This is a genomic window from Streptomyces coacervatus, from assembly GCF_029223485.1.
Lineage (GTDB): Bacteria > Actinomycetota > Actinomycetes > Streptomycetales > Streptomycetaceae > Streptomyces > Streptomyces coacervatus.
The window spans coordinates 1-110,595 of record NZ_JARHTP010000018.1; the positions used below are offsets into that span (position 1 = coordinate 1).

Annotated in this window: 111 protein-coding genes, 1 tRNA gene and 5 pseudogenes (1 of these 117 only partly in view); 42 read left to right on the top strand and 75 right to left on the bottom strand. The window is 69.3% G+C overall.

The features are described from left to right. Positions 1–204: 204 nt before the first annotated feature. Together eutC and P2Q00_RS35940 are read right to left on the bottom strand one after the other, a co-directional pair. A complete protein-coding gene (gene eutC / locus P2Q00_RS35935; RefSeq protein WP_275778149.1) occupies positions 205–960 on the bottom strand; it encodes an ethanolamine ammonia-lyase subunit EutC in 756 nt (251 codons plus the stop codon). Next, a complete protein-coding gene (locus P2Q00_RS35940; protein WP_275778150.1) occupies positions 957–2,351 on the bottom strand; it encodes an ethanolamine ammonia-lyase subunit EutB in 1,395 nt (464 codons plus the stop codon). The genes eutC and P2Q00_RS35940 overlap by 4 nt, the downstream gene beginning before the upstream one ends. 181 nt (positions 2,352–2,532) lie before the next feature. On the opposite strand from P2Q00_RS35940, the gene P2Q00_RS35945 reads away from it, so the two are divergent. The 3 genes from P2Q00_RS35945 (at position 2,533) to P2Q00_RS35955 (ending at position 7,394) form a co-directional block, all read left to right on the top strand. After that, on the top strand, positions 2,533–4,044 hold the full coding sequence (locus P2Q00_RS35945) for an APC family permease (protein WP_275778152.1): 1,512 nt from the start codon (positions 2,533–2,535) through the stop codon (positions 4,042–4,044). Between the two features lie 181 nt (positions 4,045–4,225). Beyond that, a complete protein-coding gene (locus tag P2Q00_RS35950) occupies positions 4,226–5,035 on the top strand; it encodes a DUF6801 domain-containing protein (protein WP_338059376.1) in 810 nt (269 codons plus the stop codon). 1 nt (position 5,036) lies between these two features. Then, on the top strand, positions 5,037–7,394 hold the full coding sequence (locus P2Q00_RS35955) for an NACHT domain-containing protein (protein WP_275778155.1): 2,358 nt from the start codon (positions 5,037–5,039) through the stop codon (positions 7,392–7,394). Here the strand turns inward: P2Q00_RS35955 and P2Q00_RS35960 are convergent. Continuing rightward, positions 7,321–7,812, bottom strand: coding sequence for a GbsR/MarR family transcriptional regulator (locus P2Q00_RS35960; RefSeq protein ID WP_275778157.1), 492 nt, complete (start codon positions 7,810–7,812; stop codon positions 7,321–7,323). The two genes, P2Q00_RS35955 and P2Q00_RS35960, sit on opposite strands and share 74 nt — an antisense overlap. Positions 7,813–7,886: 74 nt before the next feature. Between P2Q00_RS35960 and P2Q00_RS35965 the strand changes: the two genes are divergently transcribed. Continuing rightward, a complete protein-coding gene (locus tag P2Q00_RS35965; RefSeq protein ID WP_275778159.1) occupies positions 7,887–8,792 on the top strand; it encodes an ABC transporter ATP-binding protein in 906 nt (301 codons plus the stop codon). After that, positions 8,789–10,390 carry an ABC transporter permease gene (locus tag P2Q00_RS35970; protein WP_275778161.1) on the top strand — a complete coding sequence of 534 codons (1,602 nt, stop codon included), beginning with the start codon at positions 8,789–8,791 and terminating at the stop codon, positions 10,388–10,390. The genes P2Q00_RS35965 and P2Q00_RS35970 overlap by 4 nt, the downstream gene beginning before the upstream one ends. A gap of 10 nt (positions 10,391–10,400) precedes the next feature. On the opposite strand, the gene P2Q00_RS35975 is transcribed toward P2Q00_RS35970, so the two are convergent. Further along, on the bottom strand, positions 10,401–10,997 hold the full coding sequence (locus tag P2Q00_RS35975; RefSeq protein ID WP_275778163.1) for a Uma2 family endonuclease: 597 nt from the start codon (positions 10,995–10,997) through the stop codon (positions 10,401–10,403). An 87-nt stretch (positions 10,998–11,084) separates the two neighbouring features. Beyond that, entirely contained in the window at positions 11,085–12,290 is a 1,206-nt protein-coding gene (locus tag P2Q00_RS35980; protein WP_275778165.1) for a cytochrome P450, read from the bottom strand. 129 nt (positions 12,291–12,419) lie between these two features. On the opposite strand from P2Q00_RS35980, the gene P2Q00_RS35985 reads away from it, so the two are divergent. Continuing rightward, a complete protein-coding gene (locus P2Q00_RS35985; RefSeq protein WP_275778166.1) occupies positions 12,420–13,163 on the top strand; it encodes a GntR family transcriptional regulator in 744 nt (247 codons plus the stop codon). Then, positions 13,164–14,429, top strand: coding sequence for an MFS transporter (locus P2Q00_RS35990; RefSeq protein ID WP_275778168.1), 1,266 nt, complete (start codon positions 13,164–13,166; stop codon positions 14,427–14,429). It begins immediately after the preceding gene. 92 nt (positions 14,430–14,521) lie between these two features. Here the strand turns inward: P2Q00_RS35990 and P2Q00_RS35995 are convergent, their stop codons facing one another. The 8 genes from P2Q00_RS35995 to P2Q00_RS36035 form a co-directional block, all read right to left on the bottom strand. Continuing rightward, complete coding sequence (locus P2Q00_RS35995; RefSeq protein ID WP_275778170.1) at positions 14,522–14,989, bottom strand: hypothetical protein; 468 nt, start codon at positions 14,987–14,989, stop codon at positions 14,522–14,524. 94 nt (positions 14,990–15,083) lie between these two features. Continuing rightward, positions 15,084–15,308 carry a DUF397 domain-containing protein gene (locus P2Q00_RS36000; protein WP_275778171.1) on the bottom strand — a complete coding sequence of 75 codons (225 nt, stop codon included), beginning with the start codon at positions 15,306–15,308 and terminating at the stop codon, positions 15,084–15,086. Positions 15,309–15,794: 486 nt separating this feature from the next. Continuing rightward, positions 15,795–16,652 carry a helix-turn-helix domain-containing protein gene (locus P2Q00_RS36005; protein ID WP_275778172.1) on the bottom strand — a complete coding sequence of 286 codons (858 nt, stop codon included), beginning with the start codon at positions 16,650–16,652 and terminating at the stop codon, positions 15,795–15,797. Then, positions 16,636–17,172, bottom strand: a complete 537-nt coding sequence (locus tag P2Q00_RS36010) for a DUF6879 family protein (protein ID WP_275778174.1) — start codon at positions 17,170–17,172, stop codon at positions 16,636–16,638. Before P2Q00_RS36010 ends, P2Q00_RS36005 begins: the two co-directional genes overlap by 17 nt. Before the next feature lie 45 nt (positions 17,173–17,217). Further along, a protein-coding gene (locus P2Q00_RS51185) for an IS630 family transposase (protein ID WP_425579556.1) occupies positions 17,218–18,290 on the bottom strand; the annotation gives its coding sequence in 2 pieces (ribosomal slippage) (positions 17,218–17,844 and positions 17,847–18,290; 1,071 coding nt in all). A gap of 32 nt (positions 18,291–18,322) precedes the next feature. Beyond that, positions 18,323–18,553, bottom strand: coding sequence for a hypothetical protein (locus P2Q00_RS36025; RefSeq protein ID WP_275778180.1), 231 nt, complete (start codon positions 18,551–18,553; stop codon positions 18,323–18,325). Between the two features lie 197 nt (positions 18,554–18,750). Continuing rightward, positions 18,751–18,936, bottom strand: coding sequence for a DUF397 domain-containing protein (locus P2Q00_RS36030; protein ID WP_275778181.1), 186 nt, complete (start codon positions 18,934–18,936; stop codon positions 18,751–18,753). Next, positions 18,936–19,787 (bottom strand): helix-turn-helix domain-containing protein, encoded by an 852-nt coding sequence (locus tag P2Q00_RS36035; RefSeq protein ID WP_275778183.1) that lies wholly within the window; start codon positions 19,785–19,787, stop codon positions 18,936–18,938. The genes P2Q00_RS36030 and P2Q00_RS36035 overlap by 1 nt, the downstream gene beginning before the upstream one ends. Positions 19,788–20,004: 217 nt before the next feature. Between P2Q00_RS36035 and P2Q00_RS36040 the strand changes: the two genes are divergently transcribed. From P2Q00_RS36040 to P2Q00_RS36050, 3 genes are read left to right on the top strand one after another with little or no spacing between them, the layout of a single operon-like run. Further along, positions 20,005–20,418, top strand: a complete 414-nt coding sequence (locus P2Q00_RS36040; RefSeq protein WP_275778184.1) for an ATP-binding protein — start codon at positions 20,005–20,007, stop codon at positions 20,416–20,418. A gap of 53 nt (positions 20,419–20,471) precedes the next feature. Beyond that, a complete protein-coding gene (locus tag P2Q00_RS36045) occupies positions 20,472–20,975 on the top strand; it encodes a hypothetical protein (protein WP_275778186.1) in 504 nt (167 codons plus the stop codon). A 53-nt stretch (positions 20,976–21,028) separates the two neighbouring features. Then, a complete protein-coding gene (locus P2Q00_RS36050; RefSeq protein ID WP_275778187.1) occupies positions 21,029–21,724 on the top strand; it encodes a class I SAM-dependent methyltransferase in 696 nt (231 codons plus the stop codon). Between the two features lie 8 nt (positions 21,725–21,732). On the opposite strand, the gene P2Q00_RS36055 is transcribed toward P2Q00_RS36050, so the two are convergent. The 4 genes and pseudogenes from P2Q00_RS36055 to P2Q00_RS36065 form a co-directional block, all read right to left on the bottom strand. Then, positions 21,733–21,912 (bottom strand): hypothetical protein, encoded by a 180-nt coding sequence (locus P2Q00_RS36055; RefSeq protein WP_275778189.1) that lies wholly within the window; start codon positions 21,910–21,912, stop codon positions 21,733–21,735. Between the two features lie 68 nt (positions 21,913–21,980). Beyond that, positions 21,981–22,073 (bottom strand): annotated as a pseudogene (locus P2Q00_RS50855) (IS5/IS1182 family transposase); the annotation flags it as partial. A gap of 80 nt (positions 22,074–22,153) precedes the next feature. Then, positions 22,154–23,578 carry a cytochrome P450 gene (locus tag P2Q00_RS36060; RefSeq protein WP_275778191.1) on the bottom strand — a complete coding sequence of 475 codons (1,425 nt, stop codon included), beginning with the start codon at positions 23,576–23,578 and terminating at the stop codon, positions 22,154–22,156. Beyond that, complete coding sequence (locus tag P2Q00_RS36065) at positions 23,578–24,570, bottom strand: terpene synthase family protein (protein WP_275778193.1); 993 nt, start codon at positions 24,568–24,570, stop codon at positions 23,578–23,580. Before P2Q00_RS36065 ends, P2Q00_RS36060 begins: the two co-directional genes overlap by 1 nt. 246 nt (positions 24,571–24,816) lie before the next feature. Between P2Q00_RS36065 and P2Q00_RS36070 the strand changes: the two are divergent. Continuing rightward, positions 24,817–25,026, top strand: a pseudogene (locus P2Q00_RS36070) (hypothetical protein); the annotation flags it as partial. 28 nt (positions 25,027–25,054) lie between these two features. On the opposite strand, the gene P2Q00_RS36075 reads toward P2Q00_RS36070, so the two are convergent. The 22 genes from P2Q00_RS36075 to P2Q00_RS36180 all read right to left on the bottom strand — a co-directional run bounded on the left by P2Q00_RS36075 (position 25,055) and on the right by P2Q00_RS36180 (position 46,903). Then, complete coding sequence (locus P2Q00_RS36075; RefSeq protein WP_275778194.1) at positions 25,055–25,279, bottom strand: helix-turn-helix domain-containing protein; 225 nt, start codon at positions 25,277–25,279, stop codon at positions 25,055–25,057. After that, positions 25,279–25,740: a DUF2975 domain-containing protein gene (locus P2Q00_RS36080; protein WP_275778195.1), complete on the bottom strand. Its 462-nt coding sequence runs from the start codon at positions 25,738–25,740 to the stop codon at positions 25,279–25,281. The genes P2Q00_RS36075 and P2Q00_RS36080 overlap by 1 nt, the downstream gene beginning before the upstream one ends. A gap of 289 nt (positions 25,741–26,029) precedes the next feature. After that, entirely contained in the window at positions 26,030–26,695 is a 666-nt protein-coding gene (locus tag P2Q00_RS36085) for a response regulator (protein WP_275778197.1), read from the bottom strand. Then, on the bottom strand, positions 26,692–28,071 hold the full coding sequence (locus P2Q00_RS36090; RefSeq protein ID WP_425579566.1) for a sensor histidine kinase: 1,380 nt from the start codon (positions 28,069–28,071) through the stop codon (positions 26,692–26,694). Before P2Q00_RS36090 ends, P2Q00_RS36085 begins: the two co-directional genes overlap by 4 nt. A 137-nt stretch (positions 28,072–28,208) precedes the next feature. After that, positions 28,209–28,895 carry a response regulator gene (locus P2Q00_RS36095; protein WP_275778198.1) on the bottom strand — a complete coding sequence of 229 codons (687 nt, stop codon included), beginning with the start codon at positions 28,893–28,895 and terminating at the stop codon, positions 28,209–28,211. Next, positions 28,892–30,274, bottom strand: coding sequence for a sensor histidine kinase (locus P2Q00_RS36100; protein WP_275778200.1), 1,383 nt, complete (start codon positions 30,272–30,274; stop codon positions 28,892–28,894). Before P2Q00_RS36100 ends, P2Q00_RS36095 begins: the two co-directional genes overlap by 4 nt. Then, positions 30,267–31,505, bottom strand: a complete 1,239-nt coding sequence (locus P2Q00_RS36105; RefSeq protein WP_425579565.1) for an acyltransferase family protein — start codon at positions 31,503–31,505, stop codon at positions 30,267–30,269. The genes P2Q00_RS36100 and P2Q00_RS36105 overlap by 8 nt, the downstream gene beginning before the upstream one ends. A gap of 40 nt (positions 31,506–31,545) precedes the next feature. Further along, complete coding sequence (locus tag P2Q00_RS36110) at positions 31,546–32,697, bottom strand: alpha/beta hydrolase (protein WP_425579564.1); 1,152 nt, start codon at positions 32,695–32,697, stop codon at positions 31,546–31,548. Between the two features lie 166 nt (positions 32,698–32,863). After that, positions 32,864–33,754, bottom strand: coding sequence for an alpha/beta hydrolase (locus P2Q00_RS36115; RefSeq protein ID WP_275778202.1), 891 nt, complete (start codon positions 33,752–33,754; stop codon positions 32,864–32,866). Positions 33,755–33,974: 220 nt separating this feature from the next. Continuing rightward, positions 33,975–35,219 (bottom strand): kynureninase, encoded by a 1,245-nt coding sequence (kynU, locus tag P2Q00_RS36120; protein WP_275778203.1) that lies wholly within the window; start codon positions 35,217–35,219, stop codon positions 33,975–33,977. Continuing rightward, complete coding sequence (locus P2Q00_RS36125; RefSeq protein ID WP_275778205.1) at positions 35,212–36,057, bottom strand: tryptophan 2,3-dioxygenase family protein; 846 nt, start codon at positions 36,055–36,057, stop codon at positions 35,212–35,214. The genes kynU and P2Q00_RS36125 overlap by 8 nt, the downstream gene beginning before the upstream one ends. Before the next feature lie 155 nt (positions 36,058–36,212). Then, positions 36,213–36,626, bottom strand: coding sequence for a DUF3151 domain-containing protein (locus P2Q00_RS36130; protein ID WP_275778207.1), 414 nt, complete (start codon positions 36,624–36,626; stop codon positions 36,213–36,215). Positions 36,627–36,754: 128 nt separating this feature from the next. Then, positions 36,755–38,221 (bottom strand): MFS transporter, encoded by a 1,467-nt coding sequence (locus tag P2Q00_RS36135; protein ID WP_275778209.1) that lies wholly within the window; start codon positions 38,219–38,221, stop codon positions 36,755–36,757. 57 nt (positions 38,222–38,278) lie between these two features. After that, positions 38,279–39,301, bottom strand: a complete 1,023-nt coding sequence (fbaA, locus tag P2Q00_RS36140) for a class II fructose-bisphosphate aldolase (RefSeq protein ID WP_275778211.1) — start codon at positions 39,299–39,301, stop codon at positions 38,279–38,281. A gap of 141 nt (positions 39,302–39,442) precedes the next feature. Continuing rightward, positions 39,443–39,997: an orotate phosphoribosyltransferase gene (pyrE, locus tag P2Q00_RS36145; protein WP_275778213.1), complete on the bottom strand. Its 555-nt coding sequence runs from the start codon at positions 39,995–39,997 to the stop codon at positions 39,443–39,445. 10 nt (positions 39,998–40,007) lie between these two features. Next, positions 40,008–40,796 (bottom strand): aldose epimerase family protein, encoded by a 789-nt coding sequence (locus tag P2Q00_RS36150; RefSeq protein ID WP_275778215.1) that lies wholly within the window; start codon positions 40,794–40,796, stop codon positions 40,008–40,010. 44 nt (positions 40,797–40,840) lie between these two features. Then, positions 40,841–41,746 carry an SRPBCC domain-containing protein gene (locus tag P2Q00_RS36155; protein ID WP_275778216.1) on the bottom strand — a complete coding sequence of 302 codons (906 nt, stop codon included), beginning with the start codon at positions 41,744–41,746 and terminating at the stop codon, positions 40,841–40,843. A 92-nt stretch (positions 41,747–41,838) separates the two neighbouring features. Next, positions 41,839–42,549, bottom strand: a complete 711-nt coding sequence (locus tag P2Q00_RS36160) for a response regulator transcription factor (RefSeq protein ID WP_275778217.1) — start codon at positions 42,547–42,549, stop codon at positions 41,839–41,841. After that, on the bottom strand, positions 42,533–43,699 hold the full coding sequence (locus P2Q00_RS36165) for a sensor histidine kinase (RefSeq protein ID WP_275778219.1): 1,167 nt from the start codon (positions 43,697–43,699) through the stop codon (positions 42,533–42,535). Before P2Q00_RS36165 ends, P2Q00_RS36160 begins: the two co-directional genes overlap by 17 nt. 226 nt (positions 43,700–43,925) lie before the next feature. After that, positions 43,926–45,563, bottom strand: coding sequence for a polyamine aminopropyltransferase (locus P2Q00_RS36170; RefSeq protein ID WP_275778220.1), 1,638 nt, complete (start codon positions 45,561–45,563; stop codon positions 43,926–43,928). A gap of 99 nt (positions 45,564–45,662) precedes the next feature. Then, on the bottom strand, positions 45,663–46,199 hold the full coding sequence (locus tag P2Q00_RS36175; RefSeq protein ID WP_275778222.1) for a DUF2617 family protein: 537 nt from the start codon (positions 46,197–46,199) through the stop codon (positions 45,663–45,665). A gap of 413 nt (positions 46,200–46,612) precedes the next feature. Beyond that, a complete protein-coding gene (locus P2Q00_RS36180) occupies positions 46,613–46,903 on the bottom strand; it encodes a hypothetical protein (RefSeq protein ID WP_275778223.1) in 291 nt (96 codons plus the stop codon). A 171-nt stretch (positions 46,904–47,074) separates the two neighbouring features. Between P2Q00_RS36180 and P2Q00_RS36185 the strand changes: the two genes are divergently transcribed. From P2Q00_RS36185 to P2Q00_RS36205, 5 genes are all read left to right on the top strand, one after another. After that, positions 47,075–48,268, top strand: coding sequence for a pyridoxal phosphate-dependent aminotransferase (locus P2Q00_RS36185; protein ID WP_275778224.1), 1,194 nt, complete (start codon positions 47,075–47,077; stop codon positions 48,266–48,268). 61 nt (positions 48,269–48,329) lie between these two features. After that, complete coding sequence (locus P2Q00_RS36190) at positions 48,330–51,746, top strand: serine protease (RefSeq protein ID WP_275778226.1); 3,417 nt, start codon at positions 48,330–48,332, stop codon at positions 51,744–51,746. Positions 51,747–51,804: 58 nt separating this feature from the next. Continuing rightward, entirely contained in the window at positions 51,805–52,140 is a 336-nt protein-coding gene (locus tag P2Q00_RS36195; RefSeq protein ID WP_275778227.1) for a trypco2 family protein, read from the top strand. 142 nt (positions 52,141–52,282) lie between these two features. After that, on the top strand, positions 52,283–53,203 hold the full coding sequence (locus tag P2Q00_RS36200; protein ID WP_275778228.1) for a polysaccharide deacetylase family protein: 921 nt from the start codon (positions 52,283–52,285) through the stop codon (positions 53,201–53,203). A 138-nt stretch (positions 53,204–53,341) separates the two neighbouring features. Then, positions 53,342–54,541, top strand: a complete 1,200-nt coding sequence (locus P2Q00_RS36205; RefSeq protein WP_425579555.1) for a putative hexosyltransferase — start codon at positions 53,342–53,344, stop codon at positions 54,539–54,541. 30 nt (positions 54,542–54,571) lie between these two features. Here P2Q00_RS36205 and P2Q00_RS36210 read toward each other — a convergent pair whose 3' ends face one another. Both P2Q00_RS36210 and clpB read right to left on the bottom strand, forming a co-directional pair. After that, positions 54,572–55,105, bottom strand: coding sequence for a YbjN domain-containing protein (locus P2Q00_RS36210; RefSeq protein ID WP_275778229.1), 534 nt, complete (start codon positions 55,103–55,105; stop codon positions 54,572–54,574). Positions 55,106–55,180: 75 nt separating this feature from the next. Next, the gene (clpB, locus tag P2Q00_RS36215; protein WP_275778230.1) at positions 55,181–57,790 is read right to left on the bottom strand and encodes an ATP-dependent chaperone ClpB; all 2,610 of its coding nucleotides are present in this window, start codon (positions 57,788–57,790) and stop codon (positions 55,181–55,183) included. A gap of 130 nt (positions 57,791–57,920) precedes the next feature. Between clpB and P2Q00_RS36220 the strand changes: the two genes are divergently transcribed. Continuing rightward, positions 57,921–58,334 carry a pyridoxamine 5'-phosphate oxidase family protein gene (locus P2Q00_RS36220; RefSeq protein WP_275778232.1) on the top strand — a complete coding sequence of 138 codons (414 nt, stop codon included), beginning with the start codon at positions 57,921–57,923 and terminating at the stop codon, positions 58,332–58,334. A 151-nt stretch (positions 58,335–58,485) separates the two neighbouring features. On the opposite strand, the gene P2Q00_RS36225 is transcribed toward P2Q00_RS36220, so the two are convergent. Beyond that, positions 58,486–58,821 (bottom strand): Rieske (2Fe-2S) protein, encoded by a 336-nt coding sequence (locus P2Q00_RS36225; RefSeq protein WP_266957970.1) that lies wholly within the window; start codon positions 58,819–58,821, stop codon positions 58,486–58,488. Further along, positions 58,818–59,036, bottom strand: a complete 219-nt coding sequence (locus P2Q00_RS36230; RefSeq protein ID WP_275778235.1) for a hypothetical protein — start codon at positions 59,034–59,036, stop codon at positions 58,818–58,820. Before P2Q00_RS36230 ends, P2Q00_RS36225 begins: the two co-directional genes overlap by 4 nt. 154 nt (positions 59,037–59,190) lie before the next feature. Between P2Q00_RS36230 and P2Q00_RS36235 the strand changes: the two genes are divergently transcribed. Continuing rightward, complete coding sequence (locus P2Q00_RS36235; protein ID WP_275778237.1) at positions 59,191–60,171, top strand: helix-turn-helix transcriptional regulator; 981 nt, start codon at positions 59,191–59,193, stop codon at positions 60,169–60,171. A 130-nt stretch (positions 60,172–60,301) separates the two neighbouring features. Here P2Q00_RS36235 and P2Q00_RS36240 read toward each other — a convergent pair whose 3' ends face one another. Then, positions 60,302–61,348, bottom strand: a complete 1,047-nt coding sequence (locus tag P2Q00_RS36240; RefSeq protein ID WP_275778239.1) for a helix-turn-helix transcriptional regulator — start codon at positions 61,346–61,348, stop codon at positions 60,302–60,304. 336 nt (positions 61,349–61,684) lie between these two features. On the opposite strand from P2Q00_RS36240, the gene P2Q00_RS36245 reads away from it, so the two are divergent. Genes P2Q00_RS36245 through P2Q00_RS36255 form a run of 3 tightly spaced genes read left to right on the top strand, consistent with a single transcriptional unit; the run spans position 61,685 to position 65,002 of the window. Beyond that, positions 61,685–63,229 carry a circularly permuted type 2 ATP-grasp protein gene (locus P2Q00_RS36245; protein WP_275778241.1) on the top strand — a complete coding sequence of 515 codons (1,545 nt, stop codon included), beginning with the start codon at positions 61,685–61,687 and terminating at the stop codon, positions 63,227–63,229. Beyond that, positions 63,226–64,158 (top strand): alpha-E domain-containing protein, encoded by a 933-nt coding sequence (locus P2Q00_RS36250; protein ID WP_275778243.1) that lies wholly within the window; start codon positions 63,226–63,228, stop codon positions 64,156–64,158. Before P2Q00_RS36245 ends, P2Q00_RS36250 begins: the two co-directional genes overlap by 4 nt. A 1-nt stretch (position 64,159) precedes the next feature. Then, the gene (locus tag P2Q00_RS36255) at positions 64,160–65,002 is read left to right on the top strand and encodes a transglutaminase family protein (RefSeq protein WP_275778245.1); all 843 of its coding nucleotides are present in this window, start codon (positions 64,160–64,162) and stop codon (positions 65,000–65,002) included. 51 nt (positions 65,003–65,053) lie between these two features. On the opposite strand, the gene P2Q00_RS36260 is transcribed toward P2Q00_RS36255, so the two are convergent. From P2Q00_RS36260 to P2Q00_RS36285, 6 genes are all read right to left on the bottom strand, one after another. Beyond that, positions 65,054–66,169 (bottom strand): sugar ABC transporter substrate-binding protein, encoded by a 1,116-nt coding sequence (locus P2Q00_RS36260; protein WP_275778247.1) that lies wholly within the window; start codon positions 66,167–66,169, stop codon positions 65,054–65,056. Positions 66,170–66,565: 396 nt separating this feature from the next. Then, positions 66,566–67,021: a heat shock protein transcriptional repressor HspR gene (locus tag P2Q00_RS36265; RefSeq protein ID WP_275778248.1), complete on the bottom strand. Its 456-nt coding sequence runs from the start codon at positions 67,019–67,021 to the stop codon at positions 66,566–66,568. Between the two features lie 7 nt (positions 67,022–67,028). Continuing rightward, entirely contained in the window at positions 67,029–68,213 is a 1,185-nt protein-coding gene (gene dnaJ, locus P2Q00_RS36270; protein WP_275778251.1) for a molecular chaperone DnaJ, read from the bottom strand. 45 nt (positions 68,214–68,258) lie between these two features. After that, positions 68,259–68,915, bottom strand: coding sequence for a nucleotide exchange factor GrpE (gene grpE, locus P2Q00_RS36275; protein ID WP_275778253.1), 657 nt, complete (start codon positions 68,913–68,915; stop codon positions 68,259–68,261). Then, positions 68,912–70,753, bottom strand: a complete 1,842-nt coding sequence (gene dnaK, locus P2Q00_RS36280; RefSeq protein ID WP_275778255.1) for a molecular chaperone DnaK — start codon at positions 70,751–70,753, stop codon at positions 68,912–68,914. Before dnaK ends, grpE begins: the two co-directional genes overlap by 4 nt. 93 nt (positions 70,754–70,846) lie before the next feature. After that, complete coding sequence (locus P2Q00_RS36285; protein WP_275778257.1) at positions 70,847–71,881, bottom strand: MraY family glycosyltransferase; 1,035 nt, start codon at positions 71,879–71,881, stop codon at positions 70,847–70,849. A 205-nt stretch (positions 71,882–72,086) separates the two neighbouring features. Here P2Q00_RS36285 and P2Q00_RS36290 point away from each other — a divergent pair, with 205 nt between their 5' ends. Continuing rightward, positions 72,087–74,369 (top strand): (Fe-S)-binding protein, encoded by a 2,283-nt coding sequence (locus tag P2Q00_RS36290; protein ID WP_275778258.1) that lies wholly within the window; start codon positions 72,087–72,089, stop codon positions 74,367–74,369. Positions 74,370–74,535: 166 nt separating this feature from the next. Here P2Q00_RS36290 and P2Q00_RS36295 read toward each other — a convergent pair whose 3' ends face one another. Continuing rightward, the gene (locus tag P2Q00_RS36295) at positions 74,536–74,862 is read right to left on the bottom strand and encodes an antibiotic biosynthesis monooxygenase family protein (protein WP_275778259.1); all 327 of its coding nucleotides are present in this window, start codon (positions 74,860–74,862) and stop codon (positions 74,536–74,538) included. Between the two features lie 101 nt (positions 74,863–74,963). Between P2Q00_RS36295 and P2Q00_RS36300 the strand changes: the two genes are divergently transcribed. The 3 genes from P2Q00_RS36300 (at position 74,964) to P2Q00_RS36310 (ending at position 78,975) form a co-directional block, all read left to right on the top strand. Next, positions 74,964–76,250 (top strand): FG-GAP repeat domain-containing protein, encoded by a 1,287-nt coding sequence (locus tag P2Q00_RS36300; protein WP_275778260.1) that lies wholly within the window; start codon positions 74,964–74,966, stop codon positions 76,248–76,250. A gap of 180 nt (positions 76,251–76,430) precedes the next feature. Then, the gene (locus P2Q00_RS36305; RefSeq protein ID WP_275778262.1) at positions 76,431–77,906 is read left to right on the top strand and encodes a VCBS repeat-containing protein; all 1,476 of its coding nucleotides are present in this window, start codon (positions 76,431–76,433) and stop codon (positions 77,904–77,906) included. Between the two features lie 85 nt (positions 77,907–77,991). Further along, positions 77,992–78,975: a Yip1 family protein gene (locus P2Q00_RS36310; protein ID WP_275778263.1), complete on the top strand. Its 984-nt coding sequence runs from the start codon at positions 77,992–77,994 to the stop codon at positions 78,973–78,975. 66 nt (positions 78,976–79,041) lie between these two features. Here the strand turns inward: P2Q00_RS36310 and P2Q00_RS36315 are convergent, their stop codons facing one another. Together P2Q00_RS36315 and dcd are read right to left on the bottom strand one after the other, a co-directional pair. After that, complete coding sequence (locus tag P2Q00_RS36315; protein WP_275778264.1) at positions 79,042–79,548, bottom strand: phosphoribosyltransferase; 507 nt, start codon at positions 79,546–79,548, stop codon at positions 79,042–79,044. Further along, positions 79,545–80,120, bottom strand: a complete 576-nt coding sequence (gene dcd, locus P2Q00_RS36320) for a dCTP deaminase (RefSeq protein WP_275778265.1) — start codon at positions 80,118–80,120, stop codon at positions 79,545–79,547. Before dcd ends, P2Q00_RS36315 begins: the two co-directional genes overlap by 4 nt. Before the next feature lie 524 nt (positions 80,121–80,644). Between dcd and P2Q00_RS36325 the strand changes: the two genes are divergently transcribed. Together P2Q00_RS36325 and P2Q00_RS36330 are read left to right on the top strand one after the other, a co-directional pair. Then, positions 80,645–80,718 (top strand) — tRNA-Gly (locus P2Q00_RS36325). A gap of 82 nt (positions 80,719–80,800) precedes the next feature. Then, positions 80,801–80,947 carry a hypothetical protein gene (locus tag P2Q00_RS36330; protein WP_275778267.1) on the top strand — a complete coding sequence of 49 codons (147 nt, stop codon included), beginning with the start codon at positions 80,801–80,803 and terminating at the stop codon, positions 80,945–80,947. 536 nt (positions 80,948–81,483) lie between these two features. Here P2Q00_RS36330 and P2Q00_RS36335 read toward each other — a convergent pair. Continuing rightward, positions 81,484–82,311, bottom strand: a complete 828-nt coding sequence (locus tag P2Q00_RS36335; protein WP_275778269.1) for an oxidoreductase — start codon at positions 82,309–82,311, stop codon at positions 81,484–81,486. Positions 82,312–82,406: 95 nt separating this feature from the next. Here P2Q00_RS36335 and P2Q00_RS36340 point away from each other — a divergent pair, with 95 nt between their 5' ends. Continuing rightward, positions 82,407–82,859, top strand: a complete 453-nt coding sequence (locus tag P2Q00_RS36340; protein WP_275778270.1) for a MerR family transcriptional regulator — start codon at positions 82,407–82,409, stop codon at positions 82,857–82,859. Between the two features lie 185 nt (positions 82,860–83,044). Here P2Q00_RS36340 and P2Q00_RS36345 read toward each other — a convergent pair whose 3' ends face one another. Both P2Q00_RS36345 and P2Q00_RS36350 read right to left on the bottom strand, forming a co-directional pair. Continuing rightward, entirely contained in the window at positions 83,045–83,866 is an 822-nt protein-coding gene (locus P2Q00_RS36345) for a phosphotransferase (RefSeq protein ID WP_275778271.1), read from the bottom strand. 42 nt (positions 83,867–83,908) lie between these two features. Next, complete coding sequence (locus P2Q00_RS36350) at positions 83,909–84,502, bottom strand: TetR/AcrR family transcriptional regulator (protein ID WP_275778272.1); 594 nt, start codon at positions 84,500–84,502, stop codon at positions 83,909–83,911. A gap of 165 nt (positions 84,503–84,667) precedes the next feature. Between P2Q00_RS36350 and P2Q00_RS36355 the strand changes: the two genes are divergently transcribed. From P2Q00_RS36355 to P2Q00_RS36385, 7 genes and pseudogenes are all read left to right on the top strand, one after another. Next, complete coding sequence (locus tag P2Q00_RS36355; RefSeq protein WP_275778274.1) at positions 84,668–85,813, top strand: FAD-dependent oxidoreductase; 1,146 nt, start codon at positions 84,668–84,670, stop codon at positions 85,811–85,813. A gap of 33 nt (positions 85,814–85,846) precedes the next feature. After that, positions 85,847–86,227: a hypothetical protein gene (locus tag P2Q00_RS36360; protein ID WP_275778275.1), complete on the top strand. Its 381-nt coding sequence runs from the start codon at positions 85,847–85,849 to the stop codon at positions 86,225–86,227. A gap of 294 nt (positions 86,228–86,521) precedes the next feature. Further along, positions 86,522–87,445: a terpene synthase family protein gene (locus P2Q00_RS36365; RefSeq protein ID WP_275778276.1), complete on the top strand. Its 924-nt coding sequence runs from the start codon at positions 86,522–86,524 to the stop codon at positions 87,443–87,445. Between the two features lie 51 nt (positions 87,446–87,496). Continuing rightward, entirely contained in the window at positions 87,497–87,820 is a 324-nt protein-coding gene (locus tag P2Q00_RS36370; protein ID WP_275778543.1) for a winged helix-turn-helix transcriptional regulator, read from the top strand. Further along, entirely contained in the window at positions 87,805–88,110 is a 306-nt protein-coding gene (locus P2Q00_RS36375; RefSeq protein ID WP_275778277.1) for an SCP2 sterol-binding domain-containing protein, read from the top strand. The genes P2Q00_RS36370 and P2Q00_RS36375 overlap by 16 nt, the downstream gene beginning before the upstream one ends. A 24-nt stretch (positions 88,111–88,134) precedes the next feature. After that, positions 88,135–88,278, top strand: a pseudogene (locus P2Q00_RS36380) (IS5/IS1182 family transposase); the annotation flags it as partial. A 146-nt stretch (positions 88,279–88,424) separates the two neighbouring features. Continuing rightward, positions 88,425–89,108: a hypothetical protein gene (locus P2Q00_RS36385; protein WP_275778278.1), complete on the top strand. Its 684-nt coding sequence runs from the start codon at positions 88,425–88,427 to the stop codon at positions 89,106–89,108. A gap of 36 nt (positions 89,109–89,144) precedes the next feature. Here the strand turns inward: P2Q00_RS36385 and P2Q00_RS36390 are convergent, their stop codons facing one another. From P2Q00_RS36390 to P2Q00_RS36410, 5 genes are all read right to left on the bottom strand, one after another. Next, a complete protein-coding gene (locus P2Q00_RS36390) occupies positions 89,145–89,843 on the bottom strand; it encodes a DUF4232 domain-containing protein (protein WP_275778280.1) in 699 nt (232 codons plus the stop codon). Between the two features lie 215 nt (positions 89,844–90,058). After that, complete coding sequence (locus P2Q00_RS36395) at positions 90,059–90,205, bottom strand: DUF4333 domain-containing protein (protein WP_275778281.1); 147 nt, start codon at positions 90,203–90,205, stop codon at positions 90,059–90,061. A gap of 236 nt (positions 90,206–90,441) precedes the next feature. Continuing rightward, entirely contained in the window at positions 90,442–90,864 is a 423-nt protein-coding gene (locus tag P2Q00_RS36400) for an organic hydroperoxide resistance protein (protein WP_275778283.1), read from the bottom strand. Between the two features lie 118 nt (positions 90,865–90,982). After that, the gene (locus P2Q00_RS36405) at positions 90,983–92,041 is read right to left on the bottom strand and encodes a hypothetical protein (RefSeq protein ID WP_275778284.1); all 1,059 of its coding nucleotides are present in this window, start codon (positions 92,039–92,041) and stop codon (positions 90,983–90,985) included. A gap of 377 nt (positions 92,042–92,418) precedes the next feature. Next, a complete protein-coding gene (locus P2Q00_RS36410; RefSeq protein WP_275778285.1) occupies positions 92,419–92,859 on the bottom strand; it encodes a hypothetical protein in 441 nt (146 codons plus the stop codon). Between the two features lie 130 nt (positions 92,860–92,989). Here P2Q00_RS36410 and P2Q00_RS36415 point away from each other — a divergent pair, with 130 nt between their 5' ends. The 4 genes and pseudogenes from P2Q00_RS36415 to P2Q00_RS36430 all read left to right on the top strand — a co-directional run bounded on the left by P2Q00_RS36415 (position 92,990) and on the right by P2Q00_RS36430 (position 94,920). Continuing rightward, complete coding sequence (locus P2Q00_RS36415) at positions 92,990–93,910, top strand: helix-turn-helix domain-containing protein (RefSeq protein WP_275778286.1); 921 nt, start codon at positions 92,990–92,992, stop codon at positions 93,908–93,910. Then, positions 93,880–94,116, top strand: coding sequence for a hypothetical protein (locus P2Q00_RS36420; protein ID WP_275778288.1), 237 nt, complete (start codon positions 93,880–93,882; stop codon positions 94,114–94,116). The genes P2Q00_RS36415 and P2Q00_RS36420 overlap by 31 nt, the downstream gene beginning before the upstream one ends. Before the next feature lie 272 nt (positions 94,117–94,388). Then, a pseudogene (locus tag P2Q00_RS36425) lies at positions 94,389–94,673 on the top strand (alpha/beta hydrolase); the annotation flags it as partial. Positions 94,674–94,710: 37 nt separating this feature from the next. Further along, complete coding sequence (locus P2Q00_RS36430) at positions 94,711–94,920, top strand: hypothetical protein (protein WP_275778290.1); 210 nt, start codon at positions 94,711–94,713, stop codon at positions 94,918–94,920. A gap of 653 nt (positions 94,921–95,573) precedes the next feature. Here P2Q00_RS36430 and P2Q00_RS36435 read toward each other — a convergent pair. The 5 genes from P2Q00_RS36435 to P2Q00_RS36455 form a co-directional block, all read right to left on the bottom strand. Beyond that, a complete protein-coding gene (locus tag P2Q00_RS36435; RefSeq protein ID WP_275778292.1) occupies positions 95,574–96,017 on the bottom strand; it encodes a PIN domain-containing protein in 444 nt (147 codons plus the stop codon). Then, positions 96,014–96,280: a ribbon-helix-helix domain-containing protein gene (locus tag P2Q00_RS36440; protein WP_275778294.1), complete on the bottom strand. Its 267-nt coding sequence runs from the start codon at positions 96,278–96,280 to the stop codon at positions 96,014–96,016. Before P2Q00_RS36440 ends, P2Q00_RS36435 begins: the two co-directional genes overlap by 4 nt. 169 nt (positions 96,281–96,449) lie before the next feature. Further along, the gene (locus P2Q00_RS36445; RefSeq protein WP_275778296.1) at positions 96,450–96,773 is read right to left on the bottom strand and encodes a hypothetical protein; all 324 of its coding nucleotides are present in this window, start codon (positions 96,771–96,773) and stop codon (positions 96,450–96,452) included. Further along, entirely contained in the window at positions 96,770–97,990 is a 1,221-nt protein-coding gene (locus P2Q00_RS36450) for a Shedu anti-phage system protein SduA domain-containing protein (RefSeq protein ID WP_275778297.1), read from the bottom strand. The genes P2Q00_RS36445 and P2Q00_RS36450 overlap by 4 nt, the downstream gene beginning before the upstream one ends. A gap of 683 nt (positions 97,991–98,673) precedes the next feature. Then, positions 98,674–99,429 carry an SDR family NAD(P)-dependent oxidoreductase gene (locus P2Q00_RS36455; RefSeq protein ID WP_275778299.1) on the bottom strand — a complete coding sequence of 252 codons (756 nt, stop codon included), beginning with the start codon at positions 99,427–99,429 and terminating at the stop codon, positions 98,674–98,676. Between the two features lie 128 nt (positions 99,430–99,557). On the opposite strand from P2Q00_RS36455, the gene P2Q00_RS36460 reads away from it, so the two are divergent. Then, positions 99,558–99,992 (top strand): Rrf2 family transcriptional regulator, encoded by a 435-nt coding sequence (locus P2Q00_RS36460; RefSeq protein ID WP_275778300.1) that lies wholly within the window; start codon positions 99,558–99,560, stop codon positions 99,990–99,992. Positions 99,993–100,000: 8 nt separating this feature from the next. Here the strand turns inward: P2Q00_RS36460 and P2Q00_RS36465 are convergent, their stop codons facing one another. The 5 genes from P2Q00_RS36465 to P2Q00_RS36485 form a co-directional block, all read right to left on the bottom strand. Then, positions 100,001–100,378 carry a Tn3 family transposase gene (locus P2Q00_RS36465; protein ID WP_275778545.1) on the bottom strand — a complete coding sequence of 126 codons (378 nt, stop codon included), beginning with the start codon at positions 100,376–100,378 and terminating at the stop codon, positions 100,001–100,003. Between the two features lie 147 nt (positions 100,379–100,525). Further along, a complete protein-coding gene (locus P2Q00_RS36470; protein WP_275778302.1) occupies positions 100,526–100,885 on the bottom strand; it encodes a hypothetical protein in 360 nt (119 codons plus the stop codon). Between the two features lie 318 nt (positions 100,886–101,203). Further along, on the bottom strand, positions 101,204–101,575 hold the full coding sequence (locus P2Q00_RS36475; protein WP_275778304.1) for an STAS domain-containing protein: 372 nt from the start codon (positions 101,573–101,575) through the stop codon (positions 101,204–101,206). 404 nt (positions 101,576–101,979) lie between these two features. After that, positions 101,980–102,249 carry a hypothetical protein gene (locus tag P2Q00_RS36480; RefSeq protein ID WP_275778305.1) on the bottom strand — a complete coding sequence of 90 codons (270 nt, stop codon included), beginning with the start codon at positions 102,247–102,249 and terminating at the stop codon, positions 101,980–101,982. 5 nt (positions 102,250–102,254) lie between these two features. Further along, positions 102,255–102,851 (bottom strand): DUF5994 family protein, encoded by a 597-nt coding sequence (locus tag P2Q00_RS36485; RefSeq protein ID WP_275778307.1) that lies wholly within the window; start codon positions 102,849–102,851, stop codon positions 102,255–102,257. A gap of 292 nt (positions 102,852–103,143) precedes the next feature. Here P2Q00_RS36485 and P2Q00_RS36490 point away from each other — a divergent pair. Both P2Q00_RS36490 and P2Q00_RS36495 read left to right on the top strand, forming a co-directional pair. After that, positions 103,144–103,363: pseudogene (locus P2Q00_RS36490) on the top strand (PRC-barrel domain-containing protein); the annotation flags it as partial. A 209-nt stretch (positions 103,364–103,572) separates the two neighbouring features. Then, on the top strand, positions 103,573–105,318 hold the full coding sequence (locus tag P2Q00_RS36495) for a SpoIIE family protein phosphatase (RefSeq protein ID WP_275778308.1): 1,746 nt from the start codon (positions 103,573–103,575) through the stop codon (positions 105,316–105,318). Between the two features lie 484 nt (positions 105,319–105,802). Here P2Q00_RS36495 and P2Q00_RS36500 read toward each other — a convergent pair whose 3' ends face one another. The 4 genes in view from P2Q00_RS36500 to P2Q00_RS36515 are tightly spaced (at most 42 nt apart) and all read right to left on the bottom strand, a layout consistent with a single transcriptional unit that may run on beyond the window. Further along, a complete protein-coding gene (locus P2Q00_RS36500) occupies positions 105,803–107,461 on the bottom strand; it encodes a glycoside hydrolase family 13 protein (RefSeq protein ID WP_275778310.1) in 1,659 nt (552 codons plus the stop codon). Positions 107,462–107,503: 42 nt separating this feature from the next. Then, complete coding sequence (locus P2Q00_RS36505) at positions 107,504–108,331, bottom strand: carbohydrate ABC transporter permease (protein ID WP_275778311.1); 828 nt, start codon at positions 108,329–108,331, stop codon at positions 107,504–107,506. A gap of 2 nt (positions 108,332–108,333) precedes the next feature. Beyond that, entirely contained in the window at positions 108,334–109,254 is a 921-nt protein-coding gene (locus P2Q00_RS36510) for a carbohydrate ABC transporter permease (protein WP_275778312.1), read from the bottom strand. Positions 109,255–109,259: 5 nt separating this feature from the next. Further along, on the bottom strand, positions 109,260–110,595 hold the 3' portion of the coding sequence (locus P2Q00_RS36515) for an ABC transporter substrate-binding protein (RefSeq protein WP_275778313.1). The gene runs 53 nt beyond the window's last position; 1,336 of the gene's 1,389 nt are visible here — the last part of the coding sequence; its start codon lies beyond the right edge, outside the window; the stop codon is at positions 109,260–109,262.

Genomic DNA, 110,595 nt, shown 5'->3' on the forward strand with positions numbered 1-110,595 from the left:
ACGGGCCCAGGGCGCGAACGGGCCCAGGGCGCGAACGGGCCCAGGGCGCGAACGGGCCCAGGGCGCGAACGGGCCCAGGGCGCGAACGGGCCCAGGGCGCGAACGGGCCCAGGGCGCGAACGGGCCCGGGAAGCTGCACCGTGCCATGCCTCGCTCAGGCCAGGGTCCGGGAAACTGCACCGGGCCGTGCCTCGCTGAGGCCCGCTACCTCGGCAGCGCCTCCGACTCGTCCTTCAGCGCCACGCCCGTGACCCCCAACTCCCGCCCCCTCCCCATCAACCCCGCCAACTTCCCCGCCGCCCCCTCGTACGTCAGCCCCAGCGGCGGCCGGATGTTGCTCAGGCAGTTCCGGTCGGCGTCCGTCGTCACCCCCGGGGTCGGCCGGTACGTCAGGTACGCGCCCAGGGAGTCCGCCGCCGACATGCCGGGGCGTTCGCCGACCAGGACGACGACCATCGTCGCCCCCATCGCGTGGGCGATGTCGTCGCCGAGGGCCACTCGGGCCTGTTCGGCCAGGACGACCGGGGCGATCGACCAGGACGGCAGCCGGGCCGCCGTCTCCCGCACTACCGCCGCCGCATGCTCGTGCACCGCCCGGCTGGACAGCCCGTCGGCGACGACGAAGACGACGTCCCAGTCCCCGGCGGGGAGGTGTGCGCGGTCCGTGGGGTGCAGGCGGCGGCCCAGGTCGGGGCGCTGGAGGTAGGTGAGCCGGTCGCCGGCGGCGCTGCGGACCCGTACCGTGGGCATCCCCGCCAGCCCCGCCGCGACCGCGTCCGGCTCGAACGGCGAGTGCACCGCGTCCCGGGCGGCCGCGTGCGCGGTCTGGAGGTCGAGGCGGTGGCGGGTGGGGAGCCCGGAGCCGGCGCGGCCGAGGCCGATACGGGCCTGGGTGTGCCGGCGCATTGCGGCCCACAGCGCCAAGTCATCCGTGACTACTGCTACTTGACGATCAGTCATGCTGCCAGCTCCCTTCCGATCGCCGTCAGGGGATGGGCCCCCGACGCGCCCGATACGTCCTTGATCGACCCGCTCTCGTCCAGCAGCCCGATCGACCCCAGCCACGCCTCGAACTCCGGCGCCGGGCGCAGCCCCAGCACCTCGCGCAGGTACAACGCGTCGTGGTACGAGGCCGATTGGTAATTCAGCATGATGTCGTCGCCGCCCGGAGTGCAGATCACGAAGGACGCGCCCGCGACGCCGAGCATCGTCAGCATGGTCGCGACGTCGTCGTCATCGGCGTCCGCGTGGTTCGTGTAGCAGATGTCCAGGCCCATGGGGAGGCCGAGCAGCTTGCCGCAGAAGTGGTCCTCCAGGGCGGCGCGGAGGATCTGGCGGCCGTCGTAGAGGTACTCCGGGCCTATGAAGCCCACCACCGTGTTCACGAGCAGCGGGTCGTAGCGGCGGGCGACCGCGTATGCCCGTGCCTCCACCGTCTGCTGGTCCACGCCGTGGTGCGCGTCCGCGGAGAGGGCGCTGCCCTGGCCGGTCTCGAAGTACATGACGTTGCTGCCGACGGTGCCGCGGTCGAGCCCGCGTGCCGCCTCGTACGCCTCGTCCAGCAGGCCCAGCGTCACCCCGAAGGAGGCGTTCGCGGCCTGGGTGCCCGCGATGGACTGGAAGACCAGGTCCACCGGTGCGCCGCGCTCCATCAGGTCGACGCTCGTCGTGACATGGCACAGGACGCAGGACTGGGTGGGGATGGAGTAGCGGTCGATCACTCCGTCCAGCAGCTCCAGCAGATCCCGTACCGCCTTCGGGCTGTCCGTCGCCGGGTTGATGCCGATCACCGCGTCGCCGGAGCCGAGCAGCAGGCCGTCCAGGAGCGCGGCCGCGACTCCCGCCGGGTCGTCGGTGGGGTGGTTGGGCTGCAGGCGCGTGGCCAGCCGGCCCGGCAGGCCGATCGTCGAGCGGAAGGCGGTGACCACCTGCACCTTGCGGGCGACGGCCACCAGGTCCGCGTTCCCCATCAGCTTCGAGACCGCCGCGACCATCTCCGGCGTCAGCCCGGGCGCCACCGCCGCCAGGGCCGCCGTGTCCGCCGCCAGCAGCCACTCCCGGAGCTCCCCGACCGTCATCCCGGCGACCGGCGCGAAGGCGCCCGCGTCGTGGGTGTCGAGGATCAGCCGGGTCACGTCGTCGGTCTCGTACGGGATCAACGGCTCGGTCAGGAAGGTCGCGAGAGGCACCTCCGTCAGGGCCCAGCGCGCCGCGACCCGCTCCTGGGCGCTCGCGGCGGCCAGCCCCGCCAGCCGGTCGCCGGAGCGTTCCGGGCTCGCGGCGGCCAGCAGGCGCGCGAGGGAGTCGAAGCGGTACCGGTGGCCGCCGAGGGTGGAGGAGTACGAGCTCATGGCGGCGACCGTACGAGCCGCGTGTTGCCGACAGATTGCATCAGATTGCGTCGGAGTTCTAAAGGTCTGGTTGACAAACATTTAACGCGCCGACACCCTTGACCGACTCATTCGGGCTACAGAGTTCCGGTCCAGTGCACCAACTGCGCCACAGCGGATCACCAGGAGAGGGGCCACCCCGATGGCAGTGGATGAGGGCGTCGCCCCGGCGACGAAAACAGACGGCGAAGGCACGGTTCACCGGCTCAAGCCCAACGCGGTCGGCCTGCTCGGCGTGGTCTTCATGGCCGTCGCGACCGCCGCCCCGATCACCGCGATGACGGGCAACGTGCCCTTCATGGTGTCGTCCGGCAACGGCATCGGCGCCCCCGCGAGCTATCTCGTCGCAATGGTCGTCCTGGCAATCTTTTCCATCGGATTCACCTCGATGGCGAAGCACATCACGTCGACGGGCGCCTTCTACGGCTTCATCTCCTACGGCCTCGGACGCACAGCGGGGCTGGCGTCGGGACTGCTCGCCACCTTCGCGTACGCCGTGTTCGAGCCGGCGCTGATCGGCATCTTCTCGGTCTTCGCCACCGGAACCCTCAAGGACCAGACGGGACTTGACGTCCCGTGGTGGGCCTGCGCGCTGCTGATGCTCGCCGTCAACGCGACGGGCACCTGGTTCGGCATCTCGGTCGCCGAGAAGCTCCTCGTGGTCCTGCTCGGCACCGAGGTGACCGTCCTCGCGGCCATGGCGATCTCGGTCGCCCTGCACGGCGGCGGCCCGCACGGCTTCACCTTCGGCCCCGTCAACCCGATCAACGCCTTCAAGGGCACGTCCGCGGGCCTCGGTCTCTTCTTCGCCTTCTGGTCGTGGGTCGGCTTCGAGTCGACGGCGATGTACGGCGAGGAGTCCCGCGACCCGAAGAAGATCATCCCCAAGGCGACGATGATCTCGGTCCTCGGCGTCGGCGTCTTCTACGTCTTCGTCTCCTGGATGGCCATCATCGGCAACGGCGAGACCGAGGCCGTCAAGGTCGCCTCGTCGGCGAACCCGCTCGCCCTCTTCTTCAACCCCACCGAGCACTACGTCGGCCACTGGGCGGTCGACCTCATGCAGTGGCTGATGATCACCGGCTCGCTCGCCTGCGGCATGGCCTTCCACAACTGCGCCGCCCGCTACATGTACGCGCTGGGCCGCGAGGGAGTCCTCCCCTCCCTGAAGAACACCATCGGCCGCACCCACCCCCGGCACGGCTCCCCGCACATCGCGGGCCTGGTGCAGACGGTGGTGAGCGCCGTACTGATCGTCGCGTTCTGGGCCACCAGCAAGGACCCGGCCAACGCCCTCTACGTCCTGCTCGCCATCCTCGGCACGATGGCGATCCTGATCGTGCAGGCGGTGTGCTCGTTCGCGGTGCTGGTGTACTTCCGCAAGAACCACCCCGAGAGCCGGCACTGGTTCAGGACCTTCACCGCCCCGCTCGTCGGCGGCATCGCGATGCTTGCGGTGGTGGTGCTGCTGGTGTCCAACATGAACGTCGCGGCCGGCTCGGAGTCCGGGTCGCTGCTGCTGAAGGCTACGCCGTGGCTGGTGGGGTTGGTTGCCGCGCTGGGCGTCGGGTATGCGCAGTACCTCAAGCGGCGGTCGCCGGAGCGGTACGCGCTGCTCGGGCGCACAGTGTTGGAAGAGACCAAGGAGCGCTGAGCGCTCCACCAGGCAGTGATTGATCTGCGGGTCGGTGGGGGCTGGTCGCGCAGTTCCCCGCGCCCCTTCAGGGCGCTACCGAACCGGCGTTGGGAAAAGTGCCGTAGAAGATACGGGGGAGCCGTGTAGGGCTCCGGTGGTCCTCTGGTGTCGGCGGGGCAGGCTTCGTAACCTGCGAAGTATGGTCGCTGACTTAGCCTTCGCCTGCTTACGGCGGCGCATTGCCGGGTGTGTCACGGCAGTTGCTCTGTTCGGAAGTGCCGGGCTGTTCGGAGCCGGGGCCGCTGCGGCGGCTCCGGCTCCGGTGTCTCTGCGTTACACCTGCACTTTCCCGTTCATCCTCGGCCAGCCGATGACCGCGTCGGTGGTGTGGCCCGCCCCGGCCGCCATCGGGGTCGGACAGGTCTCCCCGCAGTTGAAGGTCGATGCCACGGCGACCGTCGGCCACAAGGTCACCGATTCGCTGAAGCTCATCCACGCGGAGACCGTCGAGGGCACGGCGGATGTGCACGCCGTCGTGGCGGCGCCGGGGGGCGACATCACGAAGACCGTGACGCTCACGGTGGCCAGGACGCGGGTCCCCGACTCCGGCCCGCTGACCGTCCACGCGGTCGGGGTCCTGCCGCCGCTCGTCTTCGGCGAGCCGGGAGCGGCAAGCATTGTGGTCGGCGGGATCGACATGCACTTCAGGAGCCCCACTGCCACGCCGATCAACAGCATGAACGGGCCCTGCGACCTGAACTCCGGGCAGGACGGTGTGCTGGCGAGGTTCACCGTCGTGTCCTCGACGACCGGCCCCCGGGCGGAGGGCGGACCCGCACAGGCTGCCCCCTCCCCCTCCGTGCCGGCTCCCCCCGCTGCCGCGAGCAGCGGCTGGGACTTCACCGTCCCGCTGTTCACGCTCACCGCGCTCCTGGCCGTGATCGCGGGCGTGGTCGGCCTGGTCTGGTGGGGCTGGACCCGGCGGCGCCCGCAGAACCGGGGTGGATGAGGTGGCCCCCGACGGCAGGGACGCCGAGCCGCCCGGACCCGGCGACGGCACTCCCGAGCCCGGGGTGCGCAGCGAGGTCAGCGGCGGGAACTTCTACGGACCCGTGTTCATGGGGGGAGAGTTCGAGGGGGTGAAGGTCGGCAGCCAGGCGGTGCAGCCGCCGGGGAGCGGACCCGCACCGCGGCACGACCAGGACGACCAGCACGACGAACTCACCGAGACCACCGAACTCACCGACGCCACCGAGAAGTTCGCCGATGCCGTAAGGAACCGCTGGAAGGTCGAGAAGAAGCGGCGCTGGGTGGAGCACCCGGATCCGGGCCTGCTGCCCGTCCGTTGGACCGTGGCGCACACGCTCATGGACCACTGGGCGAACGTCCACGGCACCCCGGACGACGACACGGCCGGGCCGGTGGACCTGGAGCAGCACCCGGGAGACATCGCCACGACCTACGGGAGGGTCCCCTCCGGCCGTCTGGTGGTGCTGGGCGAGGCGGGCTCGGGGAAGACCGTCCTTGGCCTGCGACTCGTGCTGGATCTGCTGCAGCTGCGTGCGCACGGCGACCCCGTTCCGGAGATCTTCAGCCTGGGGTCGTGGGACCCCCGGGCGGAGACACTGGCGGAGTGGCTGCGCGACCGTCTGAGCCGTGACACACCGGGCATGGACACCATGACCCGCGAGGGGACGACGGTCGCCGAAGCCCTGATCGAGAAGGGACTGGTACTGCCCGTCCTGGACGGATTCGACGAGATGGCCGACGGCCTGGAAGCCGACGCCCTCGACCAACTCTCCCGCTTCCCGGGGCACTTGGTCCTCACCAGCCGTACCGGACCGTATGCCGCCGCGATCGGCGACACCGGAGGCCCGACCAGAGGCCCCACCAGAGGCCTCAAACGCGCCGCCGCGATCGAACTGACCGCTCTCACCCCGGCCGACGCGAAGAAGTTCCTGACCCTCGGCAGCGCCCCGGCCGTCGAGCCCGAATGGGACCAGGTCCTGGCCAGGCTGCGCGACGCGCCCAGCACCCGGACCGGCAAGAGCCTGCGCGAGGCACTGACCACCCCGCTGATGATCTCCCTCGCCCGTGACGTCTACGGCGAGAGAGCGAGCACGGGGGACGAGAATCGGAACGGGAACGGGAACGGGGACGGGAGCGAGCACGGCGGCCCGCCGCGCAGCCCCAGGGATCTGCTCCGGTTCCGCTCCCGGAAAGCCGTCGAAGAACATCTGCTGAGCAGCTTCGTCCCGTCCGCCTACCGCCGGCGCGCCGGCGACCCGGACGCACCGCCCCGCGGCTGGACGTCGCAGCGGGCCCAGCGCTGGCTCGGGTATCTCGCCGCCCATCTGGACGGCAGGCGCGACCTGGCCTGGTGGGAGATCGGCACGTCGATCGGTCTTCCGGCGCGCACCGCCGTGATCTCGTTCCTGGCGGCGCTCTCCTTCGCGGTGACGACCGCGGTCGGCAACCTTCCCGTGGACCTGCTCGGCACATCACACGGACTCGGCTTCGCGATCCGGCGCGGCCTGGTCGTGGGGACGCTGCACGGCCTCGTGTTCGGGCTGGTGCTCGGTTACGTCTACCGCCGCGCCGACAGCAGCACGGGCGACCTGTTGAGGCCGCGTCCCGTGAGGGTCCACTTCTTCCGGCGGGACCGGGAGCCGGACAAGGCGTTCTCCCACAAGGTGGTGGGAGGGACCCTGCTCGGCTTCTTCATCGCCCTCGCCATCGTGCTCGTCGACAGGCTCCTGCTGCCGCCGCTCGCCCTGGACGACGGGCTGGGCGGCAACCTCGTGTCCGCGGCCGAGTTCCCGCTGACCGTCGGGCTCTCTGCGGGGGCGGCGATGGCGGTCATCGCCTGGCTGGAGACCCCCATCACCTGGCAGACCTCCGTCAGCTGCGCCGACCTGCTGCGGCAGAGCCGCGCGAACGTCGTCTCCCATCTCCTCGTCTGGGCACTCGTCGTCGGCCTGGTCGCGGGACTGGGTGCCACCTTCACCGAACCACCCCTGCGCAGCCTCCAGCTCGGGCTGGTCTTCGGCATCGAGGGCGCCTTCTGCGCCGGCCTCGCCTACGGTCTCTGCCTCACCGCCTGGGGCCAGTGGGTGGCCCTCGCCCGCATCTGGCTCCCGCTGACCGGCCGTCTGCCCTGGCGGCTGGTCGCGTTCCTGGAGGACGCGTGCGAGCGGGACGTACTGCGCCGGTCGGGGGCGGTGTACCAGTTCCGGCATGCCCGGCTCCAGGACCACCTGGCGGGCTACGGCCCAAGCGCGCCGGGAGCCGGCGTCAGCCCGCCCCGAAGGTCTTCTCCCGGTGCACGCGCCACCGCTCCATCATGGTCGCGACCTCGGCCTCGATGAACTCGAAGAAGGCGAGCGTCTCGGCCATGCGCCGCCCGGCGGGCGTATCGACGCCGAGACTGCTCACGCCTTCCCGCAGAGCCGCCTCCCACCGCTTGATGAGGGCCTCGCGGTTGGTCAGGGCCTCGTACCACTGATCGCCGTGCACCCGGTAGCGCTCCCGGCGCGAGCCGGGCTCCCGCTCGCGCGACACCATGTGCGTCATGGTCAGATAGCGCACCGCGCCGGAGACGGCCGCGGGACTGATCTGCAGCTGTTCGCCCAGCTCGGCGGAGGTCATCGAACCCTCGTCGGAGGAGAGCAGGGCGGCGAAGACCCGGGCGGGCATGCGCTGCATCCCGGCCTCGACCAGCTGCGCCGCGAAACTCTCCACGAACTTCGAGACCGCCTCCGGGTCACGCCCCACCGCATCCGTCATGGTCACCACCCTAGCCGGGCTTCACACGCTTCCTTAACTTCACAAATTTCTGAAAGAAGCGTACGTTCAGAAGCATGACGAAGGCAATCACGGTCGCCGGGCTCCACAAATCCTTCGGCCGCACCCACGCCCTGGACGGCCTCGACCTGGACGTCGAGACCGGCGAGGTCCACGGCTTCCTCGGCCCGAACGGCGCCGGCAAGTCCACCACCATCCGCGTCCTGCTCGGCCTGCTGCGCGCCGACTCAGGAGCCGCGCAGGTGCTGGGCCGCGACCCGTGGCAGGACGCGGTGGAGGTGCACCGCCGGATCGCGTACGTCCCCGGGGACGTGACGCTGTGGCGGAACCTGTCGGGCGGTGAGGTCATCGACCTCTACGGCCGTCTGCGCGGCGGCGGCCTGGACCCGGCCCGCCGGGCCGACCTGATCGAGCGCTTCGAACTGGACCCCACCAAGAAGGGCCGCACGTACTCGAAGGGCAACCGCCAGAAGGTCGCCCTGGTCGCCGCCTTCGCCTCGGACGTGGACCTGCTGATCCTGGACGAGCCGACGTCGGGCCTGGACCCGCTGATGGAGGAGGTCTTCCAGCGCTGCGTGGAGGAGGAGCGGGACAGGGGAAGGACGATCCTGCTCTCGTCCCACATCCTCAGCGAGGTCGAGGAACTCTGCGACCGCGTGAGCATCATCCGCAAGGGCCGCACGGTCGAGTCCGGCTCGCTCGCCGACCTGCGCCACCTGACGCGGACGAGCGTGACGGCCGAACTGGCGGGCACGCCCAACGGGTTGACGCACCTGCCCGGCGTCCACGACCTCGACGTACAGGGAAAGCGGGTCCGGCTCCAGGTCGACACGGACAAACTCGACGCCGTACTGCGGCAGTTGAGCGAGTCGGGCGTACGGTCGCTGACGTCGACGCCGCCGACGTTGGAGGAGCTGTTCCTCCGCCACTACCAGAACGACGAGGCGGCGACCCGACGATGACGACGACGCTCGCGCCACCGAGGCCAGCCAGCCGCCAACTGGCAGGCACGACAACCCTGTTGCGCTTCGCCCTGCGCCGCGACCGCGTGCTGATCCCGGTCTGGGTCGGTGTGAACGCGCTCATGGTCCTCTCCATGCCGAACACGCTGAAGAACCTCTACGGCACCCTGGCCGAGCGCACCGATCTGATCCACCAGGTGGCGACCAACGCCTCGTTCCGCGCGCTGATCGGCCCGGTCTTCGACACGTCGATCGGCGCACTGACGGCCTGGCGCGTCGGCGTGTACGCCGGTGGGCTCGCCGCGGCGATGAGCCTGATGACCGTCGTACGGCACACCCGGGACGAGGAGGAGAGCGGCCGCCAGGAGCTGGTGGCGTCCGGAATGGTGGGCCGCCGCGCCTCGCTGACGGCGGCCCTGCTGGCGGCGGGGGTCGCAAATGCCGTACTGGCGTTGCTGGTTGCGGCCGGGCTTGCGGGTCAGGGAGCCGTGGGCGCCCTGGCCTTCGGTCTCGGTCTTGCCGCCGTCGGCATGGTCTTCGCGACGATGGCGGCGATCGTCGCGCAGCTGACGGAGAGCGCGCGGCTGGCCCGTGGCCTGACGGCGGGCGTCCTGGGCGCAGCGTTCGTCCTGCGCGCGGCCGGCGACGCGTCGACCGCCAACGGCTCCTCGCTCCTGACCTGGCTCTCCCCCCTCGGCTGGCTGGAGAACCTGCGCCCGTACGCCGGCGAACGCTGGTGGGTGCTCCTGCTGTTCACGGCGGCGGTGGCCCTCCAGGCCGCGGTGGCCTACGCCCTCGCAGGCCGCCGGGACATGGGCATGAGCTTCCTGCCGACGCGCCCCGGCCCGGCGACCGGCCGCCTCCGCACGGCGGGCGCACTGGCCTGGCGGCTGCAACGGGGCGGCGTCCTGGGCTGGTCGCTCGGCTACTTCCTCGTCGGCGTCGTCTACGGCGGCCTGACGGACGGCGTGGCCGACCTGGTCGGCGACAACAAGAACGCCCGCCAGATCTTCGAACGGATGGGAGGCCACAGCGGTTTGACGGACTCCTTCCTGGCGTCGATGGTCGGCATGCTGGGCCTGATCGCGGCGCTGTATGTCGTGTCGTCCGTGCTCCGGCTGAACGGCGAGGAGACCTCGGGCCGGGCGGAGCCGCTGCTGGCCAACGCGGTGGGCCGCCTGCGCTGGGCCGCAGGCCACCTGACGATCGCCTTCGGCGGCTCGGTCCTCATCATGCTGCTGACCGGCCTCGGCTTCGCCGTCGGCTACGGCAAGGAGATCGGGCCGATCCTCGGGGCATGCCTGGTGCAGGTGGCCGGGGTGTGGGTGATCGGCGGGCTGGCGGTACTGCTGTACGGCGTGCTGCCGCGGGCGGCAATGGCGGCGTGGGGCGTCGCGGGCGCGGTCCTGCTGATCGGCTGGGTCGGACCGGCCCTGAACGCACCGCAGGCGGTACTGGACCTGTCCCCCTTCGGCCATCTGCCCAAGTTGCCGGGCGGAGAGATGAATTGGGGCCCGGTACTGGTCCTTCTCGGACTGGCGGCGACGCTGGTGGCAGTAGGCCTGGCGGGTCTGCGACGGCGGGACGTGACGGGCTGAGGGGGAGCGATCAGTCGACGTACTGCTTGAGATCCTCGGTGTCGAGTTCGATGCCGACGGGGTCGGGGAGGGTGACCTTTCCGCCGAGCCTGACGACATGGATGTCCCGGTAGCCGTCCTCCGGGTCCGGGTCGCTGTGCACGAGGATCGACAGGCTGTCTCGGTCGATCAGCAAATACACGGGGATGCCCGCTTCCGCGTACGCGCGGGGTTTCTCCACACGGTCACGGTTATGGGTGTCCGAGTCGTACGACGTGATCTCGACGGCCATCAGCACGCCATCGGGCTCGGCCCAGTCGCCCCGGCCATTGAAGTAGCCCACCGGTGCGAGCAGGGCGTCAGGCCGGGCACGCCCCTTGCGGTATGCCTCGACCTTCAGCCCTTGGTTCACCGTGTAGAGCGTGAGGTCCGGCCGCGCCGCCTTGCACTGGAAGACCAACCACATGGCGATCTCGCCGTGGCTGCCGTTCGTCGCCTTCTTGACCCCGATCCGTCCGCCGATGAACTCGAAGCTGACGGTCTCGTCCTCACGAGCGGCGAATTCGGCGATCCGCTCGAATGTGTCCACCGACAACTGAGACGACGCACGTTCTGCCATAACCGTCATGGTGCCTCCCTTCGCAGGCAGGCACCAGCGTGACGAGTCGCTCGCGTCCATCGCCCGCAATCGTCCAGTGATCATCCGAACGGGTGATCAGCCCACCTCCACGCTCAACCCGTCCAGCCCCCGGATCACAAAGTTCGGCTTCCGCTCCGGCTCCGTGGCCAGGCTCAGGGCCGGGGCCTTCTCCAGTAGCGCCGCCATGGACGCGGCCAGCTCGATACGGGCCAGCGGTGCGCCGATGCAGTAATGGATTCCGGCGGAGAAGGAGATGTGCGGGTTCTCCCTGCGGGTGAGGTCGAGGCGCTCGGGGTCGCGGAACACCTCGGGATCGTGGTTGGCGGACCCGAAGAGCAAGGCGACCTCCGCGCCCCGTGGAATCGTCGTACCGTCGATCTCAATCTCGTCCAGCACCCACCGCTCGAAGAGCTGGAGCGGAGTGTCGTAGCGCATGAGCTCTTCGATCGCGGCGGGGATCAGGGAGTGATCGGCGCGCAGAGCGGCCAACTGCTCCGGGTTGCGGAAGAGGGCGTACCAACCGTTGACGGTGGCGTTGACCGTGGCCTCGTGCCCCGCGTTCAGCAGCAGCACACAGGTCGAGATCATCTCCTGCTCGGTGAGCCGGTCGCCCTCGTCGTGGGCGGCGATGAGCCCGGAGATGAGATCGTCCCCCGGCTCTTTACGGCGCTCGGCGATCAGCTCACGCAGATAGTCGGAGAACTCGACCGACGCACGGACCGCCTTGGCCGCGACGTCCTCCGGCGGGTTCAGCTCGTACATCCCGCAGATGTCGGCCGACCAGGGGCGGAGCGGGGCCCGATCGGCCTCGGGAATGCCCAGCATCTCGGCGATGACGGCGACGGGGAGGGGTTCGGCGACATCGGTGAGCAGGTCGCCGCCGCCCTTCTCGACGAGCCGGTCCACAAGCTCCCCGGCGAGGTTGCTCACGTACGGCTTGAGCTGCTCGACGGTCCGCGGCGTGAACGCCTTCGAGACCAGCCGCCGGATGCGGGTGTGGTCCGGCGGCTCCAGATCCAGCATCCCGTGGTCATTGAGCGTGTGGAACGGCTCGTGCGCGTCAGGCGGCGCCGTCCGCCCGAAGTCCTCATGCGTGAAACGGTGCTGGTACGTCCGCCCGAGGCGCCGCTCCCGCAGCAGCGCCGATACGTCGGCGTGGTGCGGGACGAGCCACTGGTTCGTGGCCTCGAAGTAGTGCACGCGGCCCTTGGCACGCAGCTCGGCATAGGCGGGGTAGGGGTCGGCGAGGAACGCCGGGTCCCACGGATCGAAGGCTGCCATGCACGGACGTTAGACGGTCGATCCCCGTCCTGACCAGGGGGGACATGTTTCTGCTGCAGTAGCTTTCGCCGGGTGCATTAGCTTTCCCACTCCGCCCGTGATCACCGACCACCGACCGGAGAGCCGCACATGCCCCGACAGGCGCCCTACCTTGCCGTGGCCGAGGCGCTGCGCACACGGATTCTCGCCGGAGAGTGGGAGATCGGTGAGCGTCTGCCGTCCCGGGCGCGGCTCGCCGAGGAGTACGGGGTCGGTCGCAACGTCACCCAGAGGGCCGTGGACCTCTTGATCGGCAACGGTCTCCTCGAAGGGCGCACGGGTTCGGGCACCTACGTGCGCGTGCAGCGCGAACGCCTGCGGATGGTCCGCTCGCGGCACGGCTCCCCCTCGCTCGCGGCCGCACGGGAGCGAGGCAGGGCCGGTGCGTGGGACTCACACAGCCAGGTACGCGTCCCCGCGCCGGGGGACATAGCCGAGCGGCTCGCCATCAGCCCCGGCGACCTGTGTGTCACCACGCACTACGAGTTCCTCGCCGACGGGCAGCCCGTCCAGCTCTCCGCGTCCTGGGAGCCGATGGCCATCACGGGAGGAACGCCGATCGTCCTGCCGGAGAGGGGCCCGCTGGCTGGCAAGGGCGTGGTCGAGCGCATGCGTTCCATCGGTGTGGACGTCGCATCCGTAATCGAACTGCCGCGTCCGGCCCGTGCCAGTCAGGAACAGGCGAACCTGCTCGGGATCGGCGCCGGCGATCTGGTGCTCCAGATCGAACGGACCATCTACGACACCGCCGCCCGCCCGGTGGAAACCGCCGACATCGTCATTCCGGACGTACGCCGGGAAGTGGCCTACGAGTTCGGAGTGGACCGCCCGTAAATGACGCGTATGCATCTGTCACCGCGGCTCGGACTCCTGCGCGATCCGGACTTCGGGCGCCTCTTCGCCGCCACCGCCCTAGGGCAACTGGGCGACCGCATCATCTTCCTCTCACTCCCCCTGGTCGCCATCCTGGCGTTGCACGCCGACGAGTTCCAGGTCGGACTGCTGACCGCGATGACCACGGCAGGCTCGCTCCTGGTCGGTCTGCCGGCGGGCGCGTGGGTGGACCGTATGCGCAAACGGTCGGTGATGATCAGCACTGATCTGGCGCGGGCGCTGGTCCTCGGGACGATACCGGTGGCGTGGTGGGCGGGCCTTCTGACGATCTGGTGGCTCTACGCCGTCGCCCTGGTCCATGGGGTTCTGACCGTCTTCTTCGACATCGCGTACGTCAGCTACCTGCCGCACTTGGTGGGACGAGGACACCTTGTCGAGGGGAACTCGAAACTCGCGGCCATACGCTCCGTGACCAGCATCAGCGGACCGGCCATGGCGGGGCCGTTGGTCGGCTGGGCCGGAGCCCCCGCGACGCTGTTGGTGAGTTCGGCGGGGATGGCCATGTCGGGCGTACTCGCGATCGGCATCCGTAGCCGCGAGCGGAAGCCGGAGTCGGGGCCGAAGCCAGGTGAACGGCCCCGGCTGGGTCGGGACATCAAGGAGGGAGTGAGGTTCGCCCTCGGACACCCCGTCCTGCGCGCAACCATCCTGGGAGACGCGATATTCAACCTCTCCCTGGTCATGTACCAGACCATGCTGCTGGTCTTCCTGGCCCGGAAACTGAACCTGGACTCCTCCGGGATCGGCCTCGTTCTGTCGGGAATGGGGTGCGGTGCATTGCTCGGTGCCCTGACCGCAACCGCACTCTCGCGGCGGGTCGGACAGGGCGCGGTCATCTGGCTCGCGTCACTGGTCACCTGCCCGCTGACGGTCCTGATGCCGCTGGCACGACCGGGTTGGAGCCTGTACGCGGCCGCGCTCGGACTCTCGTGCCTTTCCCTGGGGGGAGTCGTCCGCGTGGTGGCTCAGTCGAGCCTCCAGCAGACCCTCACCCCCGACCGCCTCCTGGGCCGGATGAACGCGACAGCACGATTCGTCTCCTGGGGCGGCATCCCGCTGGGCGGCCTGCTGGGCGGAGCGTCGGGCTCGGCCTTCGGGGCGACGGCGACGTTGTGGATCGGTGCGGCGGGCATGACGCTGAGCGTCCTGCCGAGCTATCTGTCTCCGCTCAGAACGAGGTTCCAGAACGGTCGAGTTCGCGCTTGAGGTGGTCGACTTCGTTCTGCTGGCCTCCGTCACCGGGCGCAGATGGGCTGCGGCCGTGCCAACCTCCGGGCTGTCGTGGTCCGCTGCCTCAACTAGCGGACAGGGCAGGCAAGTTCAGGCCTCGAGCGATTCGGGGAACACGTCACCAGTGCCAGATGTAGATACGAGGAATGTTCAAGGTAGAAGCCCTGCGACACATCCGTGCCGGACTCCAACTGATCAGCAGCCGAGTCGACGAGCCTGGCCAGACGGGTGGTGTCACGGTCTCCCTTCGAGGCGAACCGGGACACGTACCCCGCCAGCTGCTCCCCGAGCCAGGCCGCCGCTTCCTTCGCCTCGTCCCATGTGCCGCGCACCAGTGAACGCGGCTTGATGAGCCAGTACGCCGTCTCCAGCGGCGGCAGATCGACGGTCGGGAACTCCGCTGCAACTTCCCGGTAGCGCTGGATCAGTTCCGGCCTGCTTCCGGCCGGTGGTGGCTCTGGATGAGGGGGCCGCCGTAGGGCCTCCTGATCGAAGCGCTCTTTCGCCCCGATCCACAGATAGCCGTGATGGTGCACCAGTCGTTTCCGTTCGGGATGTTGGGAGTTGCGCAGGCCAGACGGCCCAACCCATTGGAGGAGGTGAGAGGTAGGGCCGACTGGTGGGGGACGGTCAGACAGAGGCGCCGAACCGCGCCGGGTCGATCCCGGCCGCGTCCAGCTCCGCCCTGGTGAACCGGAGCGGCTGTGCCTCCGGCCGCTTGCTGTCACCGAGGGCCCAGGCGTCCTCACCGATCCGGGCGAGGGTCACACACCCCTCGGTGCAAGGGCCGCCGCACGCTTTCACGAACGAGGCCCCGTCGATGTCGAGCGCGTACAGGTCATTTCCGTTCAGCATTACTGCACCTTCCTGCTCAACTGGTCACGGCCATTACTGACCGCCGCCGCCCATGTCAGGCGGGAGTTCAGGGAGAGGAGGCGGAGCCCTCAACTCTCGGAGCCCTTACCTCGTTCCGTGCAGCGCCGGCACTCGCAAGGCGGCCAAACGGTCGTGGGCAGGGGCGAAAGATCGTCCGTCGTGAACACGGCCCGCTACGGTCCCCAGGTCCCAGTTGCCTTCTTGCCGCTCATGAGCTGTGCGCAAGTGAGTGGTGACGCCGCATCTCCACATTTTTGTCGGAGACGGCGCTGAAGTCATGTCCGGAACGGGCATTCTCACGGGCTACCGACAGCGACAGGCAATCAGGACAACCAGGAAACGCTGAAGGCTCGCGAGTCAACTCGGTGAGGCAAGTTCCTTCGGGGAGAAGGATTCCAGATGCCGAAGTTTTCCGTTCACTCTCCATGAACCCATCATGAGCCCTCAAAGAACCACTGTGGAGCCCTATTCGCGTTGACGCATAAAGCCGTGAGCGGCCTGTTCCAGGAAGGCAGAAGAGTCGTCTCCGGTCAGCGCGTGCGACCAGAAGAGGTCGAACAAGCCAAGGTGCTGCGTTATGTCCCGGGGGTCACGCAATACGACTTCACCGGAGAACAGTTCGACTGTCACAAGGCGGTCGTCATAGACCACGAAGATGTTCATAGGGGTGCCGGCAACCTGCACCCCCTGGGGGATTATCCCGATCTCGACGTTGGGTTTCCTGTTGACCTCAGCCATGTGTGAGCACTGGGCCGCCATGGCATCAACGCTCGCCCGTTGCCACTTGACGGCTTGCTCGGTCATCAGGAACCAGAAGGAGCGCGACGAGTCGTCCAGGACGGCCTGACGGTCCATTCGGGCTTGTACGGCCCGGGCAACATCCCTGGCCGGGTCGCTGCTCACAGTGGGGGACAGGGTCTCGACGGCGTACTCACGCACATGCAACAGACCAGTGGGGATGGCAGGCAGGAAGTGCCGCATCACCCGGGACGAAGACTCATGGGCTTTCAGTTCGGCTTGCTTGTGATACAGGCCAACGCGCGCATATGCGCGCCAAGATGCGTAATCGACATTGGCTCGGCGTGCCAGTCGAAGAAGCTCATCTGCTACCTCGCCAGGTACGGCAAGGGCCTTCAGGATGCGCTCAACATCGATGACCGTCGGCAGAGCACGGCCCGTTTCAATACGACTGATCTTCGTCTGGCTCATGTTGCAGCGCAGCGCCAGGCGTTCGCCGCTCAGACCGGAAGCGAGACGGAGACCCCGAAGGGCCTCCGCCAAATCCTTCCGGTCCCGTGCTTTTGCCTCAGGTTCGATAGACACTGAACGGTAGGGCACTTTCTAGCGCGAGATCCCGCCACGCGAGATACTTGCCGATTTTCGGCTCTTGGATCAGTTCCCGATGGATCTGCGTTCCGTCGGGTCGGTAGTCGAGATGCACCACGGTTGATTCGTCGAACAGCCAGAAATCCTGCTCCGGAAGTCCAGGATTGGGTCGATCCGTCAAATCAACTATTTGATAGTCCTCCCCGGCCGCGACATTTCCGGGGATGCACCACTCGAAGAGATACCGGCTGTACGGCGTCAGCGGCCGACGCACGACCTTGGCTCGGGTCATCGTCCGACCGGCCGCCGCATGGTCACGAATGGTCTGGTGCCACGGCGCGTTGAAGTCCTCCGGCATCGAGGCACCGGCCAGGAAGTCCCGGACCGTCTCAGCCTCCGCAGGCATGGTGTAGATCTGGTGGACCTCCAGCCGAAACGCTGAGCGCTTGAAGTCACGGAAGTACGCCTGCCACTCGTCGCCGTCCAACAGGACAGGACTAGAGCCATCCACGGGCACGGGCCGCCTCCTTCAGGATGTCCTCAGGGATTACTGAGCCTGAACTCATGATGTCGTTGGGGTGAGTGACAGTCCGGTGCCAGCGAGGCATCCGTCGATGAGGCGAGGGCGGTACTGGATCTTCCTCATTCCGTGGCGGATGGTCTGGATGAGGTGCTCGGGGGTGGTGAAGGCGGTGTTGGACAGCCAGCCGCGCCGCAGCAGGGACCAGATGCCCTCGACCGGGTTGAGGTCGGGTGCGTAGGAGGGCAGCTGGTAGACGGTCAGCCAGGCCTGCCGGGCGATGAACTGCCGCATTCCGTAGGCGAGATGGACGTTCAGGTTGTCCCAGACGAGCACGATCGGCCCGCCGAGCTGCTGATGCGCGGTGATGAGCAAGTCGCGGTAGTCGGTCCAGGCGAAGCTCTTGCGCCCCTCGCGTCGGCCGTCGTCACGGCGCGGCCGATAGATCAGCCGGGAGCGTTCACCAGGCTTGTAGCAGGTCAGGGCAGCGATGGAGATCCGGCGGCGAGAACGGCCGCGAACCCGGATTACTGGGGTGTGGCCGCGTCTGGCCCAGGTGCGGGCGGTCGGCGGCGTCATCGAGAAGCCGGACTCGTCTTCGAAGACGATCCAGGCGTCGAGCGCCGCCGCGGTCCTTCCACCTGCGGCCAGGTCTCCTTCACCCAGCCGCAGATCGCCTCCTCGTCGCGTTCGACGGCTCTCCTTGCCGGGATCTGGCAGGAGAAGCCGTGCCGGATCAGCAGCTTGCGCACCCCTTGCAGGGTGTAGCTCTTGTGGAACCGACGGCCGATCACCGTCTTGATCCTCGACAGCGTCCACCGCTGATCAGGCCAGCCGTGTGCAACCGGCCCCTTGGCCAACTCCGCCTCCAGCTGCACGAACTGGGCCTCACTCAGCCGCGGCGGCGAGGCCGAACCCGCCGACCGAAGTGCCCGAGGTCCGCCCTTGTCCCAGGTCCGCCGCCACCGCTGCACCGACCGGACGCTGACCCGTAACTCCTTCGCGATCGCCGAACTCGGCTCACCCCCAGCGAACCGCTCGGCCGCCCTCAACCGGATCCCCTCACGGAACTGCCGGCGCTCGTCCGACAGACCGCCGCCCTGCGCATACCTCATAAGAGACGGCGTACCGCGAGGATCAAGCCCTGTCAGCAGCTACGACAACCCGAGTTCAAGCTCAGTAGTACGACCGACTCACCGTCCGGCGTCGGGTGTGCCACGTCGTAGCCCTGGACGGCGAGCATGCCGGGCTCCGGCGTGGTGTACACGGTGGGGCAGTCCCCGTTCCCGCACTTGTCGTCGTCGCCACTCCTGCACGGCCCGCCGGCGATGATCCGCAGTTCGTCCACTGAGCCCCCTCCAGTCTGTGTGGTGAGCACGCTACGGACCGTCTTACCCCCGTCTCAAGGATGCCCGCCGTCTAGTCACGTAGTCGCATAGAACGGTAGGCGTGAGTCACCGGCGTACCCGCTCTGAGCAGCGCTGACAGGGGGCTGGTCACATGCCCGACGCATGACCGGCAGCGGCCGAGAACGGCAGACCTCACGTCACCGGAACCGGGGAGCCCTGGGCACGCTCATGGTGCGGGCTTGTGTGCCTTGATGTGGTCGATGAGGGCGGTGAAGGCGGGGGTGGGGAAGGAGAGGGTGGCGCGGGTGGGGAACTTGGAGTCGCGGATGGCTATGCGGGTGGGGAGGGGGGCGATCTCGACGCAGGTGTTTCCGTCGCCGCCGCCGGAGTAGGAGGACTTGCGCCAGTTCATCAGAGTTCCTTCGCCAACCGGTGAATGAAGTCCCGCGACGCCACAGGGTCGAGCGACGCCATCTCCACCTTACGGAGAAGAGTTCGAAGCTGCTTCAACTGAGGTTCTGCGTCGATGAAGGCCGTCCCGGTGGGGGAGTCCCGGAGTGCAGTGTCCAGTCGAGGGACCGGCCCATTGATGTACATCATCGACGCTTCAGCCCCAGCAAAGCCGTCCTGATCGGTGGGGATCACGCGTACGGTGACGTGCCCCTGCTCGATCTGGTGCAGGATTGCCCGGAGTTGGGCGAGCGATGTCTGACGGTCCGCTACTCGGACACGTAGAGCGAACTCGTGGATGATCGTCTCGTACGGGGTGGGGGTGTCCCCCTCGACAACCCCACGTCGCCTCATCCGATGCTCCACCCGGGGGTTCAACTCGCTCTCCGGCAGGCCCGGCATCATGTACGTGTACACCGCGCGGGCGTAGTCGGCCGTCTGCAGCAGGCCAGGTACGTGGGTGATCACAACCTCGCGCAGGAACATCGCGTGGTGCTCCGCCTCGGCGGTATCCAGGAATACCGGCGGCAGCACTCCCCGGTATTCCTCCCACCAGCCACGCGTCCGGTCGGTAGCCATCGCCACCAATGCGTTGATCAACGCCTCGTCTGTGCAGGTGTAGTGAGCCGCGAGGCGCCGAACCCGCTCCTCGCTGGCACCGGAGAGGCCCAGCTCCACCTGGCTTATCTGGGCCGAGGTCGAATTCAGCAGCTCGGCCACCTCACGCGCCTTCAGTCCGGCCGCCTCCCGCAGGCGACGCAGCTCGATGCCCAGCCGCACTTGCCGCGCAGTGGCGTGACTCCTCGGCGCCATGCGTCCTCCTCAACAGCCCTTCACTGATGCCTCGTTCGGGCGTCAGGCTACGCCAACCAGTTGCGCGAGGAGTAATTACTCCTCTACCGTCGGTGACGCGACGCACACGCTGCGAAACCCGGGGCACCGGAAGCGCACCGCTCCGTCCTGCCGTGACGGACGCGGCACTGCCACCGGCAGCCTCCATCAACTCCCCAACCCCACACAGGAGTTACGCATGCCCGAAACCGAACCGTCCTCCTGGGAGTACACCCTCTCCATCCCCAACGACCCCCGCGCCGTCACTGTCTGCCGCCGCACCCTCCGGCTGATTCTGACCCTGCACGGCCTGATCAGCCTCGCCGACACTGCGGAGCTCCTCGCGGCGGAGCTGATCTCCAACGCCGTACTGCACACGAAGGGCCCCGCCACTCTCCGCGTCCGCTACTCCCCCGGTGTACTCCGCCTCGGCGCATGGGACGCGAACCCCGAGCCGCCCGACCCGCCACGCGCGTTTGACCACCTCACCGATGCCGAAACCGGCCGCGGCCTCGCCCTGGTCCGCGCCTGCGCCGACGTATGGGGCTGGCAACCGCAGTCCAGAAACGGCAACCGCGGCAAGTACGTCTGGTGCGAACTGACCGCGGCATGAGCCACCTCCCACCCATAGGCACTATCGGCGAACTCCGTGCCAGACTTGCAGGCATGCACCGCGCTGGATCTGGTGATCGTGCACGCGAGCTGGAAGAGCGCCTCTATCAGAGAACGATTCAGGCATTCCGCGAGGGCCGTCTGGTGATCTACTCTCTGCGCTCTGCCTGGCAGACACCCTGCGCGCTCGGCGAGTTCCACGAGGTGAACGGGGCGTGGCAGTCCGCAATGCTCGTCTACGGCCCATGGGACACCGGCCAGGAGCACACGCGCATAACCACATGGCGCGATCTTCCTGGCCAGGAATTCCACCCTGATGCCCTGCCGCTGACACAGGCCTCTCCCCCGCAGGACATCCAAGTCAGGATCGACGATCGGCTCACCCCCGCCACTCTTCGCCGCGATCCCGAAACATGGGAGCTGTGGACCGCCATCGATGAACACAAGATCCTGTTGACCGGCCGCGGACCGCTCGGAGACTTGACGCTCGCGAAACTCGACGACATCGTCCCCGTCATCGCTGCGCGTCGGACCCGTATAGAGAACCGTCGGCGATAGGTCGGTGCGTCGACTCAATGGACACCGGCCACTCCGCCCTCCCGAGGAAGTTCATGCCCCACGCCCCCATGACACCGGCCGAGTACTGGGACAAGTACAAGCCCTACAACGGTGAGGGCACCCAACCGCCGCCCCAGGCCCACCGGTTCGACTGGACGCAGTACCCCGGACACGGTCCCGGCGCCGAAGTCCTCGGTCACCCCCTTCGCGCTCTGGAGCTCGGGCCGGCGGAAGGCAAGGAGGCCGCTCACCTGGCCCGCCATGGTGTTGAGGTGACCGGGGTCGACTTCTCCTCCACCCAGGTCGAGCGCGCCCGCGCATGGTGGAAGGACACCCCCGGGTTGTCCTTCGTCCATGACGAGGCTTGCGCCTACCTCACCTCGGCCTCCACCACCCCGTACGACGCGATCTATTCGGTGTGGGGGGCCGTGTGGTTCACGGACCCCGAGGACCTGTTCCCATGTGTCCTCAAGAGGCTGGCTCCCGGCAGCGTCTTCGCGTTCTCTCAGGCCGAACCAGTCGTTGGTTCGTACGGCCCCCAACAGATGCGGGGCAAGTGGCTCGAAGGCCGTGAGCGCGAACTGACCGTGCTTCGCTGGCAGTACGCCCCCGAGACGTGGGTGGGCATCCTCGAACGGCACGGCTTCACCGACATCGACGCCCGCGTCCTCAAGGCCCCGGAACCGGGGAACCTGGGCACCCTTCTGGTGCGCGCCCACTCACCTTCGACGAGTTCTGACGCCGAGTAGTCCGCGCGTCACCGTGTCTGGCGGCGCGCCCTCTGCGGCCACCTCACCACTGAGCGGATCCGCCACCACAGCTTGCGTACTTGAGGGGTCTCGGTGGAGTAGGTGACCCTCGGCGCCGACTCGTAATCGGGGCCGTGCCCCAGCGCCTTGCCCTCCGGCGGGTATTTCTCGGGCAGGGTTTGCGCCATGCGCCCTCCTTCGGACGAGATCGCCGTCGCTCAGACGGAGACGGCCCGGTTCAGCAAGCCTGGCTGCAGCGGTGCTGCCCCTTCCAGGACGTGATGACCGGCCGGATCAGCTCCCACGCCTCGTCCGACAGATCACTCGGGTACGGCTGCCGTCCGCCCATGCCTACCAGCAGATCGCAAGGCCGGCAGACCGCAAGCCCTCAAACCGGACAACATCACCGGCGACTCACACAACGCCCACTCAGCTCCCGCGTCGGGTGGGGCGGAGGGTGATAGGTGCTTTGCTAATGGCGCCGATGGGTGGTTTGGGTGGCCGTGGTTGGGTCGGGTCTGGGTGGAACTGCCATTGGGTGAGAATGGCGGCGAGGACGAGGGTGGCTTCGGTGGTGGCGAAGACGTCGCCGATGCATTTTCTGGCGCTTTGGGCGAAGGGGAGGTAGGCGCCGGATGGCGGTGTGCCGCGTGACGGTAGCCAGCGGTCGGGGTCGAATCTCTCGGGGTTGGGGTAGAGGTCGGCGCGGTGGTGGAGGGTGTAAGCGCTGTAGGCGACGGTTGCCCCGGCGGGGATGCGGTGGCGGCCGAGGGTTGTGTCGGTGGTGGCGGTGCGGGTGATCAGCCATGCAGGGGCGTGGAGGCGGAGGGTTTCGCTGATGACCCGGCCGAGGAGTTTCAGGTCGGCCAGGTGCCGGTGGGTGACGGGTTGCCCGCCCAGGACGGTGTCGATCTCATTGTGGACTTGCTGCTGAAGATCGGGTTGGAGGGCGAGTTCGTAGAGGGCCCAGGCCATGGTGCCGGCGGTGGTCTCGCTACCGGCGAGCAGGAAGGTCATCAGTTGGTTGAAGATCTCCTGGTCGGACATGCCTTCCTCGCTCCGGGCCGAGGGGTGGCCTCCGGCTGGGGATTGGCGGGCTTTCAGGAGCATGGTGAGGAGATCGTCTTGGGCGGTGTCGGTAGTACGGCCGTCAGTGACGATCTTTTGGAGGCTTTCCTGGAGTCGGGCGTGCGCTTGCCGGTAGCGACGGTCGCCGGGAGGGCGTATCCAGCGCCAGGAGGTGGGGATGAGCATGCGCTGGGCGACCATCGACATGACGGTGGTGGCGTCTTGGGCGATTTGGGTGAAGAGGGGTTGTGGGAGGGTGCTGGAGAACATTGCGGAAACCAGGATCCGGGTGCTGATCGCCTGCAGGTCGTCCGTTATGTCGGCGGGGTGTCCGTCCTGCCATCCGGCGGTGCCTTGAGCGACTCGTTCGGCGGTGTCGGCCATGTATCCCGGCATGCGGTTTCGGTGGAACGCCGGTTGGAGGACTCGTCGCTGCTGTCGGTGCAGCCGATGGGGGCAGACGACGAGTCCGTCTCCGATCAGCTCGCGTGCTCGCTCGAAGAACGGTCCGCCTTTGTCGAACACGTCATCTTCCTGCAGGTATTGGCGGGTGAGTTCCGGACTGCACACCACCAGCATTCGGGCTGGCCCTACTCGGATCTCCACATGGTCGCCGTAGGCCGGGAGTGAGGCAACGAAGGCAAGGTGGTCGCCTAGCAGCGCTGGCAGATGGCCGACGAGTGGCCAGGCACCGGGTGCTCTCGGGATGAGATTTCTAGTGCTTGCGTTCTTCGAGCTGCCAGCGGGCAGTCCCCCTACAGGGAGCAAGAACCGCGGCGTTTTCATCAATGCGACCGCTCTTGCGAGGAGCCCGCGATCAGCAGGTCCGGCACGTAGGACGGGGGTTGTGGGTTGGTCTCGGAGACTTCTTCGAAGGTGCGGTACCGGTCGCTGATCTTCATCCAAGCCACCTCGCCGGACATCCAGTCGCGCATGCCCGCGGTGTTCGCCCACACGGCGTCGCACTCTTCGGGTGGGATGTCCAGGTCGGTGAGGAGCAGGTCGAGCTCGCGCTCTTTGGCGAGGAAGTCATTGGCGCGGCCGGTGATGCGGTCGATGACGGTGGTGTGGGCCTGCTCCCAAGTAAGGCCGTCATGGTGGACGAGAGCGGCGAGGTAGTTGCTGACGTCGCCGCGGGCGCGTTCCTTGGCGGCGGAGAAGACATCGTTGCTCCAGCAGATGATGTCATTGGCGGCCAGAAGCAGATCCTGGAACTCCGGGGCGCGGTAGACGCGGTCGGGGACCTCGCTGCGAGCGGCGAACTCGCTGACTGCTATGCAGTACGGCACTGATCCCGACCGGCGGCGGAACGCCACATACTCCTCAGGTGTGGCCGGGATGCCGGCTAGGCGCTGAATGGACTCCTGGTGATAGCCGTCGAACATATCCCTGACCGACGCGGCGAAACGCGCATGCCAGGCATTCGACATGTACGGGAACGTCCGACGGCATAGATCGGCCAGCGCCCGCCGAGCCGGCACCTCCGCATCTCCCGGGCCGATCGTGCCTTTGCTGTCCACGATGCGCTCCAGCGGCGCCCGCGCCGCCGCCCACTCAGCCGGGCCGGAATGGAGTCCTTCGCCGTTCTGGTCGTCGACAACCAGCAGCCAGGTGATCCACCCCGCACACACGATCAGATCCGGCAAAGCGGCGAAGGAATATACGTAGCAGGCGCCCTCACCCAGCCTCGACCTGCTCAGCCGATCAGCGACCTCCTGCGAGGGCAGGAGCCCCATCCGCTGGGCCCATTGCAGATTACGGTCCTCCACCAGCGACACATGAGGGTGCGTATGGCACACAAACGGAAGCGGAACGTCCATCGGCGAATGCATGCGAGTCTCCGTCTACCTCTGGTCAGGCAGTCACTCCAGTACGACAGCTGACGGCAGCAGAGGGAACCGCCGACATCGTCCGGAGCGTTGAACGCGTTGAACGCTTGCGGGATTGTGAACCTGTTCCTCCGGCGGCGTTGTCGCTTGGTCAACTCACGCTTGCTCACTACAGCTCCCGGCCGCCTCGCCGGACCCGAGCCCCCGGACTACCCCCGCATCCTCACCGCCTTCAACCACACGACCGGGCCGCTACGGGCCAAGGACGTCTGCGAAGCCCTCGGCCACGAACTGCTGCCGAAGAACGTCGAAGGCACCCGCGCCAAGCTGAAACGCCTGGTGAGCCGCGGCATCCTCACCGAACCCGAACCCGGCCTGTTCACCATGCCCCGACCGGCAAGGTGAACCCGCGTGAAAGCTCACACAACGCCCACTAAGAGTCGCGGTAGCTCAGCAGGTCGCCGGGCTGGCACCCCAGTTCCCGGCAGATCGCAGCGAGCGTGGAGAAGCGGATCGCCTTGGCGCGGTCATTCTTCAGGACGGAGAGGTTGACCACCGTCACACCGACCCGCGCCGCGAGTTCAGCCAGGGTCATGCCGCGCTCCGCGAGCAGTCGGTCGAGGTGGACCTCGATGCGGTGGTCCTCCTCCGGCGGCATCAGACGAGCCCTTCGGTGTCCTCGCGCAGCCGCGTGCCCTGCCGGAAGACCTCGGCCAGCGCGGCGACGAGCAGGCCGAGCAGGAGGGGCGCGGACGAGACGGTGTAGGCAAAGGGCACCGCGGGGCTGACGGCCGTGCCGCTGATCAGGAGGTGAGTGGTGACCGCGTCCACCGCCGGACCGAGTACACCCATGGCCACGATCGCCGCCGCGATGACCTGCAGCCGCCGGGCGTTCTCCGGCACGAAGACGTCGTCGCGACGCAGCGTACGGGCCATGCGCAGCAGGAGAACGAGGACCAGGACCAGCAACGCGCCGTAGAAGAGGTCGGGCAGAGCCAGCAGTATCCGCTGCTGGACATCGGGATGGGCCAGGGCGATCTCCGCCCGGTGAGTGCCATGCAGCGTCACGGGTCCGCTCGACACGGCGGCAGGCACCCGAGTGACGGCTTCGATCGTCACGTCACGCGCCCTAGTGGAGTCGAAGGGCCCGGTCACCCCGAGGAGCGGCAGCAATACCCCGAAGAGTCCCGCCAACGCCAACGCCAGACCGAGGACAGTCTCCAGCAGACGCCCGCCCCGCCCGACCTGCAACGACCTGCAACGACCCCACACTCATGGTTCCCCCTCCAAGACAACCCACCGACCTCGACCTATCGTTTATCGATAGTATCGATAAACGATAGGTCGAGCAATTCGGGAAGCCGTGGAGGATGAGTCCGCTGCACCGCGATGCCGAATGCGGCCCTGCCTAGCCCGGCGTCACCAACCGCGCCTCATACGCGAACACCGCCGCCTGCGTCCGGTCCCGGAGCCCCAGTTTCACCAGGATTCTGCTGACGTGGGTCTTGATCGTCGACTCGGCGACCACCAGGCGCTCGGCTATCTCCGAGTTCGACAGGCCCTGGGCGATGAGGACCAGGACCTCCGTCTCCCGGTCGGTCAGGTCGCCGTAGGCCGCCATCGCGGAGTGCATCGGGCGTGGGGTTTCCGAGAGTTTCGAGAACTCTGTGATCAGGCGCTTGGTGACGGAGGGGGCCAGGAGTGCCTCGCCTGATGCCACCACCCTTACGCCGTCGGCCAGTTGGCGGGCCGAGGCGTCCTTCAGGAGGAAGCCGGAGGCTCCTGCGCGCAGTGCCTGGTACACGTACTCGTCGAGGTCGAAGGTCGTCAGGACCAGGACCTTTGCCGTGCTGTTGGCGGCCACGATCTCGCGGGTCGCCTCTATGCCGTTCAGCTCCGGCATACGGATGTCCATCAGGACCACGTCGGGGGAGAGTTCGCGGACGCGGTCCACCGCCTCCCGGCCGTTGACCGCCTCGCCGACCACCTCGATGTCCGGCATCGCGTTCAGCAGGACCGAGAAGCCCTCGCGCACCATCATCTGGTCGTCCGCGATCAGGACGCGGATCGTCATGCTTCTCCTTCGCTTGCGGCGGCGACCGGCAGGAACACCGTCACCTCATAGCCTCCCTCGTCCGTCCGGGCCGCTGTCATCTCGCCGTTCAGCATGGTGACGCGCTCCCGCATGCCGGTGATGCCGTGGCCGGCGCCGGGTGAGGGTTTGACCAGGGACGGGTTCGGCGGCGGGTCGTTCACTATGCGCAGGCCCAGGCCGCCGAGGACATACGAGACCTCCACCTTGGCACCGGCGCCCGGTGCGTGCCGCAAGGTGTTGCTGAGCGCCTCCTGCACTATGCGGTACGCCGACAGCTCCACACCCTGCGGGAGTTCGCGTATCGCTCCGGTCGTCGTCTTGTCGACGCTCAGGCCCGCGTTGCGCACATTGGCGAGCAGTCCGTCCAGCTCGGCGAGGGTGGGCTGCGGGGCGTCCGGGGCCTCGTAGTCCTCGGCCCGGACCACGCCCAGCACCCGGCGCAGTTCCGTGAGCGCCGCCACCGCGTTCTCCCGGATCGTGGCGAACGCCCTCTCCAGCTCCTCCGGCGGGTTCTCCACGCGGTAGGGGGCGGCCTCCGCCTGGATGGCGACGACCGACATATGGTGCGCGACCACGTCGTGCAGCTCGCGGGCGATCGTCGTGCGCTCCTCCAGGAGCGTGCGCCGGGAACGCTCGTGCGCGGTCACCGTCTGCTGGGCGGACACCTCCTGGCGGGCCTCGCGGCGTATGTGCCAGACGGAGACCGCGAGAAGGATCAGGGCGGAGAAGGACAGCAGCTGGGCGGTGTTCGTGCCGAAGGAGTGGCCCCAGTCGAAGAAGGTGGCGACCACCACGCCGTAGACCGCGGTGAGCGCCCACATCCACGCCGCCGTGCGCGGCCGGGTGCGTATGGCCACGATCGTGAGCACGAACAGGTGGCAGGCGAAGGCGCCGGGCAGCCACGGCCACTCGCTGTCCCAGCTGGAGCCGACCACCGCGGCGACCGGCGTCGCGGCCATCGACGCCCAGAACGCGCCGACCGGCCGGACCATCGTCAGCAGGACCGGGACCAGTGCCAGCAGGCCGAGGACGAAGTTGTCGCCGGCGCCGATCATGGCGCTGTTCGCGGCGATGAGCATGGCCAGAACGGCGAACGCGGTGATCACCGCGTGCGGAGCCCAGGTCGCCCACTCCCGCATGCGGCCGCGCAGGGGGCGGACGAGCCGGGCGTGGGCGCCCAGGCGCGGCAGCGGACGGTATGCGAAGGCGTCGTGGAAGAGGTCCTGGCGCATTCCGCGCAGGGCGTCCACGGCCGCCCGGAACTCCGGGCTGTTCGGCTTGTACGGCTCGTACGCGCTGTCCGGCGGCTCCATCTGCCTCGTGGGCTCCGATGGCGTCGGCTGCGGCTGGGGCATCTCGGTCACGTTGAAAAAGGTAGGCCGTGGCGGGGGTCGCGGTCGTCACCAGTGAGGAGGGTCCTGCGGCCTCCCTCTCAGGTACTACGGGTACGGCCATGAGGTGCCCGGAGACAGCGGCCGGAGACGACGGCCGGTCAGTATCCGGACGGCCGCACCAGCCCGCACTCGTACGCGAACACCGCCGCCTGCGTCCGGTCCCTGAGCCCCAGCTTCACCAGGATGCGGCCCACATGGGTCTTCACGGTCTGCTCGGCGACGACCAGCCGCTCGGCGATCTCCGCGTTCGACAGGCCCTGCGCGATCAGTGCGAGGACCTCCGTCTCGCGCTCGGTCAGGTCGCCGACGCGTTCCTTCAGCGGGGCGCGGGGCTTGCCGTCCAGGCGGGAGAACTGGGCGATCAGCCGCCGGGTGATGCCGGGCGCGAGCAGCGCGTCACCGGCCGCCACCACCCGTACCGCCTCGGCCAGTTGGTCCACCGACGCGTCCTTGAGGAGGAACCCGGACGCTCCCGCGCGCAGCGCCTCGTACACATACTCGTCGAGGTCGAAGGTGGTGAGCACCAGCACCCTGATGTGCGGTGTCTCGACGGTGATGCGGCGGGTGGCCTCGATGCCGCCGAGCTCGGGCATGCGGATGTCCATGAGGACGACGTCCGGGGCGAGTTCGGCGACCTTGGCGACGGCGTCCAGGCCGTCGACCGCCTGGCCGATCACCTCGATGTCCGGCTTGGTGTTCAGCAGCACGGTGAAGCCCTGCCGGACCATCTGCTGGTCGTCGGCGATCAGTACACGGATGGGGCCGGTGCCGGTGCTGCTCGTCATGCGGTGTCGTCCTTCGGGTCGATGGCGGGGTCCGGGGCGTCGGGCAGGTCCGGGCCGTCGGCTAGCGGGGCGACCGGGAGGAACGCGGAGACCTGGTAGCCGCCGTCCGGCTGGGAGTGTACGGACAGGTCGCCGCCGAGCATCGCGGCCCGTTCCCGCATGCCGAGCTGGCCGTGCCCCGCGCCGGGCGACGCCGGAGCGGCGTGCAGCGGACGCGAGTTGACGACTTCCACGCGCACTCCGAAGGGGACGTAGGCGACTTCGACACTCGCGCTCGCGCCGGGTGCGTGGCGCAGCACGTTGCTCAGCGCCTCCTGCACGATCCGGTACGCCGACAGCTCCACACCGGACGGCAGCGGGCGCCGCTCCCCCGTGGTCCGCGTGGTCACGGTCAGACCGGCGGCCCTGGTGTTCTCGACGAGCGCGTCGAGCCGGTCCAGGGTGGGCTGCGGACTGTGCGGGTCGTTGCCGGCGGCGGCCGGAGTGTCCGAGCCGGGGTCCTCGGAACGCAGGACGCCCAGCACGCGGCGCAGTTCGGTCAACGCCTCCAGCGCGTTGTTCCGGATGCCCTCGAGGTTCTCCCTGAGCTCGTCGGGCGGGTTCTCGACGAGGTGCGGGGCGACCTGGGCCTGGATGGAGATCACGGACATGTGGTGGGCGACCACGTCGTGCAGCTCGCGGGCGATGCGGTTGCGCTCCTCCAGAAGGGTGCGCCGCGCCCGCTCCTCGGCGGTCAGCGTGGTCTGCCGGCCCAGTTCCGCGCGCGCCTCGCGGCGGCCGCGCAGCGCGATGCCGAGTACCACGACGACCGCGGAGAGGGCGATCGCGACCACCCCGGTTTCCTGGTAGCTCGGAGCGCTCCACACCCCCTGCAGGACCCAGGTGACGAGCACGGTCACCACGAGCGCCTCCACGGACACCCGGGTCCGCACGCGCAGGGCGAGCAGCAGCAGTACCAGCAGATGAGCGATGATCCCGGCCGCCGTCCAGGGCCAGGTGAACTGCCGCGACTCCGCCACGGGCATGCTGCCGTGCACCACGACCGCCCCCACGACCGTGGCCCCCGTCGACAGCCACCACGCCGGGATCGGCCGCCGCATGGCGAGGACCACCGCGCCGGCCTGGGAGATCCCGATGAGGGAGGCGAACCAGAAGCCCAGCCGGCCGTTGTCGGTGAGCTGGGCGATGCCGCCGAGCATGATGCCGAACGCGGCCAGGCACAGCAGACCGTGCGGTAGCCTGCGCAGCCATCTGGACGGGGGCAGCGGGTGCGACTCGACGGTGCACAGGTCGTCGCGCACCACCCGCAGCCCGCGTACGGCACGGCTCGCGAGTGCGCGCTGCATCCCCGTTTTGGTCACACGCACAACCCTAGACATGACGCCTCTGCGGCGCTGCCGCCCGCCTGGACGACGGCCGGTGTGCGCGGATGACCCGTGAACGCCGGCGGCCGCCGGGCCGCTCGGCGGGGCGGCCGTGCTCGTAGGCCCGAAAGGCGGCCCAGCAGACGGTGAGGGCAAGGGCGAAGACGGGCAGCCAGGCCAGCCTGAACGCCACCCATCCGAGGCCGTCGGGGGAGGTGTGCAGGCCGGGGAGGCGGCCCGCGAGGAGGCCGGTGGCCGTGGTCGCCATCATCGCCGTCTGGTGCCAGAGGAAGATCGTCATCGCGGAGAGGTTCACGAAGGCCACCGCCGCCCAGGCCAGGGGGCGCCGCATCGTACGCCGCAACCGGTCGCGAAGCAGCAGGGCGAGGCCGCACTGGGCCAGGCCGAAGGCGACCGCGGCCAGGGTCGGCGGGTTGAGGTTCGAGATCGCCGAGCCCGGGACGCCGACCATCGACGCCGGGTAGTGCGCCCAGGCCACCAGCGCGGCCGTCGCCGTCGTACCACCGATGAACAGGACCCAGCCTGCGCGGGGCCGGTCCAGCTCGCCGCGGGTCCAGGCCGCGCCGAGGGTGTACGGCACCAGCCAGCCCGCCGCCAGGTTCACCCAGCCGAGGCTCTGCGGGGCGCCGAGGCCGAAACGGAGCAGGTCCACATGGAGGACGACGGCCAGCGGCCACAGGGGGTTGAGCCGGGTGAGGAGCGGGGTCGCCGCGGTCAGCGCCGCGAAGACCAGCAGGAACCAGAGCGGGGAGAGGGCCAGTTTGACCAGCGTGTGGATCGTGTCGAAGTCGGCGCCCGAGAGGAACAGGGCCGTCGCGGCGATCGTCCAGAGGACCAGTACTGCGGCCACCGGTTTGAACAGCCGCGACAGACGGGCGGTCAGCCACCGCCGGTACGGCGTGCCCTTGGCCCGGGCCGCCGTGTAACTGCGGGTCGCCACATGGCCGCCCACCAGGAAGAACACGGCCAGGGTCTGGAAGGCCCAGGAGATCGGGGCGAGCCACGGCATGTGCTGGAGGGGGCTGGCGGCGTGCAGGGTGCCGCCGTCCGCCACCAGGGCCGTGACCAGCCAGTGGCCCAGGACCACACCGAGGATCGCGAAGGCCCTAAGGGCGTCCACGGCGCGGTCGCGGTCGGCGGGGGTGGCGGCGTCGATCCGGTCGGCGCCATTTCCTATGGCGTGTCGTATGCCGTGTCCTATGCCGTGTCGTATGCCGTGTCCTATGCCTTGCCCTGTGCCGTCCCACGCGCGGCGCACGCTCGACTCACGCACGGGTCACCTCCTTTGTGTCGCCGAGGACGATGCGGGTGAGGTTGGCCAGGGACACCGAGCCCGGCCTGAAGTAGTCGCTGTGGCCGCCGGGGCCCGCCGCGAAGACATGGGCGCCGAAGGCCGGGGAGACGGGGTCCGTGCCGAAGCCGATCGTCGTGCCGAACAGGTCCGCCCTTGTGTGCGGGACCTCCTGGATCCAGTCGTCATCGCCGCGGGCCGCCCAGACGCGGGCCCGTGTGTGCAGGGCCGCCGCCGAGTCCGCGCTCGTGCCGGGGCTGCCGACGAAGGCGATGTCCTGTACGTCCAGGCCGGCGGCGGCGCGGGCGCAGACGACCGTGCCGTAGGAGTGGCAGAGGAGGGAGATGTTCGCCTTCTGGCCTGCTATGCGGCGCAGCTCGCCCATGAACTCGCGCAGGTGCGGGGCCGCCTGGTCGGCGCGGTCCGTGGTGAGGACCGTGGTGCTGATCGTGCCGGGGGTCTTGTAGCCGAGCCAGGCCACTACGGCGGTTCGGGTGCCCTGCGGGGCCTGTTGTGTGAGGCGGTCGTGCAGGGCGAGGGCGCCGGCGCGGAAGCGGTCGTAGGTGTCTATGGAGGTGTCGGAGCCCGGGACCAGGACGGCGATGCGGTCCGCGTGGGCGAGGTTGCCGAAGACCTCCGTCGCCTGGCCTGCGCCGCGGCCGTCGAAGGAGAGGAAGTGGCGGGAGGGGGTGGCCATGGCGCGGTCTGCTGCGGCGCGTTTGTTGTCGCCGTGGGATGCGGCCATGCGGGACGCTGCGGCGGCGTTGGCGCGGTTGGCTGCGTAGGCCTTGTCCAGCGTGGCCGCCGTTGGTGGGGCAAGAGAGGCGGGGGCCGGGGCGGGGATCTCCGGTCGGGTGGCTGCCGAGAGAGGGAGGACTACGGCGGTGGTGATGAGGGCTGCGAGGGCGGCTCGGCGCCATTTGCGGGTGCGGCTGCGCTTGGGCTTGGGTGGCGGGGTTTCGCTTGCCGGCGCTGGCCGGGTGCCGCTCTCTTTGGGTCGGGAGCCGCCCCAGCGGCACGACTGCCCGCAGCTACGCGGACCCGGCTGCCCAGAGCTACGGCAGCTGCAGCGACTACGGCTGCTGTCGGCTCCGTCCTCTGCAGCCGCCCGTACCCCCGTCTCCAGCCCCATGGTCGTCTCCCCTTCAGTCCGCCCGGCCATCGGGCTTGTCTGAAAGGGAAGTTACGGACGGTGACGTGTCGTCCGCGTCCCGCCAGGGAGCTGTCCTGCCGCGTAGCTCTCAGGTACTACGGGTATGAAGGGGTCCGGTCAGGGGCGGGTCAGGAGCAGCTCACCACGCCAGCTGGGCGATCTCCTCCGCCACCACCGCGCACGCGTCCGCCGCCGGGTCGATCAGGGGGAAGTGGCCCACGTCCTCCAGGAGCGTGAGGCCCACGACCTCGCCGGCCTTTGCCGCCGCGTCGGCGTACGACTCGGCGACCGCCTGCGGGACGACGACGTCCGTGCGGCCCTGGACCAGGGTGGTCGCGATGCCGGTGGGGAGCAGGAGGGACGGGTCGGCGTACGGACGGCGCTCGGCGAACTTCTCGTCGGCGCCCAGCAGTTGGCGCGCGGCGCCGCCGCACACGTCCAGTTTGTCGGCGACCTCGAAGTCGGCGATCGGGGCCAGGGCGACGACACCGCGCAGGGGTGCGGGACGGTCGATGCGCCAGGGGGCGTCGGCGGGCAGCAGATGGCGGGCCGCCACCCACAGGGCGAGGTGGCCGCCGGCCGAGTGTCCGGTGATCACCATGCGGCGCGGGTCGGCCCCCGGAAGGGCCTCGCGTACGAGCGCGGGCAGTGCGTCCAGCGCGGCCGCGACGTCGTCGAAGGTGTCCGGCCACCGCCCCGCGATCGGGCCGCCCCCGCCGCTCTGGGCCGGGATCGCGCTCCCCCGCCGGTACTCGACACTGGCCACGGCGAAACCCCGCCGGGCCAGGAAGTCCGCGAACGGCGAGATGTGCAGGCGGTCGTACGGTGCCCGCCACGCGCCCCCGTGCAGGACGACGACCAGCGGGGCGATACCGCCGGGGGCCGGCTCGGGGCGCGGGGCGTAGAAGTCGATCAGCTGGTCGGGGTGGTCACCGTACGCGGCGGTGGAGTCGGGATCGACCGCCGGGTGCGAGAACGCCGACTCCTCTTCGGCGGCGGCCCGGGCTGCTGCGGCGTCGTCGTCCGGCATGCTCCAACCTCTCAGCGACGTAACGATTTTGGCGGAGACCAGGGAAGAAATCGGCCCCGGTGGAAATCGGCCGTTGGCGGGGACGGTATCAGGCAGGTGACGTGCGCCGACACGGGGATGTCACGCTCGGTGAGGGGGAAACGGTTCTGTAGTGCGAGAGCCGGGCAGTTGCACGGATTTCGCGCAGCCTGCCCGGCCGGTACGGCGCAAGTTCCGGGGGCTATCCGGCGTGCTCGGCGAGGGTCTCCCCGAGCACCCGGGCCGCCCGCTCCACGTCCCCGAATCCGACGTACAAGGGCGTGAATCCGAACCGGAGGACGTCCGGGTGCCGGAAGTCCCCGACCACCCCCCGCCCGATCAGGCTCTTCATGACGTCCCCGGCATCGCCGCAGCGCAGCGCCACCTGGCTGCCGCGCTCCTGGTGCGCCGGCGGAGTCAGCGACTCCACCCGCCCGGCAGGCGCGTACGCCCGCACGCACTCCAGGAAGAAGTCCGTCAGCGCAAGGGACTTGGCCCGTACGGCCTCGATCGATACGCCGTCCCAGACCTCCAGCGCCGCTTCCAGGGCGAGCATCGAGAGGATGTCCGGCGTGCCGACCCGGCCGCGCAGGGCGCCGGACGCCGGTTCGTACTCGGACCGCATCCCGAAGGGCTCCGCGTGGGAGTTCCAGCCGGGCAGCGGAGAGTCGAAGCGGTCCTGCAGATCGCGACGTACATAGAGGTACGCCGGTGAACCCGGGCCGCCGTTCAGGTACTTGTACGTGCAGCCCACCGCCAGATCGACGCCGTGCTCGTCCAGCCCGACCGGCAGCGCGCCCGCGCTGTGGCACAGGTCCCAGACGGCCACCGCGCCCGCCGCGTGTACGGCGGCCGTCAGCGACGGCAGGTCGTGCAGGCGGCCGGTGCGGTAGTCGACGTGGTTGAGCAATACGGCAGCCGTACGGCCGGACAGCGCGCCCGGCACCTCCGCCGGAGCCAACGGCCGCAGTGCGCACCCCGTCATCCGGGCGGCCGACTCGGCGATGTACCCGTCGGTGGGGAAGGTCGTGGCGTCGACGAGGATCTCGTCCCGGCCCTCCCCCGCCATCCGCACCGCGCCCACAAGTGCCTTGAAAACATTGACACTTGTCGAGTCGCCGACGACGATCTGCCCGGCCGCCGCCCCGACCAGCGGAGCGATCCGGTCGCCGATCCGCTCGGGCGCCGTCCACCAGCCGCTCTCGTCCCAGGACCGGATACGGAGCGAACCCCACTGTCTGCGTACGACGTCGTCCACCCGCCCCGGGACCGCCGCCGGCAGGGCGCCGAGCGAGTTCCCGTCCAGGTAGACCACCTCGTCGAGCACGAACTGTTTGCGCACTCCGGCCAGTTCGTCGGAGGCGTCCAACTCCCCTGCCCGCACGGCCAGTTCACGCTCATGTTCCTGTACATGCTCATGTTCCTGTACATGCTCATGCTCAGACATGGGACCTCGCCGTCCACAGCTCCGGGAACACGTTCTTCTGCGCGCGCTTCTCCAGCCAGGCGACGCCCGCCGAGCCGCCCGTGCCGGGCTTCGCTCCCATCGCCCTGCGGGTGGCGACCAGGTGGTCGTTGCGCCATCGCCACACCAGCTCGGCGACATCGGTCAGCGCCTCGCCGAGGCGGGCGAGTTCGGCGTTCTCGTCGCCCGCGTAGATCGCGGTCCAGGCGGCCTCGACGGCCTCCGAGGGCTCGTAGCGGCGCGAGACGTCGCGGCGCAGGACGGTCCCGGGGATGGCGCAGCCGCGCCGCGCCATCAGCCGCAGCACCTCGTCGTAGAGGCTCGGCTCTGCAAGGGCCTTCTCCAGTTCGGCGTGGACGCGGGGCGCGCCGCGGTGCGGGACCAGCATGGACGCGGACTTCTCACCGAGCAGGAACTCCATCCGGCGGTACATCGCCGACTGGAAGCCGGAGCCCTCGCCGAGCGCGCTCCGGTATGCGTTGAACTGGGCCGGGGTGAGCTGGCCGAGCGGCCTCCAGGAGGCGTTCAGCGCGTCCAGCTCCCGTACGGAACGCTTCAGTGCGGCGACCGCGGTGGGTACGTCGTCGGAGCGCAGGGCGCGCGCCGCGGTCTCCCACTCGTGGACGATCACCGTGAACCACAGCTCCATCACCTGGGTCGTGACCAGGAAGACCATCTCTCCGGGGTCGTCGGAGAGGGTGTGCTGGAGGTGGGTGAGCACGTCCGCCTTGACGTAGTCCTCGTACGGCGTCGTGCCCTGGAAGTCGAGATGCGGGGTCTCGGGCTCCGAAGCCTCATGGGGCTGAGCCTGGTGGGACATCGCTGTCTCCTGTTGTTGCTCCGGGTAGCGGTCCGCCCCTGCCGTTACCGACACGGGGGCCCCGGTCCCCGCCGCAAATCCTCTTCGATGGTCCCGCGGAAGCGCAAGGCCCGCCTGGTCACACTCACACAGGCGGGCCCGTACGACGGACAGCGCTAGCCGAGCCTCTGGGCCGCCGTGGCCGAGGAGTCCTTGAGGAACTGGGTGCAGCGCTCGTACTCCTCCTGCTCGCCGATGGATCCGGCGGCGCGGGCGAGAGCGTGCAGGGCGCGCAGGAAGCCGCGGTTCGGCTCGTGCTCCCAGGGCACCGGGCCGTGGCCCTTCCAGCCGCTGCGGCGCAGGGCGTCGAGGCCGCGGTGGTAGCCGGTGCGGGCGTAGGCGTACGACTCCACGACGCTGCCCCGCTCGAACGCGTCGTCGGCCAGCTGGGCCCAGGCCAGCGAGGACGTCGGGTACTTGGCTGCGACGTCCGCGGGTGCGGTGCCGTTTGCGAGGGCCTCGCGGGGGGCGGGGTCGTCGGGGAGGTGGGTCGGGGGCGGGCCCCCGAGGAGGTTTTCGTGAATCGACATGTGAACCAGTGTCGCTGCTGCTGGGGGCTGCCGCCCCCAGACCCCCGCTTCGGCCCTTAAGGGGCCTCGTCCTCAAACGCCGGACGGGCTGGTGGTGCCGACCGGGGCTCTATGCGATCCCTTTCGCGTTATCCGATCCGTTTTCGCGCCCGCTCCCCCTCCAGCGGCGGAGCCACGACCGACCCGTGCCTGCGGCACTCCGGGCGGCGGCACCCCGGCGGCAGCGGACGTACGGTCGCGAACGCGATGCCCGAGCCGACCACCAGGGCGCCCGCGCACCACAGCATCGCCCGGTGGAAGGCGTCGTCGAAGGCGGTGGGGGAGCGGTAGGCATCCGGGCCCATTCCGACGAGCAGCGGCAGTGCGGCCACCGCGATCAGGCCCGCCGCGCGGGCCGCCGCGTTGTTGATGCCGCTGGCCAGGCCGGCCCGTGCGACGTCCACGGAGGCGAGGACGGTGGCCGTCAGCGGTGCCACCAGAGTGACCAGGCCGAGGCCCAGGACCAGCACGGCGGGCAGCACGTCGGCGACGTACGAGGCGCCCGGCCCGACCCGCAGCATGAGCAGCATCCCGGCCGCGCAGACCAGTGGGCCCGCCGTGAGCGGGATGCGCGGGCCGATACGGTCGGCGAGGGCGCCCGAGCGCGCCGAGAACAGCAGCATCAGGGCGGTCGTCGGCAGCAGGGCCGTACCGGCGGCGAGCGGCGACCAGCCGACGGCGACCTGGAGCTCGACGGCGGTGAGGAAGAAGAAGCCGCCCAGCGCCGCGTACACACACAGAGTGACCAGGTTGACGGCCGTGAACTGGCGGGACGCGAAAATGTCCAGCGGCATCATCGGGTCCGGGCGCCGCTTCTCGACGTAGACGAAGGCGATGCCGGCCACCACACCGGCGACCGCCGTGACCACGACGACCAGGGAGCCCTGGCGGGCCTCGATCAGTGCGTATGTGATGAGGGCGAGGGCCAGGGCGCCGAGGGCCGCGCCGAGGACGTCGAAGCGGCCGTGCGTGCGCTCGTCCATCGACTCGGGGACGTGCCGTACGGCGATCGGGGCGCACAGCAGGGCCAGCGGGACGTTGAGGAGGAAGACCCAGCGCCAGCCGGGGCCGTCGACCAGCCAGCCGCCCAGGAACGGGCCGACGGCCGCGCCGATCCCGCCGAAGCCGGACCACAGGCCCACGGCCCGGCCCCGGTCGTCCGGGTGGAAGGACGCCTGGATCAGGGCGAGGGAACCGGGCGTGAGGAGCGCGCCGCCGACCCCCTGCAGGGCACGGGCGGCGATGAGCACACCGGCGGTGGGGGCCAGCCCGCACAGCAGGGAGGCCGACGCGAACCACACGACACCGATCACGAAGATCTTGCGGCGGCCGTAGCGGTCGCCGAGGGAACCGCCGAGGAGGATCAGTCCGGCCAGCGTGAGCATGTACGCGTTGACCGTCCACTGGAGGGCGGCGAGCGTCGCGTCCAGATCGCGGCCGATGCGCGGCAGGGCGACATTGACGACGGTCGAGTCCAGCATGGCCATGCTGGAGCCGAGCACGGTGGTCAGCAGGATCCACTTGCCCTGCGGGGTGGCGATCCGTACGTCGGGCATGCCCCAGGTATACAGCGAGCCCGGTGCCGTAGCACCGGGCTCGCCAAAGATCGCGGGTTACTTGATCTTCGTGCCCGAGGAGCGCAGGTTGGCACAGGCCTCGGTCACGCGCTTGGCCATGGACGCCTCGGCCAGCTTGCCCCAGGTGCGCGGGTCGTAGGTCTTCTTGGAGCCGACCTCGCCGTCGACCTTCAGGACGCCGTCGTAGTTGCGGAACATGTGGTCCGCGACCGGGCGGGTGAAGGCGTACTGGGTGTCCGTGTCGAGGTTCATCTTCACGACGCCGTTGTCCAGCGCGGTGGCGATCTCCTGCTCGGTGGAGCCGGAGCCGCCGTGGAAGACGAAGTCGAACGGGGAAGCCTTGCCGTACTTGGCGGCGACGCCCTCGTTGAGCTCCTTCAGCAGCTCGGGACGGAGGACGACATTGCCCGGCTTGTAGACGCCGTGCACATTGCCGAAGGACGCGGCCAGCAGGTAGCGGCCCTTCTCGCCCAGGCCCAGGGCCTCGACGGTGCGGATCGCGTCGTCGACCGTCGTGTACAGGGAGTCGTTGATCTCGTGCGAGACGCCGTCCTCCTCGCCGCCGGTCGGGGTGATCTCGACCTCAAGGATGATCTTCGCGGCGCGGGCCCGCTCCAGCAGCTCCTGGGCGATGGCCAGGTTGTCGGCGAGGGTCTCCGCGGAGCCGTCCCACATGTGCGACTGGAAGAGCGGGTTGCCGCCCGCCTTCACGCGCTCCTCGGAGATCGCGAGCAGCGGACGTACATACCCGTCGAGCTTGTCCTTCGGGCAGTGGTCCGTGTGCAGGGCGACCGTGACCGGGTACTTCTCGGCCACGATGTGCGCGAACTCGGCCAGCGCGACCGCGCCGGTCACCATCTCCTTGCTGTACTGACCGCCCAGGAACTCGGCGCCACCCGTCGAGATCTGGATGATGCCGTCGCTCTCCGCCTCAGCGAAACCGCGCAGGGCCGCGTGCAGGGTCTGGGTCGAGGTCACGTTGATCGCCGGGTAGGCGAACTTGCCTGCCTTCGCCCGGTCCAGCATCTCGTTGTAGACCTCGGGAGTTGCGATGGGCATCTGACCGCTCCTTGTATGTGCGGGTTGGCGTTCTGCGTACTACGGCCCTGACCTAGACCTGGAGGGGTGACGTCGTCGTCGGGCCCATCTTTCCAGACGTGGCCGGATGCTTTGCCCGCCCTGTCCGGCTTGTGGACACCCTCAGTCGAGGCCCAGGTCGTCCTTGGAGTAGGCGAAGAGGTACGGCACTCCGGCGCCGTCCTGGATCTTCTCGGCGGCACCGGTCGCACGGTCCACGATCGTGGCCACGGCGACGACCTCGGCGCCCGCCTCGCGCACCGCCTCGACGGCGGTCAGCGGGGAGCCGCCGGTGGTGGAGGTGTCCTCGACGACCAGCACCCGGCGGCCCGCGATGTCCGGACCCTCGACGCGGCGCTGCAGGCCGTGCGCCTTCGCCGCCTTCCGTACGACGAAGGCGTCGACGCGCTTCCCGCGGGCGGCGGCCGCGTGCAGGATGGCCGCCGCGACCGGGTCGGCGCCCATGGTCAGACCGCCCACCGCGTCGAAGTCGAGGTCGGCGGTCAGGTCCAGGAGCACCTGCCCGACCAGCGGGGCGGCCTCGCCATCAAGGGTGATGCGGCGCAGGTCGACGTAGTAGTCGGCCTCCAGACCCGAGGAGAGGGTCACCTTGCCGTGCACCACGGCCTTTTCCTTGATCTGCTGCAGCAGCTCGCCGCGTACGTCCGTCGTCGTCATGCCTGCCAGCTTAAAGGCGGTGCCAAGTCCAGACGGTCGTGGCTTCCAGCGGCTCCAGCGGGGTGACCAGGCGGGGCAGGGTGTTCAGGCCGTCGGGCGGGCCGGTCTGCGGCTCGACACACACGGCGGCCTCCTGCTCGTCGTAGACGACGGCCCACTCCTCGCGGCTGGCGACCTTCAGCTCCAGTTGCCCCGGCCAGGTGAGGGTGACGTCGATGCCGCCCGGCATCCCGAAGCAGTCGTCCCACGGCCCCGGCTTCGGCTCGACGCGGTTGCCGGTCGGGAGGTGGTCCTCGCCGCGCTCCTCCTGCCAGGCGGGGGTGAAGTCCAGGCGGACGTCGTCCCCTCCCAGGTTGCGGTTGAACCAGGGGTGCCAGCCGATCTGGGCCGGGAAGGAGGAGTCGTACGTCTCGACGGCCATCGTCAGGGTCAGGGCGTCCGGCGTGAGGGCGAACTGCTGCGTGACGCGGCCCGCGTAGGGCCAGGGCTCGACCAGGTCGTACGTGAGGACGGCCTCGTCGGCGTTCACGCGCGCGGTGCGCCAGGCGCCGTCGCGGACGGTGCCGTGGATGGCGTGCGGCGGGGAGTTGAGCGGCATCTGGTGGACGGTCGTGCCGTCCCGGAAGCGGCCGTCGCGGATCCGCCCGCACCAGGGGACCATCGGGAAGCAGCCGAACCGCTCGCCCTGGCGGAGCAGTTCGATGCCGCCGACGCGCAGTCCTCCGACCCGGCCGCCGTTGCCCGGCTGCACGGTCACCTCCGCGTCGCCCGCGGTCAGCGTGATGTCTTCGTTACTCACGGGACGACCCTACTGGGGCGATCAAGGCCCCCGCCCACAGATCGTCAGTGGCGCTTGCGCAGCACCCGGCCGACCACGATCGCCGACGCGAGCACAAGGGCCGCCGCCGGGGCCGCCCAGCGCAGCGGGGAGCCGGCGGAGACCGTCTGCGGGGCGGGGACCGGGGCGTAGCGGCCGCGGGGCGGGGCGTGGTCGACCTCCTCCGCGCTGCGGCCGATCATCGTGCGGCGGGCATGGGCGGCTTCGGCGGGAGGTGCGCCCACGTCCGTGCCCCCGTCCGTGCCCCCGTCCATGTCCTCGGCGAGCGGGTCGAGGGACGGCGGGGGGACCTCCGTGTCGAAGACCGAGGCGGGCTCCGTGGGCTCGGGGGCGGGGGCGGGAGCGTCGTCGGCGTCCGGGGTCGTTTCGAAGTCGCTGGTCGCCTTGGGTTCGAACTCCTGGGTGACGAGGGGCTCGGTTTCCTCGGGTTCTTCGGACGCCTCGGGTTCCTCATGCTTTCCGGACACCTCGGGCCGCCCCGGCTGCTCCTGCACGCTCGCGGCCAGGTTCTCCGCGAAACGGTTCAGCAGGCGGGTCGCGGCCGACGCGACCTGCTCGGCCGGCAGTTCCGTGAGGCGGCCGTCCGCGGAGGCCGTGCCCTCGAAGGCCAGCGTGCAGCCGCCGTCCGCCTCCGCGACGCGGAGCACCAGCGCCAGCTTGGCCGAGCCGGTGCCGCGGGTCTCGGTGGCGTCGCCCTCGGCGGCGTACGAGCCGTCGTCCTGCCCGGTGATGCGGAGGGTGCCGCGGTAGGTGACGGAGTGGCTGCCGACGCGCATTTTCAGCCGTCCGGTGAGGGGCTCGGCGCCCGCGTCCTGCTGGAGCCCGGGAACCGCACGGGCAACCTGCGCGGGGTCGGCGAGGGCCTCCCTCAGCCGCTGGGCCGGAACCGGAACGAACACCTCATGCTCCATGTCACGCGAGCCTACCCAGGTGGCCGGGTCCTGCACCCCCGTTGACCGAAAGTGACCGCGCGTCGGTGTCATCCTCGTCGGTGTCGCCGCAACTACGCCGTACTCCCCGGCGTCACCAGCCCCGTCTCGTAGGCGACCACCACCACCTGCGCCCGGCTCGCCAGCCCCAGCTTGGTCATCGTGCGGTTGAGGTGGGTCTTGACCGTGGCCTCGCTGATGAACAGGCGGTCGGCGGCCTCCGCGTTGGTCAGGCCGCGGGCGACCAGTTTGAGGACCTCGACCTCACGGCTGGTCAGCGCGTCGAGGCCGGGCGGTGGCCCGGAGCCGTCCGTCGGGCCGTCGGCCGCCCGCGTGAACGCCTCCACCAGGCGGCGGGTGACGACCGGGGCGAACAGGGAGTCGCCGCCGTGCACGGCGGTCACCGCCGCGAGGAGGCGCTCCGGTCCCGCGTCCTTGAGAAGGAAGCCGGAGGCGCCGGCGCGGAGGGCGCCGTAGACGTATTCGTCGAGGTCGAAGGTGGTCAGGACGAGGATGCGCGGGGGCGGGTCGGTGGCCTCGGCGAGGATGCGGCGGGTCGCCTCGATGCCCGTGGTGCCGGGCATGCGGATGTCCATGAGGACGACGTCGGGGCGGGTCCTGGCGGCCAGGGCGACCGCTTCGGTGCCGTCGGCGGCCTCGCCCACGACCTCCATGCCGGGGGCGGCGCGCAGCAGCGCGACCAGTCCGCTGCGCACGAGGAACTGGTCGTCCACGACGAGCACTCTGATCAGGCGGTCGGCGGTGGCGTCATGGCTGCCGGTCATCCGCGTCGGCGTCTCCCCGGCGTGCGGCCTGTGCCGATGTCGGCAGGGTGAGATGCACGCCGAATCCACCCTCGCTGCGCGGGCCGACGGCAATCGTCCCGCCGTAGAGCTTGGCCCGCTCCCGCATTCCGATCAAGCCATGTCCGCCGCGCTCGCGCTTTCTGTCCGGATCCACCCCCTCCCCGTCGTCGGTGACGGACACCGTCATCTCGCCCGCGCGGTAGGCGAGTTCTACGGTCGCGCTCGCGCCGGGGGCATGTTTGAGGACGTTTGTCAGAGCTTCCTGCACTATGCGGTAGAGGCAGAGCTGGACGCCCGGGGGCAGGGGGCGCGGTTCGCCGGTGACGCGGAGATCCACGGGGACGCCGCCGGCGCGTACGCGGTCCACCATTTCGGCCAGTTGACCGAGGCCGGGGGCGGGGGCGCCGTCCGCGGCCAGGGCGTCGTCGGCCCTCAACAGGCCCAGCATGCGCCGCAGTTCCTCCAGGGCCTCGCCGCTGGCGCCCGCGATGGTGTCGAGCGCCTCGCGTGCGGTGGGGGCGTCGGAGGTGAAGACGAAACGGGCCAGGCCCGCCTGGACGTTGATGACCGCCATGTGGTGGGCGACGACGTCGTGCAGTTCGCGGGCGATGCGCACGCGTTCCTCGGCGACCTCGCGGCGGGCCCGTTCGGCCTGTTCGGCGCGGAGCCTGCGGCTGAGCTCGGCGGTTCTGCGGGCGATGTGGCCGAACCACCAGAACACGAGCGGGTAGGCGATCGCCTGGGCGAGCACGGACGCCATCGAGCTGCCGTGGGTCACGAGCCCGGCGTAGACCCAGACGGCGGCCATCACTGCGGCGCAGACCCCCGTGGTGCGGGCCGGGCGCACCGACGCCACGGTGTAGACGGCGAGCATGGGTCCGAAGGTGACGACCACCGGCCAGTAGCCGAGGCCGATGTAGAGGACGCCGACCGCGTGGACGAAGGCGAAGACGGTCACCGGGGCCTTGGTGCGCAGGGCGAGCGGGAGGGTGGCCAGGAGGACGAGGACCCAGGCGAGCGGATCGAGTGCGGACCACCCCTGCGCTACGGCCTCCCTGCCGAGCAGGATGGCCACGGTCGTCAGCCCCACGGCGATCAGCCCGTCGGCGGCCAGTGGATGGATCCGCATCGCCGCAGCGTAACGCCGGTGCACGGACGGGGGCGTCAACCTCCGGCGGTACCACGGAAGTTGCAGGAACCGGCCGGCTACCGCAGGGGTTGGGCCGCGGATCCATCCGCTGCGGGATTCGGGGCGGGGCGGGACGCCCGTAGATTCTCGGTGCTGAGGGGGAGCGCGTACGGCGGTTCGTCCCGATCTCGGGGGACGGGACGGGCCGCCGTCCGTACGGTCCGCTTCAGTAGCGGGGGTGGACCAGCGTCGATGCCGGCAGGCCCGTGATGCGTACGGCCGCCGCGGCCCTGCCGTCCGCCGTCAGGGCCCGCTGGGTGAGGGTGCGCAGGCGCGGCTCGTGCGGGTCCAGGCGGAGGCGGGGGCCGGTGTCCGCGCAGGCCAGGACATAACCCCAGTCGCGCGGTGCGCGGGACGCGTCGGCCGTACGGTCGGGGCCCGCGACGAAGCCGGTGTCCCGGCCGCCCACCCGGTAGGGGGCGGTGTGCAGACCGGCGGCGCGCAGGGTCGCGACGACCGTCCAGAACACCCGCTGCCGGGTGGCGAACGGTCCGGCGTGCACCACCAGGCGGCCACCGGGCGCCAGGACGCGGCGGGCGAGGCCGTAGAACTCCTGGGAGTACAGCTTCGTGCTGGCCGTGATGCCCGGGTCGGGGAGGTCCGAGATCACCACGTCGTACGTCGAGGTGGGCGCCGTGCGCAGCCAGCGGAAGGCGTCGGCCGTCGTCACGCGTACGCGTGGGTCGTCGTAGGCATGGCCGTTGAGCTTCGACAGGCCCGGGTCGCGGCGAGCCAACCTGACCACTCCCGCGTCGAGTTCGACGACGTCCACGCGCCGCACGCCCGCGTGCCGCAGCACTTCGCGGGCGGCCAGGCCGTCACCGCCGCCGAGGATCAGCACGCGCGCGTGCGGGCCGTTCATCGCGGGGTGGACCAAGGCTTCGTGGTAGCGGTGTTCGTCGCGGCCGCCGACCCGGAGGCGGCCGTCGAGGAAGAGGTCCAGGGGGCGGCCGTCGGTGCCGCCGGTGAGGACCACCTCCTGGGTGCCCGTCTGCAGCGCCACGCGCACGTCGTGGCCGTACACCGCGTGCCGGGCCGCCTGCTCGAAGTCGTCGACCAGGTAGGCCGCCACGGCGAGCACGCCGAGCACGGCGAGGTTGGCGATCAGCAGCAGCCAGCGCGCGCGGCGGGTGAGGTCGCGGCGGAACAGGCCGAGGACGAGGGTGCCGCCCGCGACCGCGTTGACCGCGCCGGTCATCAGCGCACCGGTCAACTGGCCCAGCAGGGGCAGCAGCAGGAACGGGAAGGCGAGGCCGCCGACGAGTGCGCCGACGTAGTCCGCGGCGAACAGGTCGGCCACCGCGCCGCCCGCGTCCTGCCGCCGGATGCGCTGGATCAGCTCCATCAGCAAGGGGACTTCGGCGCCGATCAGCAGGCCGATGGTGAGGGAGAAGGCGACCAGCAGCCAGCGCGGGCCGCTCGCCCACAGCCCGCCCCAGTCACCGGTCCACGCGAACACGGCGTACAGGGCCATCGCGCTGCAGCCGCCGACGAGCGCGAGCGTCGCCTCGATCGCGCCGAAGCCGGCCGCGGCCCGCCAGCGCAGGCGCTTCGCGGCGAGCGAGCCGATGCCCATGGCGAACACCATGACCGACAGGACGACCGAGGCCTGGGTGACCGAGTCGCCGATCAAGTACGAGGCCAGGGCGACGAGTTCGAGCTCGTACACAAGGCCGCAGGCCGCGCAGACGAAGACGCATGCGAGCACGAGGAACCGTCCGGTGCTGGGCTGCACGGGCAGCCGCGCCGGGCCCGCCCAGGGGGGCGGGGAGCCGGGCGGTGCCGGCGCGTGCGGTTCGATCACGACTGCGACGTTACGTCACTGCAACTTCACGCTTCGTCACCCACACGTGTGGAACTGTCGGTCAGTTCGTCGCCGTGTGTTTGAGGTCGCGTGTTCGGGTCAGGCGCCCAGCGGACTGACCTGCGGCGTCGGAACCCGGGCTCCCACCCGCGTCCGCGTGGCCACCAACTGCCCGTCCTGCGGGTACGCATGCCAGGTCCGCCAGTGGACCTGGCCCTCGTGGTGCTGGGCCAGCAGCGCGGTGAACGCGTGCGGGCTGCCGGGGAAGACGCCCGCCAGACCGTGGGGATGGTCGGAGACCAGCGCGAGCAACTCCTGCGCGCGCCCCGCGAACGACCCCGGTGAGAGGACCTCCACCCGGGCCGCGAACTCGTACTCCCAGTCGCCCATCCGTTTGGCGACGCCCAGCGGCAGCGGTGTGCTGCTGCCCGGCATGCACGCCACCGTCTCCGAACAACTGCCCCGCCCCTCCTCCAGGAGCACCTGGTGGGATGCGCCGAGGAGTCTCAACTGCAGCTTGGCCCCGGCCAGTTCGAGGTCGAGCGTGGCCAGGGCGGGAAGCGGCTCACGCCCGAGGGCCCAGGCGAGGTCGGCCGCGCGCGTGTCGGTGTATGAGGTGTTCAGGGTCGTGAGCATGGGTCGGCTCTCCGCTGGCACGCAAAGAAAGACGGAAGGAGGAAGGTGTGGGGGCTACCGGCACACCCGGGCGACGCCGGGAGATCGGCCCGGTCGGCCCGGCCTGAGGTCAGGTAGTTCAAGGAGGTCAGGGAGGTCAGGAAGATCTCAGCAGGACGTCCGAGGGGCCGCATCGGTGTTTTAGAGGGAATCATGAACAGTGGCGCCGTCACAGCGTTTTTACCCAACTTCGTGGGGTTTCCATCCCTCAGAGGGCTCCACTGCTCAACTGTTCAACCACGGCGTACGCCACGGCGGCCAGGGCGTACGCCGGAGCGCGCGAGCACCCGCCGGGGGCATGGCCTCCGGCGGGTGCTCGACGGGTGTGACAGGCGGATATGCGGTTCCCCCTCGTGGAGCTCGGCTGCCCCGTGTCAGCTGCCTCCACCGCATCCACCGCCACCACCGCAGGACGACCCACCACCGCAGGACGACCCGCCTCCGCAGGAGGAGTGACCGCCTCCGCAGGAGTGGTGCCCTCCGGAGTGGTGCCCGCCCGACGAGCCGCCGTCTCCCCCGCCGGCCCACCAGCTGCTGCTCCCGCCACTGCGGTCGCCGCTGTGGCTCCCCCCGCCGAAGGACTTCGACCCGCCCCTGCCCGCTGCCTTCACGACGATCGCCACGAACGCGATCACGACCGCCACCACGATGAAGCCGATGACCATGACGCCACCGTCCTTTCGTTCTTCCCCCGAAGCAGCCCCCCGTGGGTGCCTCGCGTCTTGCACGAACTCTTGAACTCTTGCGTGAAGCCTTGAACTCTTGCGTGAACTGCGAATGCCCGGCCGTCTCACCGGCCAAAGCAGAGTTGAGGAACTCCAGAGCTTCGGCGCAGGATGACCGGCATGACCTCCAGCACCCGCCCCCTCCTCAACCGCCGCCTCGCCGAGTTCGGGACGACGATCTTCGCCGAGATGTCCGCCCTGGCCGTGCAGACCGGCTCGATCAACCTGGGCCAGGGCTTCCCCGACACGGACGGCCCCGAGGAGGTCCGCGAGGCCGCCGTACGGGCGCTGCGCGACGGGCGCGGCAACCAGTACCCGCCGGGCCCCGGCATCCCCGAGCTGCGCACCGCGATCGCCGCGCACCAGGAACGCCGCTACGCCTTGTCGTACGACCCGGACACGGAAGTCCTCGTCACCGCCGGCGCCACGGAGGCCATCGCGGCCACGCTCCTCGCGCTGCTGGAGCCCGGCGACGAGGTGATCGCCTTCGAGCCGTACTACGACTCCTACGCGGCCTGCATCGCGATGGCGGGCGGCACGCGCGTGCCGGTCACCCTGCGCCCGCATGAGGGTTCGTTCCGCCTGGACCTCGACGAGCTGCGCGCGGCCGTCACGGACCGCACCCGCCTCCTCCTCATCAACACCCCCCACAACCCCACCGGCACGGTCCTCACCCGCGAGGAACTCACCGCGATCGCCGAGCTGGCGGTGGAGCGCGACCTGCTGGTCGTCACGGACGAGGTCTACGAGCACCTGGTCTTCGACGAGGCCGAGCACCTCCCCCTCGCCACCTTCCCGGGCATGCGCGAGCGGACGGTCACCATCGGCTCCGCGGGCAAGACCTTCTCCTTCACCGGCTGGAAGGTGGGCTGGGTGACGGCACAGCCCGCGCTGGTCTCGGCGGTCCGCTCGGCGAAGCAGTTCCTGACGTATGTGTCGTCGGGCCCGTTCCAGTACGCCGTCGCCGAGGCCCTGTCCCTCCCCGACACGTACTTCACCGCCTTCCGCGAGGACATGCTCGCCAAGCGGGACCTGCTGGCGGCGGGCCTGGCGGACGCCGGCTTCGAGGTCTTCAAGCCCGCCGGCACCTACTTCATCACCACCGACATCCGCCCCCTCGGCGAGACCGACGGCTTCGCCTTCTGCCGCGCCCTGCCGGAACGGGCCGGCGTCGTCGCCATCCCGAACGCGGTGTTCTACGACCACCGGGAGGCGGGGGCACCGTTCGTGCGTTTTGCGTTCTGCAAGCGGACGGATGTGCTGGAGGCGGCGGCGGAGCGGTTGGCGAAGCTGCGTACGCAGTGAGCAGCTCTGCCGGTTGATGAACCTGCTGACGAGGCCGGGCGGCATCCCCTACGGTCGGACCGTGGCTCCGGAACGCAGTCGTATCGCCGCCGTACTCGGCGCCCCTCAAGGCAGTGGCTATCTCCTGACACCCCGTCTGGTTCTCACCGCCGGGCACGTGGTGAAGAACCGCGCCGGGGTCAAGGTGGCGGCGCTCGGCGGTGTCGGCGAGGTCGAGTGCCGTGTCGTGTGGGCGCGCCACGACCGCGAGTGCGATGCCGCGCTCCTGCTCGCCAAGAAGCAGGACCTGCTCCCTCCCGAGGAGGCCGAACGGCTGGGGCCGGTGAGCTGGGGCGTGCCCTCGGGGCTCGAACCCATGGAGTCCTGCCAGGCCATCGGCTTCCCGCAGGTGCAGCGCGACGACGAGGGCGGACTCGACACGGAGCAGATCGTCGGCACGTTCAAGCCCGGCTCGCGCATGGTCCGGGCTCGATACGTACTCGACACCCCGCACACCCCGCCGATCACACAGGCGGGCGGCGGGTCCCCGTGGGCGGGCATGTCCGGAGCAGCGCTGTTCGCCGAGGGAATGATCATCGGCGTGGTGGTGGCGGAGTCGTTCGACTGGCAGCACGGTCGCATCGAAGCCGTCAGAAGCCGTGTGCTGTTCGCCGACCCGGAGTTCGTCCGGACGCTGGTGAAGTACACCGGGTACCAGCCGACCAGGTACGAGCTCTCCGGCCCCCAGCACAATCCGCACGCGGATTTCGAGCGCCGGTACGCCGCCTTCGTGGCCGAGTTCTACAGCGAACTGAAGATCTTCGGGCTGGACTTCAGCCGCCGGGAACACGCCGAGTGGCCGCTGGACACGGCGTATCTGAGCCTGGAGCTGGCGCCGCACCAGAGCCGCGAACACGGGCCGGACGGTCTGGGAGGTCCGTCGGCTCTGCCGCTGCGCGAACCGGGCGTCGGTGAACGGCAGCGCGTCGAGGCGGCGTTCGCCCGTCAGACCCGCATCCTGTTGCGCGGCCACGCCGGTTCCGGCAAGACGACCCTGGTGCAGTGGCTCGCCGTGACCGCCGCTCGGCAGGATTTCCCGCCCGAGCTGGGACACCTCCAGGGCTGCCTTCCCTTCGTCCTGCCGCTGCGCACCCTCGCCCGGCGGGACTCCCTGCCCGGCCCGGAGGACTTCCTCGCGGCGGTCGGCAACCCCCTGCACGCGGCACAGCCCGACGGATGGGCCGACCAGGTGCTGCAGTCCGGGCGCGGGCTGTTGCTCATCGACGGTGTGGACGAGGTCCAGGAGAGCGACCGAGAGCGGACCTTCGACTGGCTCAAGAAGCTGATCACCGTCTACCGCGACTGTGTCTTCCTGGTCACGACCCGGCCCTCGGCCGTGGCGGACGGCTGGCTGAGCACCGAAGTGTTCACGGAGCTCAACCTGCTGCCGATGAACCGGCAGGACGTCGGAGCGTTCCTGCATCGCTGGCACCAGGCAGCCGCCGAAACCATCCAGCGCGCCGCCGAACGTGAACAACTCAAGGAGTACGAGCGGGAACTGGCGGACATCCTCCCGCGCAAGGAAGACCTGTCCCGGCTCGCCACCAACCCGCTGATGTGCGCGATGATCTGCGCGCTGAACCGGGACCGCAACTCGTATCTGCCGCAGAACCGGCTGGAGTTGTACGACGCCGCGCTCAGCATGCTGCTCGTCCGCCGGGACGCACAGCGGCAGGTCGCCGCCCATCTGAAGATCAACGAGAGCGCCCAGCTGTGGCTGCTGCAGCAGCTCGCCTACTGGATGATCCGCAATGGCCACGCAGAGGCCGACCACGCCCATGCGCTGCGCGTCGTCGCGGACGCTTTGCGCTCGATGCCCCAGGTCGCCGCGCCCGAGCAGGCCGGCGAAGTCCTCGACCAGCTGCTGTTACGCAGTGGTGTGCTGCGCGCGCCCTCGACCGACACCGTGGAGTTCGTCCACCGCACCTTCCAGGACTATCTGGGGGCCAAGGCCGCCGTGGAGGGACAGGACCTCAACCTGGTGGCCGCGCACGCCCACGAGCCCCAGTGGGAGGACGTGGTGCGGATGGCGGTCGGCCATGCCCGCGCGGACGAGCGTGCGGTGCTGCTGCGCCGGCTGCTCGAACTGGGCGACGCTGCCGCTTCCCCGCAACGCGAGCGCCTGCACCTGCTGACCGCAGCCTGCCTGGAGCATGCGACGGCCCTCGCCCCGGAGGTCCGTGCCGAGGTCGAGCGGCGCGCGGCGGTCCTGGTTCCGCCGGGCGACCTGGCGGACGCCGAGTTGCTGGCCCAGGCCGGGGCCGTGGTCCTGGGCCTGCTCCCGCCGCCCGACGGGCTCGCTCCGGAGCAGGCCCGGGCAGTAGTACGTACCGCCCGGCTGCTGGGCGGCGAGCACGCCTTCCAGGTGCTGTCCACGTTCCGGGGGCATGCGGATCGGAGGGTCCGGCAGGAGCTTGCCGACGCCTGGGACAGCTTCGACGCCCTTGCCTACGCGGAGGGAATCCTCGCCCACACAGAGTTGACCGGCGTAAGCCTCACCGTGAGAAGCACGGAGCAGCTCGCCGCGCTGCCCTTGCTCGACAGGGTCCCCATCCTCGGGTGCGTGGGCGACTTCCCGGCTGAGGCCCTGTCGACCGTGCTCCGGCACGCCCGCCCGGACAACGTCGCCCTGGTATCCAACGACGCCCTCTCAGACCTGGAGTTCCTGGCGGCAGACCTGCCGAACCTGTCCAGACTGCAACTGTCCGACTGCGGCGGCATTGTGGACTACTGGGCGCTCACCCGCCTGCGCCTGGACACCATCACCCTCGGCAACGCACCCAGTGGCCCCGACCTGTCGCCGCTACAGAACATGGAGACACTCCGCAGCGCAATCTTCCTCTGGGGCCGGTCCGGGGCGGTGCGACGGCTCTCGCTGCGGGACATCCCCTTCCCTGCGGGCATCCAGAAGATCGCGTTTCACGGCAATCTGCTGGTCCATGACCTTGACGAACTCGCGCGTTGGCCGCACCTCACCTCGCTCGCCCTGGCCGATAGCCCGGTGCCGGCCGAAGAGCTGGCCGCGCTCAGGCGACTCCCCTCCCTGGAGCATGTGGACCTCACCTTGGAGGACCTCTCCACTTCGGCCCTCGCCGGGGTGCCACCTCTGGCCAGCGTCACGAGCGTGCAAATGACCATCCTCAGGCCAGTAGACCCGTACGACATAGCTGTCCTACGCCGGATGTTCCCCTCTCTGCGGACGCTTCGCCTGTACCTCGAGATCAACCACACCGGCCGGAGACCGGCAACCGTCGACCTCTCCACGCTGGCCGGGGTCCCTGACGTCTCGGTCGTTTTGTTCCCGCCGCCCTTCGGCGAGCTGAAGGTCACCGGAGACGAGCACCTGCCGCCGGGCTCGGTCAGGCAGGTGGTGCAACCCCTATCGGCCGACGCGCCGCCTCCACCCTCTCCGTGGTGGCGGCGCCTCAGCAGCCGCTGAAGCGCCGCCTGCACCGTGTCCTACGTCATCCGTTCAGCCAACTTCAGGGGATACCGCAATGCCGGATTTCCAGGACATCGAACTCGCCGCCGCCGTGCGAGCGATCAGGGATCAGCTCATGGCGGCGGCCACCGCCGGGGCCGCGGAGTCCGTGCGTTTCGAAGTGGGGCCGATCGAAATGGAATTCGCCGTGGAGCTCCGCCGGGAAGCCGGGGCGAAGGGCGGCGTCAAGGCATGGCTGGTCACCGCCGATACCGAGGCGAGAGCCGCCCGGACCCGTACCCACCGGATCGCCTTCACCCTCACCCCGAAGGACGCCGCCACCGGAGCCGGCGTCGAGATCGGAAACAGCACCCCCGGGGACGCCGACGGCTTCGGCGCCGTCGGCGAGTAGTGCCTCGTCAGGTCCCGGACGCGAAGCGGAGGAAATCCGCGAGTATCCGGAATTCGTAACAGGCGGATCCTTCGCTCCTTTTTCCCCGTCCTGCCGTGTGCAAGTGCAACGCAACCGAACGAGTCACGGTCAGGGAGAAGTCATGCGGCGCGGAGCGATACGGGGCGGGGCGTGGTTCGCCATCACGGCGGCCGCCGCCGCAGTGGTGGGGGCCTCGGTGCTGGGGACCCAGTGGGGTGCGGATGCGGGCGGTACGGCGGCCGACAGGCCGGGCGGCCCGGTGGTGCGGACGACGACCGGCTCGCCCACGTCTGCGCCGCCCTCCTCTTCGTCGCCCTCCTCTACGTCACCCAGCTCCTCGTCGCCCACCTCTGCGCCGCCCTCCTCCCCGTCCAGCGCCCCCCAGCAACCCGTCCCCGGCCAGACCTCCGTCCCCGACCCCGCACTCCCCGCCCCCGTGGTCAACATGGACATGGCCCACGCCTCGGACAGGGGAGCGCGAGCCCTCAACGTCACCATCGACGACGGCCCCGATCCCGTGTGGACGCCGCGGGTGCTGAAGGTGCTCAGGGACAACGGGGTCAAGGCGGTCTTCTGCATGATCGGGACGAGCGCGGCCCAGCACCCAGAGCTGGTGCGGCAGGTCGTCGCGGAGGGGCACCGGCTGTGCGACCACAGCGTGCACCACGACACCGCGATGGATCACAAGGCAACGGCCTACCAGCACGCCGAGATCGTCGACGCGCAGCGGATGATCGAGCAGGCGTCCGGCGGTGTGAAGCCGATGTACTACCGCGTGCCGGGCGGCGCCTTCACCCCGTACAGCCGGCAGATCGCCGCGTCGCTGGGGATGCGCCCGCTCGGCTGGAACATCGACACCGACGACTACAAGCTGCCCGGCGTACAGGCGATCATCAACACTGTTGAGCGCGAGCTGCCCAACGGCTCCACGGTTCTCTTCCACGACGGCGGCGGCGACCGTTCGCAGACCGTCGCCGCACTCACCGACCTGCTGCCCCGGCTGAAGGCGCAGGGGTACGCATTCGGCTTCCCCCTGCGCTGAGTGCGCTGAGTGGGCTGAAAATGGGCTGAGTGGGCTTCCTGCCCTCATGTCACGCAGGCACGCCAGAGGCAGCCGATCCGCACCCACTCGGGCGTCTTGAGCTCGCAGAACATTCCGGTTTGCCCGCAATGTGCCTGTGTGACCCATGCCAGTACCCTCGCTCGTCCCGCCGTCGCAGAGCCCGCCGCCGAGGGCCGGATCCATGCGTCCAGGGCCAGGGCCATGGCCATCGCCGTGGCCCTGTTCCTCACCGCCCGGCTGCTCGGTGTCGCCGTGCTGGCCCTGGCCGCCCGGGCGACCACCGGGCGGAATCCGCTCGGGCTGCTCGGGCGGTCCTGGGACTCGCTGTGGTACGTGGGGATCGCCGCCCACGGGTACAGCCGCACCCAGCACGCCCGGTCCGGCGCCACCTACAGCGATGTGGCGTTCTTCCCGCTCTACCCGGCGCTGGTGCGAGCCGTGCGCGCCGTGAGCCCGCTGAGCGGAGGTGCGTCCGGGCTGGTGGTGTCCTGGACCGCGGCCGCCGTCGCCGCCTGCGGGATCTACGCGCTCGGCGCCCGGCTGCACGGACGTGCCGTCGGGTTCGCGCTGGTCCTGCTCTGGGCGCTGCTGCCGCACTCCGTCGTGCTGTCCATGGCGTACACCGAGCCCGTGCTGACCGCGCTCGCTGCCTGGTCGCTGTACGCGGTGCTCACCGGGCGCTGGCTGTGGGCGGGTGCCCTGGCCGCGCTGGCGGGGCTGGCCCGGCCCAACGGCTTCGCGGTCGCCGCGGCGGTGCTGGCGGCGGCGGCGTACGAGGTGTGGCGGTGTCTCAAGGAGGGCCGCAGGGTTTCCCACAGGCTGTGGACGGGCGCGGCCCTGGCTCCGCTCGGCTGGACCGCGTACGTCCTCTGGGTCGGCCGCCGCCAGGGCAATCTCCTCGGCGGCTACTTCGAGGTGCAGCGGCGGTGGGGGTCGCGGTTCGACTTCGGGCACGGGGCCCTTCAGTTCATCCACCACCTGCTGCTGCACGGGGGCCGGATCGTCTTTCCGATGGCCATGGTGATCGTGGCGACGGGGATCGTGCTGTACGCCCTGCTGCTCGCCGACCGGGCCCCGCTCCCGCTCCTCGTCTACAGCGGCGTACTGCTGCTGATCGCCCTCGGCGGCTCCGGCTACTTCGAGTCGAAGCCCCGCTTCCTGCTCCCCGCCTTCCCGCTCCTGCTGCCCATCGCCCAGGCCCTCGTCCGCACGGCGAGAGCCCGGCCGTGGCACGCGACCGTGGTGGTCGCGGCCCTGGCCGGGCTCTCGTTCGCATACGGGGCGTATCTGGTCGTACTCGCCCACACACCCCTGTAGCGGGAGGACTGTTCGCCTGTAGCGGGAGGACTACTCCTCGTCGTCCCCGGGCTTCTCGTCCGCCTCGTTGACCTCCTCCTCGAGGCCGAGCTGCTCGATGAGCCACTTGTCGAACTCGATGGCGGCGCGCACCCAGCTGACCGTGGAGGACACGAAGTGCTCCAGGGCGACGCCGGTGCCGATCAGCATCTGCGCCTCGCCGATCAGGCGGACGGTGCCGTCGTCGTGGGTGTGGCTGTAGACCTTGGGCCACAGCGTCCGCCGGTTCCAGTCGTCGATCGACTCCAGCAGCTGCGGCTTCTCGTCGATCTGGTGGGGCCGGTCGTAGAACGTCCGGACCGAGAAGACCTGCTGGTCCCCTTCACCGCGGAACATGAAGTACGTACGGAACTGCTCCCACGGCGCCGCGAGGTCACCCTCGTCGTCGACGACGTATTTGAGCTCCATCTGGTCGAGGAGCTGCTTCACGAGGTCCTGATCCGGGACGACGGGGCCCGCCGGTCCGCCGGGCTGCGGCTCGGGCTGGCCCCCGAAGTTCGGAATCGAGGACGGGTCGATGCTCACCGTGATTTTCCCTTCGTACGGATGCCGTCATCCTCCCTCATCCGGGGAGGGGGGTGGCAACCCCGGCACCCTCCGCTACAGGGTCTTACCGAGCGTCTTACCGGTGGCCGGTCCCACGATCAGCCCGTCGCCGAAGGCGTCCACCCGGACCGTGTCGCCGTCCTTCACCTCCCCGGAGAGGATCTCCTTGGCCAGGCGGTCGCCGATGGCGGTCTGGACGAGGCGGCGCAGGGGGCGGGCGCCGTAGGCCGGGTCCATGCCCTCGTCGGCGAGCCAGGCCAGGGCCTCGTCGGTGATCTCCAGGGTGAGCCGGCGTTCGGCCAGGCGCTTCGCGAGGCGGTCGATCTGGAGGCGGGCGATGTGGCCCAGCTCGTCCTTCGACAGGGCGGAGAAGACGACGAGGTCGTCGAGGCGGTTGAGGAACTCCGGCTTGAAGGACGTCCGGACCACCTCCAAGACCTGCTCCTTCTTCTCCTCCTCCCCGGTCATCGGGTCGACCAGGAACTGGCTGCCCAGGTTGGAGGTCAGCACGAGGATCGTGTTGCGGAAGTCGACCGTACGGCCCTGACCGTCCGTCAGGCGGCCGTCGTCCAGCACCTGGAGGAGGACGTCGAAGACCTCGGGGTGGGCCTTCTCCACCTCGTCCAGCAGGACCACGGAGTACGGGCGCCTGCGCACCGCCTCCGTCAGCTGGCCGCCCTCCTCGTAGCCGACGTAGCCGGGAGGTGCGCCGACCAGGCGGGCGACGCTGTGCTTCTCGCCGTACTCGCTCATGTCGATGCGGACCATCGCCCGCTCGTCGTCGAAGAGGAAGTCGGCGAGGGCTTTCGCCAGTTCGGTCTTGCCTACGCCCGTCGGGCCCAGGAAGAGGAAGGAACCGGTCGGGCGGTCCGGGTCGGCGATACCGGCGCGGGTGCGGCGCACGGCGTCCGACACCGCCTGTACGGCCTCCTGCTGGCCGATCAGGCGACGGCCCAACTCCTCCTCCATGCGCAGGAGTTTCTGCGTCTCGCCCTCCAGCAGGCGGCCGGCCGGGATGCCGGTCCAGGCGGCGACGACGTCCGCGATGTCGTCGGAGCCGACCTCGTCCTTGACCATGGTGTCCTTGGAGACCTCCTCCTCGGCTTCGGAGGCGGCCTCCAAGTCCCTTTCCAGGGTGGGGATCTCGCCGTAGAGGAGCTTGGAGGCGGTGTCGAAGTCGCCGTCGCGCTGGGCCCGTTCGGCCGTGCCGCGGAGTTCGTCGAGCTTCTCCTTCAGCTCGCCGACGCGGTTGAGGGACTGCTTCTCCTTCTCCCAGCGGGCGGTCAGGCCGCGCAGCTCCTCCTCCTTGTCGGCGAGGTCGCGGCGCAGCCGCTCCAGGCGCTCGCGGGAGGCCGGGTCGGTCTCCTTCTCCAGCGCCAGCTCCTCCATCTTCAGCCGGTCCACGACGCGCTGGAGTTCGTCGATCTCGACGGGTGACGAGTCGATCTCCATGCGGAGGCGGGAGGCCGCCTCGTCGACGAGGTCGATGGCCTTGTCGGGGAGGAAGCGGGAGGTGATGTAGCGGTCGGAGAGGGTGGCGGAGGCGACCAGTGCGCTGTCGGCGATCTGGACCTTGTGGTGGGCCTCGTAGCGGCCCTTGAGCCCGCGCAGGATCGCGATCGTGTCCTCGACCGTCGGCTCCGCCACCAGCACCTGCTGGAAGCGGCGCTCCAGGGCGGGGTCCTTCTCGATCCGCTCGCGGTACTCGTCGAGCGTCGTGGCGCCGACCATGCGCAGCTCGCCGCGCGCCAGCATCGGCTTCAGCATGTTGCCGGCGTCCATGGCGGAGTCGCCGCCGGCGCCCGCGCCCACGACGGTGTGCAGCTCGTCGATGAAGGTGATGATCCGGCCGTCGGAGTCCTTGATCTCGGCGAGGACGGTCTTGAGCCGCTCCTCGAACTCGCCGCGGTACTTGGCCCCGGCGACCATGGCCCCCAGATCCAGCGCGACCAGCCGCTTGTCCTTCAGCGACTCCGGTACGTCGCCCTTGACGATCCGCTGGGCGAGCCCCTCGACGACGGCGGTCTTGCCGACGCCGGGCTCGCCGATGAGGACCGGGTTGTTCTTGGTACGGCGCGAGAGCACCTGGACGACGCGGCGGATCTCCTGGTCCCGGCCGATGACCGGGTCGAGCCGGCCCTCGCGCGCCGCGGCCGTGAAGTCCGTGCCGAACTTCTCCAGGGCCTTGTACTGGCCCTCCGGGTCGGGTGTGGTCACCCGGCGTCCTCCCCTCGCCTGCTGGAAGGCCTCCTGCAGCTTCTTCGCACCGGCCCCCTGCCCGGACAGTACGTCACCGGCCGCGCCGCCCTTCGCGGCGATACCGATGAGCAGGTGCTCGGTGGAGAGGTAGTCGTCGCCGAGGTCATGGGCGCGCTCCTGCGCGTCGGCGATGACGGCGAGCAGTTCGCGATTGGGCTGCGGCGGCGCGACGGTGGAGCCGGTCACGCTGGGCAGACCGGCGAGCACCTTCTCGGCTCCCGCGCGCACGGCGGCCTGGTCGGCGTCCACGGCCGCGAGAAGGTCGACGATGTTCTCGTTGTCCTGGCCCTGGAGCAGCGCCAGGAGCAGATGGGCGGGGGTGAGGTCGGGGTGCCCCTCGGTCACCGCACGATTGCTCGCTGCGTTGATCGCGTCCCGGCTCCGGTTGGTCAGCTCGGCGTCCACGTTCCCTCTCTCCTCCTGGCGTCAACTGTCGACCAAGTCCCACAGTGCTGACTGGCTCAGCGTACACAAAGTTGAGTCTATTCCACTCAAGGCAGCAGCCGGGAGGACTTGGGGGCTAAGTTCCGGGGCCATGGCGACCTATTCGCAGGACCCAGAGGCCCCCGACGCCGCGTACCTCGACTTCTGGCGGGAACGGCACCTGTGCACGCTGACGACGCCGCGCCCGGACGGCAGCCCGCACGTGGTGCCCGTCGGGGTCACATACGATCCCGGCGCCGGGCTTGCTCGGGTGATTGCGAACAAGACGAGCACCAAGGTGCTGAACGTGCTGGCCGCCGGCGCCGAGGGCGCCCGGGTCGCGGTCTGCCAGGTGGACGGGCGGCGCTGGGCGACCCTGGAGGGCCGGGCCCTCGTACGGGCCGAGCCGGAGCGGGTCGCGGAGGCGGAGCAGCGGTACGCCGAGCGCTACCGGCGGACGCCCGGGCCGAACCCGTCACGCGTGGTGATCGAGATCGAGCTGACGCGGGCGATGGGCCTCGCGTGACGGCTGTTTTCAGCCACTGCGCGGCACCGGCCGAATACGCCGATACCCGGAAATGTCGCGCAAAACTGCAGCGGCGTCACCGTGTTCAGGTCACGGTGACGCCGCTGCGGGGGGAAGTACCTGAGCGAACTGTTACGACGGGGGATTCGCGTCAGGCACTGCGGGGGGTGGCTGAGATGGTCCGAACATCGGGGGTTTCCGGTTCCACCAGCCGGTGGTCTCGTTGGTCGAGATTCACAAAGATCATTCCGTACCGGACGGCACATCGCACGGGCTGCGGCGCCCCCCGAGGCCGCCGCAGACACCGGTACGCCCGTACGTCCTCGTCCTCATCGCGCGTGACCACGACCGGCTCACCGAACACGGTCACCATCAACGAGTCACCGGAGTGGGGGATCGCGGTGACAAGATCGATGAAGTGCCAGCCGGAGCGGTAGGCCGTGGCCATTTCGCGGCGGAAGGAGCGGTCGTCGGGTGGAGTGGTCATGCGTCCGCGCCCGCCGGGGTTCCCCAGCCGACGTCACCGGGGCTGTCGCCGGCCACGACCACCCAGCCGACGTCGCCGGAGCCGCCCGCGGTGACCGCCCAGCCGACATCCTGGGCCGAAGTGTGCTCTGTCTTGGTCGGGCTCACACCCCAGCCGACGTCGAGAGGACCAGCCGCACCGCTGGCCAGCGCGACTACGAAGGCAGTGGCAAGCACCGAGCGAAGCATTCTCTTTTTCATGGTCGGCTTCGTCCTCACTTGATGGCTTCCTCTCCCCCGTGAAACAAGACGATGGCTCATTCAGGCACGTCAATGCCACAGAAGAGATGCATCATGTTCCTGCACGTTCAGGACCCTGGGGGGTGGAGATTTGCCAACAAAGAGCACAAAGCCGACACATCCTCATGGCATCACAGACCTGTGTGCCGACGGTTCACGTCTCTACGCCAGTGCTCTCAGTTCCGGACGTATCTCCCGGAACGAGGTCGAGAACGCGCCCTGTCTGCTCGAATTCGCCCTGCTCCATCCCGATCCGGACGACCCGAGCTGGCTACGCCCGGTTCCTCCGTCCGTCGTACTCGCGCAGCAACTTCAGCCCCTGGAGCGCGAGATACAGGACCGGCGGCGGACCACCCTGGACCTCGCGGACGCCTTCCAGCCGTTCCTGGACATCAGTGCCCAGAAACCCGCCACCACGCACGCGATCACCGTGCTGGAGGGCATCGACCGTATCCATGCCGCGCTCGACATGGCCATCGCGGAGGCGCGCACCGAGGTCCTGACCGTGCAGCCCGGAGGCAGCCGGCCGGAGCACATCCTCAGCCAGGCGCTCAAGCGCAGCAAGCCGCTGATCGAGCGCGGCATCTCCATGCGGACGCTCTACCAGCACACCGTCCGGCACAGTCAGAGCACGTACGCCTACATGGACCAGATGGCGGGCGCCAAGGTCGAGATCCGCACGCTCGAGGAGCTCATCGAGCGGCTCATCATCTGCGACAGCTCGGTCGCCTTCATCCCCGCCCAGGACGACCGGACGGTCGCCCTGGAGCTGCGCCACCCCGGTCTCGTGCAGTACCTGATCAAGGTCTTCGAACAGCTCTGGCAGCGGGCCACCCCGCTGATGGACGAGGTTCCCTACGAGTCCACCCCCGAGGGCATCACCGGCGTCCAGCGGTCCATAGCGAAGCTGCTCATCGAGGGCCATGTCGACGAGGCGATCGCCCGCCGGCTCGGCATGAACGTCCGCACCTGCCGGGCCCACATAGCCAAGCTGGCGGCCGCCCTGGGCAGCGGCAGCCGGGCCCAGCTCGGCTATCTCATCGCCCAGTCCGGCATCCTGGACCGTGAGTGACGCCTCCGGCGGGGTGCGGTGGTGTTTGCAGCTGGGCGGTTGGGGGCGCCGTCCCTGGGGGCTGCCGCCCCCAGACCCCCGCTTCGACCTGAACGGCCTCGTCCTCAAACGCCGGACGGGCTGAAATGCCTCAGCGGGGCGTCGGGGATTGCTGGCCCGGAAGCGTGACCGACGAGCCGATGTCCGCCGGGTGGCGTGGGCCGTCGAGGCCCACCTGGGCTATGCGGACGCCGAGTTGGGTGCGGCTGGCCGCGCCCAAGGTCTCGGAGAGGCGGGCGATGTGGGCGCGGCAGGTGCGGACGCTTATGCCGAGCCGTTCCGCGATCACCGCGTCCTGGTGGCCCTCCGCAAGGAGCGCCGCGATGGACTGCTCACGGTGGGAGATGCCCTCGATGCCGGTGTCGGGCAGCGGCGCGGTCAGCGGGATGGCGAGGCGCCAGAGGCGTTCGAAGACCGTGACCAGGTACTCGACCAGGGCCGGGTGGCGCAGCTCCAGCGCCAGGGTGCGGTCCGCGTTCGCCGGGATGAAGGCCACCGTGCGGTCGAAGAGGATCAGCCGGTCGATCACCTCGTCCAGGGTGCGGGCCTCGACCGAACCGCCCATCAGTTCAAGGTAGTTGAGCAGGCCCTGGCCGTGCCGGGCCACGTGCGTGTACAGGTCGCGCATGCGCACTCCCCGGCCGCGCAGCGCGAGTGCCCGGTGCAGGCCCTCGGTCAGTTCGTGCTCGGGGCGGATGCCACCCGGCTGGACGGTGAGGACCTCCGTGGTGCACGCCTCGGTCGCCGCGTCCATGGCCGCCTGGATACGGGACAGCCCGTCGAGGACACGGATCGCGGTGCCCTCCGCGGCTCCGGAGCCCGCCTGCGTCGCGGGCCCCAGACCGGCGTACCGCTCGACGGCGGCGACCGCCGCGCCCACCCGCCGCTGGCTCGCGCTGACCTCGTCGTAGACCCCGCGCAGCAGCCTGGTCATGACCTCCTGCGGGGACGTCGGGACCAGCCAGGCCATGTCGTCGGGGTCGGGGTGCAGCAGGGCCAGTTCCAGCAGGCACGGCACCGGTTCGGCGTCCCGGCGCGCCACCCGGCCCCGCCGTACGGCCCGGGAGTACACACGATCCCCGGCGTCGCACAGTCGGTCGGCACCGTGTGGATGCTCATCCGTCCCGTGCCCGGTCATCGCCCATCCCACCCCCGGTTCCAGCGTCTTCCGCAGCGCAACTATGCGCGGCCCGGACCAGCTCCGCAACACGGCTCGACCCGAACTGAGCGGCCGAAACCACCTATACGTCCGGCTATTTCCGGCCCTCCACCAACCGCCTTGCAACAACCTGACGCCGCCACGACAACCGCCGGTTGCGCCCCGTCAGGGGCGCGGGGAACTGCGCGATCAACCACGACGACGCCGCAGAAGACCGACAACCCATTCCGCCACACCCCGCGGAGCACTCAGCATGCAAGCTGCCGGAAATGAGTCAGTGATCGTCGCGTTACACCCCGCCTCTAACGTCCCCTCATGGCGGACATATTTGACGCATACGCATTGGCCGATGCGTGGGACGAAATGTTTGAGCGGCCGGGCGAGGTCAGGGCCGCCTACGAGCCAGTGCTGACGGCCCTGCAGCCCATCGAGCCGAGTGAACTCCGGTTCCGGGCCGACCAGATGGCCCGGGCCTTCACGGACCGCGGTGTGACCTACGCCTTCGCGGGCGAGGAGCGGCCCTGGCCGCTGGATCTGGTGCCCCGGATCCTCGACGCCCTGGAATGGGATCTCATACAACGCGGGGTGAGCCAGAGAGTCAGGGCCCTGGAGGCCTATCTCGCCGACGCCTACGGGCAGTGCCGCGCCTTCGAGGACGGTGTCGTGCCCTGGCGGCTGCTGCTCAACTCCGGCCACTTCCACCGGGCGGCGCAGGGCGTCGAGCCGCCCGGCGGCGTCCGCATCCATGTCGCCGGCATCGACCTCGTACGCGACGAGGCCGGGGACTTCCGGGTGCTCGAGGACAATGTGCGGGTGCCCAGCGGGGTGTCGTACGTCATCGAGAACCGGCGCGCGATGACCCGGATCTTCCCGTCCCTGTTCGCGGAACAGCATGTGGTGCCCGTCGACGGATACGCGCAGAAGCTGCTCTCCGCCCTGCGCGCCGCCGCCCCCGACGGTGCGCAGGACCCGAGGGTCGTCGTACTCACCCCGGGCCCCAGCAACGCCGCCTACTTCGAACACGCCCTGCTCGCCCGGCTGATGGGCGTGCAGCTGGTCGAGGGGCACGACCTGGTCTGCCGCAACAACCGCGTCTGGATGCGCACCACACGCGGCGAGGTGCCCGTCCATGTCGTATACCGGCGGCTCGACGACGACTTCCTCGATCCGCTCCACTTCCGCCCGGACTCGGTGATCGGCTGCCCCGGCATCATGGGCGCAGCCATGGCGGGCAACGTCACACTCGCGAACGCCGTGGGCAACGGGATCGCGGACGACAAGCTGCTCTACACGTACGTACCGGACCTGATCCGTTACTACCTCTCCGAGGAACCGATTCTGCCGAACGTCGAGTCTTATCGGCCCGATGAGCCAGGGCAGTTGGAGGCGGTCCTCGACCAGATCGACCGGCTGGTCATCAAGCCCGTCGACGGCGCGGGCGGGCAGGGAATCGTGATCGGTCCCAAGGCCGACAAGGACACCCTCGAGCGCACTCGCAAAGCCGTCACCGCCGACCCGCGCGGCTTCATCGCCCAGCGGCCCGTCGCCCTGTCCACCTCCCCCACCCTCGCGGGCGAGCGCATGGCACCCCGCCACATCGACCTCAGGCCCTTCGCCGTGAACGACGGCAACGATGTCTGGGTGCTCCCGGGCGGCCTGACCCGAGTGGCCCTCCAGGAGGGCAACCTGATCGTCAACTCCAGCCAGGGCGGCGGCTCCAAGGACACCTGGGTGCTCGCGGAGGGCCCGGCCGAGCAGCCGGCGCCCGAGCCCGCCGCCGCGCTCCCCTCCGTCGCCCCGCGCCGGCTCGGACCCGACGGCACCCGTGCCGTCGTACAGGAAGGGGCGCAGCAGCAGTGAACGACGTGATCCTCTCCCGGATAGCCGAGGCCCTGACCTGGACCGGCCGCTATGTCGAGCGCGCCGACGCCACGGGCCGCATCCTCGACGCGTATCTGCACCGTCTGCTGGAGGACCCCTGGCGCGACGAGGACGCCGCCTGCCGGTCGCTGTACGCGATCCTCGGCATGGACGCGGGCGGCGAACGCGTGGACATGCAACAGGTCCTGGACCAGCTGGCCTTCGACGCCCGTTCGACGGGGTCGATCGAGGGCGCGCTGGGGGCGGCGCGGCTGAATGCCCGCAGCGCCCGTGAGGCCATCTCCTCCGAGATGTGGGAGTGCCTCAACTCCACCTGGCACGCGCTGGCCGACCAGCGGATGGCGGCCCGGCGTACGGGCCCGTACGCCTATCTGGAACTGGTGCGCCGCCGGGCCGCGTTGTTCTTCGGCCTCGCCGACTCGACCATGAGCCGGGACGACAGCTGGCGTTTCGTCGTCCTGGGCCGCAGCCTGGAGCGGGTGGACATGACCGTACGGCTGCTGTCCGTGCGCGTGCTGGACGCCGTGCACGCGCCCGACTGGCCGACGCTGCTGAGCGCCTCGGGCGCCGACGAGGCGTATGCACGTGTGAACGGCGGTTTCGGCGACACCCCGCGAGTGGCCGAATTCCTGCTCCTGGACCGGGACTTCCCGCGCTCGGCGCTGCATGCGCTCACCACGGCGGAGGAGTGCCTTACGGCGCTGGGCCGCCCCCGCCAGGACCCGGCGCGCCGCCCGATCGGCCGGCTGCGCACCCGTCTCGAATACCTGGACACCCACTCGCTCGAAGACCAACTGCCGGTCCTGCTGGGGGATCTGCAGCAGGCCTGCATGGCGTCCGCGGACGCGGTGGCGGAGCGGTTCTTCCCGTACCAGGGGCCCGTCGAGTGGGCCCAGGAAGGAGCCTGACATGGCTCGTCGCCTCCGCATCAAGCACACCACCCGGGTCTCCTACGCCCAGCCCGCGGCCTCCTCGCACAACGAGGTCCGCATGACCCCGCTGACGCTGCCGGGCCAGACCACCCTGGACGCGCGAGTCACCGTGAACCCCACGACGCCCACCTGGTCGTACTGGGACTACTGGGGCACCCAGGTCACCGGCTTCGACCTGATGGACCCGCACGGCAAACTCACCATCATCGCCTCCAGCCTGGTCGAGACGTCCCCGGCGGAACCACTCCCCAAGGCGCCCTCGTGGGCCGAGCTGGCCGAACGGACCGCGAACTCCCGTCTGTTGGAGTTCGCGAACCCGACGGGCCGCACGACGGTCCCGCCGAAGCTGGTCAAGAAGGCTCGGAAGGCGGCGGCCGGCCTCGACCCGCACGAGACGGCGGTCGCGGTCTCGGCGCTGGTCTCCGACCGGGTGTCGTATCTCCCGGGCGCGACCAGCGTGAACACCTCCCCGGCGGAGGCCTGGGAGCAGGGCGCGGGGGTCTGCCAGGACATCACCCACCTCACCGTCGCCCTGCTGCGGGGCGTGGGGCTGCCGGCCCGCTACGTCTCCGGCTACCTCCACCCCGAGCGCGAGGCCGAACTCCACCGTCCGGTCGCCGGGCAGAGCCACGCCTGGATCGAGTACTGGGCGGGTGACTGGTGCGGCTACGACCCCACCAACAGCACCCGGGCCGACGAATCCCACGTGGTCGTGGCGCGCGGTCGCGACTACGACGACGTCACCCCGCACAAGGGCATCTACCGGGGCGTGCCCGGCGGACCGCCGGATGTGTCGGTGGAGTTCACTCGGGTGGCGTGAACACCCGCCAGAGGGCCGGAGGGCGCTTGCAGGCGTCCTCCGGCCCTCTGCTCATTTCAGGCCGATCGCCGAGCACTCCGACGAGAACTTCGACGTGCAGATCTGCGAGATCTTGTAGATGCCGTCCGCGACGACCGTCGACTTGATGTTCTTCTTCGTCAGGGCCGTCACGGTGACGAGCTGCGCGGGGATGCCCTTGTTGGTGGGGCTGTCGACGTTGTCCTGGGTGAGGGCGTCGAACTCGATCTCCTTGCCCTGCACCTTGGCCACCGCCATCTGCGCCGCCGCCGCGGCCTCCTGCGGGTACGACTTGTACACGCTCATGTACTGCTCGCCCGCGACGATCCGCTGCACGGCCTCCAGCTGCGCGTCCTGGCCGGTGAGCGGCGGCAGCTTGGTGACGCCGGCGTTCTGCAAGGCCGTGACGATGCCGCCGGCCATGCCGTCGTTGGCGGAGTAGATTCCGGCGATGTTGCCCTTGCCGATGGCGTCGATCGCCGCCTTCATGTTGGCCTGGGCGTTCTTCGGGTCCCAGTCCTTGGTGTCGTACGACTTGGCGATCGTCACCTTGCCGTTGAGCTCGGACAGGGCGCCCGCCTTGAACTGCTTGGCGTTCGGGTCGGTGGGCGAGCCGTTCATCATGACGATCTTGTCGGAGGTGCTGACGTTGCTGCCCAGCGCCTCCAGCAGGGTGCGGCCCTGGACCTCGCCGACGAGTTCGTTGTCGAAGGAGATGTACGCGTCGATCGGACCCTCGGCCAGCCGGTCGTAGGCGATGACCGGGATACCGGCGTCCTTCGCCTTCTTCACCTCGCCGGCGATGGCATGCGAGTCCACGGCGTCCAGCAGGATGATGTCGACCTTGTCGTCGATCATCTGCTGCATCTGGCTCGCCTGCTTGTCCGCGTTCTGGCCGGCGTTGCGGTAGTCGACCTTGCCGCGCTGCTTGGTGAGCGAGGCGACCTGCTTCTTGATGATGGGGTAGTCGAAGTCCTCGTACCGGGTGTTGGCCGTCTCCGGCAGCAGCAGTCCGATCGTGACGTCGTTGCCCTTCGTGGGGCTCGCCGAACTGCCGTCCCCCGACACGTTCAGCACGCCGCAGGAGGAGAGCGACAGAGTCATCGTGGACGCTGCCACGGCTATGGCGGTACGACGCGTGGGACGCATGGAGGAGCTCACTTCTGGTGTCTTCCGGACGCGGGCGCAGCTTGCGACCCAGGTGACTGAAAAGCCAACGCGGAGCGGCCCCCAAGCGTCAAGCGCTACTACTTAACGAGTGCGCAACGCCACGCTCCGCTGAGCATGTAAAGACATGAAGGAAACGCCTCCAAAGGTCCTTTACGGACTCTCCATGCAACCGCAGGCAATCGGAAGGCAAAGATCCGCACAAGCAACCCGAATCCACGCGATTCATGATCACGACTGCTTCCGTCAGCCGTTCGCATCTCGTCCGGAGGACCGAACAAACCCGGCCACACCCACGACCGCCGAGGACGTACGAAAAGGGCCCGGAGGTTCAACCTCCGGGCCCCTTCGACGGCTTGACGCGACGGTCCGCGACGGTCAGTCGGACCGCTGCCCCTTGGGCCGCCACACCACCAGCGCGCTGGTCTGCTGCACCTCCTGGTACGGCACCAGATCACGGCGGTACGACGCATGCACCGCCGCCTCGCGCTGCTGCATCGCCGCCGCGGCACCCTCGACCGCCGTCTGGAGTTCCGCGACGCGCTGCTGGAGCGCGGCGACCTGGTTCTCCAGTTCGATGATCCGCTTGATGCCGGCCAGGTTGATGCCCTCGTCCTGAGACAACGCCTGCACGGTACGCAGCAGTTCGATGTCACGGGCCGAGTAGCGGCGGCCCCGCCCGGCCGTGCGGTCCGGGGAGACCAGGCCGAGGCGGTCGTACTGCCGCAGGGTCTGCGGGTGCAGGCCGGAGAGCTGGGCCGCCACCGAGATGACGTAGACCGGGGTTTCCTCGGTCAGTTCGTACGGGTTGCGTCGACGGCCGGTCCCATCCATGGCTCTCTCATGCTCCCTTCGCGGCCTGGAACAGCTCCGCCCGCGGGTCCTCGCCCGCGGTCGCCTCGCGATACGCCTCCAGTGCGTCACGAGCCTTCCCCGTCAGGTCCGTCGGGACACTCACCTCGACGGTGACCAGGAGGTCGCCGCGGGTGCCGTCCTTGCGGACCGCGCCCTTGCCGCGGGCGCGCATGGTGCGGCCGTTGGGCGTGCCCGGGGGCAGCTTCAGGGTGACGGGAGGGCCGCCCAGGGTGGGGACCCTGACCTCGCCGCCCAGGGCCGCCTCCGAGAACGTCACCGGGACGGTGACGGTCAGGTTGTCGCCCTTGCGGCCGAACACCGGGTGCGCGTCGACATGCACGGTCACGTACAGGTCGCCCGCGGGGCCGCCCCGCTCGCCCGGCGCGCCCTTGCCGCGCAGCCGGATGCGCTGGCTGTCGGAGACTCCGGCCGGGATACGGACCTGCATCGTCCGGGAGGACTTCGCACGCCCCGAGCCCTTGCAGACCTCGCAGGGGTTCTCCGCGATCAGGCCGCGGCCCTTGCAGTCCGGGCAGGGGTCGGTGAGGGAGAAACCGCCGCCGGAACCCCGCGCGACCTGGCCGGTGCCGACGCACGTCGGGCACACCCGCGGGTTGCCGTTCGCGTCGCCGGTGCCCGAGCAGGCCTTGCAGGGTGACTGCGAGGACATGCGCAGCGGGACCGTCGCCCCCTCGATCGCCTCGGTGAAGCTGAGGCTGACCTCGGTGTCGATGTCCTGGCCGCGCCTGGGCTGCACCCGCGTGGTGCCGGAGCTGCCCCGGTTGAACAGGCCCCCGAAGACATCACCGATTCCGCCGCCGAAGCCTCCGGAACCCCCGCCGCCGCCGCCCTGGGTGCCGCCTCCGAAGAGGTCGCCCAGGTCGAAGTTGAAGGAGCCGCCGCCTGCGCCCGGCCCGGGGCGGAAGCCGCCGTTGCCGAAGAGGGCGCGGGCCTCGTCGTACTCCTTGCGCTTCTTGGGGTCGCCGAGTATGTCGTTCGCCTCGGAGATCTCCTTGAAGCGCTCCTCGGCCTTGGCGTTGCCCTTGTTGGCGTCCGGGTGGTTCTCGCGGGCGAGCTTCCGGTACGCCTTCTTGATCTCGGCCTCGGTGGCGTCCTTGGGGACGCCGAGGACCTTGTAGTAGTCCTTCTCGATGAAGTCCTTGGTGCTCATCCTCGACGCGCCCCCTTTCCGGTGTTCCGCTCGGTGTTTACGACCTCAGCCCTCCTCAGGGCCGTTGTCCTTGTCGTCGCCGGCCTCGGCACTCTCCTCGGCCTTGACCGTCTGCGCGCCGGGCTGCGGTTCGGCGACGGCCACCCGCGCGGGGCGGATGGTGCGCTCGCCGATGCGATACCCGGGCTGCAGAATCGCCACGCACGTCGTCTCGGTGACGTCGGGCGCGTACGAGTGCATCAGGGCCTCGTGGATCGTCGGGTCGAAGGGCTCGCCCTCCTTGCCGAACGCCTGCAGTCCCATCTTCGCCGCGACGGTCTCCAGCGACTCCGCGACGGACTTGAATCCGCCGACGAGTTCGCCGTGGTCCCGCGCGCGGCCGATGTCGTCGATCACGGGCAGAAGCTCGGTCAGGAGGTTCGCGATGGCGATCTCCTTGACCGTGATCCGGTCCCGCTCGACCCGGCGGCGGTAGTTCTGGAACTCGGCCTGGAGCCGCTGGAGGTCCGTGGTGCGCTCTTCGAGCGCCTTGCGCACCTGGTCCAGCTGGGCCGTCAGACCGGCGATCTGTGCACTTGCGTCCCCGGCCGGGGCCGCCCCCTCCCCCGAGGAGGGGGAGGCGGCCTTCGGCTCGGCGTCTTCGGGGGTGGCGCCGGAGGGGACGTCGGGCTTCTCGTCGAAGCCCGGAGTCTCCTCCGTCACGCGGCACCGTCCTTGCGCTCGTCGTCCACGATCTCGGCGTCCACGACGTCGTCGTCGGCCTTCGGAGCCTCGGCGCCCGCACCGCCGGCGGCGGCTTGCGAGGCCTGGGCGTCGGCGTACATGGCCTGGCCCAGCTTCTGCGAGACGGCCGCGACCTTCTCGGTGGCGGTGCGGATCTCGGCGGTGTCCTCGCCCTTGAGCGCGGTCTTCAGCTCCTCGACGGACGCCTCGACCTCGGTCTTGATCTCGCCCGGGACCTTGTCCTCGTTGTCCTTGAGGAACTTCTCCGTCTGGTAGACGAGCTGCTCGCCCTGGTTGCGGGTCTCGGCGGCCTCGCGGCGGGCGTGGTCCTCCTCCGCGTACTTCTCGGCCTCCTGGCGCATCCGGTCGACCTCGTCCTTCGGCAGCGAGGAGCCGCCGGTGACGGTCATCTTCTGCTCCTTGCCCGTGCCCAGGTCCTTCGCGGTCACGTGCATGATGCCGTTGGCGTCGATGTCGAAGGCGACCTCGATCTGCGGGACACCGCGCGGGGCCGGCGGCAGACCGGTCAGCTCGAACATCCCGAGCTTCTTGTTGTACGCCGCGATCTCGCGCTCGCCCTGGTAGACCTGGATCTGCACGGACGGCTGGTTGTCCTCGGCGGTGGTGAAGATCTCGGACCGCTTGGTCGGGATCGTCGTGTTCCGCTCGATGAGCTTCGTCATGATGCCGCCCTTGGTCTCGATACCGAGGGACAGCGGGGTCACGTCGAGGAGCAGGACGTCCTTGACCTCACCCTTGAGGACACCGGCCTGCAGGGCGGCGCCGATGGCGACGACCTCGTCCGGGTTGACGCCCTTGTTGGCGTCCTTGCCGCCGGTCAGCTCGCGGACGAGCTCGGCTACGGCGGGCATACGGGTGGAGCCACCGACGAGGACGACGTGGTCGATCTCGTTGATGGAGATGCCGGCGTCCTTGATGACGTTGTGGAACGGCGTCTTGCAGCGCTCCAGCAGGTCGGCCGTCAGCTGCTGGAACTGAGCCCGGGTGAGCTTCTCGTCCAGGTGCAGCGGGCCCTCGGCGGAGGCGGTGATGTAGGGCAGGTTGATCGAGGTCTCGGTGGACGAGGACAGCTCGATCTTGGCCTTCTCGGCAGCCTCACGCAGACGCTGCAGGGCCATCTTGTCCTTGCCGAGGTCCACGCCGTGACCGCTCGCGAACTGCTTGACCAGGTAGTCGACGACGCGCTGGTCCCAGTCGTCACCACCGAGGTGGTTGTCGCCGTTGGTGGCCTTCACCTCGACGACGCCGTCACCGATCTCCAGCAGGGACACGTCGAAGGTGCCGCCGCCGAGGTCGAAGACGAGGATCGTCTGGTCGTCCTTGTCGAGGCCGTACGCGAGCGCGGCCGCGGTCGGCTCGTTGACGATGCGCAGGACGTTCAGACCGGCGATCTCGCCGGCCTCCTTCGTCGCCTGACGCTCGGAGTCGTTGAAGTAGGCCGGGACGGTGATGACCGCGTCGGTCACCTTCTCGCCCAGGTAGGCCTCGGCGTCCCGCTTCAGCTTCTGCAGGATGAAAGCGGAGATCTGCTGCGGGTTGAAGGGCTTCCCGTCGAGCTCGATCTTCCAGTCCGTGCCCATGTGGCGCTTCACGGAGCGGATGGTCCGGTCCACGTTCGTAACCGCCTGGCGCTTGGCGACCTCGCCGACGAGCACCTCACCGTTCTTCGCGAAGGCGACGACGGACGGCGTGGTCCTGGCACCCTCGGCGTTGGTGATGACGGTGGGCTCGCCGCCCTCCAGAACGCTGACGACGGAGTTAGTCGTGCCCAGGTCGATGCCGACCGCACGTGCCATGGTGAATCCTCCAGCTGACTTGAGTGGAACGGACTCAAGTGTGCACGACGCCCGCCGATGGGTCAACAGACCTGAGTCGCACCGACTCAACTCTTATCCGTTCCTTACACGCAACTGGCCGCTGACCTGCGTCGATTGCGTGGCCACCGGCCGCCGAAGTCCGTACACAGGCACCCGAAGGAGCATGAGTACGACGACGAGCGCCACCCCTCCCACCCACAACACCGCGGACCGGTCGGTCCATCCGATGTGCATGAGCACCCCGACCAGCACCCCCGCGAAGGCCCCGATGCCGGGCAGCACGGTCGCCCCCTGCGGGGTGAGCCCCAACCGCCGCAGCCGGTGCGCCACATGGTCGGGCCCGCCCCGCAGCAACGGCCGCCCGGCCAGCCGCCGCGACAGGACCACCAGGAGTACGTCGGCGCTCGCCAGCACGGTGAGCGAGAACAGCACTCCCGCACTGGACGCCAGCCCGTAGCCGGCCCGGGTGAACACGGCCGACGCGGCCAGCAGGAACCCGGTGAACATCGACCCGCACGCACCGAGGCCCACGCGCGCGGGCGGCCAGTTGTGCATGAGGAACCCGGTCAGCGCGGCGGCCAGCACGCTCAGCAGCACCGCGAGCCCGTCCATCACCTCGGCCGCCGCGCAGGCACCGACCCCGAAGGCGGTGAGCACGCCGACGGTCCCCGCGAGCGCGTCCGCATGGTCGAGCGCGTTGAACCCGACGGCGACGAAGACGATCCAGCAGACGGCGAGCAGCCCGACCGGCACCCCGGTCTCGTCGTACGGCACCACGCCGGCCGCCGCGGCGGCCGTACCGGCGACGAGGACCCGCGTCTTGACCCGCCGCACATCCGCGACGAGCCCGAGCGCCGCGACGGCACCCCCGGCGGCGAGCAGCCTCCCCACCCCGGCCCCGAGCGGCGCGACGCCGGTCCGGTCCATGGCCACCGCCACCGCACAGGTGGCGAGCACCACGGCCAAACCCCCGAACAGCGGCACGGGCCGCTGCCGCTGCCGTCTGCGTTCGACGATCCCGAGGCGCAGCGCGGGCACCCGCAGCAGCGCGGTGAGCACGGCGGCGAGCAGGAGGGCTGTGGTGGCGGCGGCGATCCCGTATAGCACGGATCTAAATTAGGGGCAAATTTCCCCATTAGGCATGAATAACACGATCGGATCACCCCAGGTCTTTGTCGACCTTTAAGGCAACCCTCAGCGATCCAGATCACTGCACGCCTGGCTACAGTGCGTTGGAAGATGAGGGTAGTCTCAGACGGACTGCATAAGTTACCGCTTAGTAATCTCCCTCGCAGGCCCGAGGAGCCCCCAAATGCAACTCGCCGCGATCATCGTGTCGCTGGTGCTGACCGTGGTCGGCGTTGCGCTGCTCGCACGCGCCATCGGTCAGTTCGTCCGGTACTTCAAGCTGGGCCAGCCCGTGCCCGCCGCCAGCCGGACCGACAACCCCTATTCGCGCAGCGTGACGCTGGTACGGGAATTCCTCGGCCACACGCGGATGAACCGCTGGGGCATCGTCGGCTTCGCCCACTGGTTCGTCGCCATCGGCTTCCTGACGCTGCCGCCGACCATCATCACGGCGTACGGGCAGCTCTTCCAGGCCGACTGGACGCTCCCGGTCATCGGCGGCTTCCTGCCGTACGAGCTGTACATCGAGTTCATCGCCGCGATGACGACGCTCGGCATCGTCACGCTGATGGTCATCCGCCTGCTGAACCTGCCCTCGCGGCCCGGCCGCAAGTCCCGCTTCGCAGGCTCGAAGATGGGCCAGGCGTACTTCGTCGAGTACGTCATCCTCACCATCGGCCTCGCGATCTACGTGCTGCGCGGCCTGGAGGGCGCGCTGCACCACGTGGACCACTTCGAGGCGGCGTACTTCGCCTCGTACCCGCTGATCCTGGCCTTCAAGGGCCTGAGCGTCGCCACGCTGCAGAACCTGGTCTACCTGGCCGCCATGATCAAGCTGGGCACGACCATGATCTGGATGATCACGGTCAGCCTGAACACCAACATGGGCGTCGCCTGGCACCGCTTCCTCGCGTTCCCGAACATCTGGTTCAAGCGCAACGCGACCGGTGAGACGGCGCTCGGCGCCCTGCAGCCGATGACGTCGGGCGGCAAGCCGATCGACTTCACCGACCCGGGCGACGACGACGTCTTCGGCGTCTCCCAGGTCGAGCAGTTCTCCTGGAAGGGCCTGCTGGACTTCTCGACCTGCACCGAGTGCGGCCGCTGCCAGTCCCAGTGTCCCGCCTGGAACACGGGCAAGCCCCTCTCTCCCAAGCTCCTGATCATGTCCCTGAGGGACCACGCCCACGCCAAGGCCCCGTACCTGCTGGCCGGCGGCGGCAAGTCCATGGAGGGCGAGGAGAAGGCGACGGAGGAGCAGCTGGCCGACGTCCCCGCCGCGGCTCTCGCCGAGGCCGAGCGCCCGCTGATCGGCACTCTTGAAGACAACGGCGTCATCGACCCGGACGTCCTGTGGTCCTGCACCACCTGCGGCGCCTGCGTCGAGCAGTGCCCGGTGGACATCGAGCACATCGACCACATCGTCGACATGCGCCGCTACCAGGTGATGATCGAGTCGGCCTTCCCCTCCGAGGCGGGCACGATGCTCAAGAACCTGGAGAAGAAGGGCAACCCCTGGGGCCTGGCCAAGAAGCAGCGCCTGGAGTGGCTCAAGGAGGTCGAGTTCGAGGTCCCGGTCGTCGGCCAGGACATCGAGGACCTCACCGAGGTCGAGTACCTGTACTGGGTCGGCTGCGCCGGAGCCCTGGAGGACCGCGCGAAGAAGACCACGAAGGCCTTCGCGGAACTCCTCCACATCGCGGGCGTGAAGTTCGCGATCATGGGCGGCGACGAGAAGTGCACCGGCGACTCCGCCCGCCGTCTCGGCAACGAGCCCCTGTTCCAGGAGCTCGGCATGGAGAACGTCATGGCCCTGAACATGGCGTTCGGCGAGGAGCTGGACGACGACGGCAAGGTCGTCCCGGAGTCCGCCAAGCCGAAGTCGGCGAAGAAGATCGTCGCCACCTGCCCGCACTGCCTCAACACCATCGGCAACGAGTACCCGCAGCTCGGCGGCGACTACGAGGTCATCCACCACACCCAGCTGCTGCAGCACCTGGTCGACGAGGGCAAGCTGGTCCCGGTCACCCCGGTCGAGGGCATCATCACCTACCACGACCCCTGCTACCTGGGCCGCCACAACAAGATCTACACGCCCCCGCGCGAGATCATCGCGAACGTCCCGGGCCTGCGCAACGAGGAGATGCACCGCCACAAGGAGCGCGGCTTCTGCTGCGGCGCCGGCGGCGCGCGCATGTGGATGGAGGAGCGCATCGGCAAGCGCATCAACAACGAGCGCGTCGACGAGGCCCTCTCCCTCAACCCCGACATCGTGTCGACGGCCTGCCCCTTCTGCCTGGTGATGCTGACCGACTCGGTCAACGGCAAGAAGAACGAGGGCAAGGCCAAGGAGTCCATCCAGGTGGTGGACGTCGCCCAGCTCCTCCTGGAGTCGGTGAAGACGCCGGTCGACCCGGCCGGCGAACCGGAGTCGGAGACCGCACCGGAGCCGGAGCCGGTGAAGTAGCAGGCCTTACGGCTGTGCCGACGCCCCCATGTCCCGTGCGGACGTGGGGGCGTCTTCGTAGGCAGACAAACCTCGGTACGGTAATGCGCCCTGTAAGGGGCGCGGGGAACTGCGCGACCGGCCCCCACCGGCCCGCGGGTTTGTCACCGTTCTTCCAGCGGAGCGCCTACGCGCCCTTCGGCCCCGCCTGCTGCACCACCTCGAAGGACCACAGGGTCGACCCGCTGGCCGCCGGCTTGGGCCGCTCCGCGCCCTCGGCGCCGCCCTGGTGGGCGGACTTCATCGGCCCCTCCATCCACGCCTGGAACGACTTCTCGTCGCGCCAGCGCGTGTACACGAGGTAGGTGTCCGTCCCCTCGACCGGCCGCAACAGCTCGAACCACTCGAACCCGTCGGAGTTCTCCACGGCATGGGCCCGCGAGGCGAACCGCTTCTCCAGGACCTCCCGCTGCTCGGCAGGCACGGTCAGCACATTGATCTTGACTACGCTCATGCCCCCATCTTGAACCCCGCCCCGCTCCGGGCGACTGTCGCCCCGCCCCGAACGCATGCATCATTGCCCAGGCGTTGTCGACGGTGCTGACGAGGTGGACGGTGCGCGTGCGAAGAGGCGGGACATGTACGGCGGCACTCGTCGGCTGCACCCTTCTCCTCGCCGCCTGCGGCCCCGGCGCCGACGCGGGCGTCGCCAAGCACACCCCCGTACAGATCGCGGACGCCCCGGCCAAGCTGCCCATCCCGCACGGCAAGGGCGGCAGGACCCCCGACGACTTCAACGGCGACGGCCACCGCGACCTCGTCCTGGACGACCTGGTCAAGGCGCAGAGCCACGCCGACGACGCCGGCATCGGCATCGTCTACGGCGGCGCGCACGGACTCGCCCCGGGGGCAAGGCAGTTGCTCGCCCCCGCCCGGTACGCGGCCCGCACCAAGGGCCAACTCCCCGCCGTCTTCGACGCGGAGGCGACCTGCGACCTGGACCAGGACGGTTTCACCGACCTGGTGGTCTCCACCGATCCGCCCTACGACGGCCAGGGGCAGCCCCCCGTCCCCCTCCAGCTCCTCTTCGGCTCGCCCACCGGCCTCACGCCCGCCGTCCACCTCACCGTCCCGGCCCGATCCCGCTTCGGCAACGACTGGCCCGACCAGCCGGTGTGCGGCGACTACGACGGCGACGGCGCCGAGGACCTGGTCCTGCACGCGTCCGCCGGTCAACTCACCTATCTGCGCGGCCCGTTCAGCCGTAGAGGCACCCCGCACGCGGCCACCGCTCCCATCCCCTCGACCGGCGAGCTCCCCACGGGCCCGGCCGCCGACGTGAACCACGACGGGTACGACGACCTCGTGGTCCGTACGGCAGAGGGCGCCGGCAAGGCGTCGATCGTCCTCGGCGGCCCCGCCGGCCCGACCCGCACCACGATCGCCCTCCCGGCGGGCATCGACATCGCCCTCGGCCGCTTCGGCCGGGGCAAGGCCCTGGACGCGGCGGTCGGCACCCTCGACGGAACGTCTCTGCGCTACGACCTCCCGACCCCCACCCGAGCCACCCTCGCCTCCCCCGGCTCCATGCTCGACACCGCCGACTTCGACGGCGACGGCCTGGGCGAACTCGTCTCCAGCGGCTCGGGGCTGAAGGTGTTCCGGGGCCGTGGAACAGGCCTGTCCACGGCGGGCATGGTGACCGTCGAGCCTCCGGCCCAGGGCACGACCAGGGTCCTCGCGGTCGGCGACTTCGACGGGGACGGGCGGGCCGACCTCGCGGTACGGACGTACCGGGGCGAGACGAAGGACACCGTCGCCGTCTACCGGGGTGCCAAGAAGGGTCTGCTGGCGAAGGAGCCGGCGGTCACCTTCTCCACCTCGGAGTTCCTGGCCGACTGACGCCACAACAACCTCAGGAATTTACCGGACTCACGTACAACCCTTACGCACCGTCGCAGGTCTCCTGATCGCCGACCGCGCGTGAACCCGAGGACAACTCCCGGCAAACACGGGCGGACGCGCACCCCATCGACTGTGGATGCCCGCCAGGCATCCCCGCATGCCGCAGGAGAAACCCGCATGCACAAGCCTCTGCGACTCGCCCTCGCGACGGCCACCGCCGTCGCTCTGACGGGCGGTCTGCTCACGTTCTCGGCCGTGAACGCCACGGCCGCGGACTCCACCCATGTCCCGCAGGCCGACTTCAACGGCGACGGGATCGGCGACGTGGCCTTCTCGGCCGCCGGCGCCTACGTCAGCGGCCACAAGAACGCCGGCCAGCTGGTCGTCCTCTACGGCACCGCCACCGGTGTCTCCTCCGCCAAGCGCTCCACCATCAGCCAGAACACCGCAGGCAACCCCGGCACCGCCGAGACCGGCGACGCCTTCGGCTCGGAGACCGCGTACGCCGACTTCAACGGCGACGGCTACGACGACCTCGCCGTCGGCTCGCCCGGCGAGGACGTCGGCAGCGACGTGGACGGCGGCGGCCTCGTGATCCTGTGGGGCTCGGCCTCCGGCATCACCGGCAAGGGCGTCGGCATCGCCGACCCGGCCCCGTCCAGCCACGACTACTGGGGCAAGAACCTCGCCGCCGGCGACTTCGACGGCGACGGCAAGGCCGACCTGGCCGTCGGCAGCTCCGCTGCCACGATCTACGTCTTCAAGGGCGGCTTCAACTCCTCCGGCACGGCCGGCGGCCGCTACACGATCAAGCCCGCCATCCAGAGCGGCAACGGCGCGAACGGCCCGCTCAACCTGACCGCCGGTGACGTCAACGGCGACAAGCGCACCGACCTGGTCGTCGACGGCTTCGAGACCGAGACCAGCTACGGCTGGAACCGCAACTACTACATCCCCGGCACCGCGAGCGGCCTGAGCCTCGCCTCCGCCCAGGCCCTCAAGCCGGGCGTCATCACCGCGATCGGCGACATCAACGGCGACGGCTACGGCGACATCGTCAGCGGCGCCCAGTGGGACACCACCACCAGCGACGGCACCGCCATCCCGGACTCCGGCAAGGGCGGCAAGGTCTGGGTCACCTACGGCTCCGACGGCGGCCCGACCACCTCCACCGGCATCACCCAGGACACCGGCAACGTCCCCGGCACCGCCGAGAGCAAGGACTGGTTCGGCTACGAACTCGACCTCGGCGACATCAACGGCGACGGCTTCCTCGACCTCGCGATCGGCGTCGCCGGCGAGAACATCGGCAGCGCCGTCAACACCGGCGCGGTCACCGTCCTCTACGGCACCTCCAGCGGCCTGGACACCACCTCCGGCGCCCAGGGCTTCGCCCAGAGCACCCCGGGAGTGCCCGGTAACGACGAGAACGACGACATGTTCGGCGCCGACGTCAAGCTCGACGACGTCACCGGCGACGGCAAGGCCGACCTGATCGTGGGCTCGTACGAGAACGACGGCAACGGCGCGGTCACCTATCTGCCCTCCGACGGCACCGTGATCACCACGACCGGCTCCCGCGCGGTCGCGCCGAGCACCTCGGGCGTCTCGACGACGGGAACGCCGTCCTTCGGCGCCAACTTCGCCGACTGACCGGCCCCGTACCGGAGCCGGGCCCTCACCCTCGGGCCCGGCTCCTTCTTCTCCCTAGGGGCTGCCCGGACGCGCCCCGTAGGGGATGTCACAGCTCGGCAGCAAAGCCGGGCCCGAACCGCCGGGCCGGACACGTCACTCTCCGGGAGCAGGTACGTTCGAAGGCGTGGCTGGATTCAGGATCGGACGCGGCGCCCGGAACAACGGCGCTCCGCAAACGCGACCGCAACAACCCCCGTACGGACAGCAGGCACCGCAGCGCCCGTCGCACGGCTATCCCCCGGCGCCGCAGCCCGGCCCCGGGCAGCAGCAGTACGGCAACGGCGGCGGCCAGTGGCCGCAGGGCAGCGGCGGCGGGTACGGAGAGCCGGAGTACTTCGGCGACGGCGGCGGCTATGCACCGCAGGGCAACCCGGACCCGTACGCGGCCAACAACCCGGGCCACACCCAGGCGTTCACGGTCGGCGAGGACCCGTACAACCAGGGTGGCACCTACCGCGCGGGCTCGGCCGCGGCGGCCCCGGTGGGCCCCCGCCTGCACTGGAAGGACCTGCTGAGGGGAATCATCTTCTCCCCCACCCAGACCTTCCTCCAGATGCGCGACTACACGATGTGGGGCCCGGCCCTCATCGTGACGTTCCTCTACGGCCTCCTCGCGGTCTTCGGCTTCGACGGCGCACGCTCGGACGCGATCAACGCCACCCTGGCGAACGCGGTCCCGATCGTCCTGACGACGGCCGTCGCCCTCGTCCTCTCGTCCTTCATCCTGGGCGTGGTCACCCACACCCTGGCCCGCCAGCTCGGCGGCGACGGCGCCTGGCAGCCCACGGTCGGCCTCTCCATGCTGATCATGTCCCTGACCGACACGCCCCGCCTGGTCTTCGCCATGTTCTTCGGCGGCAACGCAACCTTCGTCCAGGCCCTGGGCTGGGCGACCTGGGTCGCGGCAGGGGCGTTGCTGACGATGATGGTCAGCCGCTCCCACGACCTCCCCTGGCCGAAGGCCCTGGGCGCGTCGGCGATCCAGCTGATCGCCCTGCTGTCGATCGTGAAACTGGGCACGTTCTAGCCCGCACACCCGAGGACAACACAAAGGGGCTCCCGGCAGTGTGCCGGGAGCCCCTTTGTGCTGCACTCAGGCGTCGAGAACCTGCCCGGTCCGCTTGACCACGGGCGGCTCGACGGACCACGGGAAGTTGATCCACTCATCGGTGCGCTTCCACACGTATTCGCACTTCACGAGGGACTGCGACTTCTCGTAGATCACCGCGGAACGCACCTCGGCCACATGGTCGAGGCAGAAGTCGTGCACGAGCTTCAGCGTCTTCCCGGTGTCGGCGACGTCATCCGCGATCAGCACCTTCTTGTCAGTGAAATCAATCGCATTCGGGACAGGAGACAGCATCACGGGCATTTCGAGCGTCTGACCCACCCCGGTATAAAACTCCACATTGACCAGGTGGATGTTCTTGCAGTCGAGGGCGTAGGCAAGCCCACCCGCGACGAACACGCCCCCGCGCGCGATGCTGAGCACGACGTCCGGCTCGTACCCGTCGTCGGCGATGACCTGCGCAAGCTCGCGCACAGCACCCCCGAACGCCTCGTACGTCAGGTTTTCCCGCACACCGCTCGCACCGCTCACACCTGGGTCCGGTGGAAGTTGAGGTAGGACCGGGAGGCGGTGGGTCCGCGCTGCCCCTGGTACCGGGACCCGTACCGCTCGCTCCCGTACGGGAACTCGGCCGGCGAGCTCAGCCGGAACATGCACAGCTGCCCGATCTTCATGCCGGGCCACAGCTTGATGGGCAGGGTGGCGAGATTGGAGAGCTCGAGCGTCACATGCCCGGAGAAGCCGGGGTCGATGAACCCGGCGGTGGAGTGGGTGACGAGCCCGAGCCGCCCGAGCGAACTCTTGCCCTCGAGCCGCGAGGCGAGATCGTCGGGGAGCGTGATGGCCTCGTACGTGCTGGCCAGGACGAACTCCCCGGGATGCAGGATGAACGGCTCATCGCCCTCCGGCTCCACGAGCCGGGTGAGATCCACCTGCTCGACGGAGGGATCGATGTGCGGGTACCGGTGGTTCTCGAACACCCGGAAATACCGGTCCAGCCGCACGTCGACACTCGACGGCTGCACCATGGATTCGTCGTAGGGATCGATCACCACCCGCCCGGCGTCGATCTCGGCCCGGATGTCCTTGTCTGAGAGAAGCACGCCCTGAGGATACGCAAGGCGCGCGGACCGACCACAATCGCGCCGACCCACGCGCCCACTACGACCCTGATGCGCCGCTAACTCTTCTCAAGACCGACCGGCACCACACTGCGGAGCCGGGCACACCTCGGACACCGGACGAGCCGGCCGGGGCCGAGCCGCTCGGCCTGCTGCATCGGGAACGAAGCGGTGCTGAACACATGCCCATCGACACAACGGACGACGGTGCGCTCCATCAAGTCCTGCTCCATCAAGTCCCAGAGTCCCTTCCCCAAGAGCCACGTCCGGCTACTGTCCACCTGACGACAAATGCCACATTACGGGATCAACGGAACGGCTCTCCAGGGGGCACTCCGACCTCCCCCGGACCCTCACCCACCCCACCACCGTACGCCCCAACTCCGGCCCCCCGCAGCCTCATCACCCCCGCGAAACGCACCCGGGCCCCACGGCTTCAGCGCCGGGGGCCAGGCATGAGGTAAGGTGACGATGCATTCGGACACCGGCTCCAACCGGCGTCTTACGCGGGTGTAGTTTAATGGTAGAACATCAGCTTCCCAAGCTGAGAGCGCGAGTTCGATTCTCGTCACCCGCTCCATAATGAAACCCCAGGTCAGCGACCTGGGGTTTGTTTGTTGTCTAGTCCAATTCAGGGGTGGCGTGCCTGCAGGAGGTCGCGCATGGCCGGGTTCGAGATCAACAAGCGGGCCATCGAGAACGTGCAGCGAGAGATCGCGAAGGAATTCGAGCGCGCGGCCCGCAAGCATCCCATCCGCGTTCCGGTCCAGGTGGATGCTCCAGCGCTCCCGTCTACTTCACCTAACTGACTCCCAGGTCTTCCTCACTTGGCGGGCGACTCTCTGTCTGTGGACGAGATCCTCGGCGCGCTGGAGCACCTGACCCGGCGGGGGCTTGTCCGCCGGGTGGGCATGAACTCCGGTCGGCGGCGGGAGAGATGGGCGTGGTTGGTCCGCGTGTCTCGCTCGTGGAGGCGGCTGGCGCTGTCGGTGCTTGGTTTGCTGGAGGCTCGGGAGAAGAGCGTCCGGGAGGAGGTCGCACGGTTGCGGGAGGAGGCCGAGCGGGTGCAGGCCGCGCTCGGTGATGCGGAATGCGCGCTTCAGCGGCTGGTGGATGCCCGGGCGACGGTGGCCGAGGTGCTGGCCGAGCCGCCTTCCGTAGTCGCGGAGCCGTTGCAGAGCGCGGTGGCGAGGTCGCCGGTCCCGCGGCGGGACGGGACCTCCCGGTACTCAGGTGACCCGCATCGCCGAACCACCAGGAGGTCCCGTCTTCATGCGTCGGCCCCGGTGCGATCGCCCGATCAGGAACCCGCGTTCGAACCGACAGCCCGTAAGCGGATGGCTTCTCAGATGGCGGTAGAGAGTGCTACGTGGCGCCATTGGTCGAGTTCACGCCGTACCAGATCCAGCTTCGCCTCGACGCGCTCGACCGCGTCCGCGCCCAACTGCAGGCGCAGCGGCGGCTCGGCGACCTCGGTGACATCGACGATGGCCTTGGCTCCCTTCAGCGGATCGCCTGGCTGGCGGCCGTCGTTCTTGGCCAGTGCCTCGCGCACCGGCCCCGCGCCGGCGACGTAGTCGGCGATGGCGGCTGGTTCGACCTGGATGCTGGAGCTGTTGAGGAAGTCGGTGCGAAAGCCGCCCGGCTCTATGATCGTGACGCGGACGCCAAGCGGGGCCAGCTCGCCGTGCAGTGCCTCGGAGATGCCCTCGAGGGCGAATTTCGACGCGCCGTACAAACCCGCCGCCGGAACAGTGGCGAAGCCGGCCACGGACCCGATGTTCAGGACATGTCCGGATCGCTGGGCACGCAACGTCGGCAGGGTCGCCCGCAATGTGTTGAGCACGCCGAACACGTTGACGTCGAACAGATCCCGGGCAGCCTCGTCGGAAGTCTCCTCGATCGCGCCCACGAGGCCGTAACCGGCGTTGTTGGCCACGATGTCGATCCGGCCGAACTCCGCCAGGCCGGCCTTCACCGCAGCCGTCAACTGCTCCGGTTTGGTCACGTCCGCGTTCACCGCCAGCAATCCGTCCGGCTTTTCCGGGTACGCCTGGAGCACCGCCGACACGTCCCTCGCCGTAGCGATCACGCTGTGCCCTCGGTCCAGCGCCTCACGGGTGATCTCCGCGCCGAGCCCACGCGATGCACCGGTGACAAACCAAACGCTCATGTTTCCCCCATATTCAGATCGCCCGATTGGCCAACATCTCGACGCTAGAACCTAGAGTCGGGTCTAGATCAATATCTGTGTGACGGGAGTCGCAAATGGACCTGAGCATCGGTGAGGTGGCGGAGCGCAGTGGGCTGAGCGTTCACGCGCTGCGGTTCTACGAGCGGGAGGGCCTGTTCGCCAACCCCGTGCGCCGCCTGCCCAACGGCCGTCGGATCTATCGCGAGGAAGATTTGGAGTGGCTGGCGATCTGCACCAAGCTGCGCTCTTCCGGCATGTCACTGGTGATGATCCGGCAATACATCGAGCTGGTCCGCCAGGGCCCGGGCAACGAACATGAGCGGCTGGAGTTGCTACGCCGGCACGAAATCCACGTGGAGGCGCAGATCCGGGAGTTGCAAGAGACCTTGGACGTGATGCGGCACAAGGTGCGGATCTACGAGGATCATGTCGTCCGCGGTGAGGCCGACCGGCTATGGAATCCGTCCCACCCGGATGCCGCCCAGGCCGGCACTCACCATGAGTGCCGTCCGCCAGAGGGCGCGTGATCGTCCGCGCACGGTCTGCGTGGAGTTGGCCCGCAACATCTACCGCTCCTTCACCCGCAGCACCCAGTCCGCCAGCCTCCGGCTCCACGCCGCCAGGAACCCACGTTCGAACCGACAGAGCAGGCTCGGCAGCACGCGACACGCTTCGCCCGGCCGCGTCTGCCCGACCTCGAAACCCTCGGGATCTACCCCGCCGCGAAGGCGTCCTCGACCTGATCGAGCCGGTCCGTCCACCAGTGCAGCAACACCTCGTCCGCGGTGAACAACTCATCGCAGGAGAAGTCGCCGCGGTCGTAGTGGAACTCCAGCTGCCAGAAGTCCGACATTCGCTTCCACCACAGCCTGCGAACACCATCCGCGAGCGCGCTGTCTTCCAGCGGCATCACGGACCGGTACCCACCGACGAACGCCGAGACACAGGCGAGGTCGAACACCCCGTCCACCCCGAACTGCACCTGCGCCGTCCGAGCGACCTCTTCCGCATACGGCCGCACGCCGACCCGGTCCCAATCCAGGACGGCGGCAAGCTCCTCGCCATCCCACAGCAGATTCCGGTACTGGACATCACCGTGCGTCCACCCGTGCGCACCTTCAGGGGTCGCCTGCTGCGGGCGGCGGTCGGCTTGCTTGCTGATCAGCTCCCGACGACGGTCGAGAGCTGCGGCGGCCGCCTCGTCGAAGAGACTGCCGGTCCCCTTGTCGGCCACTGCCGCGGTAAGTCGGTGCGACTTCTCAACCGCCTGCTCCGGCGACGTGACCTCCGCCGTAACCGCATCGGGCACGACGGGCAACAAGCCCATGCCGTCGCCGGCAAGCGCAGCGAGCACGCCGAGGTTGCGGCTCAGCCGGTCAAACGACACATCGGTGACCCGGCGCTCCCGCACCTCTTCCAGCCCGAAGGCGCTGGCCAGCTCGGCGAGGATGCTGCCGGGGATTAAGGGTTGACGGGATGTCAGTTCTCGTTGCCAGGCAGGGTTTGAGTGCGACCGAGACGTGTCGTGGGGCAAGCCGAGGCTGGTCGAGGACGGGTCCGGGAAACGGCCCAGGCGTTACTGCGCGGGCGGCTTGCTTGGCGGCTCCCAGCCGTGGGTGAGGATGTCGAAGAGTGCCTCGACGGCGGCCCGGCGGTCCTGCCGGCCGCGAGCGAGCACCGGGATCTCGAGTACGAATCGGGCAAGAGCCACACATGCGATGTTGTCGTGGTCCACTCCGAACTCGTCGGCGATGGCTGCGCTGAGGCTGTCGGTGTAGCGGGTCCACATGCGTTCGGCGTAGGCGCGCAGTACCGGCGTGGAGTTCACCAGGTTGGTGAACGCGGCCGCCTGAGGATGCGCCTCGATCGACGGCCAGGTGTCCAGGACGTGCTGTCGAAGGGCATCGAGGATGCTCTGGTCGGAGGGTCGCTGCCGCACCGCGGCGACCAACTGTGACTCTCGGTCTTCGTCCTGGTCGAATACCAGCGCTTCCTTGCCGCTGAAGTGCTTGAACACGGTGGCGGTCGACACGTCGGCGGCGTCGGCGATGTCGCGGATGCTCACCTGGTCGTAGCCGCGCTCCAGGAAGAGTTGCAGTGCGGCGTCGGCGATCGCCTGCCGGGTGGCCGCCTTCTTGCGGTCGCGGCGGCTGGCAGAGGGCATGGTCATGGCTGGAGCGTACCCGATAGTCGAATCAGTCACTAAGTAGAGTCATTGCACTTTTCTACTCGCTCTGATTTTATAGGCGTGGCGGGCACCTGAGCGGCACATCCGGTGCCGAGGTCGACAACGCCCCGTCTGCTCGCCCCTCTTCGCCGACTGAAAGGGACAACCATGAACTCCCCAGACCCCGCCCGGGCCCGCATCAGCATCATCGGTGCCGGCCCCGGTGGACTGACCTGCGCCCGCATCCTTCAGCAGCGCGGCATAGCGGTCACCGTCTACGACCGCGACCGGGGCCCCGACGCGCGCAACCAGGGCGGCACCCTCGACCTGCACGCCGACAACGGCCAGATCGCCCTGCGCGAAGCCGGTCTGCTCGACGAGTTCTTCAAGCTCGCCCGCCCCGAAGGGCAAGAAATGCGCCGGATGGACCCGAGCGGCACGATCACGTCCCATGAAGTCCCGGCGGCCGACGAACTCTTCAAGCCGGAAATCGACCGTGGCCAGCTGCGTGACCTGCTGCTCGACTCCCTGCAGCCGGGAACCGTGCACTGGGGCCGCGCCCTCGACACGATCAGTGGACCCGACGACGGGCCGCGGCAGTTGCACTTCACCGACGGCACGACCATCCAGACCGATCTGGTCATCGGCGCCGACGGGGCCTCCTCCCGGGTACGCCCGGCCGTGTCCCCCGCCGTCCCCCAGTACACCGGGGTGAGCTTCCTGGAAGCATGGTTCTCAGACGTCGACAACCGGCACCCGGACATCGCCGAGCTGGTCGGCCAGGGCAACGCCCACGCAGCCGACGGTGAACGCGGCCTGTTCGCCCAGCGCAACAGCGGAAACCACATCCGCGTCTACATCATCCAACGAGTCCCGGTCGACTGGATCGGCACGAGCGGCCTGACAACCGAGGACACCGACGGCATCCGCGCCCTGCTCCTGGGCGAGTACGCCCACTGGTCGCCCCGCATGCGCCGGATGATCACCGAGAACGACGGCCCCTACGTCGACCGCCCGATCTTCGCCCTCCCGGTCCCGCACACCTGGGAACACAACCCGACGGTGACCCTGCTCGGAGATGCCGCCCACCTCATGCCCCCGCTCGGCGTCGGCGTCAACCTAGCCATGCTCGACGCCGGCGAAATCGCCCTCGCTCTCGCGAACGCCGCCACCGTCGCCGACGCGATCCGCATCTACGAGAAGACCATGCTCCCCCGCTCCACCGAGACGGCCAAGGCCCTCGAAGGCGGCGCCGAACACCTGCTGTCCGCCGACATACCCGACCTCGGCAGCAACAACGACGCCCAGCGCTAAGAACTGACTGAGGTCTTCAGCCGCCGTCGGCACATGATGGTCGCAGCCGAGGGTGATGAAGGCTTGGTGGATGCCGTTGCGGATCTCCCAGCGGATGCGCAGGCGCCGGAACCAGTGCAGCGGTGCGATGGCGCCCTCTGCGACCCAGCGGTGGACTCCGAGGCCGGAGCAGTGTTCGGCGCCGCGTCGGGCGATGACCGGAGTGATCTCGAGCCGGCGCACCTTGTCGCGGTCGACGTCGTGGTCATAGCCACGGTCGGCGTAGACCCGGCGGGGCCGACGCAGGAGCCGGCCGCTCCTGCCGCGGATCGGCAGGACGGCCTGGATCAGCGGGATCACCTGCATGACCTCCAGCAGCTCCGTCTTCTCCCGTCGGCCATCCCGCTGCAACTAGCGATAGTCGGCCAGGGCTAGTAGCACACACGGAAGGCAGCCGAGCGGCGGGCGTATTGGGCGGCCGTCACGGGCAGAACAATCCCGAGCAGCATGCGGCAGAGGCGGCCCGCCGAGCACGGCGGTGCACGAGCCTACCGAGTGCGAGAGACCAGCAACCACCTGTAGACGTAGGCGTCCGCGCCATCGAATCCCCCTGGACATCCTCGTCGCCCCTGCCCAGGAGGCACCATGAGCACGCCCCCGCCACCAAACGTCTTCATGCCCTTCCCGCCGGCAGGCTCCAACCCCCACGCCCCGCAGGCGGAGGCTGCCATGTGGGCCTGGCTGGAGACCTGCGGGCTCCTGCCGACCGAGGCGGCCCGGCTGCGTGTTGAACGAACCCGCCCGGCACTGATGTACGCACAGTGGTGTCCGACGGCCGATCCGGACGTGCTGGCGTTACTGACGCAGTATCTGGCCTGGGCATTCATCGTGGACGACGAGTTCGACATCCGGATCCCCGACCCCGATCGCTGCATCGCAACCGTTACCGCTCTGGACACGGTGTTCGATCCGCACTTCCGGGCGGCGGGGAACGGCCCCCTCGTCGACGCGTTCGCGGACCTGTGGAGGCGATTGTCCCTGGGGCGTTCCGAAGGATGGAGGAAGGCGTTCCGGTCCGAGGTGAGGGCGTGGCTGTGGACCTACTACCGAGAGGCCGTGGGACACCTGACAGGGCACCTGCCGGATATGGACGCCTACAGGGCACACCGCAGAGACGGAGTCGCCCTGTACATGTTCATGGACATCAGTGAGATCGCGTCGGATGTCGATCTCCCCGAGAGCGTGCGGCAGTTGGCAGCCTTCCGGGACCTGAGGGATGCCGCCGAGGAGCACATGGGCCTGTACAACGACATCTGCTCGCTCGACTCGGACGAACGCGTGGGCTATCGCTACAACGCGGCGCTACTCCTCCAAGACAACCAGGACTTCACGCGTGAGCAGGCGGTCGGCGCCGTGAACAACATGCTCACCGCGTGCCTGCAACGGTTTCACACCGCGATGGAACAGCTCCCCGTCCAGCTGGAAACTGCAGGGATCAAGGGCCAGACGTATGCCGATACCTTGCGGACGGCAGAGGACTACGCCCGGTATGTGCGAGCAAACTTCGACTATCACCAGCAGACTCCCCGCTACACCAGCGTGCCGGAGGTCGCCCTGGAGGGCATGCTCGGGCTCAGCACGCCGGATGAGTAGTAGCTACGGGCCAACTATCGCTGAAGGTCACAGCGACCCCTTGTCCGCTCCCTGGATGTTGTCGGGGAACGGTGGAACCTCCTGCTGGTGCGGGAGCTGTCGCTGGGGCCGCGCCGCCACCGCGACCTCGCGGCGGGCCTGCCGGGCATCCCCAGCAACGTCCTGGCCGCACGCCTGAAGGACCTTCAGGCCGCGGGCGTCGTCGTCCGGCGAACCCTCCCGGCACCGACCGATGTGACCGTGTACGAGTTGACCGACGCCGGCCGGGCGCTGCAGCCCGCGCTCAAGGAGCTGCTGGCCTGGGGCCGGCCTATGCACCGGAACCGGCCCCGGACGACGCAGTGCAGCCCAGTTGGGCCATGCAGAGCGTCATAGGCCGACCCAGTGCGCTGGCCGAGGGGCAGACCTGCGAGCTGCGGATCGAGGACGAGGTCTTCTATCTGGGGTCCGACGGCGGCAGGGCCACCGTTCGCCGCGCGCCGGCACCGGACGGAGACGTGGTGGTCACCATGTCCCTCGACACCCTGTACAGCCTCCTGACCGGCCAGGCGACGGCGACCGACGCCCTCGGGCGCGGCACGGTCGACGGCGAGGTCGGCATCGCCCACCACGCTCTGGAGGCGTTCGCGGGGGCGGGACTCGTCGAGCAGGCAACTGCGGGCTGAGAGCCGGTCCGTACCCGAACCGGACATGCGAAGATCCGGACCCTCGTCGAGCAGGCCGTCGCCGTCCTCAAGTCCTGGCAACTCCTGCGCAAGCTCCCATGTTCAACCACTCGCATCACGCGCATCGTCCAGGCCGTCCTCTGCCTACATCTGGCCGGCTCAGACTGAGAATCAGACTCATCACGACGGGAATCGTCGCCTCCGTATGGCTGTCCAGCACGTAGAAGGTCGCGGGTGTCTGAGGCTGACCAGCCAGTAGAGTCCGTGCGGGATTCGCGCAGCACGTCGCAAACGTCGAGGGGGAGGCGAGGCCGGTGGGTGCCGAGGCCGGGACGGTGGCGGCAGGGTTTCCGGAGGAGGAGTTCCCGTACGTCGGTGACAACAGCCGCAACTCCCGTATCGCCGTGGAGCGGCCGGAGGCGGGGCGGCCGGCGTTGTTGCATCTGGTGAAGCGGGGCGAGGGCGAGTTCGTGCTGTCCGGGCAGGAGCGGGGAGCCGGTGCGACCCGGGATGCGCCGCCCCACATGTACTCCACTGATGACTGCGATGCGCGACTCCTGCTGCCGGTGAACACCACCCATCTGAAGGTCGAGCCGTATGAGGGCGAGCCGTGTTCCTGGGCGATGCGGGTGCTGCCGCTGGGGGATGCGGCGGTGTTCACCGGCGAGCATGTGGGAGAGAGTTCGGACGTCCTGTATCGGTTCGACGCCGAGCCGGGACTGTTCGAGATAGAGGTCGAGAGAGCGGAAGATCACCAGAACTGGGAGGTGTCGTTCGTCTGTGACCACCAGTTGGGCGGGCCGCTTTACGTCGACTCCCTCTGCTGGGAGTGCAAGGCGGTCACCGACCGAGAGGCCGAGCGGATCGGCACGCGGCTTGCGGACTACGTGGAGGCGACCGGCGAGGATGGCGGGCGCTTCTTCCTGCCGGGCAGTGGTGTGATCACCTTCGTCTCGGAGGACAACTGTCGGTGGTCGTTGCGCACTGCGCGGCTTTGAGCCCTGGCGAACCCGACGAGGGCGTTGCTGCTGGGCTCACTTGCCGGAGCCGACGTGGTAGCCGACGGGGTCGACGTAGACGTCCGGAGCGTTGCCGCTGGAGGCGGAGATGGTGAAGGCCAGATCGTTGAGATCCACGATCTCCGAGACCTTCTCGTTGGGCGGGGTGACGGAGAGCCGGGTGTAGGTCTTGCCGGAGCCGCTGGTGTCCGGGATGAAGTGCAGCAGGAAGCGTGTCTCCTCGCCCGGCCCGATGGTGACGGTGGACGCGGAGACGTCGGTGCGGGCGGCGTCGGGCCCGGTGTCGCCCAGGCCATCGGGGCCTACGAGTTGGACGCCCGGGAAGCCGTGCATGCTGCATGCGCTGGAACCGGTGTTCTTCAGGTTGACGACTATCTCGTTCTTGGTCCCCGTGGCGGTGGCGCTGGGGGCGAGATGGTCGGTCTTGCACCTGGAGCCCGACGTCGAGGATTGGGCAGCGAGCTCGCTGCCCTTGCTGGAGCCGGTGGAGGTGCCGGACGAGGACGAAGCCGAAGTCGAGCCCGTGCCGCCGGTGGAGGAGTCGGACGAGGAGGAACCTGAGGTCGAGCCCGTGCCGCCGGTCGAGCTGCTCGCAGCGGTGGACGCGCCGGTGTTGGCGGAAGCGCTCGATCCGTCGCTGCTGCCGCACGCGGTCAGCGAGAGGCCGGCAGCAGCGAGGATGAGGGCGAGGGCGGGCATCTTCTTGACGCGCATCGGTACTCCTGGGAAGTGGTGTTGTATCGGTCGTTCGCTCCGGCTGAGCGGGCACGGTTGGTTCATAGGAGGCCTGTTGCCGGGCGATGCGTTGCGTAGGGATTGCGCCAAGACGCCTCTGTGACAGGGGAGTTGACGCGCCGTTACGGGAAAGCGGAGGAACTGGGACAGGCCGGGCCCGTTGCGCTGGCTGCCGGGGCTCTGAAGGTCTCGCCCTACTTCGCCAGGCCGTAGTCGAAGCTCACTCGGTCGCCGTTCACTGCGGTCACGGAGATCAGCATCGTCTTCTTCTCGCCGTTGAAGACGGCGGTGCACGCCACGGTGTCGTCCATCTTCGCGTGCAGCCCGCTCGGGCAGCTCACGGACTGCGGCCGTCCTGGTGTCCACCTGGACGGCCTGGAGGAGGCAGGGGCGCGGCTGTGGCCTGCAGCATGTGGCCTCGTCGGCAGCGGCGACGAGGACGAGCCCGACTGTGTGCCGGACTCGCCGCCCGCCTGGCCGCGAACGGTCGACATCGGATCGGCTCCCGGTGCCCGGTGAGCTCTCTCACCGAGCGGGAGCCTCCGTCATGAAACGGGCCTGGGCGGCCCGGAGAACCTCAGACCGTGGCTTTGAGGGTCACTTCGATGTTCCCCCGGGTGGCGTTGGAGTACGGGCACACCTCGTGCGTGGTCTTCACCAGCTGATCGGCGGTGGACTGCTCCAGGCCGGGCAGGTACGCCGTCAGCGTGACGGCCAGGGTGAATCCGCCGTTGTCCAGAGCGAGCAGGCTCACCGCGGACCGGACCGTCGACTCGCCCAGCTTGAGCTTCTGCTGACCCGCGATCAGTCGAAGTCCGTTGTGGAAGCACGCGGCGTACCCGGCGGCGAACAGCTGCTCGGGGTTCGTCTTGTCGCCGCCGGGGCCGCCCATCTCCTTCGGGACCGCGAGCACCTCGTCGAGTACGCCGTCGAGGGAACGGACCTCCCCGTTTCGGCCGTCACCGGTCGAGAGGGCCTCAGTGGTGTAGAGCGCAGACATGCTGTGTCCTTTTCGTTTCGTATCTGTAGGCGCCACAGTTCGTGGGCAGGCAAGGGTTCGGAAATGACGAGTGGAATGACGAGTAGTCAGCACGGTGGAGTGGGGGCCGCCGCAGAGATCACCCGACGTCGACGGGGCGCAGGGTGAATCCGTCGTTGGGCCGGCCCATCAGCAGGGCGGCCAGCCCACCGCTCAGGGCATACGTCGAGCCTCGGGGGCCGGCCGTGACGGCGCTGGTGACCGGGTCGGCGACGCTGTCCGTAACGGTCACGGTGGCAGCCTTCCAGTGGTCGCAGGGGCGCACCCGTTGCACTACGGCGGCCTCTCCGGTGAGCAGGCCGCTGCTGACCGCGGCGATCGAGCCGTCCGGCAGGACCCGGATGCCCGCGGTGAGAGCGGAGAGCCGGGTGGAAAGTCGTACCGCACCGGCCTGTTCGGGGTGGCGGGTCGGCACCCGCACCAGGCTGCCGTCGGCCTTGGCGACGATCAGGAAGTCCCCTGGCATCCACGCCACGGCGGTGGCGCCCACGCCGGTCAGGAAGTTCGGGATGTCCACCGTGCCGGCCAGGAGATCGTCGCTCAGCAGGACGGAGGCCCGTCCGTGGCGGTCGATCCGGAACACCGTCGGGGTCAGCTGGTCGACGGCGTATGCCGTTCCGTCCGGAGCCACCGTCACGTCGGCCAGCAGGTGTTGCTTGCCGTCGCCCGCGACCTTGTTGAGGTCGGCGTACCACTGCCGGCGCCCGCTGGTCGCGTCGTAGCTCGCGACGCCGGCGACGCTCAGTTTCGTGGAGGGCGACGAGCGGTCGGCGAGTCCGTAGTCCACATTCGTGGCCAGCACCCGGTTCCGCCTGGAGTCGACGCGGACTCCCTGAACGGACACCAGTCGCTTGTCGTCGACGAGGGTACGCACCGTACCGTCCGTGCTGACGGTGGAGATGGTGCTGTGCGCCAGCGAACCCACCACGAACCTCCGCGAGTGCGGGTCGTAGTCCACCGAGTGGGGGAAGACCCCCGGCCCCCGGGCGTCAATGGCCTGCGCCTGGTGCGGCCGGCTGTAGGCAGCGGCACTGATGTGCCGGCCGGGCGTGGCATGGGCGGCGGCGGTGGTCAGCGCCGTGCCGGCTGTCGCCAGCGCGGCAAGGACCACGGCGGCGGCGGAAAGCCTCGGTCTCATCGGTATCAGTGTCTTTCTCTCTCAACACGGCCATGGTGAAGCGCTGTTGACGCGTCACGCTCGCGACTTGAGCGGTGGTGTCGTGCGCCGACGGCTACTGAACGGTCAGACGGCCGGCTCCCCTCAGTGAGGGGGCGGGTGGTGCTTGCCGTTCGTGGATCCGAGTCTGCCTCCGCGGCCCGCGGGCAGCCTGCCTCCGTCAGGGGCAGGCTGCACTGCGACGGCACGCGGATACTCCCCCGCGTGATCAGAAAGCTGAGGCCGCAGGAGATCTCGTAACCAAGCCGTTTACGACCGCATCCGCTCTCTCAAGGTCACTTCGACTTTGAAATGGCCCGGCGGCTGACGGCGGTGCCGGAGATCCGCGGCGCACCACCTTACGAAACGATGAGCCGTTCGAACTGGAAGGTGATGCTTTCACCGTCGTAGCGAATGGGCTGCGCGGAGGCGAAGTTGTAGCTGTTGATCGGGTTGTCATTCCAGTCACGCAAAACGACGGTGAAGTTCTTGCGTCCGCCGCGATTGATCCAGTCGGTGAGGGGCTGGGTGCGGCCGGCCCCGCGTACCAGGGTCACCTGGTTGCTGCTCAGGCCCTCGACCCTCGCGAGGTACTCGGTGAGGGTGTTGTCCATGTAGAACGCGTACGAATGAGCGGTGAGATCGGCGGCGGCCCGGGGGCCGGAGGCCAGGGTGGAGACCGGCGCGGTGGCGGCGGGGGCGGCAGACGCGCTGGCGCTGCCGGAGAAGACGCCGAGGGTCAGCAGTGCCATGGCGGTTGCACCAGGCAGGAGCAGGCGGCGGCTGATCGAGCGTGTCATCACGGGGTCCTCACGGTCGAGAGTGAAGCGGGTCGACTGGAGAGACCGGGCAGCAGCAGAAGGGGTTACGACGCAAGGTAACCATGGGAGGGGCAGGCTACGGGGCGCCGGGGCGTCCATACTCGGCCGCATGAACAAGAAACCGGGTCTGGGCGACTTCCTGCAGAGGCGCCGGGCGCAGTTGCTGCCGGCTGACGTGGGGCTGCCGGATTTCGGAGAACGGCGGCGCGTGCCGGGGCTGCGACGGGATGAACTGGCCCAGTTGGCGGGGATCGGCCTTTCCTATTACACCCGGCTGGAGCAGGGGGTGTCGCTCAACGCTTCACCGGAGGTGCTGGACGCCCTTGCCCGGGCCCTCGGTCTGGACGAGGTGGAGCGAACTCACCTGCACGATCTGGCTCGCGCCACGCGTCGCAGCGGCAAGCGCCGCAGGCCGGCGCCCGAGCACATGGGTGAGACGACCATGCAGTTGCTCGAAGCGTTCGGTGACGCACCCGCGATCGTGCTGGGGCGCCGCAGCGACGTGCTGGCGTGGAACCGTACGGGACACTCCTTGTTCGCCGGGCATCTGGACCGGCGCATACCCGATCAGCCGGACCGGCGCCCGAACATGGCGCGGATGGTCTTCCTGGACGCCCACACCCGGGACCTGTTCGTGGACTGGCGGAAGAAGGCCAGGACGGTGGTGGGAAAGCTGCGACTTGCCGTCGGTCAGTATCCGGACGATCCGGCGCTGGCCACGCTGATCGGCGAACTGGCCATGAAGAGCACGGAATTCGCCGCTCTGTGGTCCGAAAACCGGGTCAGGAACTGGGAGATCGCGGCCTATCGCATGCGTCACCCTCTCGTCGGCCAGATGCACCTCAACCTGCAGACCCTGACAATCCCTCAGGAGCCGGGGCAGCGCGTCGTCGTGGCGACCGCCGAGGCCGGTTCGGGCTCACAGGCAGCCCTGCACCTTCTCGCCCGAGCCAGCTCCCCCGCCCCCCGGCAGGCAGGGCACAGCTCCGCGACCGCCGAATGCGCACAGGCCGAGACCAGCGCGATCTGACCACCGAGGTCCGCTTCAGCTTCGGCACCTTCGTACCCAGCGCCTACCGGGCCGGCGCCGCCAGCCGGTTCGGCGGGACCTTGCCTCAATTCCGGAAGCGTTTCGAACGCGAGGCCGGTGCGCTGGACCGCGTCCAGGGGGCGCACATGGTTCGGCTGCTGGACAGCGGCTGCGACGATGATCTGGTGTGGGTCGCCACCGAGTAAGTCCCCGGGCCCACGCTCGTCGAAGTCGTTGACGCACACGGGCCGATCGACGCGACGGCCGCCCGGCGCCTGCCGGCCGGCCTGGGACGCACGGTCGAGGCCATCTGACGCTCGGGGATCGTCCACCGTGACCTCAAGCCGTCCAACGTGATCCTGGCGGCCGACGGCGCCCGCGTCATCGACTTCGGTGTCGTCCAGACCGCCGGCGGCACCACGATCACCGCCGGCGGCCAGAACGTGGGAACCACCGCCTCTATGCCCGGAACATCCTCGTCATCACCGAGGCCGGCAGCCACGCGGACGTCGCGGCCCTCGCCTACATTGCCGCGTTCGCGCCGGACAAGGGCGAGCCGGTCAGCTCCCTGATCGCCGAGCCGCCGCCCGGGGCTCCGGTCCCGCCGATCCTGCCGCCCCAGGACGGGTTCCTGTTCCTGGACCGGGAGAGGTTCGCGGCCTCCTTTGCCGCCGACGTGCCCGAGAAGCCGGCAGCGATCACGGCCGACTCGCAGGTCCCTTGGGGCCTCGACGCCCTCTTAGTGACTACACTCGCCGGCGCCGTGATCGCGCGAGCCCACAGAGTAGAGGAACACGAAGATGCAGAATCCGTTCAGGGATGGCGGTCCGCTCGACATCGCCATGGGACTGCTCGGTCTGCTGCTCTCGATCGCTCTCCTGTGGAAGGGCATACAGATGGCCCAGAACGGGAGCTCGTGGTGGTGGCCGCTGACGGCGGGCGCGATGGTCGTCCTCAGCCTGCACGGCCTGTACCGGCGCCGCCCGTCGAAACGACAGAGCAGGCCGTAGGCACGGCGCGCAAACCGGGTCTGTTGTGTCGCCGAAACAGGCCCGCATTGCGCAAGCCCGTCCGACCCGCCTCCGCCCCGAATACTTCGGTCGCCGCTGAACCGCACTCCATGTGCTCCTGCAATCGCGCCCTTCCGGCCGGCTCTCGCTTCCAGAAGTCGCCTGCTCTTCAACCGCCTGGAGGACCTCCCAGCGCCTCTGAGTCGCCGGCGTGCCCATAGCGTGCCCTTAAGACCGGCAACCACGGTCAACAGAGGTGCGATCCCGCCCCCTCGGGCGCAACCCCAGAGCACATATGCCCAGGTCAGAAGCTATCCAGCTCCGCAAGCGCCGTCGCTTCCCAAGCTGAGAGCGCGAGTTCGATTCTCGTCACCCGCTCTTCTTGAAGCCCCAGGTCATGGACCTGGGGCTTGTTCCATTGGGGAGCCGTTGCTGCGGCTTACGAGTACTCCCGCACCCCGAGAGTGGCCATCCAGAGGGCACGCGCACCTTGAGAGTGCGCCCCCATCACTTCGCGGCGTAGCGCTTGAGCCGAAGTAGCCGTCAGCCCGTTGTTCCTGAGCGATGGCGGATGCCCGTCCTGTGCGTGCTTCGTCGTGCACGCTGCACAAGCCACGTGTCGGAGTGGACACTTGACCGCCGAGGGTCGTGCGTCAGAGCGGGAGGTCGTCAGGGAGTACCCGGAACGCCTTGTAGCGGCCCAACGGGCGTACGGCCCGGAAGTCTCGTCGGTCGAGGGTGAGAATCGCGTCCGTGTCGTAGTCGGCGGCAAGCGCCACGTTCACCGCGTCGGCGAGGTCGAGGTCCAGCGCGCGGTAGCGGACACGGACAGACTGCGCGGCACCCAGGTGATCCTCCGTGATCTCCGGCATGACGACACGACCCCGGTTCATCCAGCGCCGCAGGTCGTCGACCGCGCTGAGGGCAGCTTCCCTGCCGAGCTCGCGCGTGGCCACGTGATCCAGTTCGGCCAGCAGAAGCGGGGACATGACGAGCAGGCCCGCTCCCATGATCGCCTCGTTGGCCGCCCGGTGTTCCGGATGAGCCGAGTCCAGGGCTGCCAGAAGGCCGGATGTATCGGCGATGACGATGATCACGCGGCGGATCCGGCACCCGAGCCGGTCTCACGCCGGACGGCCTCGGCGACCGTGTCGCGGACCTCCGACTTGGACAGCGTGCGCCCCGGCCCCTCGAAGGTGCGCGAGAACAGCGGCTCGTCCCAGACCCGGTTCGCCATGGCTGCAAGGTGGATGCCCTGACGGATGATCTCGGCCTCGCTTATACCTCGACGCTTGGCGGCTTCCTTGATGATCGCCAGGTCCTCGGGGTCGGCGTAGACGTTCGTGCGCTTCATGGACATGTACCAAGAGTAGTCCATGTACCAGATTGGCGTATAGCGCTGCTTTTCCCTCGCCCCACGGGAAGTACCTGTGAGCCCGGAGCTTCTTGACGCTGCTACGCCGCCCGTCGGCCTGGGCGCCTCCCCCTGGACCGGCATTTCCCTTGCAATCTGGCTCGCAAAGGACTCGTCAGGCACGCCCCGGGCGCAGGTGGCGGGACGCGGCCAGGCAGGAGGACAGCCAAGTCGCCTCCTGGCGATTGATGATCAGATCCTCCACTGTGATCATCCCGTCCCACTCGCCGTCCAGTCTTATCGAGTGGTCGCCGATGCTGAACCTCTCCCAGTCTGCGTCGCTGTGCCAGAGCCGGGCGGTCTTCTCGCCCCGGCGTTGGGCGAAGACGAGTTCCTCACCGTGTTCGTTCTGGAAATAGCCGACGTAGTCCTCGGCTGTGATCGCGCCACCACAAAGGCGGGCCAGGATGGATTCGATCTCCGAAGGGGCCTGATTCATACGGCCGGCTCCTCCCTCGGATCAGAGGGGTCTGGGCCCTGCTGTGCCGACGAGAGCGCCAGCATCCGCTCCGCCGACTCCAGCAGAGTCTCGTAAGTAATCACTTCTATGCGTGCTGCGTGTGTGTTGTAGGTCCGCAGTGTTTCCGCGATCTCCTGCGGCATGACCTTCCCGTTCACGTACCGGGGGTGTCCGATCACGACTGTCGCCGAGGCCCTGCGGGTGTCAACGCCGTGATCCGCGAGGATCCTATGGCGGTCCTCGTCCATGACCCGCAGGTAGTTCTGCGTCTGGGAGACCGCTTGATGTGCCAGGGCACCCAGCATGAGGTGGCCACTGCGCCGGATGACCAGGTCCTTGATGTTGGCGCGCTTGAGTTCCACCACGTGCAGGGTGCCGTCACCGCGCAGCAGAGGGATGTCGAGGATGGTGTCCGGGGTGTACTGACGACGGGCCAGCTCGGCCACGTAGGCACCTCCGAAGATCCATTCCTGGTTCTTCAGACAGGCATGGAGCGCGCTCTCGGAACTGTCTGGATCCTCCACCGCGGCACGCAGGGCCGCGAGGCCGGCTCGTCTGGCCTTCAGTTCGAGCAGTTGGGCCAGCAGTCCGGCGTCAATGTCCGCCAGGACGTCACTCATCATCCGCGCGGCCTCGGGGGTGGCCGGCCGGGGAAGGTTGCGGAGAACGATCTCCATGTGCCCGTGCACTTGAAGACGTCTCACTTCCCTGGTGGACAACTGGATCCCGCCCTCGCCGGTTCCAAGCCCCAGATAGTCGACGGACTGCGCGATGCCGAGAAAGAGATCGCGGGCGTCGGTGGCAGTCGCATCGGGCTGGCCTCGGCACAGGGCATCCAAGGCGGCGACGGCTCGGTCGGCGCCCATGGTGACCAGCCTCCGCATATGTTCCTCGCTGCGCTGCCGCGCCTCCTCGTCGTAGTAGTTCTCCAGGATGTCGAGGAACAGGTCACCTCGGGCGTAGGCAGCGAAGCGCTGAAAGCGCTGGGCGAGCCCGAAGTCCCCGTACAGAATGGCCTCTTGGGCTACATCCTCTAAAGCGTCTACCAAGGGTCTACCCTTGCCGTACGTCCCGCCGAGGCCACCCATGATGTGCAGCACCGCATCGATGCGCTCCCGTACACGCGTGTCCTCGTTGAGCTCCCGCGCCGCCTTGACCAGTTGCCAGAGTGTGAAGCCGGATCTGAATGTCGCCATGCGGGCCACCCTAGAAGCGGGCACTGACAACCATGCTTGGCGGAAAACTGGGGAGGACTCTCGCTCGTCGACTGATCCCGAGACCTCTTTCAGACGGGAGAAGCCCAGGATGCTGTGCCATGGGCTGGGCTGCCCCGGAGAACATGGCCCATCTGGGGTTAACCGGATCCGCTGCCACTACGCCTCATCATCCTGTGCAGCGCGTGCCCATCATGTGCCCCTGCAACGGCCGGTATTCGAAGGCGACGTGGACGTGCAGGCGGCATCGCTTCCCAAGCTGAGAGCGCGAGTTCGATTCTCGTCACCCGCTCCACAACCGAGGCCCAGGCCAGAGACCCGGGCCTCTGTGCGTCCAGGTCGGGGCTCTCCGTTTTTGCACGGCAACACCTTCCCGGCGTGCCTTGCGTATGGTCGCGCAGAGCCCGGCAGCAACTTCCTGCTATTGGTCATCGTCGGAGTGCTGGTAGTCAGCACGGCCGACTGTGGCTGGCGTAGGTCGTAGAAGCGGAAGCCTTGGAGCTCGTGACACGATCTTGTGGATGTGCACTGGTGGGGCGTGCCTTAGAGCTCGTAACGCGGTCACGATCCGGTCCTCTTGAGGCGTGTCCACGCGCGCGCGGGTCGTCGGCGGTGCTCGCCCTGAGGGCGTGATGTCCTCCGGGGCGCGCGTCAGGGGTTCCGGTTCAGGCGTTGTAGCCGCCGTGGGCGTCCAGCACCGCGCCCGTGACGTACGACGCGGCGGGGCTCGCCAGAAAGGCGATCGCCGCGGCGATTTCGTCGGGGTGCCCCACGCGTTGCAGGGACAGCGCGCTGACCAGGGCCTTGAGGGTCTCGGGGCCCGGCCCTTCCATGCCGCCCTCCATCAGTCCGGCCTCCACGACGTTGGCCGTGATGTCACGGGGCCCGAGGTCGCGTGCGACGCCCATGGTGTACCTCTCGATCCCGGACTTGGTCGCCGAGTAGTCGGCAAGGCCCGGGGCGCCGACCCGAGAGCCCAGTCCGGAACTCACCGTGATGATGCGGCCGCCCGCGCGCAGCACTCGGGAGGCGGCCCGGATGACGGCGATCACGCCGAGGTAGTTGGTGGCGTGCATCCGGTCCAGTGCGGCGGTGTCGGCGTCCGGGTCGTCCACCGTGCGGCCCTGCTCCACCGAGATCGCCGCGTTGTTGACGAGGATGTCCAGGCCGCCGAAGTGCGCGACCACGTCGTCGATCAGCGCCGGTGCCCGGCTCGTGTCCGCCTGGTCGGACTGGAAGGCGACGGCCTTGGCTCCCTTGCCGTGCACCTCGTCGACGACGGCCTGCGCCTGCTTCTCGGAGCTGACGTAGGTGAAGGCGACGTCGGCGCCCTGCTCGGCCAGCAGTCGTACCGTCGCGGCTCCCAGTCCGCGCGACCCCCCGGTGACCAGGGCGACCTTGCCCGTGAGTGGCTTGCTCATTCTTCTCACCTCGTTGATCGACCCTTCCCGGCAGTCGCAACGCTAATTGTTACGACAGCCTGTTGCAACCTTAGCTGTTACGACCGTGCTGTCGTAACATGAAACGTTGCGGCCGAGAGGAGGGGTCCATGAGCGCCAACAGCAGGCTGACCATCGCCGCCCACGCGCTGGCCTGGATCGGCCTCTACCAGCGCCAGGGCCATGAGGTCGCCACCTCCGAGCAGATCGCGACCAGCGCGAACACCAACCCCGTGGTGATCAGGCGGCTGCTCGGCGAGCTGCGCAGGGCCGGGCTCGTGGAGTCCCGGCGGGGCATGGGCGCGGGCTGGTCGCTGGCACGCGAGCTGGAGTCGATGACCCTGCTCGACGTGTACGAGGCAGTGGAACCCGGCCCGCTGTTCGCGATGCACCGCACCACCCCGGACCAGGGATGCGTGGTGGGTCACGGCATCCAGCCGGCGATGCAGGGCATCTACGAGGGCATCGAGGAGACCCTGAGACACGAGCTGGCCCGCGTCACGCTCGCGCACGTACTGCGGGACGTACTCGCGGCACCTCGCTAGCCTCCCCGTTACGCCCTGACATCACCAAGATCCCCATCCATGCCCAGGCCGGCGAAGAGCCTGGCAACCAGGCACACCAAAGACCGTTGCAGTATCGGTGGCGGACCGGCTGTGTCTGCAGGGCATCCTGTACGTCCTGCACAACGACGTAGCCTGGCAACTCCTGCCGCAGGAGCTGAGGTTCGGTTCCGGACAGAGACGTCGAGCTGGGCGTCGTAGTCGTCCGGGGTGATGCCGAGCTCGTAGGTGGAGTTCTCGCCGAAGCGCATGATGTGCTCGGTCAAGTACGGGGAGATCAGGGCCAGGTCGAGCGGGTCGATGCCCCGGCCCTCGGCCAGGAGCTGACGGACGGCCTCCGCGATGTCCAGGGTGTTGTGGAAGATCACCAAGGTGGCGCGGCAATCGGACGGTGCGAATCACCCGGCCTGCACGCATAGTCGCAAAGGAAGACATCGGCGCATGCGAGCCGACGTGATCCTCGACCAACGCTGGTCGGCGATGAGTTGTGCGCGCGGCGGGCCGCTCGTCGGTTGTCAGTCGGGCCGTTGGGTGCGGTTCTCGTGGGCGAGGCCGTCCGGGTGGGCAGCACTGCGCTGCCCGAGGGGAAGGACCAGGGCCCGCAGCAGCACAGGGGCCGACCGCCGGACGGCCGTGGGATCCGACGGTCGACGGATCGCTCCGATGTCCTGCCATCCCCACGTCAGGAAGGTGTCGCAGGCCAGGGCGTCGGCTTGGTCGACCAGGGTCGCGCCGAGCGAGGCGTGGTGGTCGGCGAGCAGGCGTTGCTGGAGTCGGCGGGCGAGGTCCTGGTCGTCCGTGTGGGGATGCACCACGATCTCGGTGATCGCGAAGACGTGTCCGGACACGGTGAGCTGTTCGACGCTCTGTGGCAAGGTCCCGTCGAACCCCCTCCACCAGGTCCCCTCGCGCGGTACGGGGAAATCCGTAGGCACACCCGGCGAAAGCCGTGTCCTCCGCGATCAGCAGGGCGAATCCGGCCCGCCGGATGTCGCCGGTGAGCCGCCGCAGAAATGCTTCCCGGCCGCGGTACTCCTGGCCTGCCGGCGCGCGGGAGGACTCCACGTACAGATCGGCCAGGTCCTCCCGCAGGGTCTCGGCCTGCCAGCGGTTCAGCCGGCGCAGACGTACCGCGTGGGCGGGAGTCGGTGTGCTTCGCTCACTCCGCGGCGGCTCGCGGCGGAGCGGGGCCGTCACGGCGCACCGCCCGCAGCGGCGGGAACACGACGTGATGGTGCTCGAACGGCGTGGAGGTCGTGGAGCAGGAAGCCGGAGCCGGTGATCTCGATGATGCGGGCCATGACCGGCGGCGGACAGTGCAGTTGGAGGGCTGTTCCGGCATCGGTGGCCGCCCGGTATGCCGCGAGGAAGGCGTTGAGTCCGCCGGCGTCGCAGAAGAGGACCGCCGTGAGATCGACGTCGACGATGCGGATGCCGTCGCGCACGCATGCAGCCAGGGCGGCGCGCACGAGCGGGGCGGTGGCCAGGTCGATCTCTCCTGCGAGGGTGATCAGGGTGCGGGTGGTGTGGTCGCGCCGATGGACGTTCAGTTGGGGCAGGGGCATGAGTCCTCGGTTCGGAGTGCCCGTCGGGGAGTGCCGCCGCGCGGCAGGACCGGGTCCGGCCCTCGCGGTGTACCGCCGATGCGGGGGTGTACGTGGTGAGGAGTGAACGGCCGGTCCGGCAGCCCGAGTCGGTGAGGGTCGTGGTGGATCGGCCGTCCGGGGATGCGCCTCGGGATCGGACGGCAGGTCCGCACCCCGGCGGGCATCGTGTCCTGAAGGGGTACCGTCCGGGGCCCGGACGGCACTGTGGAAGCCTGGTCGGCTCGGAGGGAACAGGACACGGAAAGACCCCGGCCTGTCATGAGCGGTGCTGCGGCCGGGGTCCCGGGCGGCGGGCTGTGCGCATCGGTTGGTTCGGTTCGGCCCGTTCGGTGACGGGCGGGGAGTGCCTGCCGGAGACGGGCTCACCCGGCCCCGTTACGGGTGCGGCGCCGGGGCCGGAGCCGCCCGCGTCCGCCGTCGCGATGGTCGCGGCGGCGGCCGGCGCTGCTCGTCCCCACCCCGCCGTGGGCCTTCCGCGGAGCCGACGCGGCCGGTCCCGCGAGGGGCGTTCCGGAGCGGCCGTAGTGGAAGGCGGCGATGCGGTCGCTGTGCTGTGCGTCGAGCAGATGGATGAGGAACGCCCCGACAGCGATCATCGCGAGGATCACGAGCACCGTCACGAACGTCTCCACGGCCCTCACCTCCCCATCGGCTGATGCGGCAGCGCAGCGGTCACGGCCGGGATCCGTGGACGTGCGGCCGGATCGCTGGCCGCATGTCCTCCTTCGGAGTCCCAGACCGCCTCCACGGCCCGGTCGGTCTCGGACACCGTCCGCAGGCGCGCCGCCTCCTCCATCAGCCGGCTCGCGGTCGACGTGCCCAGTGGGTCGCTCGCGGCGGACATCAACCAGGCGGCCGAGACGGGAGTCGTCCGCGGCGGGACCACGAGGAGGTTCCAGCGGCCCATGCGGTAGGAGAGCAACAGCAGTTCATGCGGGTCCTGCTCGGCCAGGAACCAGCCCACCTTCACCACATGCCCGGCGACGGGCACCTTGCGCGGGACGACCGGCCAGTGGGTGGGATTCACCGTGACCCGGGTGATCCGCCCCCACAGGGGATCCAGCACGTCGGTCAGAGAGGGGAGTTCCGCCACCAGATCGCGGGAGCGGGGCCACCAGGCGCCGTCCAGCAGAGCCGGTGCGGGACCGACGGGAGCCAGGGACAGGCGGAGGAAGGACGAGGAGGAACGGTCTTCGGCTTCGGCTGTCGGCGAAAGGGAAATGGTCGCAGTCATGACGCGAACCCTGCCCCGGGCCGGTCGCAACCGGCCCGGCATATTCGATCGCCGAAAACGTCACAAGCATGGAAGCCGGTGCGCGAAATATCCTCGGTAGTTTCAGCGTACTCCTCGGACAGGCCCAACGGACCGTTCGGTCGGCGGAGGAACCCGTGCGCAGCTGCGCCCTCGGACGCCGTACTGCCCGTAGAAGCATCCAATGACGGCAGCGTGTTTCAGCCATACGATGACAAGTGGGTCAGTCGGCCCCGTTGTACCACCGGCGGAGCGCGCAGACAGGGAGCAGGGCATGATCCGTGCAGCCGACATCCGCGAGTGGCGCAACCATGACGTGGTCGACCCGAAAGAGCGCAGGATCGGCATGCTCGAAGCGGTCCATGTGGACACGGCCACCGACGAACCGGCCATGGCCACCGTCCGGACCGGGCTGCCCACCCGCCACCGCCTGGTCTTCGTCCCCCTCGACGACGCGATCCTCGGCCCCCGCTACGTCAAGGTCTCCTACGACAGGGGGCAGGGGGCGAACGTCAGCTCGCGCGCCGCTGACCGTACGCACGCGGCACGGAGGAGGTGATCCGGGGTGATGGCGCTCTTCCTTCTGCTCGTCCTGGTGGCCGTCGTGCTCTTCGCCGCCGACATGGCCTTCTTCGCGGTGCGGCTGTCCCGGCACCCGGGACGGCGTCCTGTCCGCTGAGGGTCGCCATGACTGGAGGGCGGCATGGTGGAGGGTGCGGGAGGTGAGCGGCGGTCGTGGCCGGCGGCCGAGCCGGGTTTCTGGCGGCAGGTCGTCGAGCAGCTGAGCACAGCCCTGATGGTGGTGGATCCGGACGGACTGATCCTCGCCGTCAACCCGGCCGCCGAACGGCTGCTGGGCCGGGCCGCCCGCGCCATGCGCGGGAAGGACGCCCACGAGCTGCTGCACCGGGATGCGGACGGCAGCACGCTTCTGAGGGAGCTGTGCCCGCTGCTCCAGGCGCTGGCCGAGAGGGTCGCCGCGCGCGGGGAGGGCGACAGCTATCTGCGCGGTGACGGTCGCCTGGTCACGATCTCCTGGTCCGCTTCTCCCCTGGTGGCCGACGGCTCCTTCAAGGGCATGGCCGTGCTCTTCACCGACGTCACGGGCGACCACGGCGCGCGTCGTGAACGTGCGGCCTATACGAGTGCTCTGGAGGACCTCAACGAGCGGCTGACGCTGGTCGCGGAGATCACCGACGTACTGGGCCAGACCCTGGAGACCGACGAGGCCCTCGCCCGGCTGGGCCGCCTGCTGGTTCCGCGCCTCGCCGACTGGGCGGCGGTGGATCTCCGGTCCGGTTCCGGTCGGGTCCACCGGGTGACGGTGACCGGTCCCGCGGGCCGGGACGCCGGACTGGAGGGCGGGCGCGAGCACCTTCCCGAGGCCGCGGAGGGAGACCACTCGCCTCTTGTCCAGGTGCTGAACGGCGGTTCCCCTGTTCTGCGGCACGAGCAGCACGACACGGGGACGCACGACGCGGGGACGGCGGCAGCACCGTCCGACTCTCCCCTGGCCGCCCTCCACAGCGACTTCCTGCGGACGGTGCACGCGACGTCCGCCATCACGGTGCCGCTGGCTTCCAGACGGCAGATCACCGGCGCGCTGACGCTGGTGCGCACCGACCCGGCGCACCCCTTCGACACCGCCGATCTGGACGTGGTGAGCGACATCGGCCGCCGGGTCGGCCTGGTCATCGACAACGCCCGCCGGTACGGCCGCCAGCGCGCCGTCGCCGAGGCCATGCAGCGCAACCTGCTCGCCCCGCTGCCCCAGCCGGGCCGCCTGCGGCTGGCCGCCCGCTACCAGCCCGCTCCGGTCGGCTCCCAGGTCGGCGGCGACTGGTACGACGCGTTCGAGCTGAAGGACGGCGCGCTCGCGCTGGTCATCGGGGACGTCGTGGGCCACGATCTGACCGCCGCGGCCGGGATGGCCCAACTGCACGGCATCCTGCGGTCCCTGGCCTGGGACCGCACCGAACCGCCCGGCGCGGTCGTCGACCGCCTCGACGACGCAATGCCCGCCATCACCACCGTCCCGATGGCCACCCTCGTCCTCGCCCGGGTCGAAGGCCACCCGCAGACCGGCCCATGGACACTGCGGTGGACCAGCGCCGGACATCCGCCGCCTCTCCTCCTGGCCCCCGGCGGACAGGCGCAGTACCTCGAAGCGGGACAGGGACTCGTCCTCGGCGCTCCCCCGGCCACCGGCGCGAGCAGGCCGAACGCCACGCTGCCCCTGCCGCCGGCCTCCACCCTCCTCCTGTACACCGACGGCCTGATCGAGATCCCCGGCAGCGACCTGGACACCGGCCTGGGCCGGCTGCGCCGCCACGCCCTCGCGCTCGCCCACGCACCGCTGGACACGCTGTGCGACGAGCTGCTCGCCCGGATGCCGCCCGGCAGCACCGACGACGTGGCCCTCCTCGCCCTGCGTCTGCCGACGTCGTGACAGGGGGCGGGCTGCCCGGGCCCGAGGGCGGGCGGAGGTCCGTCATCGGCCGGCGGCGTCTCCCGGACGATTCTCCGGATACGCACGAGCGAAGGTACACACGGCCGGTTCCCGGCATGCGCCATCCGCGGTCGAGCAGAGAACCGTTCCCCCGCGGCCCGGACATGTCTGTCGATCGCCGTGCCCTTGGCGTGCCCGTAAGAGCGGAGAGCCACGGTCGGCCAAGGTGCGATCCGGACTGTCGGCATGTCACCCCGGACCACGTAGACGCAGGTCAGGCCCATGCACCTGCCCAAGCGCCATCGCTTCCCAAGCTGAGAGCGCGAGTTCGATTCTCGTCACCCACCGAACCCCCAGACGAAGACTTGGAAAGCATGTTGGGGCAACCAGTCACGACCTGGCAGAGATGGAACCAGGGCCTGTCCGGTCGGCGGGGAGGAACACCGGACAGGCCCTGGTGGCTTCGGGGGCGCTTGAGTGCGCGTCAGTTCCGCTGCAGCAGAACCGTGGTGTCCGGCGGCAGCAGGCCGCCGTCCTCGCTCAGCGGGCCCGAGGCCAGGAGGGGGCCGGCGCCGGCAGGGAGCAGGATCGGCTCGGCGGAGAGGTTGACCGCGCACAGGACGCCGTTGCCGCGTTCGAAGAGGAGTGTGTCCGCCGGGCTGTCCAGCCAGCGGAAGTCCTCCCCCCGCAGGTTGGGGTTGGTGCGGCGCAGGCGGAGGGCGGAGCGGTAGAGCTGGAGCATGGAGGTGCGGTCGGCCTGGTTGGCTTCGGCGGTGTAGGACTTCCAGTCCTTGGGCTGGGGGAGCCAGGGGGTGGCGAGTACGGAGGTGCTGAAGCCGAAGGGCGGGGTGTCGCCGGTCCACGGGAGGGGGACCCGGCAGCCGTCGCGGCCTCGGAGGGTGTGGCCGGAGCGTTCCCAGATGGGGTCCTGGAGGAGTTCCTCCGGGATGTCCTCGACCTCGTAGAGGCCCAGTTCTTCGCCCTGGTAGACGTATGCGCCTCCCGGCAGGGACAGCATCAGCAGGGCGGCCGCCCGGGCGCGGCGCGTGCCCAGGGCTAGGTCGGTGGGGATCGGCCGGTCCCGGAACAGGGCCTGGACGCCGGTGTCGGCGCGGCCGTAGCGGGTGACGTGGCGGGTTTCGTCGTGGTTGGACAGGACCCAGGTGGCGGGGGCGCCGACGGCAGCGAGGCTGGTGATGCTGCGGTCGATGACCTCGCGCAGCTTGCCTGCGTCCAGGGGGCACTTGAGGAAGTCGAAGTTGAAGGCGGTGTGGAGCTGGTCGGGGCGGAGGTACTCGGGCATGCGGTGGGGGCGGACGTGGGCTTCGGCGACGAAGACGCGGGGGTCGGGGTAGCTGTCGGCGATGGCCCGCCAGCTGCGGAAGATGTCGTGCAGGCCGTCGCGGTCCCAGTGCGGGTGGTCCGGCTGGCCCTCCCCCGTCAGGACCGAGAACTCGGTCAGGCCGAGGTCGGGCAGCGCCGGGTCCTTGACCATGCCGTGGGCGACGTCGATACGGAAGCCGTCTACGCCCAGGTCGAACCAGAACCGCAGGACCGACTCGAACTCCGCCCGCACCTCCTGGTTGTCCCAGTTCAGGTCGGGCTGTTCGGGGGCGAAGAGGTGGAGGTACCACTGGCCGTCTTCGGTGCGGGTCCAGGTGGGGCCGCCGAAGGCCGCGTGCCAGTCGTTGGGGGGCTGGGAGCCGTCCTCGCCCTTGCCGTCGCGGAAGATGAAGCGGTCCCGTTCCGGGGAGCCGGGGGATGCCGCCAACGCCTGCTGGAACCAGGCGTGTTGGTCGGAGGTGTGGTTCGGGACGATGTCCAGGATGATGCGCAGGCCGACGGCGTGGGCCTCGGTGATCAGCTGCTTGGCCTCGTCGAGGGTGCCGTAGGCGGGGTGGATGTCGCGGTAGTCGGAGACGTCGTAGCCGCCGTCGGCCAGCGGGGACGGGTACCAGGGGTTGATCCAGATCGCGTCGATGCCGAGGTGGGCCAGGTACTGGAGGCGGGAGCGGAGGCCGGCGATGTCGCCGGTGCCGTCGCCGTCGCCGTCGGCGAAGCTGCGTATGTAGACCTGGTAGATGGCGGCCCTGCGCCACCAGTCGGCGTCAGCGGGCAGCGCGGTGGGGGTCTGGTCGGTCATGGTGCTCGGTCCTGACTGTTCTGAAGGTGGTGGGGGTGGGGGTCAGCCCTTGACCGAGCCCTGGAGCAGCGCCTTGACGAAGTGGCGTTGCAGGACCAGGAACACGAGGATCGTGGGGGCCATGATGAGCAGGGCACCGGCGTTCAACAGGACCTGGTCGGTGCTGTATTTGGTGGTGAACGCCTGCAACGCGCCCGCCATCGTGCGCTTGTTGGGGTCGTCGATCAGCACCAGCGCCAGCAGGAACTGGTTCCAGGTGGACAGGAACATCAGCAGCGCCAGGGACGCGATCGCGGGGCGGGCCAGCGGCAGGTGGATGTGGAACAGGGCTCGCCAGGGGCCGGCGCCGTCCATGCCCGCCGCTTCCGACAGCTCCTTCGGTACGCCGACGAAGTGCGCCCGCATCCAGAACACCGCGAACGGCATGTTCATCCCGACGAGGGGGAGGATCAGCGCCCACTGGCTGCCCAACAGGCCCATGGCTTTGGTCTGTTCGTAGAGCGGGACGATCACGATCTCGTACGGGAGGGTGAGGGTCAGGACGAGGATCGTGTAGAAGACCTTGCCCAGGGGGATCTCCAGGATGGTGATCGCGTATGCGGCCATCGTCGAGATCAGGACCGCGACCGGGACGACGCCGAGCACGATCAGCGTGCTGGACTTCAGCAGCGTCGTGATGTTGGCGATGTTCCAGGCGTCGACGAAGTTGTGCCAGTGCGGGTCGGTGGGCCAGCTCAGGCCGGAGGGGAAGGATCCCTGCGGGGCGAGGGCCGCGCTGACCATGCTCAGCAGCGGGACGACCGAGTACAGCGCTGCGGCGGCGATCAGTACGAGTCCGGGGGCGCGGCGGCGAAGTGTCTGTGCGGGCATGGTCACTTCTCCCGGAACAGGCGTTGGAGCGGGACGACGACCGCGATGACGATCAGGGCGAGGACGACGGCGAGCGCGGAGGCCGCGCCGAGGCGGCTGTCGCTGAAGGCCAGGTTGTAGACGGCGACGCCGGGGACCATGGTCTGGGTGCCGGGGCCGCCCCGGGTGGCAAGGTAGACGACGTCGAAGCTGGCGAGGGCGGCGATGATCGTGATGGTGACGCAGACGCCGATCTCATTACGCAGGCCGGGCAGGGTCACGGCGAAGAACTGGCGGATGGGGCCCGCCCCGTCGATGCGGGCGGCCTCGTACAGGCTGTTGTCGATCTTTCCGATGCCGGCCAGGAGCAGCATCGTGCACAGCCCTGTGGACAGCCAGGTGCCGATGAAGCCGACGGCGGTCAGGGCCCAGTGGAAGTCGGCGAGCCAGGCGCGGGCGAGGGAGCCGAGGCCGATGGCGCGCAGGGTCTGGTTGACCACGCCGTTGTCGGAGTACATCCACGTCCAGGCCACACCCGCGGCGGCACCCGGGATGATCTGCGGCAGGAACAGCAGTGTGCGGGCCACGGTGCCGGTGAAGCGGCCCTCGATCCGGCGCAGTACGGACGCGGTGATCAGGGCGAGGGTCACCGGCAGGACGGTGAAGAAGAGGATCAGGTAGAAGGCGTGGAGCAGGGAGGAGAACTGCTCCGAGTCGGTGAAGACCGCCGTGTAGTTCTTCAGGCCTACCCAGGTGGAGGCGCCGATGCCGTCCCAGTCGTAGAAGGAGTACTGGATCGACAGCAGCACCGGGTAGAAGTTGAAGACGCCGTAGAAGGCGAGGGCGGGGAGGGCGAAGAGCCAGCCGGCCCACCGCCTCGCCCGGAGCCGGTTGCGGCCCCGGGCGGCGGCGCCCTTCCTCGTCGGTCGGGGGGTGGAGGGCATGGGGCTCAGCTGCTCTTGAGGGCGTCGGCGTAGGCGGTCTGGAGGGTCTTGACCATCACGGCGGGCTCGACCTTGCCGGAGACCAGGAGCTGGAGCTGCTGGGGCAGCTTGGTGTCGACGGCCGGGGCGGCGTTCTGGATCCAGCTGTCGAAGCCGTTGTCGGCGGCGATGGCGGCGTATCCGGTCTGGATCTGCTCGGACGCGGTGCCGGACAGCGACGGCGTCTTGGCGGAGTCCGAGGTCACCGCGGCGTAGCCGTTGGCGACGGCGACCTTCGCGGCGGCGGGCGTGGTGAGGAAGTTCAGGAACAGGGCGGCGGCGTCCTTGTTCTTGGAGTGCGCGGCGATCGAGTAGGCGAGCGTGTTGCTGGTCATGCCCGCGTACTTGCCGCCCTTCTCGGCCGGCGGCATCGGGAAGACGCCGTACTTGCCCTTGAAGGTCTTGTCGATGGTCTGGGTGATCCAGCTGCCCTGGAAGAAGAACAGGCCCTTGCCGCCGGTGAACTGGCCGTACGACGCCTCCTGGTTGATGGCGTTGACGTCGGAGGCGAAGTAGCCCGCCTTGATCCACTTCTGCAGGGTCTGGGTGGCCTGGACGGCGGCCGGGGTGTCCAGGGTGGCGCCCGGCTTGTGGTTCACGAAGTCGCTGAGTTTCTGGGCGCCCATGTAGTCGCCGAGGAGCAGGTTGTAGAGGTGGCCGATCAGGCCGTCCTGGTTGGAGGCGACGATCGGGGTGATCCCGGACTTCTTCGCCTTGGCCATGACCGCTTCGAGGTCACTGATGCTCGACGGCACGGTCTTCATGCCGACCTTGGAGGCCAGCTCCTTGTTGTAGAAGACGCCGACGAGGGGGCCGGCCGAGCCGCCCGCCTGGTAGAGCGAGCCGGAGCCGATCACGCCGTCGGACACCCGGCCGGGGGCGAGTGCGGAGGCAGGGACCTTGCCGCTCCAGCCGTACGCCTTGTCGTAGGCGTCGAGGTTGGTGAGCAGGCCGTCCTTCACACCGCCGAGGAGGTCGGAGGGCGCGGCGATGTCGGGCGCGGAGTCGGAGGCCAGCAGCCGCGGCAGCACGGTGTTGTAGTTGTTGTCCGCCTCGACCCGCAGCTTGACCTTGATCTTCGGGTACTTGGCCGTGAAGGCGTCGGCCAGGCCCTGCTCGTAGGTCTCCAGACCGGCCGCGGAGAACAGGGTCAGGGTCGCGGGGGTGTCGGCAACGGCCGTGTTCACAGCCGTCGGCGTCGCGCCCGCCGCCGAGCCGGAGCCCGAGTCCGAGCCGGGCCCGCTGCACGCGGCGAGCGTGGCCAGTGCGGAGGCCGCGGCGACGGCCGCCAGCGGGGCACGC

What these genes read in the sequence shown, in the direction of transcription:
- eutC (WP_275778149.1), bottom strand. Translation starts at nt 960, where the DNA reads ATGACTGATCGTCAAGTAGCAGTAGTCACGGATGACTTGGCGCTGTGG.
- P2Q00_RS35940 (WP_275778150.1), bottom strand. Translation starts at nt 2,351, where the DNA reads ATGAGCTCGTACTCCTCCACCCTCGGCGGCCACCGGTACCGCTTCGAC.
- P2Q00_RS35945 (WP_275778152.1), top strand. Translation starts at nt 2,533, where the DNA reads ATGGCAGTGGATGAGGGCGTCGCCCCGGCGACGAAAACAGACGGCGAA.
- P2Q00_RS35950 (WP_338059376.1), top strand. Translation starts at nt 4,226, where the DNA reads ATGGTCGCTGACTTAGCCTTCGCCTGCTTACGGCGGCGCATTGCCGGG.
- P2Q00_RS35960 (WP_275778157.1), bottom strand. Translation starts at nt 7,812, where the DNA reads ATGACGGATGCGGTGGGGCGTGACCCGGAGGCGGTCTCGAAGTTCGTG.
- P2Q00_RS35965 (WP_275778159.1), top strand. Translation starts at nt 7,887, where the DNA reads ATGACGAAGGCAATCACGGTCGCCGGGCTCCACAAATCCTTCGGCCGC.
- P2Q00_RS35970 (WP_275778161.1), top strand. Translation starts at nt 8,789, where the DNA reads ATGACGACGACGCTCGCGCCACCGAGGCCAGCCAGCCGCCAACTGGCA.
- P2Q00_RS35975 (WP_275778163.1), bottom strand. Translation starts at nt 10,997, where the DNA reads ATGACGGTTATGGCAGAACGTGCGTCGTCTCAGTTGTCGGTGGACACA.
- P2Q00_RS35980 (WP_275778165.1), bottom strand. Translation starts at nt 12,290, where the DNA reads ATGGCAGCCTTCGATCCGTGGGACCCGGCGTTCCTCGCCGACCCCTAC.
- P2Q00_RS35985 (WP_275778166.1), top strand. Translation starts at nt 12,420, where the DNA reads ATGCCCCGACAGGCGCCCTACCTTGCCGTGGCCGAGGCGCTGCGCACA.
- P2Q00_RS35990 (WP_275778168.1), top strand. Translation starts at nt 13,164, where the DNA reads ATGACGCGTATGCATCTGTCACCGCGGCTCGGACTCCTGCGCGATCCG.
- P2Q00_RS36000 (WP_275778171.1), bottom strand. Translation starts at nt 15,308, where the DNA reads ATGCTGAACGGAAATGACCTGTACGCGCTCGACATCGACGGGGCCTCG.
- P2Q00_RS36030 (WP_275778181.1), bottom strand. Translation starts at nt 18,936, where the DNA reads ATGAACTGGCGCAAGTCCTCCTACTCCGGCGGCGGCGACGGAAACACC.
- P2Q00_RS36035 (WP_275778183.1), bottom strand. Translation starts at nt 19,787, where the DNA reads ATGGCGCCGAGGAGTCACGCCACTGCGCGGCAAGTGCGGCTGGGCATC.
- P2Q00_RS36040 (WP_275778184.1), top strand. Translation starts at nt 20,005, where the DNA reads ATGCCCGAAACCGAACCGTCCTCCTGGGAGTACACCCTCTCCATCCCC.
- P2Q00_RS36045 (WP_275778186.1), top strand. Translation starts at nt 20,472, where the DNA reads ATGCACCGCGCTGGATCTGGTGATCGTGCACGCGAGCTGGAAGAGCGC.
- P2Q00_RS36050 (WP_275778187.1), top strand. Translation starts at nt 21,029, where the DNA reads ATGCCCCACGCCCCCATGACACCGGCCGAGTACTGGGACAAGTACAAG.
- P2Q00_RS36055 (WP_275778189.1), bottom strand. Translation starts at nt 21,912, where the DNA reads ATGGCGCAAACCCTGCCCGAGAAATACCCGCCGGAGGGCAAGGCGCTG.
- P2Q00_RS36060 (WP_275778191.1), bottom strand. Translation starts at nt 23,578, where the DNA reads ATGAAAACGCCGCGGTTCTTGCTCCCTGTAGGGGGACTGCCCGCTGGC.
- P2Q00_RS36075 (WP_275778194.1), bottom strand. Translation starts at nt 25,279, where the DNA reads ATGCCGCCGGAGGAGGACCACCGCATCGAGGTCCACCTCGACCGACTG.
- P2Q00_RS36085 (WP_275778197.1), bottom strand. Translation starts at nt 26,695, where the DNA reads ATGACGATCCGCGTCCTGATCGCGGACGACCAGATGATGGTGCGCGAG.
- P2Q00_RS36090 (WP_425579566.1), bottom strand. Translation starts at nt 28,071, where the DNA reads ATGCCCCAGCCGCAGCCGACGCCATCGGAGCCCACGAGGCAGATGGAG.
- P2Q00_RS36095 (WP_275778198.1), bottom strand. Translation starts at nt 28,895, where the DNA reads ATGACGAGCAGCACCGGCACCGGCCCCATCCGTGTACTGATCGCCGAC.
- P2Q00_RS36100 (WP_275778200.1), bottom strand. Translation starts at nt 30,274, where the DNA reads ATGTCTAGGGTTGTGCGTGTGACCAAAACGGGGATGCAGCGCGCACTC.
- P2Q00_RS36115 (WP_275778202.1), bottom strand. Translation starts at nt 33,754, where the DNA reads ATGCCGGACGACGACGCCGCAGCAGCCCGGGCCGCCGCCGAAGAGGAG.
- kynU (WP_275778203.1), bottom strand. Translation starts at nt 35,219, where the DNA reads ATGTCTGAGCATGAGCATGTACAGGAACATGAGCATGTACAGGAACAT.
- P2Q00_RS36125 (WP_275778205.1), bottom strand. Translation starts at nt 36,057, where the DNA reads ATGTCCCACCAGGCTCAGCCCCATGAGGCTTCGGAGCCCGAGACCCCG.
- P2Q00_RS36130 (WP_275778207.1), bottom strand. Translation starts at nt 36,626, where the DNA reads ATGTCGATTCACGAAAACCTCCTCGGGGGCCCGCCCCCGACCCACCTC.
- P2Q00_RS36135 (WP_275778209.1), bottom strand. Translation starts at nt 38,221, where the DNA reads ATGCCCGACGTACGGATCGCCACCCCGCAGGGCAAGTGGATCCTGCTG.
- fbaA (WP_275778211.1), bottom strand. Translation starts at nt 39,301, where the DNA reads ATGCCCATCGCAACTCCCGAGGTCTACAACGAGATGCTGGACCGGGCG.
- pyrE (WP_275778213.1), bottom strand. Translation starts at nt 39,997, where the DNA reads ATGACGACGACGGACGTACGCGGCGAGCTGCTGCAGCAGATCAAGGAA.
- P2Q00_RS36155 (WP_275778216.1), bottom strand. Translation starts at nt 41,746, where the DNA reads ATGGAGCATGAGGTGTTCGTTCCGGTTCCGGCCCAGCGGCTGAGGGAG.
- P2Q00_RS36160 (WP_275778217.1), bottom strand. Translation starts at nt 42,549, where the DNA reads ATGACCGGCAGCCATGACGCCACCGCCGACCGCCTGATCAGAGTGCTC.
- P2Q00_RS36165 (WP_275778219.1), bottom strand. Translation starts at nt 43,699, where the DNA reads ATGCGGATCCATCCACTGGCCGCCGACGGGCTGATCGCCGTGGGGCTG.
- P2Q00_RS36175 (WP_275778222.1), bottom strand. Translation starts at nt 46,199, where the DNA reads ATGCTCACGACCCTGAACACCTCATACACCGACACGCGCGCGGCCGAC.
- P2Q00_RS36180 (WP_275778223.1), bottom strand. Translation starts at nt 46,903, where the DNA reads ATGGTCATCGGCTTCATCGTGGTGGCGGTCGTGATCGCGTTCGTGGCG.
- P2Q00_RS36185 (WP_275778224.1), top strand. Translation starts at nt 47,075, where the DNA reads ATGACCGGCATGACCTCCAGCACCCGCCCCCTCCTCAACCGCCGCCTC.
- P2Q00_RS36195 (WP_275778227.1), top strand. Translation starts at nt 51,805, where the DNA reads ATGCCGGATTTCCAGGACATCGAACTCGCCGCCGCCGTGCGAGCGATC.
- P2Q00_RS36200 (WP_275778228.1), top strand. Translation starts at nt 52,283, where the DNA reads ATGCGGCGCGGAGCGATACGGGGCGGGGCGTGGTTCGCCATCACGGCG.
- P2Q00_RS36220 (WP_275778232.1), top strand. Translation starts at nt 57,921, where the DNA reads ATGGCGACCTATTCGCAGGACCCAGAGGCCCCCGACGCCGCGTACCTC.
- P2Q00_RS36225 (WP_266957970.1), bottom strand. Translation starts at nt 58,821, where the DNA reads ATGACCACTCCACCCGACGACCGCTCCTTCCGCCGCGAAATGGCCACG.
- P2Q00_RS36240 (WP_275778239.1), bottom strand. Translation starts at nt 61,348, where the DNA reads ATGACCGGGCACGGGACGGATGAGCATCCACACGGTGCCGACCGACTG.
- P2Q00_RS36245 (WP_275778241.1), top strand. Translation starts at nt 61,685, where the DNA reads ATGGCGGACATATTTGACGCATACGCATTGGCCGATGCGTGGGACGAA.
- P2Q00_RS36255 (WP_275778245.1), top strand. Translation starts at nt 64,160, where the DNA reads ATGGCTCGTCGCCTCCGCATCAAGCACACCACCCGGGTCTCCTACGCC.
- P2Q00_RS36260 (WP_275778247.1), bottom strand. Translation starts at nt 66,169, where the DNA reads ATGCGTCCCACGCGTCGTACCGCCATAGCCGTGGCAGCGTCCACGATG.
- P2Q00_RS36265 (WP_275778248.1), bottom strand. Translation starts at nt 67,021, where the DNA reads ATGGATGGGACCGGCCGTCGACGCAACCCGTACGAACTGACCGAGGAA.
- dnaJ (WP_275778251.1), bottom strand. Translation starts at nt 68,213, where the DNA reads ATGAGCACCAAGGACTTCATCGAGAAGGACTACTACAAGGTCCTCGGC.
- dnaK (WP_275778255.1), bottom strand. Translation starts at nt 70,753, where the DNA reads ATGGCACGTGCGGTCGGCATCGACCTGGGCACGACTAACTCCGTCGTC.
- P2Q00_RS36290 (WP_275778258.1), top strand. Translation starts at nt 72,087, where the DNA reads ATGCAACTCGCCGCGATCATCGTGTCGCTGGTGCTGACCGTGGTCGGC.
- P2Q00_RS36295 (WP_275778259.1), bottom strand. Translation starts at nt 74,862, where the DNA reads ATGAGCGTAGTCAAGATCAATGTGCTGACCGTGCCTGCCGAGCAGCGG.
- P2Q00_RS36305 (WP_275778262.1), top strand. Translation starts at nt 76,431, where the DNA reads ATGCACAAGCCTCTGCGACTCGCCCTCGCGACGGCCACCGCCGTCGCT.
- P2Q00_RS36310 (WP_275778263.1), top strand. Translation starts at nt 77,992, where the DNA reads ATGTCACAGCTCGGCAGCAAAGCCGGGCCCGAACCGCCGGGCCGGACA.
- P2Q00_RS36330 (WP_275778267.1), top strand. Translation starts at nt 80,801, where the DNA reads ATGGCCGGGTTCGAGATCAACAAGCGGGCCATCGAGAACGTGCAGCGA.
- P2Q00_RS36335 (WP_275778269.1), bottom strand. Translation starts at nt 82,311, where the DNA reads ATGAGCGTTTGGTTTGTCACCGGTGCATCGCGTGGGCTCGGCGCGGAG.
- P2Q00_RS36340 (WP_275778270.1), top strand. Translation starts at nt 82,407, where the DNA reads ATGGACCTGAGCATCGGTGAGGTGGCGGAGCGCAGTGGGCTGAGCGTT.
- P2Q00_RS36350 (WP_275778272.1), bottom strand. Translation starts at nt 84,502, where the DNA reads ATGACCATGCCCTCTGCCAGCCGCCGCGACCGCAAGAAGGCGGCCACC.
- P2Q00_RS36355 (WP_275778274.1), top strand. Translation starts at nt 84,668, where the DNA reads ATGAACTCCCCAGACCCCGCCCGGGCCCGCATCAGCATCATCGGTGCC.
- P2Q00_RS36360 (WP_275778275.1), top strand. Translation starts at nt 85,847, where the DNA reads ATGATGGTCGCAGCCGAGGGTGATGAAGGCTTGGTGGATGCCGTTGCG.
- P2Q00_RS36365 (WP_275778276.1), top strand. Translation starts at nt 86,522, where the DNA reads ATGTGGGCCTGGCTGGAGACCTGCGGGCTCCTGCCGACCGAGGCGGCC.
- P2Q00_RS36375 (WP_275778277.1), top strand. Translation starts at nt 87,805, where the DNA reads ATGCAGAGCGTCATAGGCCGACCCAGTGCGCTGGCCGAGGGGCAGACC.
- P2Q00_RS36390 (WP_275778280.1), bottom strand. Translation starts at nt 89,843, where the DNA reads ATGCGCGTCAAGAAGATGCCCGCCCTCGCCCTCATCCTCGCTGCTGCC.
- P2Q00_RS36400 (WP_275778283.1), bottom strand. Translation starts at nt 90,864, where the DNA reads ATGTCTGCGCTCTACACCACTGAGGCCCTCTCGACCGGTGACGGCCGA.
- P2Q00_RS36405 (WP_275778284.1), bottom strand. Translation starts at nt 92,041, where the DNA reads ATGAGACCGAGGCTTTCCGCCGCCGCCGTGGTCCTTGCCGCGCTGGCG.
- P2Q00_RS36410 (WP_275778285.1), bottom strand. Translation starts at nt 92,859, where the DNA reads ATGACACGCTCGATCAGCCGCCGCCTGCTCCTGCCTGGTGCAACCGCC.
- P2Q00_RS36415 (WP_275778286.1), top strand. Translation starts at nt 92,990, where the DNA reads ATGAACAAGAAACCGGGTCTGGGCGACTTCCTGCAGAGGCGCCGGGCG.
- P2Q00_RS36420 (WP_275778288.1), top strand. Translation starts at nt 93,880, where the DNA reads ATGCGCACAGGCCGAGACCAGCGCGATCTGACCACCGAGGTCCGCTTC.
- P2Q00_RS36430 (WP_275778290.1), top strand. Translation starts at nt 94,711, where the DNA reads ATGCAGAATCCGTTCAGGGATGGCGGTCCGCTCGACATCGCCATGGGA.
- P2Q00_RS36440 (WP_275778294.1), bottom strand. Translation starts at nt 96,280, where the DNA reads ATGTCCATGAAGCGCACGAACGTCTACGCCGACCCCGAGGACCTGGCG.
- P2Q00_RS36445 (WP_275778296.1), bottom strand. Translation starts at nt 96,773, where the DNA reads ATGAATCAGGCCCCTTCGGAGATCGAATCCATCCTGGCCCGCCTTTGT.
- P2Q00_RS36450 (WP_275778297.1), bottom strand. Translation starts at nt 97,990, where the DNA reads ATGGCGACATTCAGATCCGGCTTCACACTCTGGCAACTGGTCAAGGCG.
- P2Q00_RS36455 (WP_275778299.1), bottom strand. Translation starts at nt 99,429, where the DNA reads ATGAGCAAGCCACTCACGGGCAAGGTCGCCCTGGTCACCGGGGGGTCG.
- P2Q00_RS36460 (WP_275778300.1), top strand. Translation starts at nt 99,558, where the DNA reads ATGAGCGCCAACAGCAGGCTGACCATCGCCGCCCACGCGCTGGCCTGG.
- P2Q00_RS36475 (WP_275778304.1), bottom strand. Translation starts at nt 101,575, where the DNA reads ATGCCCCTGCCCCAACTGAACGTCCATCGGCGCGACCACACCACCCGC.
- P2Q00_RS36485 (WP_275778307.1), bottom strand. Translation starts at nt 102,851, where the DNA reads ATGACTGCGACCATTTCCCTTTCGCCGACAGCCGAAGCCGAAGACCGT.
- P2Q00_RS36495 (WP_275778308.1), top strand. Translation starts at nt 103,573, where the DNA reads ATGGTGGAGGGTGCGGGAGGTGAGCGGCGGTCGTGGCCGGCGGCCGAG.
- P2Q00_RS36500 (WP_275778310.1), bottom strand. Translation starts at nt 107,461, where the DNA reads ATGACCGACCAGACCCCCACCGCGCTGCCCGCTGACGCCGACTGGTGG.
- P2Q00_RS36505 (WP_275778311.1), bottom strand. Translation starts at nt 108,331, where the DNA reads ATGCCCGCACAGACACTTCGCCGCCGCGCCCCCGGACTCGTACTGATC.
- P2Q00_RS36510 (WP_275778312.1), bottom strand. Translation starts at nt 109,254, where the DNA reads ATGCCCTCCACCCCCCGACCGACGAGGAAGGGCGCCGCCGCCCGGGGC.